Source organism: Neorhizobium sp. P12A, assembly GCF_008365395.1.
GTDB lineage: Bacteria > Pseudomonadota > Alphaproteobacteria > Rhizobiales > Rhizobiaceae > Rhizobium.
The window spans coordinates 389,269-504,611 of the sequence record NZ_QOVX01000003.1 but is presented as its reverse complement, the minus strand read 5'-3'; the positions used below and the strand labels follow the sequence as shown (position 1 = coordinate 504,611).

Here is a 115,343-nt window from a genome sequence, read left to right as displayed (position 1 = left end):
GCGCAGCGTCCGACACCCAAGCCGCCGGCGACACTGCAGCCGAAGAGCTATTCCTTCAGCGAAGTCGGCCGCCTGCGTCGCGACCCCTATGCGATCTATGCGCGGCGGGTGCTCAAGCTCGACCCGATCGAACCCTTCAACCGCGACCCCGGCGCTGCCGAGCGCGGCACGCTCTACCATGCGATCATCGAGCGGTTCGTCAGCGGCGGGCATATTGCGGGCACGCCGGCGGGATCTGCTGCCATGGAGCAGATCATCGCCGATCTCTTCGATGACGAGCGGTTGCCGCCCCATATCGACAGCGTCTGGCGACCGCGCTTCCGCGAAGTGGCCCGTGCCTTCCTGAAATGGGAGGCGGATCGACGGCCGCATATCCGCGAGACCTTTACCGAAGCTCGGGGCGGTGTCGATATCGAGCCGATCGGCATCAAACTGACCGGCATCGCGGACCGGATCGACGTAAAGGGTGGCAATGCCGCCGATATCGTCGACTACAAGACCGGCTCCAATCCCTCGCCGACGCAGGCACGCGCCTTGCTCGATCCGCAGCTTGCACTCGAGGCCTATGCGCTTCAGGCCGGCGCATTTCGTGAAGCAACCGGCCTTGTGCCCGACAATCTGCTCTATGTCCGGCTTCGTCCCGGCGAGCGCTTCCAGGTCGATCAGGTCAACAACGAGCTGGCAAGTGCCACTGCGAAGACCAAGCCGAAGTCGGCTATCGATCTTGCCGAGGAATCGATCGACCAGCTCGTCAAATTCGTCTCGCTGCTGCAATCGGGCGAAAGGGGCTTCACCTCCCGCCTGATCCCCGCGCAGCAATTTGATTTCGGCGGCGACTACGATCATCTGGCCCGCGTCTCAGAGTGGTCGACTGCAGAGACGGAGGAGGCAGCCGGCGATGAGTGAATTCGCATCCCTGCCCGAAGGCGACGATCCCGGCACCTGGATCAGCTGGACGACCATCCAGCAATCGATCGCCTCCGATCCCCTACGCTCCGCCTGGGTTTCGGCCAATGCCGGATCCGGCAAGACGCATGTGCTGACGCAGAGGGTCATCCGGCTGCTGCTTGCCGGCGCACGGCCTTCCGCCATTCTTTGCCTGACCTATACGAAGGCGGCGGCGTCCGAGATGTCCAACCGCGTCTTCGAACGGCTGGCCGACTGGGCGACGCTGCCAGACGAGAGCCTGCGGAAGAGAATTGCCGATATCGAAGGCGAAGAGCCTGATCTTTTCAAGCTGGCCGAAGCGCGCCGGCTTTTCGCCAAGGCGCTGGAAACGCCGGGTGGGTTGAAAATCCAGACGATCCACGCCTTCTGCGAAGCGCTACTGCATCAATTTCCGCTGGAGGCGAATGTCGCCGGTCACTTCTCCGTTCTCGACGACCGGGCGGCTGCAACCTTACTTGCGGACGCTCGCCGCTCACTGCTGACGGCGACGACGCCCGAGGGCGATGCCGATCTTGCCGAGGCTTTCGCCTATGTGCTCGATCTCGGTGACGAAGCCGGCCTCGACAACCTGCTTGGCGACATAGTTGCCAATCGCAATGCCATCCGCCGGTTTACCCTGGCAGCGGCGCAAGAGGGCGGCGTCGATGCGGCGCTGCGCCAGAGGCTTGGGCTCTCCGCCAACGACACTGAAGCCGGCATTGCGGAACAATATTGGCCCCTGCCCGGCCTTTCCGGCGGCGTGCTCGAAACCTATCTTGCGCTTGCCGACCAGAAGGGCGGCGTAAAAGTGCAGGAGATCGCTTATGGGCTCCGCCTCGCAAAACGCGATGGGGACGCAGGTGAGCGGGCAGCGCTTCTGGAAAAGCTGTTCCTGACGGGCAAGGGCGAGCCGAAGGCGGACAGTTCGCTCGTCGCCAAGGCAATGGCGACAGCGGCACCGGAGCTGGTGGCCGCGATCGATGCCGTAAGGTCCCATATCGTCGCCTGCCGCGACCGGCTGAAGCTGATGCGGATGTACAGCGCCACCCATGCTGCGCTTGTCCTGGCAGACCGGCTGAACCTCGACTACGAAGATCTGAAGAAGCAGCGCAGCCAGCTCGACTTCGAGGACCTGATCACTCGCACGGCCGATCTTCTGACGAAAAGCGGCGTCGGCCCCTGGATCCATTACAAGCTCGATCAGGGCATCGACCACATCCTCGTCGACGAGGCGCAGGATACGAGCCCGATCCAGTGGAGCGTCATCCAGTCGCTGGCCGAGGATTTCTTTGCCGGCGAAAGCACGCGCCCTGCCCTCAGAACGATCTTTGCCGTTGGCGATGAAAAGCAGTCCATTTATTCCTTCCAGGGCGCGCGGCCCGAGCGATTTTCCGAGGAAAGCAGCCGAACCCGGCGGCGCGTTATCGCCGGCGGCCAGGCCTTTTCGCCGATCCGCCTGCCGCTGTCCTTCCGCTCGACGGCAGACGTGCTTTCCGTGGTCGACCGGGTCTTTGCGCTGCCCGACAATGCCCGCGGCCTCAGCGCCGTCGGCGAGGCCGTCGTCCATCGCTCCAGCCGTATCGGCCACCCTGGAGCCGTCGACCTGTGGGACATGATCGCGCCTGAGCCGATGGCGAGGGAAGACGACTGGACGGCGCCTTTCGACGCCACGCCCGAGAGCGCGCCGGCCGCGATCCTTGCGCGGCGCATCGCCCACAGGATCGGTGAACTCGTCGGGCGCGAGACGATCATCGAAAAGGGCAAGGAACGCCCCGTCGAGGCGGGCGATGTCCTGGTGTTGGTGCGCAAGCGCGACGCCTTCGTCAACGCGCTGACACGGGCGCTGAAGAAGCGGGGCAATATTCCCGTCGCCGGCGCCGACCGACTGGTGCTGACCAGCCATATCGCCATCCAGGATCTTCTCGCGCTCGGCCGCTTCCTGTTGCTGCCGGAAGACGATCTTTCGCTTGCCGCCGTTCTGAAAAGCCCGCTCTTCGACCTCAACGAAGACGACATTTTCGCGATCGCAGCACTTCGCGGCGAAAACCAGAGTGTCTGGGGCCATCTTCAGGCCTTTGCAGCCGATGGACAGGCGCGATACGCCGCCGCCGTCGAGCGCATGAAGACCTTCATGGCGCTTTCGAAAAACTGCTCGGTGCATGATTTCTACGCCCGCGTGCTCGGCAGCCTCGGCGGGCGGCGGCAGTTCCTCGCCCGGCTCGGCACCGAGGTCAGCGACATCCTCGATGAATTCCTGACTTTCACGCTGGAGCATGAGACCAACGGCCTGCCGGGACTGCAATCCTTCGTTTCGACGCTGGAGCTGGAAGCGCCCGTCGTCAAACGCGAGCAGGATAAGGGCCGCAACGAAGTGCGGATCATGACGGTCCACGCTTCGAAAGGCCTGGAAGCGCCGATCGTCTTCCTCGTCGATGGCGGCGGCAAGGCCTTCACCCACACCCATCTGCCGAAGCTGCGGCTAATCGACACCAATGACGGCCAGGAACCCATTCCGGTCTGGGTTCCCGTCAGCACGCTCGCGAACTCTCTGACCCAGGCGGATGCCGCGCGCATCCAGTCGCTGGCGGAGGAGGAATATCGTCGGCTGCTTTACGTGGGCATGACCCGCGCGGCGGACAGGCTGGTGGTCTGCGGCTATCGCGGCATTCGTGAGAATGCCGGCACGTGGCATCAGATGATTTCGGCCGCCATGCGGGCGGATGAAGAGCATTGCGCACCGGCTGCATTTTCCGGCCCTGATGGCGAGTGGGAAGGACTGAGTTGGCGGGTGCAGCACGTAAGCCGGCCGGTCGATCGCGCAGAGAGGACCAAAGCGTCCGAACAGCGCCAATCCCTGCCCCTCGAGCTCGGGCGCCCGCTGCCGGCGCAACGGCATTTGCCGCGACCGCTCAGCCCCTCGGGTGCCGGAACCATCATCGATGAAGAGGCCGACGACCTGCTCGTCACCTCGCCGCTTTTCGGCGAGAAGGGAAAGAGCGACAGGTCGCTCGAAAAAGGCCGCCTGATCCACCGGATGTTGCAGACATTGCCTGACATTCCGCCGGTCGATCGCGCCGACGCTGCCGGGCGCTATGCCGAGCGGGCGGCGCGTTATTGGCCGCAGGCGGAGCGGGAGGTGCTGGTCACTTCCATCATGCGGCTGCTTTCCAATCCTGATCTGATGAGTGTTCTCGACGCCCATGGCCAGGCGGAAGTCTCGATCATGGGGACTCTCACGCTTGGTGATCAGCGATTTGCCGTCTCGGGACGGATAGACCGCCTTGCCGTTCTCGACGATCACGTCATCATCCTCGACTATAAGACGAATCGCGTACCGCCTACCAATCCGGAGGCGATCCCCTTTGCGCATCAGGCGCAGCTCGCCATCTATCGCGAGATCCTGAAGCCGCTTTATCCGGGAAAGCCGATCGATTGCCTGCTCGTCTATACGGAGAATGCCTCGATCCATCGCTTGAGCGAAACCGCGCTCGCATCGGCGCTTGCGCAGCTCAAAACAAAGTGAAATATCGAATATTGAAAATCAGGCACCGGCTCATCACATAAGGTGCAACAGCAAATTCGCTAAAGGAGCAGCCTATGGCTACCGTGAAAGTCGATACCTCCAACTTCAAGTCTGAAGTTCTGGAATCCGCAGAGCCCGTCGTTGTCGATTTCTGGGCTGAATGGTGCGGTCCGTGCAAGATGATCGCTCCGAGCCTTGAAGAAATCGCCATTGAAATGCAGGGCAAGGTGAAGGTTGCCAAGCTCAACATCGACGAAAACCCGGAACTGGCTGCCCAGTTCGGCGTTCGTTCGATCCCGACGCTTGCACTCTTCAAGGCCGGCGAAGTTGCCGACATCAAGGTTGGCGCCGCTCCGAAGACTGCGCTTTCGAACTGGATTTCGAACGCTTCCTAAGGGTATCGATCTCTTAGAGCATTTCTGTTTTTCTTCGAAACGCGGCAATGCTCTAACTCTTTGATTTGGCGCAATTTCGGACGCAAAACCGTGTTACACTTTTGCTGAAATTGCTCTAATAAGAAAAGCTCGGCAATGCCGGGCTTTTTCATTTGTACGGGATGTCGTTATTTCGGCGGCGTGCCGTTGTCCGCGAGAACATCGCCGACCAGATAAAGCGAGCCGCCCATCAGTATCCGCGGCGCAGGCTTTTCCGGGACCACCGCCTGCTTGATTGCCTCCAGCGCCTCGGCAACCGTCGACATGGGTTCGGCAACGAGCCCTGCATCGTAAGCCGCATTGGCCAGGATGACCGGGTCGATCATCGCATCGCTGTGGCGGATCGGCACGCAATAGACCTTTTCCGCAAGACCGGCGAAGGCCTTGAAATAGCCGACGGGATCCTTGGTGTTGATCATTCCGATAATCAGGAAGAGCGGCCGGGACTGACGCTCCTCGAACCCGGCCATTGCCTCCGCGATCACCTCTCCGGCGCCGGGATTATGGCCGCCGTCCACCCAGATCTCCGCACCTTCAGGCGCATAGGCCATGAGATTGCCTTCAGTCAGGCGCTGCAGGCGTCCCGGCCATTCGACCGATGTCATCGCCTTTTCCATCATCGCTTCGGTGATGGTGAAGCCTGCGGCTTTCACGGCGCGGATCGCGGCGGCGGCGTTGGCATATTGATGGCGGCCAGGAAGGCGCGGCAGCGACAGGTCGGCAAGGCCGAACTCGTCCTGATAGACCAGCCGTCCATATTCCTCATGTGCCATGAAATCCTGGCCGAAAGCGGCCGTCGGGCAATGCAGCCGCTCGGCGGTCGACAACAGGACGTCGAGGGCCGCATCATATTCCTGATGGCCGATGACGACGGGCTGGCCGCGCTTCATGATGCCGGCCTTTTCGGCAGCGATCAGCTCGACGCGGTCACCGAGATAGGCCTGATGATCGAGCGAGATCGGCATGATGACCGAAACGGCCGGGTCGGAGATGACATTCGTCGCATCGAACCGACCGCCGAGGCCGACTTCGATGATCGCGGCATCGGCCGGGTGTTCCGAAAACAGCAGGAAAGTCACCGCCGTCAGGATTTCGAACACGGTGATCTTCTGGCCGGCATTCGCTTCCGCGACGCGCCGCAGGGCGTCGGCAAATGTCGCGTCGTCCACAAGCTGGCCACGGCCGCCCTGGACGCCCATGCGATAGCGCTCGTGCCAGTTGACGAGATGCGGCGAGGTATGGACATGAACGCTGAGGCCGGCGGCCTCAAGCAATGCCCGGCAAAAGGCCGCGACCGAGCCCTTGCCGTTGGTGCCGGCAACGTGGATAACCGGCGGAAGCCTCTTATGTGGGTTGCCGAGGACTCCCAGCAGGCGGGTGATCCGATCCAGCGACAGATCGAAGCCCTTGGGATGCAGAGCCAAGAGCTTGTCGATCTCGCGCTCCGCCTCGCTCGTAACGGAATGGCTCATTGGAATCATCCAGCACCCCCGCCCTCAGGCCTTCAGTTCAACGTCGATCAGGCGCTTGCGGCGATAGCCATTGCAGCGCCGGTTTCCTTGACGGAGATATTGGCCGGCTTCTTCGTCAGAATCTTGAGCAATCTCGCGAGCGTATCAGGAATATCATGACGCTTGACGACCATGTCAACCATGCCATGTTCCAGCAGGTATTCAGAGGTCTGGAAGCCTTCCGGCAGCTTTTCGCGAATGGTCTGCTCGATGACGCGCTTGCCGGCAAAGCAGATTTCCGCACCGGGTTCAGCCAGATGCACATCTCCCAGCATGGCGTAGGACGCGGTGACGCCACCGGTCGTCGGGTTTGTCAGCACGACGATATAGGGCTGGCCTGCTTCCTTCAGCATGTCCACGGCAACGGTCGTGCGCGGCAGCTGCATCAGCGACAGGATGCCTTCCTGCATGCGGGCGCCGCCTGAGGCCGGGAACATGACGAGTGGGCATTTTTCGGCAATGGCGCGCTCGAAAGCCTTCACGATTGCTTCGCCAGCAGCAATGCCGAGCGAGCCGCCCATGAAATTGAACTCGTGCACAACGGCAACCAGCTTCAGCCCACGAACCTTGCCGACACCGGCAAGAATCGTGTCTTCCTGCTCGGACTTGAGACGGTTATCGCGCAGGCGATCGGCATATTTCTTCGAATCGCGGAATTTCAACGGGTCCTGCGCGACCTTCGGCTGCGGTAGCGATTCGAATTCGCCGCCGTCGAACAGATCTGCCAGACGAGCCTTGGCCGGCATCTTCATATGAAAGCCGGAAGCGGGAATGACCCACTTGTTGTCTTCCAGGTCCTTGTGGAAGACCATTTCACCGGTCTCAGGGCACTTGATCCAGAGATTCTCCGGCACTTCGCGACGGCCCAGCATGGAATTGATCCGCGGGCGAACGTAGTTGGTGATCCAGTTCAAATCGAATACTCCTGATTGACTGACGCCAATGTGGTGACACTATTCGGCAGCAACAAGGCGTGCCGAGCGGGTTCCTGTGGAGAGACCCCGCACGAGTGTGGCCACGGCCTGGACGGTATCTGATGTCGCCTTGCCGTCCTTGGTGAGGCTTGTGGCAATCTGGTTGACGATTGCAGTACCAACGACGACGCCATCGGCCGCGCCACCGATGAGCTTGGCATGCTCGGCGGTCTTGACGCCGAAGCCGACGCAGATCGGCAGGTCGGTATGATCCTTGATGCGCTTGACCGCGCCGGAGACCAGCGACGGATCCGGCAGGGCCGAACCGGTGATACCGTTCATCGAGACGTAATAGACGAAGCCCGAGGTGTTCTTCAGAACGGCCGGCAGGCGCTTGTCATCTGTGGTCGGAGTCGCCAAGCGAATGAAGTTGATGCCCTTGCGGATCGCGGGGATGCAGAGTTCGTCATCCATTTCCGGCGGCAGGTCGACGACGATCAGGCCATCGATGCCGGCAGCGATCGCATCGTCGAGAAACTTTTCGACGCCGTAGATGTAGATCGGATTGTAGTAGCCCATCATCACGATCGGCGTGTCGCTGTCCGTCTTGCGGAAATCGGCTGCAAGCTGCAGCGTCTTCTTCAGCGTCTGCCCGCCCTTCAGCGCGCGCTGGCCGGCCATCTGGATTGCGGGGCCATCAGCCATCGGATCGGAAAAGGGCATGCCAAGCTCGATAATGTCGGCACCAGCTTCCGGAAGCGCCTTCATGATACCGAGCGACGTTTCGTAATCCGGGTCTCCGCCCATGAAGTAGGTGACGAGCGCCGGGCGGCCTTCCGCTTTCAGGTCAGCGAAACGTTTGTCCATACGTGCAGTCATATCAGAGCCCCATTCCCAGAATCTTGCCGACGGTGAAGATGTCCTTGTCGCCGCGACCGGAGAGATTCATCAGGATGATTTCGTCCTTGCCCATCTTGGGAGCGCGCTTGATGACCTCGGCCAGGGCATGGCTGGGTTCGAGCGCCGGGATGATGCCCTCTAGCTTCGTCAGGGTCTGGAAGGCTTCGAGTGCTTCGTGGTCCATGATCGGAACATATTCGGCGCGGCCGATATCGTTCAGCCAGGAGTGCTCCGGGCCGATGCCGGGATAATCAAGGCCGGCCGAAATCGAGTGGCCTTCCTTGATCTGGCCATCGCCGTCCTGCAGCAGGTAGGTACGGTTGCCATGCAGCACGCCCGGCGAGCCGGCCGTGATGGAGGCGCAATGTTCGTCGCCCTGCAGGCCCTTGCCGCCTGCCTCAACGCCGACGATCTTTACGCCGGCATCGTCGAGGAAGGGATGGAAGATGCCGATGGCATTCGAGCCGCCGCCGACGGCAGCAACGACGAGATCAGGCAGACGGCCTTCGGCTTCAAGCATCTGCTGCTTGGCTTCGGTGCCGATGACGGCCTGGAAATCGCGAACCATTTCCGGATAGGGATGCGGGCCGGCGGCGGTGCCGATCAGGTAATAGGTGTCGTCGACATTGGTGACCCAGTCACGCAGCGCCTCGTTCATGGCATCCTTCAGCGTGCCGTGGCCTGCGGTAACCGGCCTTACCTCGGCGCCGAGGAGCTTCATGCGGAAGACGTTCGGCGCCTGGCGCTCGACGTCGGTCGCGCCCATGTAGACCACGCAAGGGAAGCCGAAACGGGCCGCAACCGTGGCAGAGGCCACGCCATGCTGGCCAGCACCGGTTTCGGCGATGATGCGGGTCTTGCCCATGCGCTTGGCGAGCAGGATCTGGCCGATGCAATTGTTGATCTTGTGCGAGCCCGTGTGGTTCAGCTCTTCGCGCTTGAAATAGATCTTCGCGCCGCCGAGATGCTGAGTCAGGCGTTCTGCAAAATAAAGCGGGCTCGGGCGGCCGATATAATGCGCACCCAGGGACTTCAGTTCAGCCTGGAAGGCCGGATCGTTCTTTGCCTTATCCCATTCCGCCTGCAGATCGAGGATCAGCGGCATCAGCGTTTCGGCGACGAAACGTCCGCCGTAAATACCAAAGCGGCCATCCTCATCGGGGCCGGCGCGGAAGGAATTCGGTTTTGGCGTCTCGTTCACTCTTAACTCCCTGATGCAATTTCAGGCTGGCAGGCGGTTTCGACCGCATCGAAAAACTCGTCGATCATCTCGACGCTCTTCACTCCGGGCGCGCTTTCGACGCCCGAGGCCGTGTCGACACCGCGCGCGCCGGTCAGACGAATGGCGTCGCCGACATTATTCTTGTTCAACCCGCCGGACAGCATGTAATCGACGTTGCCGTCGAGCCAGCTGAGCAGGCCCCAATCGAAGGAAACGCCGTTGCCGCCCGGCAGTTCGGAATCTTTCGGCGGCTTGGCGTCGAACAGGAAACGATCGGCGATGCCAATATAGGCTTCCACCCGCTTCAGATCATCGGCCGTACGAACCGGAAGTGCCTTGATCACCTGCAGACCGTAGACCGCCTTTATGGTCAGAACACGTTCAGGGCTTTCGTCGCCGTGCAATTGAAGAATATCCGGGTGGAGGAGTTCCGCGATCTCGTCGAGTTCGTCATTCGTCGGATTGACCGTCACAGCAACGATCTTCGCTTTGCCGCGGACCGGCTCGGCAAGCCTGCCGGCAAGATCCGGCTCGACATAGCGGGGGCTCTTCGCGAAAAAGTTAAAACCGATATGGGTCGCGCCGCGCTTCAGCGCGCGATCGATTGCTTCCGGCGTCTTCACGCCACAGATTTTTACATCGGGTTTCATGGCTGCGAAGTGACATGAAATTGCGAAAGAGTCGAGCCAAAACGCAACGATGCGCTCATTTCAACGGCTTCAAGCGTAACTCAATCGAAGTCGATCGCGTGCAGCTGGCTGCCATGGCGCTTCAGCCAAGCCTTGGCTTCGTCCATATGCGGGCAGAGCTTGCGGCAAAGCGCCCAGAAGTGCGGGCCGTGGTTCATCTCCTTGAGATGGGCGACTTCGTGGGCGGCGAGATAATCGATCACCATCGGCGGCGCCATGACGATACGCCAGGAAAAGCTCAGATTTGCATCCGTCGAGCATGAACCCCAGCGGCTGCGCGTATCCTTCATGCTGATCGATGCGACCTTCGCTCCGATCCTGCCGGCATGAATGGCGACGAGCCGTTCCATATCGAGGCGACCTTCCTTCTTCAGAAAGGTCGCGATACGCCGGCCGGCATGTTCGGGCATGCCGCTGACCCTGAGGACGTGCCTGCCATCGACGAGCACGGATTCAGTCAGGCCGCGCAGGGTGCCGGTGTGCTCGATACGGTGCTTTACGCCGCGCAGGAGAATTTCCCCGCCCGGCTCAAGGACAGTCTCGGAGGAAAACTTGGCCAGCTTCGTCAGCAGCCAACCCTGATGACGATCGAGGAAAGCATTGATTTCCCGCGCTGCAAGGCCACGCGGTATCGTCATCTTCAGCCCGCGGCCGCCCGGCTCGATGCGCAGGGTTATTCGCGTTGCCCTTTCATGCTGACGGATCGTCAGGGGCATCAGGCGTCCAGCCACATCAAGGGTACGCGTCTCCGGCGCAGGTGGCTGCCTTATCGATCGGCGGGCTTTTGACAGAAGCGGAAACATGGCCTCGTTTTATATGATTCGCCGGGATTTCCGGCACAGAAAAACCGGCATCGCGGGATGCCGGTCGATGGTTCAGAACTTGATTACGGAACTCATAGGCCCTTACGGGGTCTGGAATTCCGGAGCCGGGCCGTTGTCGTCGCGTTTCACGCTGTTGCGGTTGTTCCGCTCGCGCATGAAGCGATCGAACTCTTCCTGGTCCTTCGCCCGGCGAAGCTCGCGGACGTAGTTGTCGAAGTCGGCGCGCATCTCGTCGAGCTTGCGGCGCTCTTCCTCGAGGCGGTCAAGTTCGGCCTTGCGCCAATCGTCGAAGGCGACGTTGCCGGTGCCGAACTGCGAGCGGTAGCGGCCGTGCGACCGGCGGCAGCCGGCAAACATTCCGTCGGCAGCCTGATTTACATCTCTCTTCCATCCTCTCAGGCGTTCGCCGAAGAGAATGTAGGCTAGCATGGCGAGACCCAGAGGCCAAAAGACCACGAAGCCGAGAATCATCAGGGCAATGGTAGCCGGAGTCCAATCCGGGCGAAGCAATGCTGACTGGTTCATCGTGAGGTATCCTCGCTTTGAGCGGCCGGCCTGATGCCGAACCGCTCAAATCGATGTGGTTACCGCAACCCCGACCTTCAATATGATCCGAGGTCAAATCCGACAACCTGCTGAATCACAAGGACTAATTCAGCTTCGCCTAATTATGGCGTGCATTTCAGGTCGATTTTCCGCCCTTTATCACCCGTTTCACGACCGGTTTGCCGGCTCGAGAATGCTCGCGGGTGAAGGCGACAATGCGCGGAGCGATCTCGCGTCTAAAGCGCGAACCGTTGAAAACACCATAGTGACCGACATCCGGCTGCAGATAATGCATGCGCATGTCTTCCGGGATGTTGGTGCAGATGGTCTGCGCGGCCTTTGTCTGGCCGACGCCCGAGATGTCGTCGTTTTCGCCTTCGACAGTCAGCAGCGCGACATTGCGGATCGCGGTCGGATCGACGCGCTGGCCGCGATGCATCAGCTCGCCCTTCGGCAAAGCATGCTTCATGAAGACCTGGTCGACCGTCTGCAGATAGAACTCGGCCGTCAGGTCCATGACGGCGAGATATTCATCGTAGAAATCGCGGTGCTTTTCGGGTTCCCCGTCGTTCTTGACGAGGTGCATGAAGAAATCCTTGTGGGCGATCATGTGCCGATCGAGATTCATCGACATGAAGCCGGAAAGCTGCAGGAAGCCAGGATAGACCGGCCGCAGGAAGCCCGGCTGAGGCCAGGGCACGTTCATGATGACATTGTCGGCAAACCATTCCAGCGGCCGTTCCTTGGCAAGCTGGTTGACAGCCGTCGGATTGATGCGCGTGTCGATCGGCCCGCCCATCAAGGTCATGGACGAAGGCGACAACGGATCGCGCGCCGCTTCCATGACTGCGGCAGCGGCGAGCACCGGCACCGCCGGCTGACAGACGGCGACGACATGGGTATTGGGACCGAGGTGGTGCAGCATCTCGATGACGTAATCGATATAGTCGTCGAGATCGAAGGTGCCTTCCGTCATCGACACCATGCGGGCATCGATCCAGTCGGTGATGTAAATATCGGCGCTCGGCAGCAGGGCCTCCACCGTCCCCCGCAGAAGCGTGGCGTAGTGACCGGACATCGGCGCAACGATCAGGATGCGCTGGTCGTCACCATGGCCGGCGGGAAGGCTGTGCTCGAAGTGGATGAGATTGCAGAAGGGCTTTTTCCAGACGATCTTCTCGTGCACAGACGCCTTCTTGCCATCGATTACCGTTTCCTTGAGGCCGAATGCCGGTTTCCCGTAACGACGGGTGGTGCGCTCGAAGACTTCAAGGCTGGCAGTGATGGTTCGGCCAAAGGCCGTATCGGACAGGGGGTTGAACGGGTTTTCATAGGCGAGCCGCATCATGTCGGCAGCGACCCGAAAAGGGGCCATGGCGGCGTGGTTCAATTCATAAAGCTGGTAGAACATCGGAAGCATTACCTCTCAGGGGGCTGAAACGATCGCGGCTTCCAGGCAGTCGTGATCTGATCCTTTAAACACATAATATCGGACGAACAATCTCTGCTGCATAGCAACATAATATATGGGGCTGAACAACGAAAAATGCCGGAGAATTGCTCTCCGGCATCATAATTGCCCAGAAATCTTAAGGTTCCGCCCAGCAAATAGGCTTAATTGTCCGCCTGGAAGGTCTGGCGCTGCGTGCCCAGCCCTTCGATGCCGAGTTCGACGACGTCGCCCGGCTTCAGATACTGCGGCGGCTTCATGCCCATGCCGACACCGGGAGGCGTGCCGGTCGAGATGACATCGCCCGGGTGAAGCGACATGAACTGGCTGAGGTAGGAAACCAGGAAGGCAGCGCCGTAGACCATCGTCTTGGTCGAGCCGTCCTGCATCGTCTTGCCGTTCACCTTCAGCCACATGCCGAGGTTCTGCGGGTCGGCGACTTCATCCTTGGTGACCAGCCACGGGCCGATCGGGCCGAAGGTGTCGCAGGACTTGCCCTTGGTCCACTGGCCGGAGCGCTCCGTCTGGAAAGCACGCTCGGAGACGTCGTGGGAGACGCAATAGCCGGCAACATAGTCCAGCGCATCGGCTTCGCTGACATATTTCGCGGTCTTGCCGATGACGACGCCGAGTTCAACTTCCCAGTCGGTCTTTTCCGAACCGCGGGGGATCAAAACGGTGTCGTTCGGGCCGACGATGGCGGAGCTGGCCTTCATGAAGATGATCGGCTCGGGCGGTACGGTTGCGCCCGTTTCGGCGGCATGGTCGGAAAAGTTCAGGCCGATGCAGATGAACTTGCCGGTGCCGGCGACGCAGGCGCCGATGCGCCGGGAGGCAAGCTCGGGCAGTGTGGCTGGATCAAGTGCGGCAATCTTTGCAAGGCCTGCCGGCGAAATCGCCTCACCGCCAATATCTGCTACATTCGCAGACAGATCGCGGATCTTTCCATCCTTGTCTAGAAGCGCCGGCTTTTCCTTGCCAGCCTCACCTACACGCATCAACTTCATGATAATCCCTTCCTTGCTTCCTCATGCAAATGGTTTCGCCATATATGAACGAATTATTTACCTGTGTCACCAATCGATTTTCTCATTAATTGGCTTTGCCCGAAAGGCAATTTTGCTTGTTTGAGAAGAACAACTGCTGTTCCAAAGGGATCGAAAAATCAAGGGCGAACAAGGCGGCGGGGATATCCAGAAAATAAAGAAGGATATCCCTTACGCGATCTTGCCCTGCCTTAGAACAATTCGTCCAAGGCCGGCCCAAGCGGGACGATCCGCGTAGGGTTGAGCGATTCGATCGAATAATAGCCGTGCTTGATGTGATCGAAGTTTAGCGTTTCCGCGATGCCCGGCCAATCCATCATGCGACGGCAGAACATGCTGATATTGGCATAGTCCGAAACCCGCCGGAGATTGCATTTGAACAGGCCATTATAGGCGACATCGAAACGAACGTGCGTCACGAAAAGGCGGATATCACTTTCCGTCGGGTGGTCTGCAAACAGGAAGCTCTTGCCTTCGAGTTCGCCCTCGACCCAATCGAGGCAAGTAAAGACATCGTTGAAGGCTTCCTCATAGGCGATCTGGGTGGTCGCAAAGCCCGTGCGATAAACGCCATTGTTCAATGCCGAGTAGATGCGATCATTGAACGCGTCGATATCCGCCCGTCTATCGGCTGGGTAGAGATCGATCTCGTTCCGTGCCAGATCGCCAAACCATCCGCTCATCATCCGCAGAATATCAGACGACTCGTTGTTGACGATGGTGGATGTCTTCTTGTCCCAGAGAACAGGCACCGTTGCACGGCCGGTGAACGTCGGCTCCACCTTGGTATAGATCTCATGCATATAGGTGGCATTGTTGACCGTATCGGCTGTGGAGCCCGGATAGTCGCCGAAGCGCCACCCCTGCTTCGACAGGGCCGGCTCGACAATCGAAACCGAGATCGCCTCTTCAAGACCCTTCAGCTTGCGGCCGATCAGGGTTCTGGATGCCCAGGGGCAGATCAGCGCGACATAGAGATGGTAGCGACCTGCTTCCGCCTTAAATCCTCCCTCACCGGTCGGACCCGGACGGCCGTCTGGCGTGACCCAATTGCGAAAGCTCGACGTCTGGCGGACGAAGCCACCCTTTTCATCCTTGGCCTGAACCGGCTGCCAATCTTCCGCCCATTTTCCATTTACCAGCAACGACTTAATCTCCAAACAGCGCTATCCTCTCCTGTAAGGATACCGAATTTCTCAATCATATTAATCACATATTGTTGAAACAGACTGTCTTCGACGAGTGATCGGACAAGACTTGCCAAACGATCCGAGGCGTTTAAAGATAAAACCTTTCTCGTTTAGTCATGTATTGGAGATGACATGTATACCTCAACAGCTGATGTCAAAACGGAGCATGGCAGCCGTTACCTCCAGCAGCTCTGCAAGCATTGGAGCCACCGCTTTACGGTCGAATTCGACGAAAAATCCGGCAAGGTCCCCTTCAGCGACAACGCAAATGTCGAGTTCACGGCCGATCCCTCCAAATTGCATATGGTCCTAAACGTCGCTGCGGAAAACGATCTCGAACGGATGCAGAATGTGGTCGCCGATCATTTGAAGAGGTTTGCCTTCCGGGAGGAGCTGGAGATCATCTGGACGCGGCAATAACGCGCGTTATAAGTCGGGGCTGCCAATCCCAATTGCGAGCATCGAACCGAAGAAAGGTTCATTGCCGCCCTTCCACGCAGAAAGTGCCCCGATGACCACTAGCAATACACGCGAATCCTCCTATCCGATCGACACGATGTTTCTCGACCGCTGGTCACCGAGAGCCTTCACCAAAGAGACGATGCCCGAATCCGATCTGTTGACCATGCTTGAAGCCGCCCATTGGGCACCTTCGGCTTCGAACCTTCAGCCGTGGCGCTATCTCTACGCGCTGCGGGGGTCTGAGCATTGGGACAAGCTCTTCGGCGTTCTCGTCGAATTCAATCAGGGCTGGGTAAAGTCGGCAGCAGCGCTGCTCTTCGTCATTTCGCGCACGCACACCGGTGAACTTGGCTCCTCGGAGCAGAAGCCCAGCTACAGCCACTCCTTCGACGCCGGCACGTCATGGGGCTTCCTGGCGCTGCAGGCTCATCTCATGGGTTACGAGGCTCATGGCATGACCGGTTTCCATGCGGACAAGGCCAACGAGATGCTGGGCGTTCCAGATGGTTACCGGGTCGAGGCTGCCATCGCTATCGGCAAGGTAGGCGACAAGAACCAGCTATCGGAGAAGCTGCGCGAGCGCGAAGTTCCGAGCCAGCGCAAGCCGCTGTCCGAACTCGCCTTCAACGGAACTTTCGTCGCCAAGTAAGCCAGGACAAATACCCCGGTCAAAAGAAAAGGCCCGCTCGATGCTTGATCGGCGGGCCTTTTTCGTGAGCTTGATCTCCGGATCAGATGTCGAGGTTTGCAACGCTCAGGGCGTTCTCCTGGATGAACTCGCGGCGTGGCTCGACTTCATCACCCATCAGGCGCGCGAAAAGCCCATCCGCATCCGTCGCATCGCTGACCTTGACCTGCAGGAGCGAGCGGACGTTCGGATCGAGCGTCGTTTCCCAAAGCTGCTCGGCGTTCATTTCGCCAAGGCCCTTGTAGCGCTGCATGGACAGACCCTTGCGACCCGCTGCAAAGATTGAATCGAGAAGGCTGCGGGGGCCGGAAATCTCCGTTTCGCCGTCTCGGCGAACGAGGACCGGCGGAATGTCGTAGATATCCTTCAATCTCGAACCGAGCTGGTCGATATGACGCGCATCGGACGAACCGATCAGCGCCATGTCGAGAACGATCACTTCCTTGACGCCGCGAACCATGCGCTCGAAGCGCAATCCGCCCTCGCTGGTAAGGTTGCCTTCCCAGCCGCGCTCGGTTTCCTCGGCAATGATGTCGAGACGCTTGGCGACCTCGGCGGCAACCGTTGCCGCCCGTGTCCGATCGCTGACCAGCTCGGCATTCAGCCCGCCGGCAATCGCGGCCTGTTCGACGACGGCCCGATTATAGCGCGAATGGAGATTGTCGAGCAGCGCGCGCAGGCGCAAGGCGTCTACGATGACTTCGCGCAGATCCTGTCCTGCACGGACCTCTCCGCTGCCGAGCCGAAGGCTGGCATCATCCAGCCCCTGACCGATCAGATAGTCTTCGAGCGCCTTCTCGTCCTTCACATATTGCACCGACTTGCCGCGCGTTACCTTGTAGAGCGGCGGCTGGGCGATATAGAGATGGCCGCGCTCGATCAAGTCCGGCATCTGCCGGAAGAAGAAGGTGAGCAGCAGGGTACGGATATGCGCGCCGTCGACGTCAGCGTCAGTCATGATGATAATCTTGTGATAGCGCAGCTTATCGGCGTTGAACTCGTCCTTGCCGATGCCGGTGCCGAGCGCAGTGATCAGCGTGCCGATTTCCTGGCTCGAAAGCATCTTGTCGAAGCGCGCGCGCTCGACGTTCAGGATTTTGCCGCGCAACGGCAGGATCGCCTGATTTTCGCGAGAGCGCCCCTGCTTTGCCGAACCGCCAGCCGAATCGCCCTCGACGAGAAAAACTTCGGATTTGGCCGGATCGCGTTCCGAGCAGTCGGCAAGCTTGCCGGGCAGCGAGGCGATATCGAGGGCGCCCTTGCGGCGTGTCAATTCACGAGCCTTGCGGGCAGCTTCGCGAGCGGCGGCTGCTTCGACTACCTTGCCGACGAGAACTTTCGCTTCCGACGGATGCTCTTCCAGCCAATGGCTGAGCGCTTCGTTGACGAGGCTTTCGACAACAGGTCGCACTTCCGACGAGACCAGCTTATCCTTGGTCTGCGAGGAGAACTTCGGATCCGGCACCTTAACCGAGAGGACAGCCGTCAGGCCTTCGCGACAATCGTCGCCCGTCAGCTGGACCTTTTCCCTCTTGGTAATACCCGAAGTGTCGGCATAGGAGGTGATCTGACGCGTCAGTGCTGCGCGGAAACCGGCCATATGCGTGCCGCCGTCGCGCTGCGGGATATTGTTCGTGAAGCAGAGGACATTCTCGTGGTAGCTGTCATTCCACCACATGGCGACCTCGACGGTGATGCCGTCCTTCTCGCCGCGGATAGAGACAGGCTTGTCGACCAGCGGCTTCTTGGCGCGGTCGAGGTAGGAAACGAAGGCCTCCAGGCCACCGTCATAGAGCATTTCTTCCTGCTTGACGTCGGAATGGCGCTTGTCCGTCAGAAGGATGCGCACGCCGGAATTCAGGAAGGCAAGTTCGCGCAGGCGATGCTCCAGCGTTCCGTAGTCGAACTCCGTCATCGTAAAGGTGTCGGTGCTCGGCATGAAACTGACTTCGGTGCCGGTTTCAGCCCCAGCCTCGCCAGTCGCCTTCAGCGGCGCATCGGCGACGCCATGGGTAAAGCTCATCTCGTGGATTTTGCCAGCACGGCGGATCTTGAGCTTCAGCCAGACGGAAAGCGCATTGACGACAGAGACGCCGACGCCGTGGAGACCGCCTGATACTTTGTAGGAATTCTGGTCAAATTTACCGCCGGCATGAAGCTGGGTCATGATGACCTCGGCTGCGGACACGCCTTCGCCGGTGTGGATGTCGGTCGGGATGCCGCGGCCATTGTCGGTCACGGTCACCGAGCCATCAGGATTGAGCGTCACGGTGACGATATCCGCGTGGCCCCCTAGCGCCTCATCGATGGCGTTGTCGACGACCTCATAGACCATGTGATGCAGGCCGGAGCCGTCATCGGTATCGCCGATATACATGCCTGGACGCTTGCGCACGGCATCAAGGCCCTTGAGAACCTTGATGGAATCTGCGCCATATTCGGTGCTTGCGGCGTTTTCGGTCGCGGGCGTATCGGTCATATGTCTTGAGGTCTTTCCAGTGTTTGCACAGAGGGAATCGATGATCCGGCGAATCATCGGGCTTCCACTCCGGACTATAGGGCGCTTTTCCCCGAACTTCCAAATATATGGCCCCTGAAGTGCCTATAAAACAGGGGATTAAGGCGCTTTTCAGCCGCTTTTTCGGGTATTTTCCAACATTGCCATCAGGGCTCTGATCGTCGCCTTGTCGAGATGGCGGATTTCAATCGAGAGGCGGTTTGCAAAGGCGGTATATTCGGGCTCGAGGCCCGATGTATCTATGACGACGCGCGGGTCGGAAACCCGTGCCAGAAGGAACAATTCCTCCGCTTCATCCCAGATAATGTTGAAGTAGCCGGCGATGCGCTGCAGCAGATCGAAGCTCGGCAGTCCGCGCTTGCCGTGCTCCAATGCCGAGAGATAGGCCGGCGAGAGATTGAGCGCGGCCGCCATCTGCTTTTGCGACACGCCCTTGCGAAGCCTAAGCTTCCGGATAGCCTCGCCGAAGGGCGTCATGGCCTTTCCCCGCGCGGTCGCGACAGCCTGATATAGAGGGCGCCCTCGCCGCCATGATGTTGTGCGGCCGCCTCATAGGACGATATCAGGTACCGGAATTCCGGCTTCGAGAACCAGAATGGCACTGCGCGCTTGAGAGCACCGTCGCTACCCATCGAGCTACCCTTGCCCGTGATGACTAGGACATGGCGAAGTCCGCGCTCATGCGCCCGTATGAGGAAATCGAGCAAGATCACATGCGCCTCGCTCTGGATCATGCCGTGAAGATCGATACGGGCCTCCAGCGGCAACCGGCCCTTGGCGATCTTGCGCTTGACCGGCTTCTCCAGCGGATGGTGCCGGGTGGGAAGCTGCTTCTGCGGCAAGGGGGTGGAGGGTTGCGCGGCCGAGCTTTGAAGCTCGATTTTCGTCTTCTCCAGGCGCGCGGTTTGCTGGGCCTGTTCCTCCGCCAGGAATTCGTCCAGGGCGCTCAGATCATTCTTTCGCTCCGGCAGCGGCCTCGTGCTCTTTGCGACCTTGCCCCAGAGGATCCGTTCTTCATTGCTGAGCTTTCGATCCTTGGCCATCAGCCAAACCTCTCGGCTGCCGCCTTCGGAAGGAGGATGTAGAAATCGGCATCGTTGCGCACCGTACCCGCCAGCTCGCCGGCGTCATATCCGGAGCCGGTAAAGATATCGCCGCGGGCTGGGCCAAGGATTGCCGAGCCGGTATCGAGCGCCAGCATCAGCCGCTGGAACGGCCGGCCGTCATCGAGATGCGTCAGGCTCTGCGAACGGATGAAAAAGGGAAAGCCGAACGTATGGATCAGCCGGTCCACCGCCAGCGAGCGGCCGGCAATCAGCGGAACTTTCGCGGCGGCAACAGGTCCGGCCTGCGGATCGTCGACGGCGGCTTCGCGGAAAAATATGTAGGACCGGTTGTGCCAGAGCACTTCATCGATCTGGTCAGGATGGGCGTTCAGCCAGGCGTGGATCGATTGCATCGAAATCTCCGAACGCGCGATCTCGCCGCGATCGATGAGAAGCCGGCCGACCGGAGAAAATGGATGGCCGGCCTTCGCCGCATAGGTGATCCGCCCGAGCCGCCCGTCGGGATAGCGCAGCCGCGCAGCGCCCTGCACATGCACGAAGAACAGATCGACCTTGGCTTTCGCCCAAGCAATCTCCAGCCCGCGCCCCTCCAGATAACCGCGATCGATTTCGCCGCGATCGGGATAGGCGGAAATCACCCCGTCCCTGAGCCGCCCGAACATGTAGGAAGGGTCGATATCTTCGGGTCGATTCTTGTCGTCCAGATCGATCAGGTCATCCGGGCGACGATAGAAGGGGTAGCGATAGATCGCGTCCGGCACAGCCGATACCTCGATCTCCGGCTCGTAAAAGGCTGTCACGAAACCGGGATTGTCGTCGGCGCGGTGGATCAGGAAGGGACGACAGCGTTCTTCGAAGAATGCACGCGCCTCGGCTGCATCCATGGGATCGAAGGACGCTGCATCATTCAGCAGCGGCAAAAGGTCGTCCGCTGAAAGACCGAGCGAACCGGTGCGATAGGGTTTCGTCCCGGTGATATAGTCGCGGCAATCCCTCATGGCGCGAAAAAGGCTGGATGGATCATCGTCCCTCCAGCCCTTCAAATCATCGAAAGCAACCGGCTCCAGCCGGAAATCACCAGGCGCTGCGCTCATTGTTCCGATTCGGTCGCCACAAGTTTCCAGTTCGGATCACGCGAGCGCGTATCGCGCGAGAAGGTCCAGAGATCGTTGACCTCGCCGACCGATTCGGCATCGCCTTCGATCAACGTGTCAGATTTGTCGTAGGTCGCCGAAATCATCTGGCTGACGAGGCGAACGGTGACCAGCGCCTCGGAGCCCTTCATTTCGGCGTGCATGATATCCGCCTTGTCGATGCCGACGAAAGTGGACTTCACCTTTTCGCCCTTTGCTTCGCGATCGGAGATGGCCGCATCGAAACCGTCATAGACTTCGCGGGACAGAAGGCCCTTCAGCGATTTCCGGTCACCGTTGGCAAAAGCCATGACGATCATCTCGTAGGCCATGCGTGCGCCGTTGATGAACTCCTTCGGATTGAAGGATGGATCGGCCTTGCTGAGTTCCCTCAGCGAATCATTGAGCGGCGTTCCCGACGGGGTGAAAGCGTCGATGGCAGCGAACCGGTCTTCGTCCTCGACCACATCGCGCCGCGGCAGCGTGACGACCTTGCCGGCATCGGGCGTTTCCGACGTGGCAGCGGCATCGCGCGGTGAATAGAGATCACGCGGCGGCTTTTCGTTTCCGGTGCGCCGACCAAGGACACTACGGAGCTGAAGAAAGATCAGCACCGCCGCCACCAGAAAGAAGAGCGTCACAAAGTCGTTAGAACCCATATCGTACCGGCACCGCTGTTACATCCATTGTTGGAACACCATATAGTCCGCAAAGACCCATCATTCAAATAGCCGAACCGTTTCTTTGTAGCGCATGATGGATTAACGCTATTGGAACTGGCATCGCGAGGACTACACACTATGCGCCTTTCGCTCATTCCCATCGCAATCTTTCTGATGCCGCTTGCCGAGATTGCCGGTTTTGTGGTCGTCGGCAAGGCGGTCGGGTTGTGGGCTACGCTCGGACTCGTCATCCTCAGCGCCATGCTGGGAGCAGCCCTGTTGCGGATCCAGGGAACAGGCATTCTGCGGCGAATCTCGCAGGAAACCCAAAATGGCGGCATTCCCAGTCGCGACCTGGTTCACGGTGCAATGATCGTCGTCGCGGCCTTTCTGCTGCTGCTGCCGGGCTTCATAACCGACATACTCGGCCTCCTTCTCTTCCTTCCCCCTGTTCGCGATCTTGCCTGGAAACATCTGAGCAAGCGGATCGTCGTCCTCGGATCCTCGCCCGCATTTCGCGGCGGCAGCCGGGGTGGACCGAAGCCGCAACCAGGACGGCGACCGGCAGGTCCGGTGGTCGATCTCGATCAAGAAGACTTCCAGCGCGAACCTAACCGCAACTCGCCCTGGTCGGACAAAAAGCAGCTGGGCGACTAGGTCTAGATTGATTGCCGGAGGCAGATGATCCTGCCGGCGCTCAGGGTTGTAAGGCCGGTGTCGAAATGTTAGATGGCGACACCCAATAAAAGCCGCGAGGAAAACCCATGGCCACCGACATCAGCAACGGCAACGGCGCCGCAAACCCGAGCCTCACCATTCTTGCGCAATATACCAAGGATCTTTCCTTCGAAAATCCCGGCGCTCCGCGTTCTCTTCAGGCCCGCGACAAGGCGCCTGACATCAACATCAATGTGAACGTCAACGCCAATCCGCTGTCGGATTCCGATTTCGACGTCGTGCTGAGCCTGAGCGCCGAAGCCAAGGATGGCGACCGGGTGCTCTTCCACACCGAGCTCGTTTATGGCGGCGTCTTCCGCGTCACCGGCTTCCCGCAGGAGCACATGCTGCCGCTTCTCTTCATCGAATGCCCGCGGCTGCTTTTCCCCTTCGCGCGCCAGATCATCGGCGACGTCACCCGCAACGGCGGCTTCCCGCCGCTGATGATCGACCCGATCGATTTTGCCCAGATGTTCACGCAGCGCATGGCCGAAGAACAGGCCCGCGCTCAGGTTCAGGCCGTTCCGAACTGAGCCTTGAAATCGTAGTACCAAACAGAGATGCCCGGACCAAAATCCGGGCATTTTTATTTTCAGTTCTGCGTTCCGTATTTCGACCAGATGCCTTTTGCTCCCAGCTTGGCGATCAGGGCTTCGTGGGCACCGCGCTCGTCTTCCGTCAAGCGCTCGGGCAATGGCCGCGGACGCGTCAAGGCAATGACCACAGCATCGTCCGCATCGTAATTGTTTCCGGCCTGACTGGATGATGCACTGACGCCCAGACCAAGGGCGGTCTGCCGGCCGCCGATCATCTCGATATAAACCTCTGCCAACAATTCGGAGTCGAGAAGCGCGCCGTGCTTGGTGCGGTGCGAATTGTCGATGCCGTATCGACGGCACAGCGCATCGAGCGAGTTCGGACCCATCGGATGCTTGCGACGCGCGAGCGCCAGGGTATCGATGACCGATTCCGGCAGGATTGGCGGCAGGCCGATGCGGGCGAATTCCGCGTTGACGAAACCCATATCGAATGTGGCGTTATGGGCGATCCATTTGGCGTCGCCGAAGAACTCCAAAATCTCTTCGACGACGTCGGCGAAGGGCGGCTTGTCCTTCAGAAATTCGTCGGTAATGCCGTGGACGGCCAAGGCATCGGGATGGACCTTCCGGTCGCCGGGATTGACGAAGAGATGGATGGTGCGGCCAGTCGGAAAATGGTTGAAGAGCTCTATGCCGCCGATTTCGATCACGCGGTCGCTGCGGCTGTCGAGTCCTGTTGTTTCCGTATCGAATATGATTTCGCGCATATCAGTTTCCCTGGAAAGCAGTTCGGCCGCGTAGTTCGGCAATGATCTCTTCTACCCGCTCCCGCGCCGCTTCAACGCCATGACCAGTGTCGATCACGTAATCGGCTCTCGATCGCTTTTCCGCATCCGGCATTTGACGGGAGAGAATCATGTTGAATTTGTCCTCCGTCATGTTCGGGCGGGCAAGCACTCTCGTGCGTTGAATCTGTGGATCGCAGCTCACGACGACGATTTTATCGACACGGCTCTCGGCTTTTGATTCGAACAGCAGGGGAATATCGAGAACGACAATATCTGCGCCTTTCGCCCGCGCTTGCTCAAGGAACTGCCTTTCCCGCTCGCGAACCAAGGGATGGACGATCCCTTCCAAAATCTTGAAGCCTGCAGGATCGGCGGCGAGCTGGCGGGCAAGTTCCTGCCGATCGACCACGCCATCCTTCATCGTTCCGGGAAATGCCGCATCGACCAGCGGCGCGGCTGCGCCGGCATAGAGTTCGTGGACCACGGCATCGGCATCATTTGTCGGGATGCCGGCATCAGCAAACAGTCGAGCCGTTGTCGACTTTCCCATGCCGATCGATCCGGTAAGACCAAGCCGGATCATCAGTGCCTGTCCATGTCGGCGATGATCAGATCCCTCACGGCATCATCCACGACCGGCCGCTTGCCGAACCATTTCTCGAAACCAGGGACCGCCTGGTGCAGTAACATGCCAAGCCCATCGACCGTTGCAAAACCCTGTTCCTCGGCCTGCGCAAGAAGTGGGGTCTTGAGGGGAACGTAAACAATATCCGTGACGACGGCGTTCGAGGCTAGGGGAGAGAAGTCGATTGCCGGCGCGGGCTCGCCATCCATGCCCAGCGATGTTGTGTTGACGAAGAGGCCGGCATTGCGCATGACCTCCGCCAGATCAGCCATCGGGTGCGCTTTCACCTTATTGCCGAAGCGGTCGGCTAGTTCCTGCGCGCGCTCGACGGTTCGATTGACCACATGGATCTCTCTGAAGCCGCGATCGCGGACTGCTTGGATGATCGCACGGCTTGCTCCCCCTGCCCCGAGAATGACTGCACGATCCGACTTGTCCCAGCCTGGATGCCGCTGGTCGAGGTTTGCGGTAAAGCCTCGACCGTCCGTGTTCGTGGCATGGAGCAGACCATCTTCGAGCCAGAGGGTGTTCGAGGCGCCGAGTTCCTGGGACAGCTCGTCCGGGCGATCGGCCAGTTTGAATGCCATTTCCTTATGCGGGATGGTGACGTTGCCGCCGATAAAAGGAGACGCGCCTTCCTTCAGCGATTGAATGAAGGCCTGGAAATCTTCCGGCTTTACCTCATGGGCGCGGTAGCTGCCTGGAATATCGAGCGTGCGCAACCAGTGGCCATGGATCAGTGGCGAGCGCGAATGCTTGATCGGGTAGCCGGTTACGAAAGCGTTCCGCCCGAGTGTTTCACGTGAATCATGCATCGATTGATCCCATCAAGCGCAACTGCTCCAGAAGCGGCAGCATCGGTAAACCCAATATCGTAAAGTAGTCGCCATCGATCTTGGAGAAGAGCTGAATGCCCTCCCCCTCCAGCTGGTAGGCGCCAACGCTGGAGAGTGCGCGTTCACCGACTCGCGAGAGATGGCGATGAATAAAGTCCTTTGAAAGGTCCCTCATCGTCAGCTCGGCGTGGGATATATGCTCCCAGACAATATCGCCATCCAGCGCCAGGGCGATTGCACTGTTTAGCCGGTGCGTCTTGCCGGAAAGCAGACGGAGATGATTTTCCGCATCTGTCATATCCTTCGGCTTATGAAATACCAGCGACCCGAGCGACATCGTTTGATCGGAGCCAATCACCAGTGCCCCGGGAAAGCGGTCGCTCACCTCCCTCGCCTTTGCCTTGGCAAGGACGAGCGCCACGGCGTCCGGCGTTGTACCCTCATTTCCAATCGACGCTTCGATCGCGCGCTCGTCGATATCAGCAGCCACCGCTTCAAAACTCAGGCCGGCGTTTTCCATCAGCATGCGGCGAAAGGGACTGGAGGAAGCAAGAATTAGATCGGGCATATTGGAAACCTCTGAAGTCCGGCAGTATTTGCGGCTTATCGCAGCTTGGGTCTCAGGGCAACGATCGCAGCAGCCGTCTCTTCGATCGATCGCCTGGAGACGTCGATGATGGGCCAGTTGTGCCGAGCGCAGAGAGAGCGGGCATATTTCAACTCCTCGGAAATCGTCGCGCGATCGGTATAGTGGCTCCGGTCGAAGCCTGCGGCCGTGCCGAGGATGCGATTTTCGCGAACCTGGGAAATCCGGTCCGTCGTCGCGACCAGGCCGACGATCAAGGGTTTCGTTGCCTGGATAAGGCTTTCTGGGAGCGGCATGCCGTGAATGATCGGGATGTTGGCTGTCTTGATGCCGCGATTGGCGAGATAGATGCTCGTGGGCGTTTTCGACGTTCGGCTGATCCCGATGATGACCACATCCGCATCATCGTAGTCGTCGGGCATCTGACCGTCGTCATGATCCATGGTGAAATTGAGCGCCTCGATCCGCGCGAAATAATCGGCGTTCATCACATGCTGCGCACCGACCCGCCGGCGGGACATGGTCCCGAGATACGTCTGGAAGACGTTCAGCACCGGCTCGAGCACGTTGACGCAGGGAACACCCATCTCCCTGCAGCGCTCGTCGATGAGATCCGCCAGCTCGCGATCGACGATCGTATAGAGAACGATCCCGGGGCTCTTATCGATTGCCTCCAGCACGGGCAGCAACTGTTTGCGGTTTCGAACCAGGGGATAGACATGCTCGATCGGCTGGCTGGCATGGAATTGAACCGAGGCCGCTCGTCCGGCGGATATGAGAGTCTCTCCGGTCGAGTCAGAAATCAGATGAAGATGAAAGAAGCTTGTGCGGTTCTCCACGCTATTTTCCATCCTCTGTTGATAAGGCGGGACGGCGAAGAGGTAGGACGATCGCCTCGGCAGGGGCAAGGGGAAAACTGCCGATTTTTCCACACCGGCAATTTTTCGGGGGTTAGAAAAGGGCGAATGTGGGAAGTGTGGACAACATGAATTCCCGAGCATCATTCCCCAGCTTATCCACAGAACCGGTTTCTTCCGGGGTCGCAGCAAGCGTCGGAGAAGATTGAAGGATTCGGGACCGTGCCCGACTTTTTTCAATCAATCCCGTTTCGAGGCTAATCCGGATGGACAGACGCGACAAATCGCACGGTCTGTGGAAGGCGTTTAATCCTTGATAGTCACCGACTCTAAGAAATAGAAACTCTTTTAAATAGATTTGGTTTTAGAAGAGGGCATGGGATTGAGCGATGAACGCCGGAAGATAATGCGTGTCTTGGACGGCGAAACTGTCATACCGCCTCCTATCTGGCTCATGCGCCAGGCGGGGCGGTATCTCCCCGAGTACAGGGAAACGCGCGCCAAGGCCGGAAGTTTCCTCGATCTTTGCTATACGCCCGATTTTGCCGTCGAGGTGACGCTGCAGCCTATCCGACGTTACGGCTTTGATGCCGCCATCTTGTTTTCCGACATTCTTGTCATTCCCGATGCCCTGAAGCGCAACGTCCGTTTCACCGAGGGACATGGCCCAGAGATGGATCCGATCGACGAGACCGGGATCCACGCTCTGAATGGAGAGGAGATCGTCGAGCACCTTGCTCCGGTTCTGGAAACTGTGCGTCGCTTGCGCCAGGAGCTACCGCAGGAGACCACGCTGCTTGGCTTCTGCGGCGCGCCCTGGACGGTTGCTACCTATATGATCGCCGGCCACGGCACCCCGGACCAAGCCCCTGCCCGTCTTTTCGGCTATCGGCATCGAAAGGCTTTCGAGTATCTGCTGATGCTCCTTGCCGACATCTCTGCTGATTACCTGGTGGCGCAGATCGATGCCGGCGCCGATGCCGTGCAGATATTCGACTCATGGGCGGGTGTTCTCGGCGAAGCGGAGTTCGAGGCATTTGCGGTAAGGCCTGTCGCGCGGATGATTGCGTCGATCAAGTCGAGACGTCCTGACGCCCGGGTGATCGCCTTTGCGAAGGGCGCCGGCTATCTGCTTAGGGATTATCGTCGCAAGACGGGCGCGGATGCGATCGGGCTCGACTGGGCTGTGCCGCTTTCCTTTGCTCAGGAGCTGCAGAAGGAAGGGCCGGTCCAGGGTAATCTCGATCCGATGCGGATGGTCGCCGGCGGTCGGGCGCTCGAGGAAGGCATCGACGCGATCCTGCAGGCGCTTGGCAATGGCCCTTTGATCTTCAATCTGGGACATGGAATTACGCCCCAGGCCGATCCGGCAAACGTGTCGACGCTGGTCGAGCGTGTGCGGGCATGGAAGGGCTGAGGCGATGGAAAAGCAGACTGACCCGAGGCCCGGGAATTATGCGCGCCGGCGGGCCTATCTGGCGATAGGCTTCTTTGTCGTGCTGGCGGTCGGGCTCTTCGTCTGGCAGCCCGACAATCTCTATCTCTGGATCAAGACGCTGCACATCATCGCCGTCATCTCCTGGATGGCCGGGCTGTTCTACATGCCGCGGCTTTTCATCTATCATACGGACGCGGAAATCGGCTCGGTGCAATCGGAAACGTTCAAGGTGATGGAGCAGCGGCTGCTCAAGGTCATCATGAACCCGGCCATGATGCTGACCTGGATCTTCGGGCTTTATCTCGCCTGGTCGGTCTACGGCTTTCAAGGCACGTGGCTGCACATGAAGATCGGTCTCGTCGTCCTTTTGACCCTCGTCCACATGTCCTTCAGCCGTTCGGTGAAAGCATTTGCCCGGGACGAGAACCGCCATTCGGCGCGGTATTGGCGATATATGAACGAAGCGCCGACGGTTCTGATGATTGCAATCGTCATCCTGGTCGTCGTTAAGCCATTTGGCTGAGCGAGGCTGAGGCCGGAGGTTAAATTTATTTCATTTCGGCCTCCCCCCTTGCGGGGGTGAAAATGAATCGCTATTTTCCGGCCATCTCATCTTCGTGGCATGTATCATTCAGTCGCCCGCGAGTCCCCTATCGCGGTCCCGAATACGAGCAACATCGCCTTCCCCCTTTTTAAAACGTAGAGTAATTCCCTTCATGGCTGAAATGAAGCTTCAAGAACTTAAGAACAAATCCCCGACCGATCTTCTGGCTTTTGCAGAATCGCTCGAGGTCGAAAATGCAAGTACGATGCGCAAACAGGAGCTTATGTTTGCCATATTGAAGATGCTTGCCAGCCAGGACGTGGAAATCATTGGGGAAGGCGTCGTAGAAGTCCTGCAGGATGGCTTCGGCTTTCTGCGTTCCGCCAATGCCAACTATCTGCCAGGCCCGGACGATATCTATATTTCGCCTTCCCAGATCCGGCGGTTCTCTCTGAAGACCGGCGATACCGTCGAAGGGCCGATCCGTGGACCGAAGGAAGGGGAGCGTTATTTTGCGCTGCTGAAGGTCAACACGATCAATTTCGATGACCCGGAACGCATTCGCCACAAGGTTCATTTCGACAATCTGACGCCACTCTATCCGAACGAACGCTTCCGAATGGAGCTTGATGTTCCGACGAGCAAGGATCTGTCGCCGCGCGTCATCGATCTGGTGGCACCTCTCGGCAAGGGCCAGCGCGGTCTGATCGTCGCTCCGCCCCGCACCGGTAAGACGGTGCTGCTGCAGAACATCGCCCATTCCATCACGGCTAATCATCCGGAATGCTATCTGATCGTTCTGCTGATCGACGAACGCCCTGAAGAAGTCACCGACATGCAGCGCTCGGTTCGCGGCGAGGTTATCTCCTCGACCTTCGACGAACCCGCCGTGCGTCACGTCCAGGTGGCCGAAATGGTCATCGAGAAGGCCAAGCGGCTTGTCGAACATGGTCGTGACGTCGTCATCCTGCTCGATTCCATCACTCGACTCGGCCGCGCCTACAACACTGTTGTCCCCTCCTCCGGTAAGGTTCTGACCGGTGGTGTGGACGCGAATGCGCTCCAGCGCCCGAAGCGTTTCTTCGGTGCTGCCCGTAACATCGAGGAAGGCGGTTCGCTGACGATTATCGCAACCGCGCTCATCGATACCGGCAGCCGTATGGACGAAGTCATCTTCGAAGAGTTCAAGGGTACCGGTAACTCGGAAATCGTCCTTGATCGCAAGGTGGCCGACAAGCGCATCTTCCCGGCAATGGATATCCTCAAGTCCGGCACGCGTAAGGAAGACCTCCTTGTGCCGCGCCAAGACCTGCAGAAGATCTTCGTCCTTCGCCGTATTCTGGCTCCGATGGGAACGACCGATGCAATCGAGTTCCTGATCGACAAGCTGAAGCAGACGAAGAACAATCCGGATTTCTTCGAATCGATGAATACCTGATTTCCTTAGCCGGATTCAGCTGCTGGTTTTATGAGGGTCGCACATTGTGTGGCCCATATTTGTTGGGACCATCAGCAACGATTCGGAACCGAACTGATTTGGCGTAGCGATGAGTAAGCTTCACACGGACACGATATTTGCACTCTCCAGCGGCTCGCTGCCGGCTGGCGTGGCGGTGGTTCGAGTGAGCGGACCACGGGCAACCTCCGTTCTTGGGCAACTTGTTGGATCTGTTCCGCCGCCGCGACAAGCGGTCTTACGAACGATTCGGACTCGTAATGGAATCGTGCTCGATAAGGGTTTGGTTCTCTCCTTCCCGGCACCGAACTCCTTTACCGGCGAGGACTGCATCGAAATTCAACTCCATGGCGGCAAAGCCGTGGTGGCTGGCCTGCTGGCCGAACTTGATGCTTTCGATGGCTGCAGGCTTGCCGAGCACGGCGAGTTTACCCGTCGCGCGATGGAAAACGGCCGGATGGATCTGGTCGAGGTGGAAGGTCTCGCCGATCTGATTGCTGCCGAGACGGAAATGCAGCGACGCCTGGCTATTGAACATAGCGCGGGGGGCCTCTCGGACCGGTATCGCGGCTGGGCCGACCGTCTGACGCGCGCGCGGGCCCTGATCGAGGCAGAGCTCGATTTCGCTGACGAAGACGACGTGCCTGGGTCGGTATCCCAGCAGGTCTGGGCGGATATGGCGGAATTGCAGCAGGAGCTGACCGCTCATCTGGCTGGCGCTGCCTTTGGGGAGATTGTCCGTGATGGGCTGAAAGTGGTCATCGCCGGCGCACCGAATTCCGGCAAGTCGAGCCTGCTGAATGCCTTGGCGAGGCGCGAGGTGGCGATTGTTACCGATATTGCCGGAACGACAAGGGACGTTCTCCATGTCGACCTCGACATTGAAGGCTACGCCGTTCGACTCTATGACACGGCGGGGCTGAGAGAGACGGACGAGGTTGTCGAGAGAGAGGGCATCCGCAGAGCGCTTCATGCGGTCTCCGAGGCCGATGTGGTTCTCTCGCTTGCCGAAAATGGTCTTCCTGCGCAACAGGATTTCGCTACCCTCTCGGGCAAAGTCTTTCGAATTGGTACGAAGCTCGACATTCGTGAATCGTCGGCGGATTATGATGTGTGCCTATCCTCAACGACCGGGGAAGGTTTAGATAAGCTGAAGTTGCTCATTCTAGAGCATCTCCATTCTTACGGCGATGGTTCGTCGCTTTCGTTGCCAAGTCGGTTGCGGCACAGAAGGTTGCTTCAGGAGGCGACTGATTGGGTGGCGAGAGCGACGGCTGGCTCGCAGGAGAGTCTGGATATTCGAGCCGAATATCTCCGGCTGGCATCCCAGAGCCTTGGGCGGATCACCGGTCGCGTTGATGTTGAAGACTTACTTGATGTAATCTTCTCCGAGTTCTGCATTGGTAAATGATTCACGTGAAACAGCGATCTGCGCTATAAGGTGGCGACTGTTTCACGTGAAACCTTATAGGTTCCGGCCGATCGTATTTGGTAGCATAGGAGCGCGAGATGCTCGACAAGACATATGATGTCATCGTTATCGGTGGCGGACATGCCGGCTGTGAAGCCGCGGCGGCGGCAGCGCGTATTGGCGCCAGCGTAGCTTTGGTTACTCATAAGAAAGAGACGATCGGCGTTATGTCGTGCAATCCAGCCATAGGCGGGCTGGGCAAGGGGCATTTGGTGCGGGAGATCGATGCCCTTGATGGCCTTATGGGTCGGGTTGCCGATGCCGCGGGTATTCAGTTTCGCATGCTGAACCGAAAGAAGGGACCTGCGGTCCGTGGTCCTCGCACCCAGGCCGATAGGAAGCTTTATCGAGAGGCGATGCAGGCGGAAATCGCCTCGATCGAAAACCTTGATGTGATCGAGGGCGATGCTTTCGACCTGGAACTGAGCGATAGCGGCCTGACGGCTGTTATCCTGAAGGATGGTCGCATCCTGAAATGTGGGGCAGCCGTCCTCACAACCGGAACATTCCTGCGCGGATTGATTCACATCGGAAACGAACGGACGCCTGCTGGACGTGTCGGTGAAGAACCATCGCTTGGTCTGTCACAGACCTTGGCGCGACGCGAACTCAGGTTGGGGCGCCTGAAGACCGGCACCCCCGCCCGCCTGGATGGAAAGACGATCGATTGGGATAGCGTTGGACGGCAGGGTGCGGACACTGATCCGATCCCCTTCTCCTTCATGACCGATGCAATCCGGAACCAGCAGATTGAGTGTGGTGTAACACGCACGACGTCTGCGACGCACAAGATCATAGCGGACAATTTGAATCAGTCCGCTATGTATTCAGGTCAGATCGAGGGCGTGGGGCCGCGTTATTGCCCCTCCATCGAGGATAAGATCGTCAAGTTTGGCGAGCGCGACGGGCATCAAATATTTCTTGAGCCAGAGGGATTGGATGACGATACCGTCTATCCGAATGGAATTTCAACGTCCCTTCCCGCCTCGATTCAGGATCTGTTTATCAGAACTATTCCGGGGCTGGAACAAGTTCGGATCCTGCAACCAGGCTATGCGATTGAATATGATTACGTCGATCCGCGCGAACTCAAGCCATCGCTTGAAGTGAGAAAAGTTCCTGGCCTCTTTCTTGCCGGGCAGATTAACGGGACGACAGGATATGAGGAAGCCGCAGCGCAGGGGCTTCTCGCGGGGCTAAATGCTGCGCGAATGGCGTCAGGCGGTGCTTCTGTTCATCTTAGCCGCGCTCAATCCTATATCGGCGTGATGATCGATGATTTGACGTCTCGCGGCGTAGCAGAGCCCTACCGCATGTTCACTTCGCGCGCGGAGTATCGGCTTTCGCTGCGCGTCGACAACGCTGATCTGCGGCTCACTCCGGTCGGCCTTGAAATCGGCTGCGTCAGGGAGGCTCGTGCCCAACGCTTCGGGAGCCACATTCGAGAGCTTGCAGAGGCGCGCGATACGCTGCGGAGTTTAAGTGTCACGCCAAAGGAGGCTGACAAGGCTGGGCTGAGGTTGAACCAGGACGGGCAGCGGCGAACCGCCTATGAGATCTTGTCTTATCCGGATCAATCAATCGCGGCGCTTCGTGTGCTCTGGCCTGAACTTGGCGCTATTCGGCCGGCCGTGGCGGAGGCCATTCAGATTGAAGCGAGCTATGCGGTCTATATGGATCGGCAGGCAGCGGATATTGCGCAGACGCGCCGCGAGGAGGACCGGGTTATCCCGGACTCATTTGCATTTGACCAACTCTCTGGTCTGTCAAATGAGCTGAAACAAAAGCTGAGCTCGGTGCGCCCGGTGAATCTTGCGCAAGCGGCCCGCATAGAGGGGATGACACCAGCTGCGGTTTCGTTCCTGTTGGCCCAGCTTAAGAAACTGGAGAAGCAGCTCGCAGTTGCGCGCTCGGCTTAATCTTTGCAATGTTTGAGAGTCTCAAATGGAATTGAACGGTCTACGTGTTTCACGTGAAACACAGGAACGCCTAGAGCATTTCGTATCGCTGTTTCGGAAATGGGCGGCGACGATCAATTTGGTTGCGCCATCGACCTTGGAAGACCTATGGCAGCGTCACGTTCTCGACAGCGCCCAGATCTTTCGGTTTAATACAAGCCCGGGTCGTTGGGTTGATCTTGGAAGTGGGGGTGGCTTTCCTGGCATTGTTACCGCGATTCTTCTTGCGGAGTCAGGGACCGGCCATGTCGATCTGATCGAGAGCAACCAGAAAAAGGCTGCCTTCTTACGGGTGTGTCTTCGCGAATGCTCGGCCCGAGGCGCGGTCCATGCAGTTCGGATTGAAGAAGCGCGCAAAATCGTCCCAGATTGCGATTTTCTCTCCGCTCGAGCGCTTGCTGATCTGGATACTCTGCTCGGCTATTCATATGGGTGGGCCGAAAGCAACCGTGATCTTCGGTTAATTTTGCATAAAGGCCGGGATTACCAAACCGAAACTCAAAAAGCGCGTGGTCGTTGGGAATTTGATCTGGTAGAACATCAGAGTGTCGTTGAGCGGGATTCCGTTATCCTGGAAATCTCCGGACTCCGGCGGAAAGTTTAAACCATTTCAGGTGAGAGCGACCATGGCAGGCGAACGCAATCGTATAATCACCATCGCAAATCAGAAGGGTGGGGTCGGAAAGACCACTACCGCTATCAATCTCGCAACGGCGCTAGCGGCGATCGGCGAACGGGTGCTGATTGTTGACCTGGATCCTCAGGGCAATGCTAGCACTGGTCTCGGTATTGAGCGTCGCAACCGCAAATCATCCTCGTATGATTTGCTGGTCGGGACGCATGGCGTTCAGGAGACGGTTCAGGAGACCGCAGTTCCTAATCTCTACATTATTCCGTCGACTATGGACTTGCTCGGCGTGGAAATGGAGATCTCTCAGCAGAGCGACCGAGTCTTCCGTCTGCGGCGCGCCCTCTCATCTGCCGAAGCTGCGGAATTTGCCTATATACTGGTTGATTGCCCGCCCTCGTTCAACCTGCTGACGATGAACGCAATGGCGGCCGCTCATTCCGTTCTGGTTCCGCTTCAGTGCGAGTTCTTTGCGCTGGAAGGTCTTAGTCAGCTTCTGGAGACCGTCGATCAGATTCGCCGGACTGTCAATCCGTCCTTGGACATCCAGGGTATCGTGCTGACGATGTTCGATGCCCGGAACAATCTGGCACAGCAGGTCGTCAGCGACGTTCGCACCCATTTGGGGGAGAAAGTCTATCATACGCTCATTCCCCGCAATGTCCGCGTATCGGAAGCTCCGTCCTATGGTAAGCCTGCGATTCTGTATGATCTGAAGTGCGCAGGCAGCCAGGCCTATCTTCAGCTTGCTTCTGAGGTTATTCAGAGGGAGCGGCTGCGCAAGGCGGCTGCATAGTTAAAAATTGGTATAAAGGCGAGTAAAGCGCGATGAACGATGATCCTTCAAAACGGCGCCTCGGCCGCGGGTTGGCTGCACTGATTGGAGAAATGGATCAATCGACGCCTGTTGAGACAGGACGTTCCGGCATCAATCCGGACCGGATGATCCCGATTGAGTTTGTCAGCCGCAATCCCAGGAACCCTCGTCGCTATTTCGACGAGGCCGAGCTTCATGATCTCGCGAGTTCGATCCGCCAGCATGGCATCGTTCAACCTGTGGTCGTTCGCACTATTTCAGCCGATCGATACGAGATAATAGCCGGCGAACGACGTTGGCGTGCCGCCCAGCTCGCAGGATTGGTCGAGATTCCGGTGATCGTTCGCGATGTGGATGACAAGACGGCGCTGGAGATCGCGATCGTCGAAAACGTCCAGCGTGCGGACCTCAACCCGCTCGAAGAAGCACTTGGCTACGAGCAGCTGATTGCTGAGCATGGTTACACGCAGAACGACCTTGGCGAGATCATCGGCAAGAGCCGCAGCCATGTGGCTAACTCATTGCGATTGCTGAAACTTCCCGATCCGGTACGTGACATGTTGGCCGGCGGAAGCCTGTCGGCGGGGCATGCTCGCGCTCTGGTATCGACATCAGATCCCGCGGCACTGGCTCGGACCATCGTTTCCAAGGGCATGTCGGTGCGCGATGCCGAGCGGCTTGCGCAGAACGATATCAAGGCCCAAAGCGAGCCGCGCTCCGCTATTCCCAAGGGAGACACCAAGGATTCCGATACGCTCGCCCTGGAGCGCACGCTGTCGGACACTTTGGGGCTGGATGTCTCCATCAATCACAAGGGTAATGGCGGCGGTCAGGTTCGCATCGGTTACAAGACGCTGGAGCAGCTCGAAGAGATCTGCAGGTTGCTCGAGCGGCGTTGAGGCCGCTCGAAAGCGCATTGTTTCGCAAGTATCGATTTCGCCTTTAGGCGACGACTAGCCCTTGCGGGCTGACTGCAGGGTCGTGCTCAGAAGCGTTTGTATGGCGATGCTGTCTTCCAGGCTGGGGCGTTGGCGGGTCTGGAAGATGGCGGCCTGAAGCCTGTTTGTTTCACGGGCGATTGCCGCCCCAGTCCATGTGCGCAACGCCTGCTCGATGACAGGCTTGCGCTTGAAATGCAGATGCCGGCCGTGTGTTTGCATCACCTGCGCCGGCTGCAGCCGCTTTTCATCCATCTCTAAGCGCATGGTATCGAGCATCTGAAACTGACGAAGACATCCCTGCAAAACAAGGAACATGGGTGTCTTCGAAGAAGCAATCTTTCGGATGGCATGCTGGAAGGCTTCGGTATCGCCCTTCAGGACGGCGTCGACTGCGTCATCGGCAGAGACGGCACTGGCGTCGCCGATAATCTCGTTGACATGTTGCTCGTCAATCGTGTCTAGGCCGCGGCAATAGAGCGCCAGTTTGCTGATCTCATTGCGGGAGGCAATGCGATCGCCGCCCAGCAATTCCAGCAATGTCTCCCGAGCGAGAGGTGTGATACGGAGACGTTCCTTTGCCAGCTCACTATCAATCAGACTGTTCAGAGCGCGGGCGTCGTCGGCATAGCAGGCGATTGCTGCAACCGACCTGCTGCCCTCCCCTATCTTCCGCAAGGCCGCGCCCTTTTTCAGGTCGCCGCCTTCGACGATGACAAAACAGCTCTCGGGCGGCTTTTCGGCAATGACTTGGAGCGCATCGATGAGCGCTTTTTCGTTTGCGGCGCCCCGCACCCAGACGAGCCGCTCGCCTCCAAACAACCCAATGGAGTTGACTTCATCGATGAGGCGGCCAGGATCGCCACTCAGATCGCCGACGTCGAGCTTCAGGAGCGAAAAAGGGTCGTCGAGGGCAATCTTTGTCCCTTGGGCAATTGCCGCCGCACGCTCAGAAACGAGCCCGCGATCGGGCCCGTAGACGATAAAGATCCTGTAATTGCGCGCCGAGCCTTGAAGGAATCCGTCAAATTCGTGTGACTTGATTTCCGTCATCTCGACGACCGGGCATTCAACGGCTGAGCGTCGCGGCGAGATCGGCTGCGACCAGCTCTGCGGCTTCCGCCGCAGCACGGTTTTCGGAATCGATGTCGGCGCGGATCTTGCCGAATTCCTGCGTCGGCTGGTCAAGCAGCGAGGTCGCGGCGCGGTTGCCGGCCTTCAGTACCTTGCCGTCGCTTATCCGCTTCAGCACGTAGGACACAGTCACGGTCGTTCGCGCTGCCGCCGACGTCGAAGACGATGGCAGATAGATGACGCCTGAAGTCCCTGATGTCACCGTCAAAGTGACGTCATATTGCGGGTTCTTTGGTTCGCCGCCGCCGTGGTTGGCTATGAAGACGAGGTGGTTCCGGACTTCCAGGCCAACCCGGCTGCCAACGTCGGAGAAGGATACGGCGGCGAGCTTCTGCGTCACGCCGGTATTCTCGGCATAGAGCGGCCGCACCTGGCAGGAGGAAAGCAAGCCGCCGACCGCGACCAAAGACACCACGCCCGCAGCGCGGGCGAGCTTCAGAATGAAATCAGACGACAATGTTTACGATCCTCTGTGGAACGACGATGATCTTTTTTGGCGCCTGACCATTCAACGCACTTTGGACGGCATCCAAGGCTAGTACAGCACTCGTTACGGCATCTTGATCCGCGTCGCGCGCGATTGTCAATTCGGCGCGCTTCTTGCCGTTGATCTGTACCGGCAGCATGACCTCGTTTTCCACCACCAAGGCTTCGTTGTAGTCAGGCCAGGCCGACATCGCGATCAAATGCGTGTTGCCAATGGCAGACGAGCATTCTTCGGCCAGATGGGGCGTGATCGGCGCCACGATGGCGATCAGGATCTCGACAGCCTCGCGGATAGCGGCGCTATAGGCCTTGTCGGCCTCACCAGCGGCAACTTTCGCCAACGGGGCGGCAAGGGCGTTTACGAACTCGTAGATGCGCGCCACGGCCTTGTTGAAGGCGAGCTTGTCGTAGTCGCCCTGGACGGCTTTCAGCGTCCGATGCGCAATCTGCGAAACGGGCAGCGCTTCGCCATCCTCAGCCGGAGTCGATTCGATTCCGCTCAGTGCCTCGGCAGCCTCGGACACCAAACGCCAGACACGCTGGGTGAAACGATGTGCGCCTTCAACGCCGGCTTCGGACCAGATGACGTCGCGATCCGGCGGCGAATCGGAGAGAACGAAGAAGCGTGCCGTATCGGCGCCGTAGGATGCGATGATATCATCCGGGTCGACCACGTTCTTCTTCGACTTCGACATTTTTTCGATCGAGCCGATGGTCACTTCTTCACCGCTCGACAACAGGACCGCGCGGCGCTTGCCGTCGATTTCCTCGATGCGCAGATCGGCCGGCGATATCCATTCGCGAGTCAGGCCCTGGCTGCGGCTGTACGTCTCGTGAACCACCATGCCCTGGGTGAAGAGGCCTTTGAACGGCTCGTTGACGCCAACGTGGCCGGTTTCGCGCATGGCGCGGGTAAAGAAGCGCGAATAGAGCAGATGCAGGATCGCATGCTCGATGCCGCCGATATATTGGTCCACCGGCAGCCAGCGGTCGGCAACAGCCTTGTCCGTCGGCTGATCTTCCCAGGGGGCCGTGAAGCGTGTGTAATACCAGCTGGAGTCTACGAAGGTATCCATCGTGTCCGTCTCGCGTCGGGCTTCTTTGCCGCAATGCGGGCAAGCGACCTGTCGCCAGGTTGGGTGCCGATCCAGCGGATTGCCGGGCTGATCAAAGGTCACGTCGTCCGGCAATTTTACTGGCAGATCCTGCTTCGGCACCGGCAGGACACCGCAATCGTCGCAATGGATAACCGGGATCGGGCAGCCCCAATAGCGCTGGCGGGAAATGCCCCAGTCGCGCAGGCGGAAATTCACCTTGCGCTCGGCCTGCGGCTCGTTGCCGAGCGTCGCGGCGGACAGTTTCGCGGCGACGGTTTCAAATGCCTCGTCCGTAGACATGCCGTCCAGGAAGCGGGAGTTGATCATGACACCGTCGCCATCATAGGCGATATCGCCGACGGTGAAGCTTGCTGCATCACCATCCGCCGGCATGACGACGGGAACGACCGGCAGGCCGTATTTGCGGGCGAAATCCAGGTCGCGCTGGTCGCCGGAAGGGCAGCCGAAGATCGCGCCGGTACCGTAGTCCATCAGCACGAAATTGGCGACATAGACCGGCAGCTCCCAGGATGGATCGAGCGGATGCCTGACGCGGATGCCGGTGTCCATGCCCTTTTTCTCAGCCGTTTCCAGGGCTGCCAGCGAGGTGCCCGCGCGGCGGCACTCCTCGCAGAAGGCATCGATAGCCGGATTCTCAGCGGCTGCATCCCTTGCCAGCGGGTGATCCGCTGCGATCGCCAGGAAGGACGCGCCAAAAAGCGTATCGGGGCGCGTGGTATAGACGGTGACTTCACGGTCTTCGCTCTGGGCCGTACCGGGTACGATTTCCCAGCGAATGGTCAGGCCTTCGGAGCGACCGATCCAGTTTTTCTGCATCAACCGCACTTTTTCCGGCCACTGGTCGAGCGTGTCCAGCGCGTCCAGCAGATCCTGGCTGAATTCGGTGATCTTGAAGAACCATTGCGTCAGCTCGCGCTGCTCGACCAAGGCGCCAGAGCGCCAGCCGCGACCGTCGATCACCTGCTCGTTCGCAAGCACGGTGTTGTCGACCGGATCCCAGTTCACCTTGGACTTCTTGCGGTAAACCAGCCCCTTTTCCATCATGTCGATGAAGAGCATCTGCTGGCGATGATAATATTCGACGTCGCAAGTGGCGAATTCACGGCTCCAGTCGAGCGAAAGGCCCATCGCCTTCAGCTGCGAGCGCATGGAAGCGATGTTCTGATAGGTCCATTCCTTGGGATGAACCTTGTTGTCGCGGGCAGCATTTTCGGCCGGCATGCCGAAAGCATCCCAACCCATCGGGTGGAGCACATTGTAGCCGCGGGCGCGCTTGTAGCGGGCGACGACATCGCCCATGGCATAGTTGCGAACGTGGCCCATGTGAATGCGGCCCGACGGATAGGGAAACATTTCAAGGACGTAGTATTTTTCGCGCGGATCGGCGTTGTCGGTAACGAAGACCTTTTCCTCGTTCCACTTCTGCTGCCAACGCGGTTCGGCGTCGCGCGGATTATAACGTTCGGTAGCCATCAGACCTGTATTCCGGAAAAATCATGGGAGTTGGTGGTGACCTTCATCACGAAACCAATCGAGCGTCAAGTTTGGCGGGTATTTCAGAAGTCGAGACAGGGGCTTTAAGCGTCGGATTCTGCAAGCTGGGCCTTGGCAAGAGCGTGGCCGCTCTTTACTTCAGAAATCACGAAGCAGCACTTATGTCGAGGCGAGACGATGGAACTTCAAGAGCGGCTGAACGATGTGCGTCTGCATGTTGCAACAGCGGAACAGCAGGCGGGGCGCCCCGAAGGTTCGGTGCAGATCGTCGCCGTCTCGAAGACGTTCGAGGCGGACGTGATCCGGCTGGCGATCGAATCGGGCCAGCGTGTCTTCGGGGAAAACCGTGTCCAGGAAAGCCAGGGCAAGTGGCCGGAACTGAAGGCCGAGACATCCGGTATCGAGCTCCATCTCATCGGGCCGCTGCAATCCAACAAGGCTGCCGAGGCGGTGGCGCTATTCGACGTCATCGAGACTGTCGACCGTGAAAAGATCGCGCGCACGCTGGCCGACGAGATGAAGCGCCAGGATCGCGTCCTCAGGCTCTACGTGCAGGTCAATACCGGGCTTGAGCCGCAGAAGGCGGGGATTGCGCCGGACGATGCCGTTTCCTTCGTGACGCTGTGCCGTGACGAACTGGGGCTTTCGATCGAAGGTCTGATGTGCATTCCGCCGGCAGAAGAAAATCCGGGTCCGCATTTTGCACTTCTTGCGAAGCTTGCAAAGAAATGCGGTGTCGAGAAGCTCTCGATGGGCATGTCCGGCGACTATGAAACCGCCATTGCCTTTGGCGCCACCAGCGTTCGTGTGGGTTCCGCTATTTTCGGAGCACGCTGAGCCGAAGCTTTTACCGCTTTGGTCGGGCTTCCTGTATCCTATCCCCTCCCCTAGATTATCCTGATATCGGCTTGCATATCCTGGGGAGGAGCGAATGCAGAGCGAGTATGATCAGGTCTATGCGGCCTGGAAGAGCGATCCCGAGGGTTTCTGGGAGCGCGCTGCAGAGGGTCTCGATTGGTTCAAGCCTTCGGAACAGGTCTTTGCCGCTGACGATGGCGTCCATGGCCGCTGGTTTACCGGCGCCGAGACCAACACCTGTTACAACTGCGTCGATCGGCATGTCCTTGCCGGACGTGGGGCCGATACGGCTGTCATCTTCGACAGCCCGATGACGGGTGCCAAGCGCCGCTTCAGTTTCGGCGACGTGCTGCGCGAGGTGAAGGCAATTGCGGCCGTCTTGATCGGTCTCGGCGTCGGCAAAGGCGACAGGGTCATTCTGTATATGCCGATGGTGCCGGAAGCGGTCTTCTCCATGCTCGCCTGCGCGCGCATTGGCGCAGTTCATTCCGTCGTCTTCGGCGGATTTGCCGCAAATGAACTGGCGAGTCGCATCGACGATTCCGGTGCGCAGCTCGTCATCACGGCGAGCTGCGGGCTGGAGCCGGGCCGTGCGGTTGCCTACAAACCCTTGCTGGACCTGGCGATGTCCCTGGCCAAGGTGAAGCCGGAACATTGCCTTGTGCTGCAGAGGCCGGAGTTGGTGGCCGAGCTGTTGACCGGAAGAGATATCGATTTCGAGACCGCGGTTATGGAGGAGCGGGAGCGCGGCGCCGATATCGCTTGCACGCCGGTCGGAGCCACCGACCCGCTCTATATACTCTACACGTCGGGGACCACGGGTCAGCCAAAAGGCGTTGTGCGCGACAATGGCGGGCATATGGTTGCGCTTTATTGGTCGTTGTCGGCGATCTTTGGGATGAAGCCGGGAGAGGTTTTCTGGGCCGTCTCGGATATCGGCTGGGTGGTTGGCCATTCCTACATCGTTTATGCGCCGCTGCTTGCCGGTGTCACGACCGTCGTCTTCGAGGGCAAGCCGGTGGGCACGCCGGATGCGGGAACGTTCTGGCGGATTTGCGCTGAGCATCAGGTCAAGGTGCTTTTTGCCGCGCCGACGGCGTTTCGCGCCATCAGGCGTGACGATCCCGAAGGCGATTTCATCAAGGCCTATCGCATGCCGCATTTTCGGGCGCTGTTTCTCGCCGGCGAACGCGCAGACCCGGAAACGCTGAAATGGGCGGAGCGGATGCTGGGAGTGCCGGTCATCGATCATTGGTGGCAGACGGAAACGGGCTGGCCGATCGTCGCAAATCCGCTGGGGCTCGGTCTCTTGCCGGTCAAGCATGGCTCACCGTCGGTGCCGATGCCGGGTTATGCGGTCGAGATTCTCGACGATGCGGGCCATCCCGCGCCTGCGGGAACCCTCGGCAATGTCGTTCTCCGGCTGCCCTTGCCGCCCGGTTGTCTGCCGACGCTGTGGAACGCGGACGAGCGCTTTCGAGCGGTCTATCTCACGGAGTTTCCCGGCTATTACAAGACCGCCGATGCCGGCTATATCGACGAGGGCGGCTATCTCTTCATCATGGCGCGCACGGATGACATCATCAATTGTGCGGGCCATCGGCTGTCCACGGGGGCGATGGAGGAAGTGTGCGCGCGCCACCCCGATGTCGCGGAATGCGCCGTCGTCGGCGTCAGCGACAGCCTTAAGGGACAGGTGCCCTGCGGCTTCCTCGTGCTGAAGAAAAATGTTTCACGGGAAACAGTGGCTATCGAGAACGAGGTTGTGCGGCTGATCCGTGACGAAATCGGGCCGGTTGCCTGCTTCAAGACGGCAATCGTCGTCAAGCGACTGCCGAAGACCCGCTCCGGCAAGATCCTGCGGGGGACGATGCAGAAGATCGCAGATGGCGTGCCATGGAAAATGCCCGCCACCATCGACGATCCCGCCATCCTCGACGAGATTGGTGCCGCCTTGCGTGAGCGAGGATACGGTTCGGTGGCGCTCTAGGCGCCTCCCTCGTCTCTCAAAGGCAAAAATAAAGCCCGGCGAAAAGCCGGGCTTGATCCATGTCCTGGAAGTGGTCGATCTTAGTACTGATCGTCCTCGTCTTCGTCCTTGGGGGTCGACTTGAGCGACTTGAGCTTGGCGAAAACGGCGTCGGCGTCGATTTCCTTTTCCTTCTCGTCGTCGCGATCATAGCTGAAGCCGAGCTTCTCGGTTTCCTGCGCCGGCTGCAGCGTTGCGCCGAGTTCGGCGGCGGTCGGCAGCGGACGGCCCTTGGCGGCCTTTTCGACTTCCATGTCGAGGTCGATCTGGCTGCAGAGGCCAAGCGTGACCGGATCCATCGGGGTCAGGTTGGTCGAGTTCCAGTGTGTGCGGTCGCGGATCTGCTCGATGGTCGACTTGGTCGTGCCGACGAGGCGGGAAATCTGCGCGTCCTTCAGTTCCGGATGGTTGCGAACCAGCCAGAGAATGGCGTTCGGGCGATCCTGGCGCTTGGAAACCGGCGTGTAGCGCGGGCCCCGACGCTTGGATTCCGGCACGCGAACCTTCGGCTCGGAGAGCTTCAGCTTGTAGTTCGGGTTGCCTTCCGCGCGGGCGATTTCATCGCGCGACAGCTGGCCTGTCGAAATCGGATCCAGGCCCTTGATGCCCTGCGCGGCTTCGCCGTCCGCGATTGCCTTGACCTCGAGCGGATGCAGCTTGCAGAACTGCGCGATCTGGTCGAAAGACAAGGCGGTATTGTCGACGAGCCAGATGGCGGTCGCCTTCGGCATGAGCAGTTGTTGAGCCATGGATATAGTCCTTCTGTCGTCCGCGCCGGTGTCGCGGTCGGTGGGTTTCACCATATTGTCCGGGAAATATAGCGCTATATAACCGCAGTGACACAGAATTGCAATTCTTTGAGGACGAAATGACCTTTGTCTAATTGCTCCCGTGACTTGACCTGCTATTGATTGGCCCGAAAGACCGCCCATACTTCCTCGAACCGGGTATCGCGGCGGCGCATATTTGAGGAGGAAACCATGTCGGAAAAGATTTATCCGGTCACCAAGGCCGTCAAAAGCCATGCCCTGATCGACAAGGCCAAATATGAGAAATGGTATCAGGAGAGCGTCGAGGATCCCGACAAGTTCTGGGGCAAGCATGGCAAGCGCATCGACTGGTTCAAGCCCTATACCAAGGTCAAAAATACGTCCTTCAAGGGCAAGGTTTCGATCAAATGGTTCGAGGACGGGCTCACCAACGTTTCCTATAATTGCATCGACCGGCACCTAAAGACGCATGGCGATCGCGTCGCTTTCATCTGGGAAGGCGACAATCCCTATATCGACAAGAAGGTCACCTATAACGAGCTTTACGAGCATGTCTGCCGCATGGCGAACGTGCTGAAGAAGCATGGCGTCAAGAAGGGTGACCGTGTCACCATCTACATGCCGATGATCCCGGAAGCGGCCTATGCGATGCTGGCCTGCGCGCGCATCGGAGCTGTCCATTCCGTGGTCTTCGGAGGCTTTTCACCTGATGCGCTCGCCGGCCGCATCGTCGACTGCGAGTCCACCTTCGTCATTACCTGCGACGAAGGTGTGCGCGGCGGCAAGCCGATCCCTCTCAAGGACAACACCGATTCCGCCATCCATATCGCCGCGCGCCAGCATGTAATTGTCGACAAGGTACTCGTCGTGCGCCGTACGGGCGGCAAGACCGGCTGGGCGCCGGGACGCGACCTCTGGTATCACCAGGAAGTCGCCACCGTGAAGGCCGAATGCCCGCCTGTCAAAATGAAGGCCGAGGATCCGCTGTTCATCCTCTATACGTCGGGGTCGACAGGCAAGCCCAAGGGCGTGCTGCACACGACCGGCGGCTATCTCGTCTTCGCGTCGATGACGCATGAATACACGTTCGATTACCATGACGGCGATGTCTACTGGTGCACGGCCGATGTCGGCTGGGTGACGGGTCATTCCTATATCGTCTACGGGCCGTTATCGAACTGCGCCACCTCGCTGATGTTCGAGGGGGTGCCGAACTTCCCGGATCAGGGGCGCTTCTGGGAGATCATCGACAAGCATCAGGTCAATATCTTCTACACGGCGCCGACGGCGATCCGTTCGCTGATGGGGGCCGGCGATCACTTCGTGAAGCGTTCCTCGCGCTCCAGCCTGCGCCTGCTAGGCACGGTTGGTGAGCCTATCAATCCCGAAGCCTGGGAATGGTACTATCATGTCGTCGGCGACGGACGCTGCCCTGTCGTCGATACATGGTGGCAGACGGAAACCGGCGGCCACATGATCACGCCGCTGCCGGGCGCCACGGCCCTGAAACCCGGCTCCGCAACGACGCCCTTCTTCGGCGTCAAGCCCGAGCTTGTCGATCCGGAAGGCAAGGTGCTCGAGGGCGCTGCCGACGGCAACCTGTGCATCTCCGACAGCTGGCCGGGCCAGATGCGCACGGTCTATGGCGACCATGAGCGTTTCATCCAGACCTATTTCTCCACCTACAAGGGGAAGTACTTCACCGGCGACGGCTGCCGCCGGGACGAGGACGGCTATTACTGGATCACCGGGCGCGTCGACGACGTGCTCAACGTTTCCGGCCATCGCCTCGGCACGGCCGAGGTCGAGTCGGCGCTCGTTTCGCACAATCTGGTGTCGGAGGCGGCCGTCGTCGGCTATCCGCACGCGATCAAGGGTCAAGGCATCTATTGCTACGTCACCCTGATGGCCGGTCACGAGGGTACGGATGCCCTGAGGCAGGACCTGGTGAAGCATGTCCGCACCGAGATCGGTCCGATCGCGGCGCCGGACAAGATCCAGTTCGCCCCGGGCCTGCCCAAGACCCGATCGGGCAAGATCATGCGCCGTATCCTGCGCAAGATCGCCGAAGACGATTTCGGTTCGCTCGGCGATACCTCCACACTGGCTGATCCAGCCGTCGTCGACGATCTCATTGCAAACCGGCAGAACAAGGCGAATGCCGCCTGAGTCTTTTAGGTTGAAGCTGGAAAGCTGCCGCTTGATGCAGAGGCGGCTTTTTCATTCGGAACTGCAGGGTGTCGCCGGTTTCCTGCCGCCGTTATATAAAACGGCGTATCCTTCCTGCAGAAGATCATGAGCCGGATTCCGTCCGTCCTTGGTCGTCACGTCGGCCAGGATACGGCCGAAATACTTGTCGCCGGAAATTTTTGTCAGCTCGATTTCGCCTGTGGCCGGCATGATTGCCTCCAGCGCTTCCTGCGCCTTTTGCGCGGCGGCGCGAACCGCCTCGCATTTCGAATGAAGCTCCGGCGCATCGATGCCGCGCAGCCGGACATAGACCTCGATCGTCTGCTGCGGCCACGGCATTGCTTCGACGAGAATGGTGTCACCATCGACCACCCGAATGATCTCGGCGGAGACAGGGCCGTCGATGGTTTCATGGACGGTCTGCGCCCTCGCCGATGTTGCCAGCGACGAGGCAAGAAGAATCAAGATGGGAATCAAGCGAGAGCGAAACATATCAGGAATTATTTCCTGATATGTTCGAAAGTCAATAGGAATATTTACCTTAGAAGTCGATTGCCCGACCGTTGATCTCCCAGTCGCCGAAGCGCGACGGTTCCGCGCCACCGCGTCCACCGATCTCCGGGGGAAGGTCAGGCGAGGTTTGCGTCCGGCGGCGTTCCTCGGCCTCGGCAAGTGCGCGTTTGGCGGCAGGCGACAGAGGCTTGCGTGGCGCACCCGAGCTGATTGTCTCTTCGGGGCTTGCGCTATTGTCGTTATCCGCTGTCTGCATGGGGCTCTCCGGCCAGGAAATATTGAATTGGGTGGTCGAATTCCCAAATGATAGTGCGACGGGGTTCAAATAAAAAGGTTTGGACCCATGCTTTACGGAGATGACAGATGAACCTCATGCGCACTGCCATGTTGCTTGCCTTCATGACGGCCCTGTTCATGGGGGTCGGTTATCTCATCGGTGGCCAGGCCGGAATGATGATTGCTCTCGTCGTCGCTGCCGGCATGAACTTCTTTTCCTACTGGAATTCGGACCGTATGGTCCTGTCGACCTATCATGCCCAGGAGGTCGATGAGCGCGCTGCTCCCGAATTCTATGGCATTATTCGTGATCTGGCCCGGAACGCCGGCCTGCCGATGCCCCGTGTCTACCTCTATGACAGTCCGCAGCCGAACGCGTTTGCGACCGGGCGAAATCCTGAGAACGCTGCAGTTGCTGCCTCCACCGGCCTTCTGAATGCGTTGACGCCTGAGGAAGTCGCCGGCGTCATGGCGCATGAACTCGCCCATGTGCAGAACCGCGACACGCTGACGATGACGATTACGGCCACGCTTGCGGGCGCAATCTCCATGCTCGGCAATTTCGCGTTTTTCTTCAGCGGGCGCCGCGACAATAACAATCCGCTCGGATTTATCGGCGTGCTGGCTGCCATGATCGTCGCTCCGCTTGCCGCCATGCTGGTGCAGATGGCGATCAGCCGGACACGCGAATATTCGGCCGACCGGCGTGGCGCCGAGATCTGCGGCAATCCGCTCTGGCTCGCCTCGGCGCTGAACAAGATCGCCCGCAGCGCCGAGCATGTCCCGAACTATGATGCCGAGCGCAATCCGGCGACCGCGCATATGTTCATCATCAATCCGCTGTCCGGTGAGAATATGGACAATCTTTTCTCCACGCACCCGAACACGGAAAACCGCATCGCCGCGCTGCAGGAGATGGCGCGGGGCACGGGGGGCAGCCCGGCACCAATTTCCGACTTTGGGTCGACGCAGAGTGCAAGGGCTGCTAATCCGGGGCGCAAATCGCGCTCCGTGCCGGATACGGGTCTGGGTCGCGGTGGCTCGCAACCGCCCAAAGGACCCTGGTCTTGAGTTCAGACGAAAAGAAGAAGCCTTTTAGAAGTGGAAGCAGACGGCCGGACGGCGGATCGTCCAACAAGCAGCCGCAGGCCGCTGTTACCGATAAGCCGGGGCTTGCTGCAAGGGCTGCTGCCTCGAAGATCCTGGGCGCCGTCATCGATCGCAAGACGCCGCTCGATGGAATGCTCGATGCGGAAAGCGGCAATCCGGCCTACCGGGCGCTTGGCGAAAGCGACCGGGCGCTGGTGCGTGCGATCCTGAATTCGGCGCTACGGCATCTGCCGCGCATCGAGGCGGCCATCGATTCGCTTCTGGAAACGCCGCTTCCGGAGGGCGCTCGCGCGCTTCACCATGTTCTGGTCGTGGGCGCCGCGCAGATGCTCTATCTCGATGTGCCGGATCATTCCGCCGTCGATATCGCCGTCGAACAGGCCAACCAGGATCCGCGCAATCGCCGCTTCGCCAAATTGGTCAATGCGCTGCTGCGGCGTATCGGCCGGGAGAAGCAGGCTATTCTCGAGCGTGTCGCCGACGTCCCGGCCATGCCGTCCTGGTTCCTTTCCCGGCTTCAAAAAGACTATGGCCGCGAGGCCGCGCTTGCGATTTCAGAGACACAGCTCGAACCCGCGGCGATCGATCTGACCGTCAAATCCGATCCGGAAGGATGGGCAGCAAGGCTGAACGGCGTCGTCCTGCCCACGGGCGGCATACGACTTGCCGCCTTTGAAGGCTCGGTTCCCTCGCTCGACGGATTTTCCGAAGGAGAATGGTGGGTACAGGATGCGGCGGCCAGCATTCCAGCCAAGCTTTTCGGCTCGCTCTCGGGCAAGCGCGTCGTCGACCTCTGCGCAGCACCGGGCGGCAAGACCGCGCAGCTCGTACTTGCCGGCGGCGCGGTGACGGCGCTCGACCAATCGGCCAGCCGTCTGAAGCGCCTGTCCGGCAATCTGGCGCGCCTGGGCATGGAGGCGGAGACCGTCGTTGCAGATATGTCGAAATTCCAGCCCGCGGAGCTTTTCGATGCCGCGCTGCTGGACGCGCCATGCTCTTCGACAGGCACGACGAGACGCCATCCCGACGTTCTCTGGACCAAGGGGCCGGAGGATATCGCCAAGCTCGCAGCACTGCAGGAAAGGCTGCTTCGCCATGCGCTGACGCTGGTCAAGCCCGGCGGGACAGTGGTCTTTTCCAATTGCTCGCTCGACCCCGAAGAGGGCGAGCGGGTGGTCGAACGTCTATTGGCCGATACGCCTGATGTGGAGCGTGTGCCCATCGCATCGGGTGACTGGCCGGGTCTTGAAACCGCCATCACGCCTCTCGGCGAGTTTCGCACGACGCCGGTCATGCTGTCGCCGGGCAGTGGTTTTGCTTCGGGGTTGGACGGGTTCTTTGCCTCCGTGCTCCGTCGCAAGTCCCTGGGTGATTAGTTCATCCACAGCTCATCTGATCAGAATGGATCACTTAAGGATGAATTGACGCATTCGTAACCTCCTCTTAACCATTGAGGAGGGAGAATAAGCTAAAGCAAATATGCAATTTCCGGCAGGCGGTTGGTGAGTTTACACGTGCGGGAAGCATGGCGGCGGATGTCGCGCCGCGCGGCGTTGGCGCGTTTGCGCCTCACCCGCCACACAGTTCGTGTGCCGGAACGGCTGATTGTCGCTCCGACCGATCTCAGATCCATCGATCCCTACGTTGCCGCCGAACTCCTCAATGGCCGCATTCCCCTGGCCGGACGGGTGCTGGAAACCAACGGCAAATCTCCTTTTTCGCTCGAACTGCCGTCGCAGATGTTTGCGATCCGCCTGCACGCCTTTCACTGGCTCCGGCATATCAGGGCGGAGAAAACCGATCAGGCCTGTGCTGTGGCGCGAGCGATCGTCAATGACTGGATCGCCGTCCATGGCCGCCGCATTCAGGGAATTGCCTGGCATGCCGATACGGCCGCGCAGCGATTGATCGCATGGCTGTCGCACTCGCCTGTCGTCTTGCAGGGCACCGACAGCGGCTTCTACCGTCGCTTCATGCGCTCGCTCATTTTCCATGTTCGCTATCTCAGGCGCGTTGCGGCGACGGCGCCCGATGGCGAGGTGCGCTTTCGTGTCCGTATCGCGCTTGCGATGGCCTCGGTTGCCATGCCGGCGCGAAACGGCACGATCAAGCGCACCGGGCAGGCACTGGATAACGAGATCGATCGGCAGATTCTCGCGGATGGTGGCCATATCTCACGCAATCCGCGCGCAGCGCTGGAGCTGCTGCTCGACCTGCTGCCGCTCAGGCAGACCTACGTCAATCTCGGGCACGATGTGCCGGCACGGCTGATTGCCGGGATCGACCGCATGTATCCGGCGCTGCGCTTCTTTCGGCATCATGATGGCGATCTGGCGCTTTTCAACGGCGCGACCTCGACGCTTGCCAATGAGCTGATGTCGGTGCTGCGCTACGACGAGAGCGCCGGCCAGCCGTTCAAGGCATTGCCCCATACAAAGTATCAGCGGCTCGCCGCGGCCCAGACGCTGGTCATCATGGATACCGGCATTCCCTTTTCCACTGATCTCTCGCGAACGGCGCATGCCGGCTGCCTGTCCTTCGAGATGTCATCAGGCAAGCATCGCTTCATCATCAATTCGGGCTCGCCGAAATTTGCCGGCGATCGCTACGTGCAGATGGCCCGCGCCACCGCGGCGCATTCGACCGTTACCCTCAACGACACATCCTCAAGCTCTTTTTCGCGCTCGGGTTTCCTAGGGCCTGTGATGATGAGCGGCGTCCGCAATGTCCCGGTGGAACGCGTCGAGACCGAGGACGGGCGCGATTGCGTGAAGGCGTCGCATGACGGCTATCTCGCGGCCTTCGGCGTCTATCACGAACGTGAATTGACGCTAAATGCCAGCGGCTCGATCCTGACAGGTCGCGACCGTTTCTTCGTTCCTGAAGGCAAGAGCATGAAGGGGGAAAATCGCGCCTCGGCACGCTTTCATGTGCACCCCACGATCAGCCTCGTCCAGAACGAGACCGATTCAGCGATGCTGGTTGCTCCTGATGGCGAAACCTGGCTGTTTTCGGCGCCCGGTTGCGAGGTGCTGATTGGCGAAGATATCTTTTTCGCCGATGCATCAGGCGTGCGGGCGTCTGACCAGATCGAGGTCACGTTTTCGCTTTCCGACAAACCCGAAATCCGCTGGTTTTTATCCCACCGTCAGGCTTGAGTGTTTCCTCCCCTGTCAAGCTGTGATAACGCGGCGCCATCAAGCTCCAGCGTCCCTGCCGGATGTCTCCCGCACGCCAAACCGGAGAAAGCTCATGGCCGTCGTTTCCAAGAAGATTCCCGCCCCCGATAAGGTCAAGGTCAAGACGGCGCTGCTGTCGGTTTCAGACAAGACCGGCATCGTCGAGCTGGCACGCGCGCTGACCGACCAGGGTGTCAGGCTGCTATCGACCGGCGGCACGCACAAGGCCATCGCAGCAGCCGGTCTTGCTGTAACCGATGTTTCCGATGTCACGGGCTTTCCTGAGATCATGGACGGCCGGGTCAAGACGCTGCATCCGGCCGTTCATGGCGGCCTGCTCGCGATCCGTGACGATGAAGAGCATCAGGCGGCAATGAAGGCGCATGGCATCGAGGGGATCGATCTCGTCGTCGTCAATCTCTATCCCTTCGAGGATGTGCGAGCTGCCGGCGGCGATTATCCGACGACAGTCGACAACATCGATATCGGCGGTCCGGCGATGATCCGCGCCTCGGCCAAGAACCACGCTTATGTAACGATCCTGACCGATCCGGCAGATTATGCGGAGCTGCTGTCGCAGCTGTCTTCCGACAATGGCCAGACGATCTATTCCTTCCGCCAGCGCATGGCCGCCAAGGCCTTTGCCCGCACCGCAGCCTACGATGCGATGATCTCCAACTGGTTTGCGGATGCGCTCGATATCGCCACGCCACGCCACCGTGTCATCGGCGGCGTGCTTCGCGAGGAAATGCGCTACGGCGAGAACCCGCACCAGAAGGCTGCCTTCTATGTCACCGGCGAGAACCGGCCCGGCGTATCGACGGCAACGCTGCTGCAGGGCAAGCAACTTTCCTACAACAATATCAACGACACGGATGCCGCTTACGAGCTGGTTGCCGAGTTCTTGCCCGAGAAGGGGCCGGCCTGCGCCATCATCAAGCATGCCAACCCTTGCGGCGTTGCCACCGGCCCAAGCCTAGTCGAGGCCTACAAGCGGGCGCTGGCTTGCGATCCGGTCTCGGCCTTCGGCGGCATCATTGCGCTGAACCAGATCCTGGATGCAGCGACGGCCGAAGAGATCGTCAAGCTCTTCACCGAAGTCATCATCGCCCCTGAGGTGACCGAGGAAGCAAAGGCGATCATCGCCGCCAAGCCGAACCTGCGTCTTCTCTCGGTCGGCGCCCTGCCCGATCCACGCACACCCGGCATCACGGCAAAGACCGTCTCCGGCGGGTTGCTGGTCCAGGGTCGCGACAATGCGCTGGTCGAGGACATGGAACTCAAGGTCGTGACCAAGCGTGCGCCGACCGCGCAGGAGCTTGAGGACATGAAGTTCGCCTTCCGCGTCGCCAAGCATGTGAAGTCCAATGCTGTCGTCTATGCCAAGGACGGCCAGACGGCGGGCATCGGTGCCGGCCAGATGAGCCGTGTCGACTCCGCCCGTATCGCGGCGCTCAAGGCCGAGGAAGCCGCAAAGGCCATGGGTCTCGCCGAGCCGCTGACTCGCGGTTCAGCCGTCGCCTCCGAGGCGTTCCTGCCGTTTGCGGACGGTTTGCTGTCTGCCATCGCGGCAGGCGCGACCGCGGTCATCCAGCCGGGCGGCTCGATGCGCGATGAAGAGGTGATCGCGGCCGCGAACGAGCACAATGTCGCGATGGTCTTCACCGGCATCCGGCATTTCCGCCACTAAGGGATATCCTCTCTTTCAAATCGGATATCCCTTGCGGATGCTGTGAACTGTCGCAGATCCGTAAAAAAATTGTTGCAAGGGGCTGCTACCACCATCTCGCTGGCGCAGAGGGCGTGCCGGCGACGAGGGAAGGTGGTGGAGATGCAGGCAATCCTGGTTTCGCTCGACAGGAGATGGAAGCGCGGTAAGGGTGGCTTTGCACCTTTTCACTGGAAGATCTGTTTGTTCATGACAGCCAATATCGTGCTGTTGTCGGCTCTTCTGCTGGATGCTCCCGTCGGTGCCAACGCCAAGAACCTTGCTCCGCCAATCCATTTCTTCGCAAAGCTTCTCACCAATTTCGGCGAGTCCGGCTGGATCATCATCGTCAGCGCCTTCCTGTTTTTCGAGGGCCTTGCCGGCAGCCGCCTGCTGCGCTCGGCGCGCTGCCGTTGCCAGGCGGTACAGTTCAGCCGCATCGGCGGCTATCTGCTCATTTCCATCGCTCTTTCAGGCATTCTCGTGAATATCCTGAAGCGCATCATCGGCCGCGCGCGGCCCATGCATTATGATGATTGGGGCATTCTCGGCTTCTCGCCTTTCAATGGCCATGCCAGCTTCGAGAGTTTTCCGTCCGGTCATGCCACGACGATCGGCGCCTTCTTTGCAGCACTTGCCTTTCTCTCTCCGCGCTATCGTTTCGTCTTTGCGGCCTGCGCGATCTGGCTTGCCGCAACGCGCGTGATGATCGGTGCACATTATCCGAGCGATGTCATTGCCGGTCTGGCGCTCGGCGCTTGGTTCTCCTTCATGCTGGCGATCGTCTATTCCCGCTATGGCCTGCTCTTCAGGATCGGCGAGAATGGCTGGCCCGTGCCGCGCCTGCCGATCATCCGCTCGACATCGGCAAATGAAAACCCGGCGCCCTGAGGCACCGGGTTCGTCACGCGACGGCTGGGGGTGGTCAGTCCATCGCGTTGATGTCGCGATCCTTTGTCTCCGGTAGGAACAGCATGCCGATGACAAGCGTGATTGCGGCAAAGACGATCGGATACCAGAGGCCGTAATACATATCGCCCTTGGCCGCGCTCATCGCGAAGGCCATGGCGGGCAGCAGGCCGCCGAACCAGCCGTTGCCGATGTGGTAGGGCAGCGACATGCCGCTGTAGCGGATGCGTGTCGGGAAGAGCTCGACGAGCAGGGCTGCGATCGGGCCGTAAACCATCGTCACATAGATGACGAGAACCGTCAGGATGGCGATCGTGCCGAACCAGTTGACCGCTGCCGGATCGGCGACCATGGCGAACGCGCCGCCGTTTGCGATCGTATAGACCGGCATTTCGGTCAGGCCGTTGGTTTCTTCCTTGGTGATCAGCTTGTCGGCGACGAGCTTGTCGACCGGCACCATCGCCTTGTCCCCGCCTCTGACCGCGTCTGCATTAAGGCTGAGTTCGGGATTGGCGTTGATGAAGCCGTCGAGCTTGATGTCAGGCACCTTGATGGCGCCGCGGACCAGCGGATAGCCACCGTCATGCAGCGCCACGTTGATGCCTTTCTCGAAGGCGCTGTTCAGTGACTTCGCCTTGTCGCCGGCGGCAACCGCGTCATAGCTCGGCACCGTCTCGTTGCCGATCTTGACCGAAGCAGCCTGTCCCGGTGCTCCCGCCACGATGTCGTAGGGCACCGAGTTCTTGGTCAGGAAGGCGGTCGCCACATCGCAGGAGCTGGTGAATTTCGACGTGCCTGTCGGGTTGAACTGGAACTTGCAATCGGCGGGATCGGCGGTGACGGTCGCGCGGACAGTCGCCTGGGCCTGGGCAAGAGCAGGATTGGCCGTCCAGGTCATTGCCTTGAACAGCGGGAAGTAGGTCAGCACGGCAAGCAGCAATCCGAGCATGAGGATCGGCTTGCGGCCGACGCGGTCGGATAGCCAGCCGAAGAACACAAAGAAGCTCGTCCCGATGAGAAGAGCGACTGCGACCATGATGTTGGCAGCCCGAAACTCCACCTTGAGCACGTTCTGCAGGAAGAACAGGGCGTAGAACTGGCCGCAGTACCAGACAACCGCCTGGCCCATGGTCGCGCCGAAGAGCGCAAGAAGCGCGATCTTGGCGTTCTTCCAGGTTCCGAATGCTTCAGTGAGAGGAGCCTTCGAGCCCTTGCCCTCCGCCTTCATGCGCTGGAAGACCGGCGACTCGTTCATCCGCATGCGGATCCAGACCGAAATACCCAGCAATACGAAGGAGACGAGGAACGGAATGCGCCATCCCCAGGCACCGAAATCCTCCTTGCTCATGAAGCCTTGAACGACAAGGATGACAATGAGCGACAGGAACAGACCAAGCGTTGCCGTCGTCTGTATCCAGGAGGTGAAGTAGCCGCGCCTTCCCTGAGGGGCATGTTCGGCGACATAGGTCGCAGCACCGCCATATTCGCCGCCGAGTGCCAGACCCTGCAGCAGGCGCAGCGCAATCAGGATGACCGGTGCGGCAAAGCCGATAGAGCTCGCTCCGGGCAGCAGACCGACCAGAAAGGTCGACAGACCCATGATCATTATGGTGATGAGGAACGTATATTTGCGGCCGACGAGATCGCCGAGCCGGCCGAAGACAAGCGCGCCGAAGGGACGAACCAGAAAGCCGGCCGCGAAAGCCAGCAGCGCGAAGATGTTGCGTGTCGTTTCGGGATACTGGGTGAAGAAGGTCGCGCCGATATAGCTGGCGAGCGAACCGTAGAGATAGAAGTCATACCATTCGAAAACGGTACCGAGTGAAGAGGCAAAGATGACCTTCTTCTCCTCGCCCGTCATGGGGCCGGCCTTGGGGCGGCCCACGCTTGCAACATTCGCCATTTTCTGTCCTCCAACAGAGTGTGTCCAAGCGCGTCTGACCCAACTCTCCTCCGGGTTGCCGAACAGGCGCGACGCACTTGCGTTGACTGTGACAGAAAAGCGCAGTCAGACAGAGAGATGCTTTCGGCTTATGACTTTAGTCTAAGTCCGCGTTCGCACGACGGAATCCGCCTGCGTTTTGAGATTTCAAGCTGGAGAGCCCACGCGAATGCGGAACCTCACTTTTATTTAAATTCTGTGGCTCCGCATTCGCGTGGCCTTCGGCGTTCTTTCGGGGCATCCCTCCCCTACAGGTGATCACCTCGCCTCGCTGCGTAGCTGCATTTGCGATTTCCTTTCGGGAAATCCTGCTACTTGCACGGCTTAACCGAACCGGGCACGGCTGCCCGGGGGAGGCTTGATAGGAGCATTTGTCTTTCGACGGGCGCTCCATGGCTTTCACCTCTTCCGCCCTTCCCGCACGTTACGGGTCAGACGAAAGCGCCGGCTCCCGCCTGCCCGCGAACGTCTCGCGAAACACTCCGGCGACGGAAGCGGGAGGATTGTAGGCATGGTTTTGGGTAAGGGGGAAAATTGGAGGGGGATTTTTTATTCGCCGGACCGCGCGTCATCCGCGACTGTGGCGATCAGGAGCGGCAAGCGCCTTCCCGTTGTTTGTGGAATCCAGCCCACCGACAAATCTCCTCTTGGGAAAATCCGGGCGAAGCAAAGGGATTTTGGGCTACGAGGTCAATGAAGCAAATGCGTCCTTATGACAGCGGCTTGCCCTTGTGATCGTGCTCTGCATCCTCGCGGATTGCCTCCTGGTGATACCAGCAGTTCTCGAGCGCCGCATAGCAGATATCGGAGGGGTCGAGTTCGACGGGCGGGGCGGCGTTTGCCGTAAGTCCGTTCCGACGGATTGGCCTCTTCGGAAACTGATAGATCTTCGCCGATTCGCGATGGAACTGCGTCGTCATCATGTCACCTCCTTGGTGTGGCGCCGAAGCGCCGGGATGAGAATATAGCAGATCTGCATCTTGTTTGCGCGAAATGCTGCAAATATCGGCAATATTTGTCGGAAATCTGAGCATGCCGCGTTTCAGAGGGCGACGATCGATTCTTCTCGGTCCGTTTCTGCCTCTTTTTTCTGCATCCGATTCATTGTTCGGCAGATAGCTTAACGTCTCAGAAATGGCTTAAGTTTCGGTGGATGCTAATAGAATCCGCTAATGCCCACGGAATGAACAGATCGGGAATCGGCTTTACTCCGCGAATTTTTTGCATCGTGGTCTGCAATTGGCACGCAAAATGCTTCTCCTTTTCCGGCCCCTGATGACGCAGGTTTCTGGCCAGACATCAGGATTGCTCGCTCCCGGCAGCAACACGTTATGAGAGACACGCAATGACAAAGTATAAGCTTGAGTACATCTGGCTCGATGGTTACACCCCGGTTCAGAGCCTCCGCGGCAAGACGCAGATCAAGGAATTCGACGCTTTCCCGACGCTCGAACAGCTCCCGCTCTGGGGATTCGACGGCTCGTCGACCGAGCAGGCCGAAGGCCGCAGCTCGGATTGCGTACTGAAGCCGGTTGCCGTCTTCCCGGACAGCGAGCGCAAGAACGGCGTTCTCGTCATGTGCGAAGTCATGATGCCCGACGGCAAGACGCCGCATCCGTCGAACAAGCGTGCCACGATCCTCGACGACGAAGGCGCCTGGTTCGGCTTCGAGCAGGAATACTTCTTCTACAAGGACGGTCGTCCGCTCGGCTTCCCGGAAGCCGGCTATCCGGCTCCGCAGGGCCCGTACTACACCGGCGTCGGCTATAGCAATGTCGGCTCGGTTGCCCGCGAAATCGTTGAAAAGCATCTCGACATCTGCCTCGCCGCCGGCATCAACCACGAAGGCATCAATGCCGAAGTGGCAAAGGGTCAGTGGGAATTCCAGGTATTCGGCAAGGGCTCCAAGCGCGCTGCCGACGAAGTCTGGATGGCTCGCTACCTGATGCTCCGCCTTTGCGAAAAGTACGGCATCGACATCGAATGGCATTGCAAGCCGCTCGGCGACACCGACTGGAACGGCTCGGGCATGCACTGCAACTTCTCGACGACCTACATGCGCGAAGTCGGCGGCAAGGAATATTTCGAAGCCCTCATGGCTGAATTCGAAAAGAACCTGCATGACCACATCAACGTCTACGGCCCGGATAACCACCTGCGTCTGACCGGCAAGCACGAGACGGCTCCGTGGAACAAGTTCTCCTACGGCGTTGCCGACCGTGGCGCTTCGATCCGCGTTCCGCATTCCTTCGTCAACAATGGCTACAAGGGCTACCTCGAAGACCGTCGTCCGAACAGCCAAGGCAACCCCTACGAAATCGCTTCGCAGGTCCTCAAGACCATCGCTGCCGTCCCGACCGCAAAGTCGGCTGCTGCCTGATTTCCCAAGACTGACCACACGACGCAGGCCTCGTTGCCTGCGTCGTATTTTTTTGTCGCTGGGAGGCCGCCGAACCCCTGCCCACAGACGGCAAGAGCCTCCAGTCTCCCTTGACTCTTTTCCAAAAAAAATGAATACCAACGCCGGAAAAGGAAGACGTTCCATGGTTCGCTTCGAACAGATCGGCATGAGCGATCACCCGGCATATTCTGCCCGGGGGAATTTCTGTTTTCCGGTTTCCTCCAAAACCAAGGCCAAAACGACGACGAAAACCGTCTGACGTCTCTGGCCTGCCGCTCTCTCCCCGGCTCGGCTGGGGACAGGAAGACGCGATCTTGTCGCGCCTTTCCCCCTCACCGACAAGAGGAGAGAAGAGAAAGAGAGCTTTAGAATGGGTTTCAAAGTTGCAATTGCGGGAGCGACCGGGAATGTCGGCCGCGAAATGCTCAATATCCTCGTCGAGCGCGGATTTCCCGTTGACGAAGTGGTGGCGCTCGCCTCCTCCCGCTCGCAGGGCGTTGAAGTCTCCTATGGCGACCGGACGCTGAAGGTCGCCAACCTGGAGAATTATGATTTCTCCGACACCGATATCTGCCTGATGTCGGCCGGCGGCGAGGTTTCCAAGAAGTGGTCGCCGAAGATCGGCGCGCAGGGCTGCGTCGTCATCGACAATTCCTCCGCCTGGCGCTACGACCAAGACGTTCCGCTGATCGTTCCCGAGGTCAACCCGGATGCCATCACGCAGTTCACCAAGCGCAACATCATCGCCAACCCGAATTGCTCGACCGCACAGCTCGTGGTCGCGCTGAAGCCGCTGCACGATTTCGCCAAGATCAAGCGCGTCGTCGTCTCGACCTACCAGTCGGTCTCTGGCGCCGGCAAGGAAGGCATGGACGAGCTGTTCAACCAGACACGCGCCGTCTTCGTTGCCGATCCGATCGAGAACAAGAAGTTCACGAAGCGCATCGCCTTCAACGTGATCCCGCATATCGATAGCTTCATGGAAGACGGCTACACCAAGGAAGAATGGAAGGTGCTGGCCGAGACCAAGAAGATGCTCGACCCGAAGATCAAGGTCACCTGCACGGCCGTGCGCGTGCCCGTCTTCATCGGCCATTCGGAATCGGTCAACATCGAGTTCGAAAACGAGATCACGGCCGACCAGGCCCGTGACATCCTGCGCGAAGCGCCGGGCTGCCTCGTCATCGACAAGCGCGAGAACGGCGGCTACATCACGCCTTATGAATCCGCCGGCGAGGATGCGACCTATATCTCGCGCATCCGCGAAGACGCGACGGTCGAAAACGGCCTGAACATCTGGGTGGTTTCGGACAATCTGCGCAAGGGTGCTGCATTGAACGCCATTCAGATCGCTGAATTGCTGGTCAATCGCGGCCTGATCAAGCCGCGCAAGCAGGCGGCCTGAACGCGGCCGATCGGCGCCGAGTTGTCGGACAAATACGGTTTATAAACCATTACCTTATAAAAGCCCCGTTGTTTCGTTTTGAAGCAGCGGGGCTTTTGAATGCCGCTGTTGCCTTCGTGTTTCACGTCGGGTGCAAATGCGTGGTAGCTGAAACGTGATGATGACATTAGCGCCTCCGGCTGGCATGGTCCGGGGAGGTCAAGACAAAGATATGGGGACGTGGATGCGCATGGTGAAGTCTGGATGGTCGGCTCTTGCAGGGGTGTTGCTGCTTGCGGCGCCCGTCGCAGCGAACGCCGCCCAATGCGGTAACGGTCCGGCCGGCTTTCCGGCCTGGGTCGAGCAGTTCAAGCAGGAAGCAGCAGGTCAGGGCGTCAGCCGCTCGGTTCTCGACCGCGCCTTTGCCGATGTCCATTACAACGTTCCGACCATCCGCGCCGATCGCGGCCAGAAGAGCTTCAAGCTGTCCTTCGACGAATTCATGAAGAAGCGCGGCGGTCAGGCGGTTATCAACCGTGGCCGCGAGTACAAGCGCGCCAACGCAGCCTTGTTTGCCATGATCGAGCGAAAATACGGCGTTCCCGCCGGCCCGATCATCGCGATCTGGGGCATGGAGACTGGCTTCGGTGGCTTTATGGGCAACCAGCCGACGATATCGTCCGTTGCGACGCTGGCCTATGACTGCCGCCGCTCTCCCTATTTCACCGATCAGCTCTACGCAGCCCTGCAGCTCGTCGGCGAAGGCTACCTCAGCCCCAACGCCCGTGGCGCGACGCATGGCGAGATCGGCCAGACCCAGTTCATGCCGCGCAACGTCGTCAATTTCGGCGTCGATGCCGACGGCGATGGTCGAGTGGATCTTGTCGGCTCCAAGGCCGACGCACTGGCCTCCACGGGGAATTTCCTGCGGGGACACGGGTGGCGCCCCGGAGCCGGCTATCAGCAGGGCGAGCCCAACTTCGCCGCGATCGCCGGCTGGAATGACGCCATGGTCTACCAGCAGGCCCTCGCCTATATCGGCCAGCAGATCGACGGTCGCTAAGGCTACAGCCCTTCCGCTTTTCTTCGGATAGCGGAAGCGCCTCATCTCTTTGATTTGACGCGATTCCGAACGCAAAACCCTGTGACGCTTTTGCTGGAATTGCTCTGGGTCGTCAGGCCGGCCGCGAGCGGCGGCCTGCTTCCGGCGATGCGGATTGTACGCTGCCGCTGGAAACCCGGTTTCGGCCCGCTGCCTTTGCGGCGTAGAGGGCGAGATCGGCCCGTTTGACGAGATCTTCGAAATTGACCGATGCCGCGGAATGCGTGCGGCCGGCGCAGCCGAAGCTTGCGGTGACTTTCAGCTCTTCGCCGCTCGGCAGAATGAACGAGGCTGCCTCGACCGCTTCCCGTACCCTTTCGGCTACGCTGGCGGCTACCTCGGGCGTGCAGTCCGGCAGGAATGCCATGAATTCTTCTCCACCATGCCGGACCAGCAGATCGAAGCCGCGGAAATTCTGCTTGGCGATATCGGCGACCTGCCTGAGGACGATGTCGCCCGCGTCATGGCCGTGGACGTCGTTGATCCGCTTGAAGTGATCAAGGTCGAACAGCACGATCGAAAACCAGCGCGATCTGCTCGATGCCTGGGTCACCAGCGCCTTGGCGGCAAATTCAAAGCCGCGGCGATTGTAGAGGCCAGTTAGCAGGTCCGTCTGCGCGGCATCGCGCAGTTCGCGGACCAGCGTCTCGCGCTCGCGGGTCAGCCTGTCTACCAGATTTATACCCTTGGCTGCGAGACCGGCGATGATCGCGACCAGGATGAGGAGCGCGAGCGAGAGGCCGACAACAGCCATCATGTGGCGGTCGGACCGCGCCGACAGCGTCTGTCCCGTCGTCCGCAGATTGTCGGTCAGCAGCATGATCTTGCTACGAAGGAAGGACAGGCGCGTCTGCTGGGTCATGATCCAGCTGTCGCGCAGGCCGAGCGTCGGCTTCAGGGCGCCCGTCAGGATCGCGTGCGTGAAGATCTCGGCTGCCTGCTGGTCGGGCTGGCGCAGGAACCGCAGCACGTCGCGGATGACCGCCGATGATGTCCTAAACTGCAGGCGATCCATTCCGGAGCGGCGCAGGATATCGCCCTGGACCAGCTGGTCGTGCGACGTGGCGGAAAATTCCGATTGCGCCAGATAACGGGTACCGAGGGCATTGACCACCATCTCGCCGTGGTAGGTCAGCAGCATGCTGAGGAGGTCGCCGGATTTCCTCAGAAGCACGGGGTCATGGATGCGCGCGGAGAGCGAACCGCCGATGCCGAGCTGTTTGAGGGCCGCCCGGCGGTAGATATATTCGACATCGGACGCCTTGCCGTAGCGTCCGGCATCGACGGCGGCGCGCAATCCTATGATGCGGCTATAGGCCATCTTCAGCTGCGACAGCTCGTTCTTCAATCCGGGATTCCGCTGATCGCCCAACGGCAGACGCGTGAAGAATTTCCTGCGTCCGTTGTCCAGCGTCGTGCGTGCGTTCTGCATCGCCGACTGGGTTTGTGCGTCGGGTGATTCAAGGAAGCGCTGCGTCGCGTCCATCTCGTCGATGATCTCGGTCGAGGCGATGGCGCCCGCCTGGGCCAAGAGATCAGCGATTTCCCGGTCGTTCTTCAGTTCGACGAATTGTTCGTAGGAGGAATGGATGAGCAGCAGCCCTTCCGCCATCATGAAAATGAACGGCAGCACGATCGCTGCGAGAACGACTTTCTTGATGGTTTCAAAATTCATCCAGAGCCCTTGCCGACAGAAATGGTCCCTTCCGCAACGTCATGCGGAGACTATCCGTTCGGCAAAATATAAAAATTCTCTTAAACAAGCCCTAAACGGGCAGGTCAGGTCGGATGAAATCGCCTGTATCGGGCTGCATGACCCAAAGTTCGCCCGTCGAAATATCGAACCAGGCGCCGTGAAGCTGCAGCGCGCCTTCTTTCTCGAGCTTTTCGATGTCGGGAAAGCTGCGAAGATTGTTGAGCGAATTGCGGATCGATACGCGCTCCAGCGCCGTCTGGCGCTCGGCAGCCGTCATGACGTCGTTGCTCTGGATCTGCTCGGCGGCGGACTTGACCAGCGACATCCAGCGACCGATGAAATCGCCGGGCGACAGCGGCTCGGCATCGGGATCAAGCGCCGCCTTGATGCCGCCGCAGCGGCCGTGGCCCATGACGACGATATCGGTCACCTTCAGCGCCAGCACCGCGAATTCGAGTGCGGCGGACGTCGAATGGAAATGGCCGTCCGGCTGGTAGGGCGGAACCATGTTGGCGACGTTGCGGATGACGAAGAGTTCGCCGGGGCCTGCGTCGAAGATGGTCTCCGGCGCCGAACGGGAGTCCGAACAGGCAATCACGAGGGTCTTCGGGCTCTGACCTTCTTCCGCAAGGCTGCGGTAGCGTTCGCGCTCATAGCGCCCGCTCATGAAGTTGCGATAACCGTTCAAAAGATAAGAAGGAAAACGCTGCATCATTTTCGATTACAGCGCCCTGCCTGCAATATCAACTGCTGCAGCGCAAAATGAGCCCGGCAAGATCAGGTTCTTCGGCGTTGGGCGGGATGCAGGAGCCGGCGCATCTGCACCATCGCCATCGGCGTCGACAGGCTGGAGGAGTCGGCGGCCAGGGTCAGCTCGTCGCTGCCGCGCTTCACCGCCCTTGCCAGAACCTCGTAGACGCTTGCCGTTGCCAGCTGCAGCGCCTTCTCCTCGTCATTGCCGGAAAGCAGCCGCGACAGGAACACGGCCGAGAGAAGGTCGCCGAGGCCATTCGGTGCATTTTCGATGGCGCGATGCTCCGCCAAGAGGGCATTCTTGCCGCTGAGATAGAGGTTGCCGATGCCTCCCGTCATCATCGGCACGGCCGAGGTGACCAACATCCGCGATGGGCCAAGCGCCAAGGCGGCCTCCATCACTGAATTGTTGTCGTCGAGCGGCGCGCCGGCCAGCCAGGCGAGTTCGTAGCGATTGGGTGTTGCCAGCGAGGCGAGCGGGATCAGATGGTCGCGGACGGCCTCAGCCGTCTGTTCGGCGACATAGAGGCCGCCCTTGTCGCCGATGACAGGGTCGCATGCGTAGAAGATATCAGGATTCTTCTCCCGCATCGCCGTCACCAGTCTTGCGACCGAGCGTGCCTGCGCGGCATTGGCGAAATAGCCGGACAGAACCCCCCTGACTTCGGGGAGCCAGCGCGCCGAGATGATATCGTCGATCGCCTGGTCGAAATCGGCTTCCGGGAAGGTCAGGCGCGTCGACTTGCCATGGCCCGGATGCCAGGGAAGCACGATGGTCGGGAATGCCCAGACGGGATGGCCAAGCGTCTCCAGGGCAAAGACTGCTGACCGGTTGCCGACCGATCCTCTGACGACATGGCTGGAGATGACGATGATGGCTCCCGCCGCAATTTCCGACATGACACGTTCTTCCGATTTGCAATGGCCGTTGATGATATCTTTGCCGCCCGGCTGTCAACAGTGCTTCATGAAGCCATGAAAACCTCATTGGATCAAAGCCGTGTCCAATCTTTCTTCTTTTCACAAAGTATGGATAGAAATCGCATACTAATTCGGAGATTTCGTAAGATTCGATCCATTTTGACCGGCGACAAGATGCCTTAGATTCTTTGCAAGTGTTTCAATCAACCTTCTGCTAGCCTGAGCAAAAATTTTATATCCGGGAGGATTCGATGGGTGCCAGAAACAACCCAAAGCGGGAAAAACAGATCGAGGCTGCGCGCAAGATTGCTGCGGCCACCGGGGACAATCACCTCGATCCGGCGATCCTCTTTAGCCGGGCCAGCAATGACGACATGGAGCGTTATACGCCGGAAATGCTGGCGCTTGCAGCCGTCCATGCGGCACGCGAACTGGCTGCCTGGAGCGGCGATGCCCCGCGTGTGACCGTCGAGACCGTTCCTAATATCGAACCTCAAGGAATTGCCGTCTCAATCCTGTCGATTACCGACCGCAACATGCCGTTCCTTTACGAATCCATCATGGGCGAGGTCACGAGCACCTATCGCGATCTCCATATGGCCGTCCATCCGATCCTGGTCATCGAAGAGGGCAAGCAACCGACGCTCTTCTCGGCCGAAGTTCCCAGCGATCCGGCGCAGCGTGTCAGCCACATACAATTGCATCTCGCTCCCCTCGGTGCGGGGCAGGCAGCGGAACTCGTGAAGCGCATAGAGACCGTGCTTGAACAGACGCACATGACCGTCTCCGACTGGAAGCCGATGCTCGCCAAGCTCGATACGGTCATCGAGGAACTATCGGCTCATGATGCCGGGCGCCGCAAGGCAGATCGCGATGAGGCGTTGGCCTTCCTTGCATGGCTGCGCGACGGCAATTTCACCTTCCTCGGCATGCGTGAATACGTCTATTCGGGCCGTGGCGCCGATGCGAAGGTCGAGCGCGACAAGGGTGCAGGGCTCGGCATTCTCTCCAATCCCGATGTTCGCGTGCTGCGCCAGGGCAAGGATGCCGTTACCACCACGCCGGAAATTCTCGCCTTCCTCGATGGTCCCGATTTCCTGATCGTCACCAAGGCCAATGTGAAGTCCATCGTTCATCGCCGCGCCTATATGGACTATGTCGGCGTCAAGCGCTTCGACGGCAACGGCAATGTCGTCGGCGAGCTGCGCATCGTCGGCCTCTTCACCTCGACCGCCTATAGCAGTGCGGCTTCCGACATTCCGCTGCTGCGGGCCAAGGTCGAGAAGATCACCGATCATTTCGGCTTCGATCCGGCGGGCCATTCCGGGCGTATGCTGGCCAACACGCTGGAATCCTATCCGCGCGACGATCTTTTCCAGATCGACACCACCTTGCTTGCCGGCTTCTGCGAGCAGATCAACGATTTGACCGAGCGGCCGCGCGTGCGCGTCCTGCCGCGCATCGACCGGTTCGATCGCTTCGTTTCCGTCATCGTCTATGTCCCGCGCGAGGAATATGATTCCATCGTCCGCGAGCGGATCGGCAACTATCTGAAAACCATCTACGACGGTCGCGTTTCGGCTTACTATCCGGCCTTCCCGGAAGGCGGTGTCGCCCGTGTCCACTTCATCATCGGCCGTTCCTTCGGCAAGACTCCGCGCATCCCGCAGGCGAAGCTGGAGGAAGTGGTCCGCGCGATTACCGCGCGCTGGAGCGACCGCTTCGAGATGCTGGCCGGGCCCAAGGCGCCTCGTATTGCCGTGAGCCAGGCGTTCAAGGAAGCGTTCACGCCGGAAGAGGCGGTTGCCGACCTTCCCGATATCGTTGCGACGTCAGGCAAGGAGCCGATCCGCATTGCCTTCTATGTGCGCACGACGGACGAGATTGATATTCTTTCGCTGAAAATCTTTCATGGGCACGGCAATCTGGCGCTCTCGCGCCGCGTACCGCTTCTCGAAAACCTCGGTTTCAACGTTCTCGCCGAGCGGACCTTCGATATCGACGTGACTGACAAGGGTGGACGGACAAGCTCCATCGTCCTGCATGATATGGAACTCGAGGCTCGCAATGGCGCCGCCATCGATCTCGACAAGCACGGATCAGCGCTGGAAGAGGCCTTCCTGTCGGCCTTTGCCGGCACGATCGACAATGACGGCTTCAATCGCCTCATCATTTCGGCAGGCCTTTTGTCCCGCGAGGTCAACGTTCTTCGTGCCTATGCGCGTTATCTCCGGCAGGCCGGCATCGCCTATTCACAGGACTACATCGCGACGACGCTCGACAAATATCCCTCGATCGCTGCCTCGATCTTCCGGCTTTTCCGCGACACGCTCGATCCGAAGCTGGGTGAGAAGAGCCGCCTGAAGAAGCTCGCCGATCTCCATCAGGCGATCGAGGCGGAGCTTGTGAATGTTCCGAGCCTCGACGACGACCAGATCCTGCGGCGCTACGTCAATGCCGTGGATGCGACGCTACGCACCAACTACTTCCAGAAAGATCCGGATGGCATGCCGAAGGCGATGTTTGCCATCAAGCTCGATCCGAAGTTGCTCGACGGATTGCCGGAGCCGCGGCCCTTCCGCGAAATCTTCGTCTATGGCGTCGAGGTCGAGGGCGTGCACCTGCGCTTCGGCAAGGTCGCCCGCGGCGGATTGCGCTGGTCTGACCGCGCCGAGGACTACCGCACGGAAGTGCTTGGCCTCGTCAAGGCGCAGCAGGTCAAGAACGCCGTTATCGTGCCTGTTGGTGCCAAGGGTGGCTTCTATCCGAAGAAGCTGCCTGTCGGAGGCACGCGCGACGAGATTTTCAACACAGGTCGCGAAGCCTACAAGACCTATATCCGCACGCTGCTGTCGATCACCGACAATATTTCCGGTACCGACATCGTCGCGCCGCCGGATACGGTGCGAATTGATGGCGACGACCCCTATTTCGTCGTTGCCGCCGACAAGGGCACGGCGACCTTCTCGGATACCGCCAACGCGCTGGCTCAGGAAGCCGGATTCTGGCTGGACGATGCCTTCGCCTCGGGCGGCTCTGCTGGCTATGATCACAAGAAAATGGGCATCACGGCCCGTGGCGCCTGGGAAACGGTGAAGCGCCATTTCCGCGAAATGGATATCGACATCCAGACGACGCCCTTCAATGTCGTCGGCGTCGGCGACATGTCGGGCGACGTTTTCGGCAACGGCATGCTGCTGTCGCCGAAGATCCGGCTGATCGCCGCCTTCGACCACAGGGATATCTTCATCGATCCCAATCCGGACATGGAGAAGACGCTCGCCGAGCGTCAGCGGCTCTTCGACCTGCCGCGCTCGAGCTGGCAGGATTTCGACAAGAGCGTTCTTTCCGAAGGCGCAATGATTATCCCGCGCTCTGCCAAGTCCGTCACGCTGACGCCGGAAGCGGCGGCCGCAATCGATATCGGCAAGAAGGTCGCAACGCCCTTCGAGATCATGACGGCGATCCTAAAGGCTCCCGTCGATCTTCTCTGGTTCGGCGGCATCGGCACCTATGTAAAGGCGGCGGTTGAGACCGATTCCGATGTGGGCGACCGCACGAACGATCCGATCCGCATTACGGCAGACGATGTCCGGGCCAAGGTGATCGGCGAAGGCGCCAATCTCGGCGTGACGCAGAAGGGCCGCATCGCCTATGGCCTCAAGGGTGGCCGCTGCAATTCCGACGCGATCGACAATTCCGCCGGCGTCAACACATCCGACGTCGAGGTCAACATCAAGATCGCGCTGGCATCCGCCATGCATGACGGCCGCCTGACGCGCGCCAAGCGCGACCAGCTGCTTGCCTCGATGACGGATGAGGTCGCCAAGCTGGTGCTTCGCAACAACTACCTGCAATCGCTGGCAATTTCGCTGACGGAGCGCAAGGGGACGGCCAACGCGCTGGAGCTTTCCCGGTTCATGAGCGTGCTGGAAGGTGCCAAGCAGCTGAACCGCAAGGTCGAGACGTTGCCCGACGACCAGACCTTTACCGAGCGCTATGCCAACAATCGGCCGCTGACGCGCGCCGAGATCGGCGTGTTGCTCTCCTACGCCAAGATCGTGCTCTTCGATGCGCTGGCCGCAAGCGAACTGCCCGACGATCCCTATTTTGCTGAGACGCTCTCCGACTACTTCCCGGTCAAAATGCAGCGCAGCCACGCGGCTGACATCAACGGCCATCGCCTGCGCCGCGAGATCATCGCAACGGCGCTCGCCAACGAGGCGATCAATCGTGGCGGTCCCGGCTTTGCCGTCGCCATGATGGATGCGACCGCTGCATCGGCTGCCGAAGTCGTCAAGGCGACCGTTCTCGCCCGCGACGGCTTCGACCTTAACCGGCTCTGGGCAGAATTGGACGCGCTCGACGGCACGGTGCCCGGCCAGGTGCAGAACCGCGCCTATGGCGAGCTCAGCCAGATCTACACGATCCTCACCCGTCTCATCCTGAAGACGGGCATGGCGAAGGGCGCGATGGAAGAAACCATTAGCCGGCTGCAGGCGGCTCTGAAGAAGCTGCGGCCACTCTTCCTTGCCAATATCCCGGCGGAATTTGCCAATGAGATCGCGGCCCGTCAGGCGGATTATCAGGCCAACGGCTTCCCGGAGACGCTTGCTGCCGAGATATCCGCCATCTACACGCTCGCCCTCGTGCCGGAGATCATGCAGATCGCTGAAAGCACCGGGGACAATCTCGCCCGGGCAGCGGAAAGCTACTTCACCGTGTCGCAGACATTCCGCGTCGGCCGTCTTCTGGTGTCCGGCAGCCGTATCGTCACCGGCGATCATTACGAAAGCCTGGCGCTGGCGCGCAGCATCGACCAGATCGCCAGTGCCCGCCGCGATATTGTCATCTCGGCGCTTAGCAACCATCCGAAAGAAAAGCAGCCGGTGCTCGCCTGGCATGCGGAAGACCGTATCCGCATCAACCGCATCATCGAGGAGCTCTCCGGGCTCAGCGAGAGCGGCGATCCCAATCTTGCGCGGATCACCGTTGCCGCCGGCCTGCTCACCGACCTTGCGCGCGACAGGGCGAGGTGACATGGTCCGCGCGGCTCATGCTTGAGGGCGGGATTTGGTGACCATCGATATCGGGAAAGAAGCGTCGGCAAGAGTGCCGGCGCGTGGCATCTGGGGATGGATGTTTTTCGACTGGGCGGCGCAGCCGTTCTTCACCGTCGTCACCACCTTCATCTTCGGACCCTATTTCGTGTCGCGGCTGACGGCGGACCCCGTTTCGGCGCAGACGACATGGAGCAACATGGCGACGATCTCCTCTGTGATCATCGCCGTTCTCTCTCCCGTCCTCGGTTCGATCGCCGATCAATCGGGTGCAAGAAAACCCTGGATCGGCTTCTTTGCCGTCATCAAGATCGCAAGCCTTTTTGCGCTCTGGGGTGCGGCGCCCGGCTCGCCGGTCATCTATCCCGTCATTTTCATGATCCTTGCCTCGATCGCGGCGGAATTCTCGATCGTCTTCAACGATTCCATGATGCCGCGGCTCGTCCCGAAGGATGATGTCGGCCGGCTTTCCAATACGGCCTGGGGGCTCGGCTATCTCGGCGGCATGATCGTGCTGATCGCAGTCGTCGCGCTGCTTGCCGGCAATCCGCAGACGGGCAAGACGATACTGGGGCTGACGCCGCTTTTCGGGCTCGATGCCAATCTCGGCGAGGATGCGCGCGTCACTGGGCCGATCTCCGCCGTCTGGTACTTGCTGTTCGTGCTGCCGATGTTCTTCTTCACGCCGGATGCGCCGCGCGGAAAGCCGTTTGGCGCCGCCGTACGCTCCGGCCTCCACGAGCTCAGGGCAACGCTTGGCGAACTCAGGCGCCGCCGCGGCATCAGCCGCTTTCTGATTGCGCGGATGATCTATCAGGACGGGGTCAACGGATTGCTGATCCTCGGCGGGACATTCGCGGCCGGCATGTTCGGCTGGGCGACGATCGAGATCGGCATTTACGGGATCGTCCTCAATGTCGTCGCGATCTTTGGTTGCCTGATCGCCGGACGCGTCGACCGCCATCTCGGTTCCAAGACGACCGTCGTCATCAGCCTTGTCATGCTGACCGTTGCAGCGATCGGCATCATCTCGACCGGCCCCGGCTTCACGCTGTTCGGGTTGGTGCCGCTCTCGACTGCGGATTCCGGCGGTCTTTTCGGAACGGCGGCGGAAAAGGCCTATATTCTCTACGGGCTTCTGGTCGGCCTTGCCTTCGGGCCTGTGCAAGCCTCCTCGCGGTCCTATCTGGCGCGTAGCGTCAGCCTCGATGAGGCCGGGCGCTATTTCGGCATCTATGCGCTGTCCGGCCGCGCCACGAGCTTCATGGCGACGCTGTTCTTCTCGCTCGTCACTTATTGGAGCGGTTCCGCGAGGCTCGGGATGGCGACGCTCATTCTGTTTCTGGCGGGCGGGTTGCTGCTGTTGTTGCCGACTCCCTATCCTGCCGATAAGGCGACCTGAATATCCGGCCCGGATGCTTCAGGCGCGGGAGAGGCCAGCCGGCAAGGCTCAGGGAAAAGACCAGGCCGAAGCGGGAAAAGACGATCGCAGTCGCATAGGCGAACCAGAAGCCGAGCGCCAATCCGGCAATGACGTCGCTCGGATAATGTACCCCGATGATGACGCGCGTCGCTGCAAGCCACAGAGCCAGGCCGATGAAGAGCGCCCTGAGACGCGGGAAGAGCAGTGCAAGCGCTGCAAAGAGCGCACCCACATGGGCCGAGTGCGCCGAGGGAAAGCTCTGGAAGAGGAAATCGCCGTTGAAGGGGTGAAGGCTGAAAATGCCATATTGGTCATAGACCAGCGGTCGGGCGCGGCCGATCGCATATTTCAAGATATGGACGGCGATGCTCGCCGACAGCACTGATATGGCGACATAGGCCGCCACTCGCTCGACATAGCTCAGCCGAAAGCGACGGCGGCCGTCGGAAAGTCGTGCCGCGGCAAAGACGCTTGCGGCCAGAACGGCACTCACCATGACCAGCACCCAGACGAGGCGGCCGAGATCGGTCACGGCATTTGCGAGCGTTATCAGATGCGGCGGAAGGGTCTTTGCAGTCTGGCCGAGTGGCGCATCGAGGATGAAGAACGCGATGGCGACGATGTTGACGGCGCTGAGCGCGTAAACCATCCATGGGATAGGCCGGCGCAGCTTGCTGCGGACGGCATAGCGGCGCGACAGGGCCTGTCGGAAAGGGATCTTCTCGCGCTTCGCGGTGGGAATGCTGCTGCTCTCTGCGTCCATACGGACGGAGATAGGAGACACGGGCGGGGAGATCAACGAAAACGCCCGCACCGGGGACCGGAACGGGCGTTTCGGACTGTAATCCGGGCTATGCGACAGGATGCATAGCCCAGAATGTTTCACGTGAAATATATCAGGCCGCCAGAATCAGGCAGCGAGAGCCTTGAATTCGGCGAGGATCGCGTCGCCCATTTCAGTCGTGCCGACCTTGCGGGCGCCTTCCGACATGATGTCGCCGGTGCGGATGCCTTGGTCGAGAACGTTGGCGATCGCCTTTTCCAGCGCATCGGCTTCAGCCACGAGGTTGAAGGAGTAGCGCAGGCACATGGCGAAGGAAGCGATCATGGCGATCGGGTTGGCGATGCCCTGGCCGGCAATATCAGGGGCGGAGCCGTGGACCGGCTCATAGAGCGCCTTGCGCTTGCCGGTCTTGCCGTCGGGTGCGCCGAGCGAGGCCGAGGGCAGCATGCCGAGCGAGCCGGTCAACATGGCGGCGACGTCAGACAGCATGTCGCCGAAGAGATTGTCGGTGACGATGACGTCGAACTGCTTCGGCTGGCGGACCAGCTGCATGCCGCCGGCGTCTGCGAGCATGTGCTCGAGCTGAACGTCCGAGTACTTTTCCTTGTGCGTCGCGGTCACGACCTGGTTCCAGAGCACGCCAGACTTCATGACGTTGCGCTTTTCCATCGAGCAGACGCGGTTCTGCCGGGTGCGGGCCATTTCAAAGGCGACGCCGGCGATGCGCTCGATCTCGTAGGTGTCATAGACCTGCGTGTCGATGCCGCGCTTCTGGCCGTTGCCGAGATCGATGATCTCCTTCGGCTCGCCGAAATAGACGCCGCCGGTCAGTTCGCGGATGATGAGGATGTCGAGGCCTTCGACCAGCTCCGGCTTCAGCGAGGAGGCGGAGGCGAGCGCCGGATAGCAGATGGCCGGGCGCAGGTTTGCGAAAAGCTGCATGTCCTTGCGCAGGCGCAGCAGGCCGGCTTCCGGGCGAACCTCGTAAGGCACGCTATCCCACTTCGGGCCGCCGACGGCGCCGAAGAGAACCGCATCGGCTGCCATGGCCTTCGCCATATCGGCTTCCGAGATGGCAGCGCCGTGCGCATCATAGGCGCAGCCGCCGACGAGGCCTTCGTCGAGAACGAAGCCGGTGCCCTTCGCCTCGTTGAGATAGGCGATGATCTTGCGGACTTCGCCCATGGCCTCGGGGCCGATGCCGTCGCCGGGCAGGAGGAAGAGATTGCGCACTGTCATGGGAAAAGCCTCCGCAAAAGAAATTGGTTGCGGGTTATTAGACCCGCGATGGAGGCTTTTCAAGCAAGCAACGGGCCGAAACGGTACGGTTTTAGGGCGCGTTGAGGCCTCTAGCCGCTATGTGCATGTTACGAGGGCAGCTTGTACGGCTAAGGCTTTTCACCTATGGGTGGCAATGCATAAACAAATACGAGCAATTTTTACTGATACTACAATTCGGGTTTATCAAGCTTATGGCGATCAAATCGCCGATGTAGCGCTTCGGCAGGGCACTTTTGCAGCGCCGTTCAGCTTCTCGCGAATGACCTGGATCAAACCTTCCTTCCTTTGGATGATGTATCGTTGCGGCTGGGGTCTCAAGGATGAGAACCAAAAGCGGGTATTGGCCATCGATATCGATCGCGCCGGCTTCGAGCGCGCGTTGTCGATGGCATGTCTGAGCCACTTCGATTCCGAGCTTTACCCCAGCGAGACGGCTTGGAAGGAAAAGCTTCAGGCCAGTGCGGTCCGGATTCAATGGGATCCGGAACGCGATATCTTCTTCCGGCCCTTGCCGCATCGATCGCTTCAGATCGGCCTCAGCGGCGAAGCTGTTCACATGTATGCCGGAGAGTGGATCAAGTCGATCACCGATATCACAGAAGAAGCATCACGCCTCAAAAAGGCAGTGGATGCAGGAGATCGCTCGTATCTCGAGGCAAACTTGCCGCAGGAGCAGCTTTATCCGCTGCCGCGTTCGATTGCTTTGGCGATTGGGGCGGACTGACACGCGTTGCCGCGATGCAAGACAGGTGGCCGGCCTCCGATGCAAATCCGGAGACCGGTGCAATCCGTTTTGCTTACTCGGCGAGGCCGAGCGATGCGATATGGGCGGCGGAGGCGGGGATCTTGGACTTGTCCTTGATCTCGATGATCAGGCGCGGATTGCTTTCGAGCTTGGCGAGGGCCGCAAAGACGGCATGCCAGCGAACGGTGCCTTCACCGAGGCTCCAGTGGCGGTCGGCATAGCCATCGGCGTCCTGCAGGTGGACGTGCTGGAGGCGGTTGCCGGCGGCGTGGACGTAGTAATCGACAGGCGGAGCGCCCGTCGAGCCGTGGGCATAGTGCGCATGGCCGGTGTCGATCGAGACGGCGACGGCCTTTGAGTTGAAGCTGTCGGCAAGCGCCACGCGGATATGTGGATCGATGTCTTCGATATTCTCGATGACCATGGTGAGGCCCATGTCCTCAGCGCGCTTGACGGCATCGCGAAGCGTCTGGTGGCAATAGTCGACGATCTTTTCGCGTTCGCCCTTGTTGTTGTCCAGGTTGTTGTAGGACCAGGTCGTGTAAGGGCTATGGATGACCATCTGGGTCGCGCCGATATTTTCGCAGACGTCGAGTGCCTGTCCGATGCGCTTCTTGACGACGTCACGGATGTCAGGGTCCTGGGAGGCGATTATGAAGCCCCAGAAAGGACCGTGAATGCCAAGGCGGCCAGTGTAGCCGTCAAGCAGCTTCTTTGTGCGATCTGCCAGCGGCGTCCAATCGCCGTTCAAGATGTTGGCTTCGACAAAGCTCTGCAGTTCCAGGTCGCGCTGCTTTTCGAAAAGCCAGTCGCGGTGAATTTCGAGGTCGTCGAGCGTCATGGCTGCGCCGAGAACAGGGAGAGAAGTCATCGGGGAATGCTCCGGTTGGAGGGGATTGGTAGCGGGGGAGGTCCGAAAGGAATCCGCAGGCGCTATATGATCCCCCTTCTTGTCGGGCATATTACAGTGACGCTCCAGTTCGAATGATCTCTAATCGGATGTCAGGCTGTGAGCGCTCCGGGGCCGGAGACGAAAAAACGGTGCTCGACAACGAATATCGAGTCAATCCGCTCCCGATCAAAGTGATTAGTGGAAAGGGGTTGCTATATCCTGCCGAGCAGCGCACCCTTCGATCGTCGGAGCCAACCTTTTGCGGGCGGCTGCGGTTTGGAAGCATGGGACGCTTTCGCCCCAATTTGAAAGGACTAGCCATGCTTGGTCCAGTCCGACAACTCCATCAGAAGCTAGCAGGACATTCGATTATCGGCGTTTTTTTCGGCGCGGGCCGAAGGGCGGACCGACGGACAGCTATGAACTGCGAAATCCAAAGCCTCTCCGTCATGCGCTTTAAGCACTATGGCCAAGGTATGGGCAGTGACAACGATCTGCTTAGAATAATGCGAGCCCAACCGTAAACTGCCAATCTGGACAATACATTGCCGTGGGATTGTTTGCGTACCCGTGGCCGTGAGCAGCTACGCGCATCGCTTGGTGATGCGCGTAGCGCATCTCGCCAATGTTAGAGAAAGCAGCGATCACGCTGCGTTGCGGAGCTATCATGACAAACGGAAGAATTTCCTCGTACAGGAATGCCAGTCGGTTCCCCGGCGATAAAAGTGTTGTAACGGACATCGTCTCTCGCGAGATCACAACGGCCGAAACGGAAGAACGGGCGGCAAAAACTGCCCATTTAAGATCGCTTCGACTTGCTGCGCAGAGCGGCAAAAAGGAACCGAATGCATCTAATATTATTCGCAGTTGGACAGCAGAGTTCAGCGCGGTAGGCGGGCGTCCCTCCGCATTGATACGGAGAATAAGAAACCTGGCTTTAACAACCAGAATTGCGCCAGGTGGCTTGGAGCTAGCCGATCGCATCCCGCCAGGTTCCTTACCATCAAGGTTCCCAACCCGTCATTGAGCAAAACCTCGATGCCGGGGAATGGGTCAGGTGCCGCCGGCGTCCCCCTAGTGGTGCCTGGCCTTCGTCTATTCAGAGGTCCGGGCCTTGCTGTAACCCTCCCTCGCTCTATTTCATTCTTTGCCCGATGGGGGCATTTGGGCTCTAGGCCGCTACGCGTGATCGATGAAAACCTGTGGCGGCCTCTGATATGTGAGATAGATGGACGAGCCCAAGTCTCCATCCACACCGTCCTGGGCAAGGCTCGGCCTCCTGACGTTCGAATTGGCGTTCATGACGCCGAACTCTGTACTTTCCCGCTACGATTGAGCAAGGATCACCAAAGTCTCTGGCAACACTCCGTCGTACTCCATCGCATCCGCCGCTGCCTTGGTCTTCATAAACTCTGCCAAGCGGCCCATGTCGGCTACCTCCATGACCAGGCCAACTCTTTTGGACGCTTGTGGATCGACAAACGTGCGAATGTTTGTGCAGCCGATGGGTTCGAAAATCTCTTTTCGGCGCGGTGAAGCGAGCCAATGTTTGACATCTTTGACGTCATGGTAGGCCAGTATGGTAGGCATTGCGTCCTCCTCTTTGGCCGCTGAAATGAAGGCCAAATAGAACATTACGCCTCGCCCGATCACAATAGAATTACCCCGATGGGCAGGGCGCATCACGCGCCAACCCGTTGATGGACACGCCCAGTGTCGACCCTAACGGTACTAAATACCCCGCTGCATCCAGGGAACATCCCGTCGGCGACTAGGACTGCACATTGTTTCGTGTGTGCTCATAGGGTTAGTCATAATTTTATTAAATGCACATATAAAGAAAACCATTCCGTCAGAGGCATGATATAATCACCTCTCTAGGAAATTATTTCTACAAATGAGAATGATGAAATTTATTTCATCTATGATGCCGATCACCTTCCGCAACAGGCAAGGATGCCATTATGTCAGACAACAGCAGCCAAACGTCGAAAAGTGCAAGAGGCTTTAAATGCACGATGAGTGAGAAGACCGCCACGGTATTTCGCACCATCAATACTGGTGACGTTGCCAAACGACGGGAAAAGGCCGGCCTTCTCAAGGCGCTTCGTAGGGAGCGAAACCGTCCGTCGCGCCCGCAACGGGAGAGCTGAGGGTGCAGGGCATTCGCATTGTGTTGTTCTTCTGCTCCGCAGGGTATTGTTGTGACTGTAGAGCCTTCTAACAAAGAAACCATGCAAAATGAGCAATCCAGCCTAAGGCGTGGCCTTAAGTGCGCCGAGTATGCAACCTCGGACATGGAGCCATCGCATGATAACAAGCTTCTGATTTTGCTTCAGGTCGAGTTGGCGGCTGATTTTGTGATTGTCGATCAGCAGAAACGCCATTCCGAGGCCCCGACCCTTGCCGAATTCCTATTCGCGAATCCGGACCAGAAGCCAATGCCCTAGCAATAGACCGTATGGCCGCTACGGGCAGAAAGCGGTCATTGGTGGCACCTGTTCGCATAATCCCGTGAAAAAGCCACTATCCAACATCCCGCGTCGATTTCTGGTCGTAGGGGCAAGAATTTATCGCGAGTGTACTGCGAGGCGCGTCCGTCAGTTCGCTGCCTTTACAACGCGTCTGGTGCTCGAATCCAGCGCCTGGCCGGTGTCTTTTACGTCGGTCGCCATGCCGCGAACGGTGTTGGCGCAGGAGGAGAGGGTCAGAAGAAGGAGGCAGGCGGCGGCGATGGAGGATTTGTTCATATGAGGTGCCCCTAGCTATGGCTTGCGAAAACCGATCAAGCCATGAAATCAACTAGCTGCGCGCCCCTGCCCTTCAAGCCCCGGCCCTTAAGGAAGCCGCTGAAATTTTTCACGCCGCGCGCCGCGAACCCTTAGCCGAACACGCAACATCACGATCTCGTGCAATCTTCAATGCGCCACAAAAAAGTTAGGTTCCTACCATTTTTAGCGCGCAGATATTGTTTGTTCGGAAACTGAAGGAGGGATTTATGATCAGTTCGCCCAATTTTGCCGAGGGTGATCCACGTCGTATCCGCGATTGCCAGAGAGCCGTGCTGCGCGAGCTGAACGATCTGATCGATCGCGCCGTGGCCAGCGGCTGGAAGCGAGGCGAAGTGCTGGTTTCGATCGATGATCTCGTCGACGCGGAAACGGCTGAAACCGGCGACCTCCTCAAGCTCATGATGGGCTATCTGAAGTCGCCTATGCCGGATGCGGCATAGCAATCGTATTCCTGCGTGTGTATTCCTGCGTGACCGGGCTTTCGCTCGTCACGCGCCCGTCTTGCGCTGCAGGTTGATCTCGCTTGTCGTGACCTTTTGTCCCGAGGTCGGGTCGCGATCGACGGTTGTCAGCCTCATTCCATTGTTGCCGATCTTCTGGATCATCATGTCGGCATTGCGGTCGCCATTGACCGGTTTGGCCCAATGCACGGCGAGATTGATGGTATTGCCCCGCCGTGCGCCGTTGAGGCTCGATCTGCCGCCCTGGGGCCCGATGTAGACGCCGCTGTAACGCGCGCCGCTGGTCTGAAGATCGGCGCCGATCGAGCGCGATATGACGAGCAGGCCGCGGCAATTGCCTTTCATCGATAGAGCGGTGCCGTCGGCGCGGGAATCGAAGCTGCAGGTGACATTGAGCGGCTTTGCCTGCGCGTTGGTCTTGACCATTCCGCTCCCGGTCCAGCTTCCTTCGAGCGATTTCAGAAAGCCGGTTTCGTCGGCGAAAGCGGGCGCCGCAAGCAGCAACAACGGCAATAGCAAAGTCATCCGGCGCCGAGAGGTCGTCATGGCAATCTCCGCTCGTGAGAGGACGCGAATTCTTCGCCGACATGGAACGTTTGATGTCGAGTGAAGTTCCTCATGGGGACAATACCACGTCGCAATCGTCGGCCATAGTACCCGCGGCTTGCCGACACTACATAGGAAAGAACGACAAACGCGGAGACATGAGGTTTGCTTATGAGCACCAGATATCTCGATCGTCTCTACGCCAAACGTGCCGAGCTTGAGGCCAAGCTCGAGATGCATAATGCGCGATATTGCTTTGGCGAAGAGGAGATTGATGACGGAACGGAGATGGATCTCCAGCAGCGCATCGACGAAGTCTCGGATGAGATTGACAGCCTTGAAAGAGGGTTTCGCTAACAGTCTGTCCACGCGCTGACGACTTCAACCTCGGCGGGGTGTTTGATATGCAAATATCAGCCCCAGTCGAGGATAAGCTCCAATGGATTTCCGTCCGGCCCGCCTGCCACGCCTTTTCGTCACCGTCCTCTCGATCCTATCGGCAACAGGTTCCATGCCGGCCATCGCATCGGAATTGCAGGTCGGGGTCGGGGCCCAGTATGACACCACACATGTCTATGTCGCCGCTGATGACGTCGATGCCTTTTCCAAGAGTTTCCTTGCTACCTTCGGCGGCACGAGCACCAAACAGGTGGTCACGACCGTCACCCCGACGCCGAGCAAGACGACATCGCAACTACTGCAGACGCCGTTCGGCGCGGTGTCCCTGTTCGGCTTCCAGACCCCGATCCCCTACCCTTTCGGGCTTGAGCGGACCGGCTATCTGGTGACGGATATGGACAAGGCGGTCGCGGCTGCGCGCGCCGCCGGCGCCGATATTCTCGTTGCTCCCTTTCCTGATCCCGTCGGCCGCGATGCCGTCATTCAATGGCCTGATGGTGTCAACATGCAGCTCTATTGGCATACGGCTTCACCATCCCACCCTGCACTTCAGACGGTGCCGGAAAATCGCATCTATCTTTCACCGGACGGCGCCGCAGCCTTCGTCCATGATTTCCTTGCCTTTTCGCATGGCAAAGTCGTCTCGGACGAGAGCAATGCCGATGGGGCGGAGATCGGGCGGCCCGGCGAAAAATTTCACCGTATCCGCATCGAATCGATCTTCGGGAAGATTGTGCTTCTGGTGACAGATGGGCACCTGCCCTTTCCCTATGGTCGGGAAGTGACCGGCTATGAGGTGACCGATCTCAAGGACACGCTGGAGAAGGCCAAGGCGAGCGGCGTGCAGGTACTCGGCGGACCCTATGTCTCGGATGGCCGGGAGGCTGCGATGGTCGAATTTCCCGGTGGCTATATCGCCGAGATTCATGCCAAGTCTGTCGGGCAATGATGACGGGGTCCATCAATGTGCGATGCCGCCGATGACGACCCGATGTCGACGCTTTGGGGGAACTCTCGATGAAGCTTAGCCTTCCAACCCTGCTGAGCCTGAATGGCGGCTATGTCGATACGGCCGGCTTCCTGGCCCTGCAGGGCCTGTTCACCGCCCATGTGACCGGGAATTTCGTCACATTCGGCGCCTCGATGGTGCTTGGCACATCGGGAGCGCTGGCAAAGCTTCTGGCCTTGCCGGTCTTCTGCGTCGTGGTGATCTGCGCCCGGCTTCTCGGCGACAGCCTTGCGAAGGCGGGCGCGCCTGTCCTAAGGATTCTGCTCGGTCTCAAGCTCGCCCTGTTGATCATCGCAGCCGCGCTGGCGATCCATTTCGGTCCCTTCGCGACCGGCGATGGCTGGCAGGCGATCCTGACGGGGATGGTGCTGGTGTCCGCCATGGCAATCCAGAACGCCGTGCACCGCGTCCATCTCGGCACTGCGCCGCCGACCACGCTGATGACCGGTACAACAACCCAGATCATGATCGATGTCGCCGACCTGATGCGTGTCGTTTCGCCGGATGCCAGGGCCGCCTTGCTTTCGCGGCTGAAGCGGATGAGCGCTGCGGTCGGCGGCTTCGCGCTCGGTTGCGCTGCGGCCGCCCTCTCCTTCCTGTTTGCCGGAGTGTTCTGCTTTCTCGTGCCACCCGTCCTGGCGTTTTTCGCGATCATGATCCACGTCGACGATCACTCCGCGGAAAACCGGCCCAAATAAAGCCGGATCATCGTCGGCACGTTCAGTCTTTTTCTCGACTTACAACTCGGCTAAGTCTTGCATGCAGATAGGCATGTTCAGCGAAAGGAAGAGCGGAATGGCGGGTGAAACGGTTCTTGTGGTGGGTGGTGCTGGTTATATCGGGTCGCATACGTGCCTCGATCTTGCCAACAAAGGTTTCAAACCTGTCGTCTACGACAATTTCTCCAACGGCCACCGCGAATTCGTCAAATGGGGACCGGCGGAAGAGGGCGATATCCGGGATCGCGCCCGTCTCGACGAGGTGCTGGCAAAACACAAGCCGGCGGCAATCCTGCATTTCGCGGCGCTGATCGAAGTCGGCGAATCCGTCAAGGATCCGGTTTCCTTCTATGAAAACAACGTTATCGGCACGCTGACACTGCTCTCGGCAGCGCAGGCGGCCGGGATCAAGGCCTTCGTCTTCTCCTCGACCTGCGCGACCTACGGCCTGCCGCAGAGCGTTCCGCTCGACGAGAGCCATCGCCAGGTGCCGATCAATCCCTATGGCCGGACCAAATATATCGTCGAGCAGGCGCTGGCCGATTACGACCAGTACAAGGATTTCCGCTCGGTGTGCCTGCGCTATTTCAACGCTGCCGGCGCCGATTTCGAAGGCCGCATCGGCGAATGGCATACGCCGGAAACACACGCCATTCCGCTGGCGATCGATGCAGCACTCGGCCGCCGCCAGGGCTTCAAGGTCTTCGGCAGCGACTATGACACGCGGGACGGAACCTGCGTGCGCGACTATATCCATGTGCTCGACCTTGCCGACGCCCATGTCCGGGCGGTGGAATATCTCCTGAACGGCGGCCAGTCGGTCGCGCTCAACCTGGGCACCGGCACCGGCACGACGGTCAAGGAACTGCTGTCGACCATCGAGACGGTCTCGGACCGTCCCTTCCCGGTCGAATATGTCGGCCGTCGCGAGGGCGATTCCACGACGCTGGTCGCCAACAACGACAAGGCGCGCGAGGTGCTCGGCTGGGCGCCGAAATACGACCTCTCGCAGATCATCGAATCAGCCTGGAGCTGGCATTCCAAGTCCAACCAACATTGAGGGTAAGCGCGTGGGCGATCGGCCGAACATTCTTCTGATAAGTGCAGATCAATGGCGCGGCGATTGCCTCTCGGCGGTCGGTCATTCCAGCGTCAGGACACCTTCCGTGGATGCCCTTGCGAGGGAAGGCGTTCTCTTCCGGCGTCACTATGCCGGGGCAGCGCCCTGCTCGCCGGCGCGGGCGACGCTCTATACCGGCCTCTACCAGATGAACCATCGCGTCTGCCGCAACGGCTCGCCGCTCGATGCGCGCTTCGACAATCTGGCGCTGGCGGCGCGTCGGGTGGGGTATGATCCGACCCTGTTCGGCTATACGGACACGGCGCCGGATCCGCGGACCATGGATCCGAGCGATCCGCATCTGACGACCTATGAAGGCGTGTTGCCGGGTTTCAGCGTTCGCCAGCTGCTGCCGGAGCACGAGAAGCCCTGGCTTTCCTGGCTGCGGTCGCGTGGTCACAGGGATGCCGATACCAGGGACATCCATGTTCCCGTCGGCGCGGATTTCGGGGAAATCTCCAATGCCGCGCCTGCCTATTCCAAGGACGAGACGCAGACGGCGTTTCTTGCCGGCGAGTTCATCCGCTGGGTCGGCGAGCAGGACGAGCCCTGGTTTGCGCATGTCTCCTTCCTGCGGCCGCATCCGCCTTTCTCGGTGCCCGAGCCCTATAACCGGATGTTTTCGGCTTCTGATGGTCCGGACTTTGCCCGCGCCGAAACCTTCGATCTCGAGAAATCGCTTCACCCCTATCTCGCCTATGCCATGCCAGGCGTCGGCAAGGGCGGTTTCATCCATGGTGCAAGAGGCCCCGTCGGTGACTGGAGCAGCAGCGATCTGGCGGCAATCCGCGCTATCTATTACGGCATGATCGCAGAGGTGGACGCGCAGCTCGGCCGCATCTGGCAGGCGCTGAAGGAAACGGGCGACTGGGACAACACGCTCATCATCTTCACGTCGGACCATGCCGAAATGGCCGGAGATCACTGGACGCTCGGCAAGGGCGGCTTCTTCGACGGCAGCTACCATATTCCGCTGGTGATCCGCGATCCCAGAGCCACGTCGACTGACTTGCAGGTCGATCATTTCACCAGCGCTGCCGATATCTTCCCGACGCTGTGCGACCGGCTCGACATCGATCCGACCAACCATGTCGACGGGTCGAGCCTGCTGCCGTTCATCAATGGTGAAAGCTCCGATGGCTCAAGGGACGTGGCGTTCTGGGAATTCGATTTCCGCGACATTTCCGGTGGCGGGGCAGAGCGGCATTTCGGCCTGCGCTCCAGCGAGTGCAATCTCGCCGTCCTCAGGGACGAACGGTTCAAATATGTGCATTTCGCCGGTCTGCCGCCCTTGCTCTTCGATCTGCAGCAGGACCCGATGGAGCTCGTCAATCGGGCGGAGGACCGGGACTATCTTCCCGTCAGGCTCGCCTATGCCGAGAAGCTTCTGTCGCTCAGGGCGCGGCATCTCGACCAGACGCTTGCCTTTACGGAGCTGACCGAAAGCGGACCGGTTTCGATCCGATCCGCTTTCTAATTCATCGACGCCTCAGACGTAGGGGCCGAGATAGTCGCGCTTGCCGACCGGCACGCCCTGCTCGCGCAGGATGGCGTGCGCCGTCGTGACGTGGAAGTAGAAGTTCGGCAGGGCAGACAGCGCCAGATATTCGACGCCGCTCATCGTCACATTCACGCCGCCGCCGGCGCCGATGGTGACTTCGCGCTCTTCACTGCCGTTGAAGGCTTCCTGTGCGACGCTCGCGAGGAAGGCTTCCGCCTTGGCGACGCGTTCACGCAATTCTGATATCGTCGTCTCATTGTCCTCGAAACGCGGCGCTTCCAGGCCCGTCAGGCGAACGACGGCGAATTTCGACGTGTCGGTGGCGCGCTGGTACTGCCCGGCGAGCGACAGCATGTCCGGGTTGAGACGGCCGGCAACGAGGATCGAGGAATCGATCTTCTTTTCCTCGGCAAAGACTTCGACCTTGTCGAGATAGGTCTTCATCGCGGACAGGCCGCGCTGAAAGACGGGAACGGTCATGCGGTACATCGTCAGAGGCATTGGGGTCTCCCATGGTTCATCAGTTTCGTTCGATCGGGCGGCTGACGCCCTCAGGCGTGGACACTGATCGAAGCCGACGACAATGGAATGAACGTTTCATTGCCTTTGCTCCGGCCGGGCACATGTAGGAGAACCAGCGCCCAATTTCAGGGCCGACGGCGGAAAATTATCCTTTGTGATCAGGATGAAGGGCAACGGAGGCACCTGTTGAGCCAAACAGGGTTGACGTTCTTCACAGAAAATGGAATGAATATTCCGTAAAGCAAATTGTACGGTTTGTTTGTTCCGTTTTTGAGGGCGGCGTTGGGAGCGACGCCCTTTGGAAATGATGGTCCTGCGGCTGGGAGGTCGAGGGCTCCGGCGTGAGGAGGGTGCAGCCGGACACCTTTTGTGGAGGAGAGACCAATGAAAAAGCTTATCCTGGGATCGGCGCTGGCGCTTTTGATGTCTACGGCTGCCCATGCGCAGACCATCGGCGTGTCGATGGCGCTGTTTGACGACAACTTCCTGACCGTGCTCCGCAATGGCATGATCGACTATGCCAAGACCAAGGACGGCGTCACGCTGCAGGTCGAAGACGCGCAGAACGACGTCGCCAAGCAGCAGAGCCAGATTCAGAACTTCATCGCGTCGGGCGTCAGCGCGATCATCGTCAACCCTGTTGATACCGACGCGACGGCTGCCATGTCGAAGATCGCCGCCGATGCGAAGATCCCGCTGGTCTACGTCAATCGCGAACCGGTCAATGTCGACACCCTGCCCGATGGACAGGCTTTCGTTGCTTCCAACGAGCAGGAATCCGGCACGCTGGAAACCAAGGAAATCTGCCGCCTGCTGAACGGCAAGGGCAATGCGGTCGTCATCATGGGCGAGCTGTCGAACCAGGCAGCGCGGATGCGCACCAAGGACGTTCATGACGTCATCGCCAAGGAGCCCTGCACCGGCATCAAGATCGTGCAGGAGCAGACCGCAAACTGGGACCGCACCAAGGGTTCCGACCTGATGACCAACTGGCTGTCTGCCGGTATCGATTTCGATGCCGTCATTTCCAACAATGACGAAATGGCGATCGGCGCGATCCAGGCGCTGAAGGCATCAGGCAAGGATATGAGCAAGATCATCGTCGGCGGCGTCGATGCCACGCAGGACGCGCTCGCCTCCATGCAGGCCGGCGACCTCAAGGTCACGGTCTTCCAGGATGCGGCCGGCCAGGGCAAGGGTGCCGTCGATACGGCGCTGAAGCTCGCCAAGGGCGAAAAGGTCGAGAAGAAGACCTACGTTCCCTTCCAGCTCGTCACGCCTGAAAACGTCAAGGACTTCGTCAAGAAGAACTGATGCGTTCGTGATTGCGGATGCGGGCATCTGGCCCGCATCCATTGTCCCCGATCTGTCCCGGGAGGGAGCGATGGTTGTCAGCCCATCCACCATGGCTGCGGTACGTGCCAGCGGCGCAGTTCCAAATGCTGAATTTCTTCTTGCCGCTGAGGGCATTCGCAAGGAATTTCCGGGCGTCGTGGCGCTCGACGACGTCACATTCCGGCTGAAGCGCGGTACGGTTCATGCGCTGATGGGCGAAAACGGCGCCGGCAAATCGACGCTGATGAAGATCCTCGCCGGCATCTATACGCCTGACCAGGGCGACATCCGGCTTAGGGGTGTCGGCATCCGCCTGAAATCACCGCTCGACGCGCTCGAAAACGGCATCGCGATGATCCATCAGGAGCTGAACCTGATGCCCTTCATGACCGTTGCGGAAAACATCTGGATCCGCCGTGAACCAAAGACCCGCCTCGGCTTCGTCGATCATGGCGAGATGCGGCGCAAGACCGAGGAATTGTTTCGCCGGCTCAATATAACGCTCGATCCCGAGATCGAGGTCCGGCATCTGTCCGTCGCCAACCGGCAGATGGTCGAGATCGCCAAGGCCGTTTCCTACGATTCCGACGTGCTCATCATGGACGAGCCGACCTCGGCGCTGACGGAGCGGGAGGTGGCGCATCTCTTCGAAATCATCCGCGGCCTGCGTTCCCAGGGTATCGGCATTGTCTACATCACCCACAAGATGAACGAGCTGTTCGAGATTGCCGATGAATTCTCGGTGTTTCGCGACGGGAAGTATATCGGCACGCATGCTTCCACCGATGTGACCCGAGACGACATCATCCGCATGATGGTCGGCCGCGAGATCACGCAGATGTTTCCGAAGGAGGAGGTGCCGATCGGCGATGTCGTGCTGTCGGTCAAGGATCTCTGTCTGAATAACGTCTTCCACGACGTTTCCTTCGAGGTCCGCGCCGGCGAAATCCTCGGGGTGGCGGGATTGGTCGGTTCCGGCCGCTCGAACGTAGCCGAAACTCTGTTCGGCGTGACGCCTGCGACCTCGGGCACGATCGAACTGTTCGGCAAGCCGGCGAACATTTCATCGCCGACGGTCGCCATCCAGAACAACATGGCGTTCCTGACGGAGGACCGGAAGGATACCGGCTGCCTGCTGATCCTCAACGTGTTTGAAAACATGCAGATCGCCGTGCTCCAGGACAAATTCGTGAAGGCCGGTTTCGTCCAGGAAGGCGCGATCGAAGCGACCTGCGAGGACATGGCGCGCAAGCTGCGCATCAAGACGCCCAATCTCGACGAACGCGTCCAGAATCTTTCGGGCGGCAACCAGCAGAAGGTATTGATCGGACGCTGGCTCCTGACGAACCCTAAGATCCTCATTCTCGACGAGCCGACCCGTGGCATCGACGTCGGCGCCAAGGCGGAAATCCATCGCCTGGTGACCGAGATGGCGCGCAATGGCGTCGCCGTCATCATGATTTCTTCTGAAATGCCCGAGGTGCTCGGGATGAGCGACCGCATCATGGTGATGCACGAGGGTCGGGTGACCGGCTTTCTCGATCGCGCGGAGGCAACCCAGATCAAGGTGATGGATCTTGCGGCACGGTGACTAGGCCGCCGCAGAGCCATCACAGGGAGGAACGAACATGGCTACAAAAATCGCAGAGGCCGCCGCGCCGGTCGCAAGCCCGATGCAGAGACGGCGTCGCCGCATCCCGCCTGAAATTAGTATCCTCATGGTGCTGGTCGGCATTGCGCTGATCTTCGAAATTCTCGGCTGGATCTTCATCGGCCAGAGCTTCCTGTTCAATTCGCAGCGCCTGACGATCATGGTCCTGCAGGTCGCCGTTATCGGCATCATCGCCGTCGGCGTGACCCAGGTGATCATAACAGGCGGCATCGATCTTTCCTCCGGTTCCGTCGTCGGCATGACGGCTATGATCGCAGCGAGCTTTGCGCAGGCCTCCACCTGGCCTCGGGCGCTCTATCCAGGGCTGACGGACCTGCCCTTCTTCATTCCGATCGGCGTCGGCCTGCTGATCGGTCTGGCGGCCGGCATCGTCAACGGTCAGCTCATTGCCCGCACCGGCATTCCGCCTTTTATCGCCACGCTCGGCATGATGGTGTCGGCGCGCGGCGTCGCCAAGTGGTACACGAAGGGCCAGCCGGTCTCCGGCCTGACCGATCAGTTCAATTTCATCGGCACAGGCATCTGGCCCGTCATCGTCTTTTTGGTCGTGGCGCTGATCTTCCACATCGCCCTGCGCTACACGCGATACGGCAAGTTCACCTATGCGATCGGCGCCAACGTGCAGGCGGCACGTGTCTCCGGTATCAACATCGAGTCGCATCTGGTGAAGGTCTATGCGATCGCCGGCCTTTTGGCAGGGCTTGCCGGTGTCGTCACCGCCGCCCGCGCGCAGACGGCACAGGCCGGCATGGGCGTGATGTACGAGCTTGACGCGATCGCGGCGACTGTTATCGGCGGCACGTCGCTGACCGGCGGCGTCGGGCGCATCACCGGAACCGTTATCGGCACGGTCATTCTCGGCGTCATGACGTCGGGCTTCACATTCCTCCGGGTGGACGCCTACTACCAAGAGATCGTCAAGGGCCTGATCATCGTTGCGGCTGTCGTGGTCGACGTCTACCGCCAGAAGAAGCGCGTAAAGCATTGACGCCACACGCGTTTGCCAATTGAGTTCTGTCAGTCGAGCGGGAGCGTCAGCCCCCGCTCTTTTCGTTTGATTCCACTCAGAGGGAAATTATTTTAATCCTCAAAGGCATTTTTCAAAATTATCGGTGGCGAATCCTTGCATCTTTTTTATGCTGTGTCTTTCGGATCCGCCCGAGAGGGCATTTTAGGGTAGACGATGCAGCTTGTATTCGATGGTCATAACGACGTTCTCCTGAGACTTTGGACCCATGCCCGCGATGGGGCAGACCCGATCGCCGAATTCAGGGACGGAACGTCGTCAGGACACATCGATGCGCCTCGCGCAAGGGCGGGCGGTCTCGCGGGTGGCCTTTGCGCCATCTACATTCCTTCAGGCGATCTGGTTTTTGCCGAACCTGATCGCAACGGGCATTATGTGACGCCGCTTGCCGCGCCGCTGGAGCGGTGGCCATCTCTCGACATTGCCAACGAAATGGCTGCGATCGCGCTGCGTCTCGACCGCGCCGGCGCCTGGAAGCTCTGCCGTTCGACCTCGGACATCCGCCAGTCCATGGAAAAGGGCATCTTTGCCGCCGTCATGCATATGGAGGGCTGCGAGGCGATTGGCGCCGATCTGGCCGCGCTCGAAACATTCTACGCCATGGGCCTGCGTTCGCTCGGGCCGGTCTGGAGCCGCAACAACGTGTTTGCGCACGGCGTGCCCTTCGCCTTTCCGATGTCGCCGGATACCGGCCTGGGATTGACGGAAGCGGGCTTCGAACTCGTCCGCGAGTGCAATCGCCTCGGCGTTCTGATCGATCTTGCCCATATTACCGAACGGGGCTTCTGGGATGTAGCGAAGACCAGCGACCAGCCGTTGGTCGCCAGCCATTCCAATGCGCATGCGCTGACGCCCGTCGCCCGCAACCTCACCGACAAGCAGCTCGATGCGATCCGCGAAAGCCGCGGCGTCGTCGGCCTGAACTATGCGACCGCGATGCTGCGCGACGACGGCCGCTCGGACGCAGGCACGCCGATCGAAACCATGCTGCGCCATGTCGATCATCTCGTCGAGCGCATGGGGATCGATTGCGTGGCGCTCGGCTCGGACTTTGATGGTGCAACAATTCCGGAAGATATCGGCGACGCTTCGGGCAACCAGAGGCTGATTGAAGCCCTTAGGGGCGCCGGATATGGTGACGCCGATCTTGCAAAACTATGCCGGGAAAACTGGCTTCGCATCCTCGCATCCGCCTGGGGAGAGACCGGCAAGGCCGCAGCTTAAAAAACCAACAGTTCAAAAACAGGGGAATAAACATGACCTACGCCAGACTAAACCGCAAAGCCCAGTTGCTGACAGCCGGTGCCGCAATCTCCCTCCTCATGATGACGGCACCGAGCGCCTTTGCGGCGACGCCGAAGGATACGCTGGTTGAAGGTTTTTCCTTCGACGACATCATCTCGATGGATCCGGCAGAAGCCTATGAGCTTTCGGCCGCTGAAGTCACCGGCAACAGCTATAGCCTGCTCGTGCGGCTGAACATTGCCGACACGTCAAAGATCGAAGGCGACCTCGCCCAGAGCTGGACGGTTTCCGATGATCATCTGACCTATACGTTTAAGCTGAAGCCGGGTCTGAAATTTGCTTCCGGCAATCCGATCACTGCCGATGACGTCGCCTATTCCTTCGAGCGTGTCGTCAAGCTCGACAAGAGCCCGGCCTTCATCCTCAGCCAGTTCGGCCTGACCGGCGACAACGTCACGGAAAAGGCGAAGGCCACGGCTCCGGATACCTTTACCTTTACGGTCGACAAGCCCTATGCGCCGTCCTTCGTCCTGAACTGCCTGACGGCGACGGTCGCTGAAGTGGTGGACAAGAAGCTGGTCATGCAGCACGTCAAGCCGATGACGCCGACCGCCGACTACAAGTACGACAACGATTTCGGCAATGGCTGGCTGAAGACCGGCTATGCTGGTTCCGGTGTGTTCAAGCTGCGCGAATGGCGCGCCAATGAGGCTGTCGTGCTTGAACGCAACGACAATTATTACGGCGAGAAGTCGAAGCTTGCGCGCGTAATCTACCGCTTCATGAAGGAGAGTTCGGCGCAACGCCTTGCGCTTGAGAAGGGCGACATCGATATCGCCCGCAACCTGTCGCCGACCGACCTTGCCGCCGTCGAAAAGAATGCCGACCTGGCCTCGACCAACGCTCCGAAGGGCACGGTCTACTATGTCAGCTTGAACCAGAAGAACGCCAACCTGGCCAAGCCGGAAGTACAGCAGGCCTTCAAGTACCTGGTCGACTACGACGCGATCGGCAAGACGCTGATCAAGGGCATCGGCGAAATCCACCAGACCTTCGAGCCGAAGGGCGTTCTCGGCGCTCTTGACGAAAACCCCTTCAAGCTCGACGTCGCCAAGGCGAAGGAGCTGCTGGCCAAGGCCGGGTTGCCTGATGGCTTCTCCGTCACCATGGACGTGCGCAGCATCGAGCCGGACACCAGCGTCGCGACTTCGATCCAGCAGACGCTCGGTCAGGCAGGCATCAAGGTCGAGATCATTCCGGGCGACGGCAAGCAGAAGCTGACCAAGTATCGCGCCCGCAATCACGACATCTACTTCGGCAACTGGGGCATGGACTACTGGGATCCGAACTCCAACGCCGATACGTTCACGACCAACGCCGACAATTCCGACGAAGGCAAGAACAAGACGCTGGCATGGCGCAATGACTGGACCACGCCCGAGCTTGAGAAGGTGACGAAGGCTGCCCTCTTCGAGCCGGATGCCGACAAGCGCGCCGCCATGTATCAGGACGTCCAGAAGAAGTTCCTCGATGCGAGCCCGTTCGTCATCCTCTTCCAGCAGACGGAAGTCGCCGGCTACAGCAAGAAGCTGCAGGGCTTCAAGCTCGGCCCGAGCTTCGACACCAACTTCGTCGGCCCGATCTCGAAGTAATCATCCGATAGGATCGGTTTATTGAGTCTCGTTGAACGCAAAATGGAGGTACGGCCCGCAAAGGGCCGTGCCGCGCCCATCGCCATGGGCATCCTCCGTTTCCTGGTCGTCGCCGTCACGACCTATCTCGGCCTTCTCGCCGTCACCTTTTTCATCGGCCGCGTGGTGCCGATCGATCCCGTGCTCGCCATTCTCGGCGACCGGGCGCCCGCCGATGTCGTCGAGCGCACGCGTCGTGAGCTCGGATTGGACCTGCCGCTCTACGAGCAGTTCTATATCTATTTGAAGCAGGCGCTCTCGGGCGATTTCGGCACATCCGTTCTGACAACCAATCCTGTCATGGACGATATCCGCCGCGCCTTTCCGGCGACGATGGAGCTCGCAACCGTCGGCACGATCATCGGCACCGTCATCGGCATTCCGCTCGGCGTGCTTGCCGCCGTCAAGCGTGGCAGCTTCATCGACCAGCTGGTGCGCGTCGTCGGCCTCGTCGGCTATTCGGTGCCGATCTTCTGGCTGGCGCTGATCTCACTGGTGATCTTCTACGCCAGGCTGAACTGGGTGGCGTTTCCGGGACGGATCGACATCGCCTATGAATATACGTTCGAGCCGATCACCGGCTTTTTCCTGATCGATGCCGCCTGGCAGGGGCAATGGGACGTCTTCTGGGACGTGTTCCGCCACATCATCCTGCCGGGATCGTTGCTCGGCTACTTTTCTCTGGCCTATATCAGCCGCATGACGCGCAGCTTCATGCTGAACGAGATGGGGCAGGAATATATCGTCGCCGTCCGCGCCAAGGGTCTTTCGGAGCGGCGCGTGATCTGGGGCCATGCGCTGCGCAACGCTGCCGTTCCGCTGGTGACTGTTATCGCGCTGTCCTATGCCGGGCTGCTGGAAGGATCGGTGCTGACGGAGACGGTGTTCTCCTGGCCCGGCATCGGCTTCTACATCACCAATTCGCTGCAGAATGCCGACATGAACGCCGTTCTCGGCGGCACGATCGTTATCGGCACGGTCTTCATCGGCATCAATCTTCTCTCCGATCTTCTCTATCGGACCCTCGACCCAAGGACGCGCCGCAAATGACGAGCCCTGCCACTTCGACCCCGCCCCCCTTGACATCAAAGATGAGCCGCCGCGAATGGCTCCTGTCCGACCGGCCGCAATCGCGCCTCCAGGCGAGGCTCGGTCGCGCCTATGTGACCTGGCGGCAGTTTACGGCCAATCACCTTGCCGTGGTCGGGCTGCTGATCATCGTGGCGCTGCTTTTGATCGCCGCCTTCGCCGGCGTGCTTGCGCCGCATTCGCCCGTGATTGGAGACCTGACGGGCGCGCGTCTCCTGCCGCCCGGCAGCCCCGGCTATTGGCTGGGCACCGACGATCAGGGCCGGGACATTCTTTCGAGGCTGCTCTACGGCTCGCGCTGGACGCTGCTCGTCGTCGTGCTGGTCGCGATCATTTCCGCGCCGATCGGGCTGATCGTCGGAACGGTTTCCGGCTATGCCGGCGGCTGGACGGATGCGGTGCTGATGCGCATCACCGACATCTTCCTCGCCTTCCCCAAGCTCGTGCTGGCGCTTGCCTTCGTCGCCGCCCTCGGCCCCGGCATCCAGAACGCCATCATCGCGATCGCGATTACCTCCTGGCCGCCCTATGCGCGCATCGCCCGCGCCGAGACGATGACGGTGCGCCGGTCGGACTATATCGCGGCAGTACAGTTGATGGGGGCGTCGCCTGTTCGCATCATCTTTCGCCATATCATGCCGCTCTGCATTTCCTCGCTGATCGTGCGTGTCACGCTCGATATGGCGGGCATCATCTTGACGGCCGCCGGCCTCGGCTTCCTCGGCCTCGGCGCCCAGCCGCCGCTGCCGGAATGGGGAACGATGATCGCCGATGGCCGCCGCTTCATCCTCGATCAATGGTGGGTCGCTGCCATGCCCGGCATTGCCATTCTTGTCGTCAGCCTCGGCTTCAACCTGCTTGGCGATGGTTTGCGCGATGCGCTGGATCCCAGGGAGAGCGGCCAGTGAGCACGATGTTGACCGTCGAAAATCTCCGCGTCCGCTATCCCACACGCACCGGCGTCATCGAGGCGGTGCGCGGGGTCTCGTTTACGCTCGGCAAGGAACGTCTCGGTATCGTCGGCGAGAGCGGCTCCGGCAAGTCCCAGACCGGCCGTGCCATCATGGGGCTGACCGCATCGCCTGGCATCGTCACAGCAGACAAGCTCGACTTTAACGGCATCGACCTGCTGAAGGCTTCACCAAGAGAGCGGCGCAATCTGCGCGGCAAGCGCATCGCCATGGTGCTGCAGGATCCGAAATATTCGCTCGATCCGGTCATGACGATCGGCAGGCAGATCATGGAGACGCTGCGCGCCCATGAAAGGATCGGCAAGGCGGAGGCCCGTAAGCGGGTGCTCGACATGCTGGAGGCGGTGCAGATCCGTGATCCCAGCCGAGTCTTCGGCCTGCATCCGCATGAGGTTTCCGGCGGCATGGGCCAGCGCGTGATGATCGCAATGATGCTGATCGCCGGTCCCGAGCTTCTGATCGCCGATGAGCCGACCTCTGCGCTCGACGTCACCGTGCAGCTTGACGTGCTGCGCATCATGGACAAGCTGGTGTCGGAGCGCGGCATGGGGTTGATCTTCGTCTCGCACGATCTGCGCCTCGTCTCGTCCTTCTGCGATCGCGTGCTCGTCATGTATGCCGGCAAGGTCGTCGAGGAACTGGCGGCATCCGATCTCAGGAATGCCAAGCATCCCTATACGCAGGGGCTGCTCAGCTGCATGCCCCAGATCGGCGAGGATCGCCATCCCCTGCCCGTCCTCGACCGCAAGCCGGAGTGGGCTGCATGAACGCGACCCTTTCCATCGACAGTCTCAGCGTCGTCTATGATGGCTATTATGCGCTCGATGCCGTCAGCATCGATGTGGCGGAAGGCGAATCCTTCGGTCTGGTCGGCGAGTCCGGATCGGGCAAGTCGACGCTGCTGCGGGCTGTTGCCGGTCTGGCACCGGTCAGCGGCGGCTCAATCAGGGTCGAAGGCACGACCTTGCAGGGCGCCAGGCGCAGCAAGGATTTCTACCGCAGCGTCCAGATGGTGTTTCAGGACCCCTACGGCTCCCTGCACCCACGCCAGACGATCGACCGGCTATTGCTCGAGCCCCTGGCGATCCATGGCGTCGGCGACAGCGAGAGCCGGATCACGCGGGCGCTTGACGAGGTCGGGCTCGGCAACGGCTTCCGGTTCCGCTATCCGCATCAGCTGTCGGGCGGCCAGCGCCAGCGCGTTGCGATCGCGCGGGCGCTGATCCTGGAGCCGACGATTCTCTTGCTGGACGAGCCTACCTCGGCGCTGGATGCCTCGGTGCAGGCGGAAGTGCTCAATCTCCTGGAACAGGTGCGCCGCGATCGTAACCTGACCTTCGTCATGGTCAGCCATGATCTCGGCGTGGTCACCCATATGTGCGACCGGCTGGCTGTTATGCAGAACGGTGCCGTTGTCGAGCGGCTGACTGCAAGGGAGCTGTCGCAGGGCGTGGTAACGCAGGATTATACCCGCAACCTGATGATCGCCAGCAAGGGTTTTGTCCGGGCATAGAAGCCGGCTTCGCGCACTTTACCCGGACTCAGCGCACGCCTATGCCGGCCGTCAAACCACCGTCGATCCGGTGGTCGGAGCCCGTTATGAAGGATGCCTGATCCGAGGCCAGGAACGCGGCAAGGGCGGCAACCTCTTCCGGCTCGCCGATGCGGCCGAGCGGATGTGCCTCGCCGAAGCGATTGAAGACCTGCTCGATATCGGCATCTTCGCCCTCGAAGGTGCGGGCCGCGAGTTCGAGAATGGGCGTGCGCACCGAACCGGGGCTGATCGACACGACCCGGATGCGATCCTGCGCGAAATCCATTGCCATTGCCCTCGTCAGCGCATGGATGGCGCCCTTGGAGGCGACATAGGCCGAGACGCCGCGCTGGCAGGCGAAGCCCTGGACGCTTGATATATTGACGATCACCCCGCCGCCGCGCTTGCGCATTTCGGGAACGCCGAATTCGGCCGTCAGATGGATGGAGCCGACATTGACCGCCATGCAGCGGAGAAACACATCGAACGGCGTGCTGGTGGCGTCGCCATATGGGTGGATGGCGGCCGCATTGACGATGATATCGATGCCGCCAAGATGGGAGGTCGCTTCGCCCATGGCGTCGCGGACGCTGTCGGGGACAGACACATCGGCATGAATGACGCGGATCGGCAGATCCTTCGACGATGCGAGGTCCGTGAGTTCCGCATTGGCGGCTTGATCGATGCCGAGCGAAACGACCGAGGCGCCCTTCCCTGCCAGATGCAGCGCCACCGCGCGGCCGATGCCGGTCGTGCCCGTCACGACGGCTGCTTTTCCCGTGAAGTCTCCCATCAGCTATCCTCCTTGCCGCTGTCCCCTGCTGTGCCGGAGGACGACTGGTCCCTTATGAATTCAAGCCCGGCGTTCAGGTGCCGGTCCATGTGATAGACGAAGGCGATGCGATCCCGGGCGCGCAGCGCCTGCACGATCTCGCCATGCTCCGATGCCACCGATTCCAGTGCTTGGCGCTGCGATTTGCCCGATAGCATGATGCGCTGGATGACCGGCTTCAGCATGCCGTAGGTTTCAGACAGCGTCCGGTTTCCCGCCGCATCGACCATTGTCCGATGAAACTGGAAATCGAGTTCCGATGCCTGCTCGGGACTGGATGCGGAGCGGATGGCGAGGTTGATGGCCTCCATCTCGGCAAATATCTCCTCCGAAAGCCTATCCTGCAGCAGGTCGAAAAGGTTCATTTCCGTCAGGCGGCGATAGCCCTGGATGTCGCGAAAGGCGTCGACCGAGATCTCCATTGCGAAGGAAAAAAGGTCGCGCATGGCGATCTGGTGCTGATCCGTCAGGACGGCGCCGACCTTCTGGCGCGATTCGGCCACGCCATAGGCTTTCAGCGTTCGAAAAGCCTCGCGGACGGTGTTGCGGCTGGACTCGAACATGACGGCCAGTTCCGCCTCGCTCGGCAGGACATCGCCGACCACCATGCCGCGCTCGCGGATCAGCGATCTGATCTGCCGGACGACGCCATCCACCGCCGATGGGCGCGGAATTTCTTCCATGGGAACTCCTGAATACGCCGCTCCATCCTATTATGTTGGTCTTAATTTGGCAAATGCCGATTGTGGCTTGAGCAATAAGGCCTTTTGGCGTTTAATTGTCCAACATTATGAGGAGGAGATGATATGCTGGAAAGCTGGCGGTGGTTTGGACCCGAAGATCCGGTCAAGCTCTCACATGCGCGACAGGCGGGCGCGCATGGTATCGTGACCGCGTTGCATCATATCTATGACGGCCGCGTCTGGACGCCTGACGACGTTGCCGAGCGCATGGCGCTGGTCCGGAAGGCCGGCATGGTATGGTCGGTCTGCGAATCCATACCGGTCAATTCGGCGATCAAGCTGCGCAATGAAAAATGGCGCAGCTATGTCGATGCCTGGAAGGAGAGCCTTGCCAATCTGGGCAAGGGCGGCGTCCCTGTGGTCTGCTACAATTTCATGCCTGTGGTCGACTGGACGCGGACGAACCTGCTTTATCCCACGGAGGCAGGCGGCTTTGCCCTGCGCTTCGACATGATCGATTTCGTCGCCTACGATGCCTTCGTGCTGAAGCGGAAGGGGGCCGAGGGCAGCTACGCGCCCGACGTGATCGAGGCGGCGCGCAAGCGTCTGGCCGGCATGAGCGAGAGCGATGTCCTGACGCTCGAGAAGAACATCATCGCCGGCCTTCCCGGTGGCGAGGACAGCCATACCCGCGAGACCATCCGCGGGCATATCGCGGCCTTCGACGATGTTTCGGACGAGGATATGCGGGCCAATCTGGTCGAGTTCCTCAGGGAGGTCGTGCCTGTCGCCGCCGAGAACAATGTCCGGCTTGCCATCCATCCCGACGATCCGCCGTTCTCGCTCTTCGGCCTGCCGCGCGTCGTTTCGAAGGTGGAGGATGTGGAGACGCTTCTTGCCGCTGTCGATCATGAGGCCAACGGCATCACGCTCTGCGCCGGCTCCTACGCGTCGCGTCACGGAAATGATGTCGTGGCGATGGCGAGCCGCTTTGCAAGCAGGATTCATTTCGCACACCTGCGCAATGTCAGCAAGGAAGCAGACGGATCCTTCGTCGAATCCGAACATCTCGGCGGCGACGTCAACATGGTGTCGCTGATTTCGGTCTTGCGGAAGGAAGAGCGGCGACGCGCTGCAGAGGGCAGGGCGGATCATGTCATCCCGATGCGTCCTGATCACGGCCACCTGCTGATCGACGATCAGGAGAAGAAGGTCAATCCGGGCTATTCCTGCATTGGCCGCCTGAAGGGGCTTGCGGAATTACGCGGCGTTATCGCCGCCGTGGATCAGTTTTCGACTGAGGCCGCCTAGTCGGCGAAGCTCGCGAATAGCCCAAAGCGGTGAAAATTATTTTGAGTCCGGTTGGATTAATCCAAGCCGGACTTTTCCATTCAAGGGCGATGCCTGATGTCTAATCCCTTGATAATCAGCGCAGTTTCTCGCTACGTCTTGGTTAAGCGACCCTTAAAAGACGACCAATCCTCTAGACTATTGACAGTTGCCGCATTTCTGTCATGATCTTGTTAACGGCGGTTAGGTTTCGTGATCGCGGAGCATGGAGGCAAGCATGTTTTTCATGGGTGGCATGACCATGGGCTATCTTCATCCGCCGGTAAAAGCCACGGAGCAGGTCCGCATCGACCTTCCCGAAGAAAAGGACCGGCGCAAAGTCGGACCCAACGAAGCCCCGAGCGACAGCGCCATGGAGCGCACGCTGATATGGGCTCGCCGCATCCTCTGCTGATCTAATGCGTTGGACTTAGGGGTTAATTTTTTCTCACCCGTCCCACTGGATAAAAAATTATCTCTACCTATTTGATAGAGTCAGTGTGAATGTGCATGACTGCGCTACGGGCGCGGGCAGTATGAATAAAAACATAATAAACAACTGGAGGCAGCACATGGCGAATTGGGGTATTACGAATACTCAGGTTAACCAGTTGGACGATTCTGTGTCGGGCAAGCGGCTTCCTGTCACTGGAAACGCGTCGCTGCGCCACAAGATCCAGACGGTCTTCCATGTCGCGCTTTTTTCTGCAGCGTTCATCTTTGTCGCTGCTGTCGTCTGCGGCGTGCTCGTCTGATCGCTCGCCATCGCATTCCGCCTCGTTCGGCAGTTGCCGGACAAGCCATCCTTTGGAAATCCGTTCCTTCTATCTTGGGATTTCCCGGTAGCTCCGTTTTCCCTCAGATCTGCATTGCCTTCTACCGCGCTCGGTCCGGGCGGGTGAACGCGTGCCACCTCACCATTTCAAGACATCGCTTCTCGTATATTGCGGCTCAGATGCCGACTTCATGCCGAACGAACTCGGTGTGAAATGTCTGCATGCTGGGAGCATGCCGCGAATTTAACTGTCTTTTTCCGACTTTCGTTGACGCGCCCACTTGAATGATGCGCTTCGCGTCCAAGTTTCGCGGGTGTCGGAAAAGTGGTAATTTAACAATTGCCAAACCCGACGATAGCGCTCGTGAAAATTTCCGCCCCGATCGGTTTGCGCCGCGGCATCTCACGTTCACGTTCATTCTGTGCGGCTCAAAAGCCCCGCAAAGCCAGAATGCGTGAACTGTTCTGCCGAATTGCGCAAACGGGTTAAGGCGAATGCCTGTAACTCTGTTTGGATCCAGAACCCGAACCCATGTCATCTCAAGTTTCTTCCACCGCTCCGTCCCAGGACCCCGAAGTCAAGCAGATCAATCAGACCGATATGATCCGCTCGACGCAGTTTTCCAGCGATCAGTTGCGGGAATGCGGGGAAGCGTTTGCGCTGGACAGCAGCATGAAGCTTCCTGGCTTCCAGCCCTTCGACTTCTTTGCGCGGCATCGCGAAAACGAAACCGAGATCCTGCGCGTCTACAAGTCTGCCGCGATCGATGTGGAGCGGGGCGAGACGATCACGCCGGCCGCCGAATGGCTGCTCGACAACCACTACATTATCGAAGAAGCGATCCAGGAGGTCCGCCGCGACTTCCCGAAGAAATTCTATCGCGAACTCAACACCATGACGGTCGAGGGCATGGTGATGCCGCGCACGTTGGCTTTCGCCTGGCTTTACGTCGCCCATACGCAAAGCAGCGTCTCCTATGCCAGCCTGATGGCAATGGTCGACGGCTTCCAGAAGCACGGAACCTTCAAGATCGGCGAACTCTGGGCGATCCCGTCTCTGGTTCGCTATGTGCTCGTCGACAATCTGCGCCGTATTTCGTCCCGCGTCGACGCGAGCCGGACGATGCGCCGCAAGGCCAACGAGGCCGCCGACGAACTCATCCGCCTGAACGACGATGCCAGGGCGCTCGACTATCTGAAGTCGCTGGAGCCGCTGGCAACAGACAATACTTTTGCTGCGCAGTTCCTCTACCGCATGCGCGACGGGTCGCAGACCTCGGGGGTCGCGATCGACTGGCTGGAGCGGCGGCTCGAGGCCGCGGGCACGAATATCGAAGCGGTGACCATGGCGGAACACAACCGCCTGTCGGCCGGCAATGTCACGATGGGCAGCATCATCAGGAGCCTGCGCGAGATCGACGATACCGAATGGTCGGTGTGGGTCGAAGAGGTCAGCAAGGTCGACAAGCAGCTCTGGACGCAGACCGACTATGCCGAACTCGATCCCGGTTCGCGCAATGCCTATCGCAAGCAGATCGAAAAGCTCTCCCGCCGCTCCGGCAAGAGCGAAATGGAGATCGCGCAGATCGCCATCGACATGATGGAGGAGGCAAAGACCTCTTCGGCGCCGCAGCCGCACGAGCCCAATGTCGGCGGTTTCCTTGTCGGCACGCAGCGGGAAAAGCTGGAGGAGGCGATCGGCTTCCGACCGTCCGTCTCGCAGCAGTTCCTGCGCTTCGTGCGCCAGTGCAACTGGCTTTCGATCGCGGTTCCCGTCATTGTGATCACGGTTCTCGCCCTCATCATTGTCGGCAGCGTGATGATCCACGAGGGTATCGGCATTCCCCAGACGATTCTTCTGCTTGTGATGTTCACGCTTCCGGCGTCCGAGGGCGCGACAGGCCTGTTCAATTTCTTCGCGACCTTCTTCACGACGCCGGATCGCCTCGTCGGCTATGAGTTCGAAGAGGGCGTGCCGGAAGACGCGCGCACGCTCCTCGTTGTGCCGACGCTGATCTCGAACCGCGACAGCGTCGACGAACTCGTGCGCAATCTCGAAGTCCACTATCTCGCCAACCCGCGCGGCGAACTCTATTTCGCGCTGCTCAGCGACTGGCCGGACAGCCAGTTCGAGGAGACGGAATCCGATCTGGAAGTTCTGGATTATGCGCGCGGCGAGATCGCGAAGCTCTCGGCCCGCTATGCGCATGACCGCAAGACCCGCTTCTACCTCCTGCACCGTCGCCGGCTCTACAGTCAGGGCGAAGGCGTCTGGATGGGCTGGGAGCGCAAGCGCGGCAAGCTGCATGAGCTCAACATGCTGCTGCGCGGCGACCGCGATACGACCTTTCTGCCCGGCGCAAACATTGTGCCGAAGGATGTCCAGTATGTCATGACGCTGGATTCCGACACGCGCCTCGTGCGCGATACGGTCACCAAGCTCGTCGGCAAGCTCTATCACCCGATCAACCGTCCGGTCGTCGATCCGGAAAGCCGGAGGGTCGTCAGCGGCTACGGTGTATTGCAGCCACGCGTGACGCCCTCGCTGACGACCGGCAAGGATGCATCGGTCTTCCAGCGCATCTTCTCCGTCAATCGCGGCCTCGACCCCTATGTCTTCACCGTGTCAGACGTCTATCAGGACCTGACCGGCGAAGGCACCTTCACCGGCAAGGGGCTTTATCACGTCGATGCGTTCGAGACGTCCCTACGCGGCAAGATCGACGAGAATTCGGTTCTGAGCCACGACCTTCTCGAAGGCTCGATGGCGCGTTGCGCGCTCGTGACAGATGCAGAACTCGTCGAAGACTTTCCGATCCGCTATGAAGTCGAAGTGTCGCGCCAGCATCGTTGGGCACGCGGCGACTGGCAGCTGCTTCCCTATATCTTCACTTCGAAGCGCGGCGTGACCGGGCTTGGCCGCTGGAAGATGTTCGACAACCTGCGCCGTTCTTTGACGCCGATCGCCTGGTTCTTCGCCTCGATCTTCGGCTGGTACTTCATGGGCGCCTTCGGTGCGCTCGTCTGGCAGATCCTTCTGATCTTCTGCCTGTTCGTGGCGCCGACGCTGTCGCTGATCAACGGCATCATCCCGCGCACCAGCGATATCATCGCCAGGGCGCATCTCTACACCGTCTGGAATGACGTGAAGGGGGCAAACGCCCAGGTGGCGTTGCGCGTCGTCTTCATCGCAGATACCGCCTGCATGATGGCGGATGCAATCATCCGCTCGCTCTACCGACTGTTCGTGACGCGCAAGCTGATGCTGCAGTGGCGCACTGCCGCGAGCGCCCAGGCCGTTGCCCAGACGACCATCTTCGGCCATTACCGCGTCATGTGGCACGCGCCTGTCATGGCGTTGCTGGCCATCATCCTGGCGGTGTTTTCGGGCGGCAATGCCTACCTCGTCGGCATTCCCTTCGCCGCTCTCTGGATCCTGTCTCCGGCCGTTGCCTGGTATGTCAGCCAGTCCGCCGAGACGGAGGATCGCCTCGACGTGCCCGAGCATGTCTCGGCCGAGTTGCGGAAGATCGCGCGCCGCACCTGGCGCTATTTCGAGACCTTCGTCATCGAGCAGCAGCATCACCTGCCCCCGGACAACGTCCAGCAGACGCCGCACGCCGTGCCAGCACCGCGCACGTCGCCGACCAATATCGGCGTCTATCTGCTCTCCGTCGTGTCGGCGCGCCATTTCGGCTGGCTGTCCTTCGAAGAGACGATCGACAAGATGGAAAAGACCATCGCGACCGTCGAGCGGATGGAGAAATTCCGCGGACACCTCTTCAACTGGTACCATACCGACACGCTGCGGCCGATGGGCCAGCGCTACGTGTCGTCGGTCGATAGCGGCAACTTTGCCGGCCATCTGATCGCCGTCTCATCGGCCTGTCGCATCTGGGCGGAGGCGCCATCGGCACATATGCATGGCAATCTAGACGGTATCGGCGACGTTGCCGGCATCCTCGGTGAAGTGCTGGCAGACCTGCCTGACGACCGCAAGACGGTTCGCCCGCTGCGCCGGCGCCTGGAAGAGCGTATCATGGGCTTCCAGAATGCGCTTGCCGCCGTCAAGCGCGAGCACGAATTCGCCTCGATCCGCATCATCAACCTGTCCGTGCTTGCGCACGATATCCAGAAGCTTGCGGCCAACCTCGACCACGAGGTAAAGTCGACTCAAAGCGGCGAAGTAACCCGCTGGGCGGAATCGCTGATCAAGGTCTGCGAAGGCCATATCTCCGACAGCACTTACGATCTGTCGAATGTTGATACGCTGCGCCAGCGTCTGGCAAAGCTCCGCGACACCATGCGCGAGATCGCCTTCTCGATGGACTTCAGCTTCCTTTACCGGCCGGAGCGACGGCTGCTGTCGATCGGCTTCCGTGTCGAAACCGGCGAGCTCGATGCCGCCTGCTACGACCTCCTGGCCTCGGAAGCACGCCTGACCAGCCTGTTTTCCATCGCCAAGGGCGATCTGCCGACCGAGCACTGGTACAAGCTTGGCCGCCATGTCGTCGCCGTCGGTTCGCGCGGCGCGCTGGTCTCCTGGTCGGGCTCGATGTTCGAATATTTGATGCCGCCGCTCGTCATGCAGGAGCGCCAGGGCGGTGTCCTCAACCAGACCAACAATCTGATCGTGCTGGAGCAGATGAACTATGCGCGCCGGCTCGGCACGCCCTGGGGCATTTCGGAAGCGGCCTTCAACGCTCGCGACACACAAATGCACTATCAGTACACCAATTTCGGTGTGCCCTCGCTCGGCCTGAAGCGCGGCCTCGGCCAGAATGCCGTCATCGCGCCCTATGCCTCGATCCTCGCCAGCCAGTATAATCCGGAAGCGGCGCTGGAAAATCTGCAGAAGCTGCGCAAGGTCGGCGCGCTCGGCATGTACGGCTTCCACGATGCCGTCGATTTCACGCCGACGCGCGTGCCTGAGGGCAAGAAGTGCGCCGTCGTCTACAACTACTATGCGCACCATCATGGCATGTCGATCGCAGCTATCGCAAACGTTGCGCTCAACGGCCTGCTGCGCGAGCTTTTCCACGCCGATCCCGTGATCGAAGCAGCCGAACTGCTGCTACAGGAAAAGGCGCCGCGCGACATTCCCGTCATGGCCGCCAAGCATGAAAGTGATGCGCCGGCCAATATCCAGGAAGACCTGCTGCGGCCGGAAGTGCGCAAGATCGACAATCCGGGCCAGCAGGATCGCGAACTGAGCTTCCTGTCCAACGGCCACTATTCCGTCATGCTGACGGCGACCGGCGCCGGCTACTCGCGCTGGAACGGACTTGCCGTTTCGCGCTGGCGCGCCGATCCGACCGAGGATCGCTGGGGCACCTTCATCTTCCTGCGCGATACGGTCTCCGGCCAGTGGTGGTCGGCAACGGCTGAGCCACGCAGCATCGAGGGCGAGAAGACCAAGGTCAGCTTCAGCGACGAAAAGGCGGAATTCAGCAAGACGATCGGCGACTTCACGAGCGAAGTCGAATGCATCGTCGCGACGGAAAACGATGCCGAAGGTCGCCGCGTCACCCTGCTCAACATGGGCACGGAGGATCGCTTCATCGAAGTGACCTCCTACCTTGAGCCGGTCGTGACCTCGGATGACGTCGATGCGGCGCATCCGGTCTTCGCACGCATGTTCCTCAAGACCGAGATCGGCCGCCGTGGCGACGTGATCCGCGTCGAGCGCAACAAGCGCGATCCGAACGAGCCCGACATGGCGATGGCGCATCTGATCGTCGACAATGCCGGCCCGGAACGTCCGACGGAATTCGAAACCGATCGCCGCAAGTTCATCGGTCGCGGCCGCAGCCTTTCCGAAGCCGCCGCCTTCGATCCCGGTGCTGCGCTCTCGGGCACCGATGGCTTCACGATGGATGCCTGCCTGTCGCTGCGCCGCGTCGTGCGCGTACCGGCCGGCAAGAAGGTGAGCGTGATTTTCTGGACAATCGCCGCGCCAAGCCGCGACGACGTCGACAAGGCGGTGGAACGCTACCGTCACCCCGATGCCTTCTCGCGGGAACTCACGCAGGCCTGGACGCGTACGCAGATGCAGATGCGCCATGTCGGCGTGACCTCGCAGCAGGCGGCCGTCTTCCAGCACTTGGCCCGCTATGTCGTCTATCCCGATATGCACCTGCGCGCCGATGCGGCGACAGTCAAGGCTGGGTTGCAGTCGCAATCCGCGCTCTGGCCGGTATCGATTTCGGGCGATTTCCCGATCTTCACGTTGCGCATCAATGACGACATAGACCTCGGCATCGCCAAGGAGGCGCTGAGCGCGCTGGAATATCTCCATTCCCGTGGCATCATCATCGATCTCGTGATCCTCAACGAACGCGCGGTCGACGATGCCCAGGACATGCAGCAGTTGCTCGAGGCGGCTTGCGAGAATGTGCGGCGTCGGTCCGACAATATCGGGCACCACCTCTTTGCGGTTCGCAAGGACTTGATCGAGGAGGGGACATATCGCGCGATCCTCGCAGCGTCCCGCGTGGTCTTCCATGCCCGCAACGGCAAGATCGTCGATCAGATTGCCCGTGGCCCGTCGCTGATATCGACGCGCCAGGGTGACACGACCGGCCCGACCCGCATGATCCCACTAGAACCGGCCTTCTCGGCCTCGACTGTCGAAGACGCCGGCGATCTCGACTTCTGGAACGGCTATGGCGGCTTTGCCCGCGACGGCCGCGAATATGTCGTGCGCCTCAATGGCGGCCAGTCGACGCCGCATCCGTGGATCAACGTCATCTCGAACGAGCATTTCGGCTTCCACATTTCAGCAGAAGGCGCCGGCTTTACCTGGAGCGTCAATTCGCGCGACTACCAGCTGACGCCGTGGACCAACGACATGGTGATCAACCGTCCAGGCGAGGCGGTCTATCTGGCCGATCTCGAGAGCGGCAGGGTAATGACACCTTACGCCGCCCTGTCGCGCCAATCGACCGCGCAGTTCGAGGCGCGGCACGGCCTCGGCTACTCGGTCTTCTCGAGCACGCAGGACGATGTCGCGATGGAGATGACCCACACGGTCCATCGCGAGCGCCCGGCCAAGCTGATGCGCATGCGCATCCGCAACACCGGCAAGGAGAGCCGCAGGTTGCGCCTCTACGGCTATGCCGAGTGGGTGCTGGGCAGCAATCCGCGCCGCACCAAGCCATTCATCATGTCGACGCATGACGAGGGTACCGGCTCGCTGCTGGCCTCCAACCCCTACAGCATCGATTACTCGACGCGCGTGGCCTTCTTCGCGGCAAGCGAGGCTGCGACCAGTGTTTCGGCAAGCCGCCGCGAGTTCATCGGCAAGTTCGGAACGATCCAGGCGCCGCAGGCCGTGGCCTATGGTTCGGAGCTTTCCAACTCGATGGAGATGGACGGCGACCCCTGTGCTGCGCTTGCGATTGATCTGAGTATCGCGGCTGGCGAGGAGCGGGATATCTGCTTCTACATGGGCGATACCGCGTCCCAGGACGAGGCTCGCGCGCTAATCTCGGATATGCGGAGTACCGAGTTCGACGAGGTCCTGCAGGCAGGTCAGTCCTTCTGGAACGACTTTACCAGCCGCCTGCAGATCTCGACGCCGGATGCGGCGATGAACCACATGATCAATGCCTGGCTTCCCTATCAGAGCCTCGGCTGCCGCATCATGGCGCGTACGGCGTTCTATCAGGCGAGCGGCGCTTTCGGCTTCCGCGACCAGCTCCAGGACACGCTGGCCTTCCTGACGCATTCGCCGGATCTTGCCCGCAAGCAGATCCTGAATGCCGCCCGGCGCCAGTTCCGCGAAGGCGATGTCCAGCACTGGTGGCTGCCGGAAACCGGCGCCGGCGTGCGCACGCATATTTCCGACGACGTGGTCTGGCTCGCCTATGCGATCAACCAGTATTGCATCGTGACGGGTGATCGCACGCTACTCGATGAGGAGCTTCCCTTCATCGAAGGCGCAGCCCTCATGCCAGGGATCCACGACGCCTTCTACCATCCGACGGTTTCCAAGGATAAGGTCAGCGTGTACGAGCACGCGGCACTGGCGCTCGATCTAGCGATCAAGCGCAAGGGCAGCAACGGCCTGCCGCTCATCCTCGGCGGCGACTGGAACGACGGCATGAACCGCGTCGGCTTCCAGGGACGTGGCGAGAGCACCTGGCTCGGCTGGTTCCTCGTCAGCACGCTGAAGGCCTTCCTGCCCTATGCCGAGGCCCGCGGCGACAGGGACCGCGTCGAGCGCTGGACGCGGCATATTCCGGAGCTGAAGAAGGCGCTGGAAACGGCCGGCTGGGACGGCGGCTACTATCGCCGCGGCTATTTCGACGACGGCAGTCCGCTCGGCTCCAGCGAAAGCATGGAATGCCGGATCGATTCAATCGCGCAGTCCTGGAGCGTGCTTTCGGGCGAGGGCGACAAGGCCCATTCCGAAGCGGCCATGGGCGCCGTGCTCGACAAACTCGTCGATCCCGAGGCCAAGATCATCCGCCTGTTCACGCCGGCCTTCCAGAAGTCGAACAAGGATCCGGGCTATATCAAGGCCTATCCACCGGGCGTTCGCGAAAACGGCGGGCAGTATTCACATGCGGCCACCTGGGTGGTCATGGCGCTGGCCGAGATGAATCGCGGTGATGACGCGCTGCGTTGCTTCGACATGCTAAACCCGGTCAACCACGCCCTCGACCAGGCGTCGGCCGACGTCTATCGCGTCGAGCCCTATGTGGTTGCCGCCGACATCTATGGCGAAGGCCAGCTCACCGGTCGTGGCGGCTGGACCTGGTACACGGGTTCGGCCGGCTGGCTCTACCGCGTGGCGATCGAGGGCATCCTCGGCATCCGCGTGAGGGACGGTCACCTTTACGTGAAACCGGCGCTTCCTTCTGCATGGGATGGGTTCTCCGCAGAGCTTGATCTGGCGACAGGGAAATACCGCATTTCGGTCTCAAAATCGTCCGATGCGGCAGGTTACGGTGTGACAATCAACGGTCAAGTGATCGCCCACCTCGAAGAGGGCTATCCCATCGGCGGATAGCGCAGTTTCTCTTCACCATCATGTGCATTGATCGGTGTGGCCAAAGGGGGGAACTCTTTTGGCCACAGTTGCGTTTGATTGCCGGAAAAGGAGAAGCCTATGGTTTCAAGTCCGAACGGAGCGGTTGTGGCCGCAGATCAAAGCGGATTTTCCAAGGCAGCTGGATGGCGCGACACACGCCTCGACGTGCTGCGGGGTCTGGCGTTGCTCGCCATCTTCATAAATCACGTTCCCGGCCAGATATTCGAATATTTGACGACCAAGAATTTCGGGTTCTCCGATTCGGCCGAAGGCTTCGTGCTGATCTCGGGCATTGCCGTCGGACTTGCCTATGGCGGTCGCTTCAAGCCGGGCAATCGCCTGGAGGCATCGTGGAAGGCGGTAAAGCGCGCCTTCACGCTCTACCTCGCCCATATGATGACGACCTGCATGACGCTGGTGCTGTTCATCTCGAGCGCCTGGCTGTTTCATCGGCCCGGTCTGCTCTGCGAAGTCAATATCCTGGCGGTGCTGACCAATATCCGGCAGGGCATTCCGGCGCTGCTGCTGCTCGGCCACCAGATCGGCTACAACAATATCCTGCCGATGTATGGCGCCCTGCTGTTGATGGTTCCGATCATCCTTTATCTGGAGTCCAGCAGCCCGCTGCTGGCGCTTAGCGTATCCGCTACCGTATGGCTTGTTGCAGGCGTCTATCAGATCGCCCCGCACAACTCGCTAGTGGAAGGTTTCTGGTTCCTCAATCCGCTGTCGTGGCAGTTCCTCTTCACAATCGGCATCGTCAGCATGATGCATGTCCGCCGCGGGGGAACGATCGTCAGGAACCCGCTGCTCCTGACCGTCGCGATCGCCTATGTCGCCGTGTCCTTCGTCTGGGTGATCTTCAAGCTCTGGAGCCTCGGCGAAGTTCTGGCCTCGCTTGGACTGCCCACCGTCATCACCGGCTTCGACAAGACCTTCCTGTCGCTGCCGCGCCTGCTGCATGTGCTGGCTCTCGCCTATATCATCATCAGCGTACCGGCCCTGTCGCAGCTCTTCCGCCGTCCGTCAGACCATCCGCTGACGATCCTCGGCCGGCATTCGTTGAACATATTCGTTGCCGGGACGATCCTTGCGATGGTGGGCCAGATCATTCTCTACCTGACAAACCAGGATAAGATCGTTGGCCCGCTCTACGTCGTCGCCGGCATCGTCGCTCTCTTCGTCTATGCCTATTATCTCGAGCACAAGCGGCTCGGCGGCCATGGCAGCGGGCGTCCCGTGGAAACTCCGGCAAGAGCCGTTGCGGTTCCGATCCACATTCGGCACGGCCAGCGCCTCGACCGCGTGGGTCGATAAGCGCGGGACGGCAAGAAGGCTTTCCAAACCCGCCGATGGTCTCGGCGGGTTTTTTGTGGTCCTGATCGTCCAAGTGACAAGTTAGCGTTGGAAGGTAAGGTGGATGATGCCGCTCGGGGCAGTTTCCGACTTGACCGTGTAGCCAGATTCCAGGCCGCGCAGGTCGTCCCACAGGCGTATGCCGCGCCCGAGCAGGATTGGCGTGATGGCAACATGAAGACGATCGACAAGACCCGCCCTTAGGAAGTCGCGAACGACCGTCGGGCCGCCGCCGATCCGTACATCTCTGCCGCCGGCCGTCGCGACCGCCTGCTTAAGCACATCAGCCGGAGCGGCGCTGAGGAAATGGAAGGTGGTGCCGCCAGCCATCTCGATGGAGGGTCTGGAAGTATGGGTGAGAACGAAGACCGGAACCCGGAAGGGCGGCTCTTCGCCCCACCAGCCGCGCCAATCCGGATCATCGGGGAAGTTGTGAAGCCCGAACATGCCGGCACCCATGATTTCGGCACCCACATTCTCGAAATATTCCCTGGCGTAATCGTCATCGAGACCTGATGTCCCGGCTCCGCTGGTATCCCCAAGGACGCGCTCGCGGAATGTTCGGGTTGCCGCATATGCGCCGACGAGACGCGGCCAGTCCTCGCCGAACGGGACTTCGGGCGTCTGGTCCGTGGTTGTCGCGAAACCGTCGAGCGAGATCATGAGATCGACACGTACTGCCATTGGAACTCTCCTTGCGAAGTGGTTGCGCCATAGCCGCCCCATAAGTTGGGCTTGATACTAAGGTGATTGCCTTTATATAGAATGCGAATACTAAGGCAAGTACCTTATTGTTATTGACTGGGGCCCGAACTCGTTTTACTGAGTTGCATGCCTTATCACTCGACCCCTCTCGATCTTGCGTTTCACGCTCTCAGCGACCCGACCCGCCGCGCGGTGGTCTCGCGGCTGGCTGATGGCGAGGTGCCGGTCAGCGTGCTTGCCGAGCCTTTCGACATGGCGCTGCCCTCCTTCGCCCAGCATCTCAAGGTGCTGGAAGATTGCGGACTGATCGCGAGTGAAAAGCGCGGGCGCAGCCGCTGGTGCCGGCTGGTGCAGGCGCGGTTCGACGAGGCGGCGGATTGGATGATCACGGAGCGCCAGCGCTGGACCGAGCGGCTGGATCGCCTGGAAGTCTACTTGGACAAGAGGGAAGAGGATGGTTAGGAACATGGCAAATCCGTTCGACACCTGGTCGCTTGATCGGGAAATCGTGCTCGTGAAACTGCTCAATCATCCGCGCGACAAGGTCTTTGCCGCCTGGATGGATCCGAGGGCGCTGGCCGAATGGTATGGTCCGGCCGGCCTTAGAATCGAGAGCCACGAGGCCGATATCCGTGAGGGTGGGGTCTGGCGGTTTGACATGGTGGGCATGTTCGAGGGCAAGGAGCAGCGCTTTGCGAACCTCATGCACTTTCTGGAGATCGTCCCCAACGAGCGGATTGTGATGGACTATGGCACGCCCGATCCCAACGATCCCGACCGTTTCCGCACCACTGTCACCTTCGATGAGCAGGCCGATGGCAAGACGGTGCTGACCCTGCGCCAGCTCCACCCCAGCCCCGCGCGGCGAAAAGCCGTCATCGGCTTCGGCGCGGTCGAATACGGGCTACAGACGCTGGATGGCCTCGCAGCCTGGCTGGACAGCTGACAGAGAGGACGCTTTCAGAGCGGAGCGTCGCTTCTATGCAAACCTGGTCGCCGATCGTGCGCGCGCCTTTGCGGCCACTTCTTCGCGGTCGCGAGGCGGTTGAGACGTCTCCAGCGAATTGAGCAATTCGCGGGCACAGTTCGCGATCGACAGGACCGCGCTTTCGAAGGCAACCTCGTTGCGTTTCGACGGCTTGTTGGTTCCGCTCAGCTTGCGGACGAACTGAAGCGCCGCATCATGGATCTCCTCGTCCGTCGCCGGCGGATCGAAATTGAAGAGGGGCTTGATGTTTCGACACATGCCTTGCTTCCCTTTATCGTCTCGCCATCGCCAAGGAGCGTGGCCTCCTCATGAAGCTAGTCGTGTGAATGCCAATTGCAACCGGCTGCATGGGCAGCCCAGCGAATGACCGCATGGGGCTTGGAATGCGCCACATCGCCCATTCGTTCGCGAACCCCGTCTCGTTTCATCTGTGGCTGAGAATATTGACCAGCCTGCCGAAGGGATCGCGGACATAGAAGCGGTGAACGCCCCAGGGTTCATCCGCCGGGCCGTATTCTATCGAAAAACCCTGCGCCTTCATGTCCGCCAGCACGGCGTCCACATCATCGACTTCAATAGAGAGATCGGGAACGGGCGTACCTGATCCGCCTTCGGACGCGAAGCTGATCTGGGCAGTTGCCCGCTGATCCGAGCCATATGTGGCGATCCAGCCGTGATCCATCAGGAGATCGAGGCCGAGAACGTCGCGATAAAAGCGCTCGGCCAAAGCGATATCCGACGTGCGGACATTGGCGACAATGCGTTTGACCCTCATAGCGCTCTCCTCTTCGCCTATCGGAGCTTCAATCAGCGGGTTTGCCAATACGGGAGACAAGCTATCGCCGATCGACAACAAGAAAAAGGCCGGAAGAGCGATGCTCCTCCGGCCTCCGTCTTGTCTAGGCCCCGTAATTTCAGGCGCTGGCCCTATGCAGCTTCCGTGTCTGTCGTGTGAGCCTTGCGGACTTCGTCGTCCGTCAGGATGCCGCTGGCGCGCAGCAGGGCTGCGAAGCGGCCGTTGCTCTGGCTGAGCTCGTTGAAGCCGCCCTTTTCGATGACGCGGCCGTTTTCGAGGAACAGCACCATGTCCGCTTCCCGGACCGTCGAGAGACGGTGAGCGATGATGAAGGTGGTGCGGTTCTGGCGAAGGTTGTCGATAGCAGCCTTCACGCGATTTTCGGTTTCCACGTCGAGCGCACTGGTCGCCTCGTCGAGTACCAGGATCGGCGCATCCTTGAGGATGGCACGGGCGATCGCGATACGCTGGCGCTCACCACCGGACAGCTTGTTGCCTCGTTCGCCGACGCGTGTCTCGTATTGGCCTTCGCGCGTCTCGATGAAGTCGGCAGCGGCAGCGGCCTCTGCGGCCTGGCGCATTTCCTCTTCGGTGGCGCTCTCGCGGCCGAGGCGGATGTTGTCGCTGATCGAACGGTTCAGCAGGCCGGCGTCCTGGAAAACGGTGGCGATATGGCGGCGCAGCGACTTGCGGCTGACCTTGGTGATGTCAGTGCCATCGACCAGGATCTGGCCCTTCTGCGGGTCGAAGACGCGCTGCAGCAGGTTGACCAGGGTCGTCTTGCCGGCGCCCGTCGGGCCGACGATGGCGACCGTCTGGCCGGCCTTGACCGTGAAGGACACGTCATGCAGGCCCTGCGAGGTGTTGCCGAAGCCGAAGGAGACGTCGCGGAATTCGACTTCGCCCTTGACGTCCTTGATCTCGCCGATGCCGGCCGGTTCTTCGCGTTCGCGGACCGAATCTTCCAGCTCGTAGAAGTCTTCCAACTTGGCGCGGGCTTCGAAGATCTGCGTTGCAAAGTTGCGCAGCAGCTCGAGGCGGGCGATCAGCACGTTCGCAAAGGCGATGAAGGTGATCAGCGAACCGATGCGCAGCGAGCCGTCCTGAACCATCAGCGTGCCGATCATCAGGATCGCCATCATGGCGACGGTCGAGGCAGTGCGGTTCAGCGCGCCGGCGAGCGCCCACCAGTCGAGAACCGGATACTGGGCGTTGAGCAGGTCCTGGGTAAAGGCCTTCAGCGTCCTGGTTTCGGCTTCGATGCGGTTGTAGCTATGCAGCACCGAGACGTTGCTGATGGAATCGCTGACATGCGAGAAGACGGTGTTGTAGTGGCTCTCGACCGAGGTCTGGCCGTCCTTGGTGCGCTTCATGACGAGGCGGCCGATCACCCAGTAGAAGATGCCGAGCAGGAGGAGCACGCCTGATAGCCGCAGGTCCATCGAGATGGCGGTCGGGATCATGACGACAAGCGCGATCGCGGTCGACAGATGGTTGCGGATGAATTCGAGCCAGAGGCCGAACAGCGCTTCGCAGGCGCGCAGCAGCGTGTTCAGCGCGCTCGCCGTGCCACGCTGGCTATGCCAGGAGAGGGGCATCGAAATAATACGGCCGAAGGCCTCCGTCAGAAGCGTGGCGCGGCGCCCATGCGCCAGCCTGTCCGCCTCGCGGGAGACGACGATGAAGGCGATCGTGTTGAAAACGGCAAAGCCGGCCCAGACCATCATGGTCGGCGCGACTGCCGTTTTATTCGAGATCGCGTCGAAGATGCGACCGAAGAGAACGGGTTCCCAGACGGTGATCATCGCAAGCGCGATATTTGCAAGCACAACGAGAGCAACGCGATATCGATACGCGCCAAGATACTTGAGAGCTCTAGCGTAGACTTTGAAAAGTGACACGTTGGGTACCTCATCTGCATCTGCAATACTCGGGATGGTGCGATGCTACGATTTGGTACCTGAACCGGCGATTAACGAAATCCTACACTGATTCTGCAACGCAATCCTTCGTCTCTCCACAGGCTTGTCAGCCCTGTTTCCGGGGCTTTGCCGCTTGGCTGACGGCAATTTGATGACGGCAGCCTGCGGTCGCTGGAATTCCCCTCACGAAAAATGTAGCCATTGAGGATTATCAAAAATTCGCTGGTGACGGTTTTCCGTTTTCCTGCAACATAGCGCTCGACCGTGTCCGATGTCTGGGGGCAACGACAGACAGGCGGGCTGCAATGTCGAGCGCCGGCGTAGCGAGTTTGGTGCCAGGGGGTATGTGTGAATATTCATTCGTTAATTCAATTGCTTGTGGTTATGGAAGAATGCAAGGTTGCCGAAAACGTGGTGGCCGAGCTCGAGCGTGTGCTCCGTTCCTACAAGTTTGATTTCTACGGACTACTGCGGCAGCCGAAACCGAATACGGACCCGATGAGCCTTGTTCTTGCGGGCCGCTGGCCCGAGAAGTGGCCGCTGGTCTACATCGCCAAGAAGTACGTTCTCATCGATCCGACGATCCGCTTCCTCGCGCGTGCGCAGCGGCCGTTCCGCTGGCGCGACACGATCGCTGCCTTCCGTGCGGACCCGCATCGCCGGCGCATGGAGCAGATGATGGTCGATGCGCGCAGCCACGGGCTGCTCGACGGCTATATTTTTCCCATTCATGGGCGCAACGGGCTGCTTGGAAATATGACGATCGGCGGCAGCGTCGTCGATCTGTCGCCGATCGAGATCGCTCTCTTCGAGGCAGTCGCCAAGAAGGCATTCTGGCGCATGCTGGAACTCAAGGGCGAGGCAGAGGCGCTGGAAGCGGGATCTGTCGTCGATACGCAGATGACGCGGCGCGAGATGGAAGTGCTGAACTATCTGGCCGACGGCATGACCTCGATCGAAATCAGCAAGCTGCTCAAGATCTCCAACCATACGGTCGACTGGTACATGAACGGCATCCAGGACAAGCTGAAGGCGAAGAACCGCCAGCACATCGTCGCCCTTGCCTTCCGCTACGGGCTCATTTCTTGAGCAAAAAATCCTGGCGCAACTATTTTACGCTATGGCGCGCCGGGAAATTGAACTTCTTGTGACAAGACGTTAAGAATTTCCTTCGCGGGTGCAGCATACCCGTCCGTGTGTGACGTCGTGAGGGAGACCGACTTGCCGATATCCAAGATCCTAGTAGCCAACCGTTCCGAAATCGCCATCCGCGTATTCCGCGCTGCAAATGAACTCGGCATAAAAACGGTGGCGATCTGGGCAGAGGAAGACAAGCTCGCCCTGCATCGCTTCAAGGCCGACGAAAGTTACCAGGTCGGCCGTGGGCCGCATCTTGCCCGCGATCTCGGGCCGATCGAGAGCTACTTGTCGATTGAGGAAATCATCCGCGTTGCTAAGCTTTCGGGTGCTGACGCGATCCATCCCGGCTACGGGCTTCTGTCCGAGAGCCCGGAATTCGTCGATGCCTGCAACAAGGCCGGCATCATCTTCATCGGCCCGAGGGCCGACACGATGCGACAGCTCGGCAACAAGGTGGCTGCGCGCAACCTGGCGATTTCGGTCGGGGTGCCGGTCGTGCCGGCCACCGAGCCGCTTCCCGATGACATGGCCGAAGTCGCCAAGATGGCCGAGGAGATCGGCTATCCCGTCATGCTCAAGGCCTCCTGGGGCGGCGGCGGGCGCGGCATGCGCGCCATTCGCGATCCAAAGGATCTCTCCAAGGAAGTGACCGAAGCCAAGCGCGAGGCAATGGCCGCCTTCGGCAAGGACGAGGTCTATCTGGAAAAGCTGGTCGAGCGTGCCCGCCACGTCGAAAGCCAGATTCTTGGCGATACGCAAGGCAATGTCGTCCACCTCTTCGAGCGCGACTGCTCGATCCAGCGCCGCAACCAGAAGGTCGTCGAGCGCGCGCCGGCACCTTACCTGTCAGAGGCGCAGCGTCAGGAGCTTGCCGCCTATTCGCTGAAGATCGCTGGCGCCACCAATTATGTCGGCGCCGGCACGGTCGAGTATCTGATGGATTCCGATACCGGCAAATTCTACTTCATCGAAGTCAATCCGCGTATCCAGGTCGAGCATACCGTCACCGAAGTCGTGACCGGCATCGACATCGTCAAGGCGCAGATTCACATCCTTGACGGCTTTGCCATCGGTACGCCTGAATCGGGGGTTCCGAAGCAGGAAGACATCCGTCTCAACGGCCATGCGCTTCAGTGCCGCATCACCACCGAAGATCCGGAGCACAATTTCATTCCGGATTACGGCCGCATCACCGCCTATCGTTCGGCTTCCGGTTTCGGCATCCGTCTCGACGGCGGCACGTCCTATTCGGGCGCGATCATCACCCGCTTCTACGATCCGCTGTTGGTCAAGGTGACCGCCTGGGCGCCGAACCCATCAGAGGCGATTGCCCGCATGGACCGCGCACTGCGCGAATTCCGTATTCGCGGCGTCGCCACCAACCTAACCTTCCTCGAAGCGATCATCACGCATCCGAAGTTCAGGGATAACAGCTACACGACCCGGTTCATCGACACGACGCCTGAGTTGTTCCAGCAGGTGAAGCGGCAAGACCGTGCCACCAAGCTGCTCACCTATCTCGCCGACGTGACCGTCAACGGCCATCCCGAAGCCCGGGGCCGGCCGACGCCGTCTGCCAAGGCTGCAAAGCCCATTCTGCCCTATATCGACAGCGTGATACCTGACGGCACCAAGCAGCTGCTCGACAGGCTCGGCCCGCAGAAATTCGCCGAATGGATGCGCAATGAAAGCCGCGTCCTGATGACCGACACGACGATGCGCGACGGCCATCAGTCGCTGCTGGCCACGCGGATGCGCACCCACGACATCGCCCAGGTTGCCGGCACTTACGCCCGCGCGCTGCCACAGCTCCTCTCGCTCGAATGCTGGGGCGGGGCAACGTTCGACGTCTCCATGCGCTTCCTGACGGAAGATCCGTGGGAGCGCCTGTCGCTGATCCGAGAGGGTGCGCCGAATCTGTTGCTGCAGATGTTGCTGCGCGGCGCCAACGGCGTCGGCTACACCAACTACCCGGACAATGTCGTCAAGTATTTCGTCCGCCAGGCGGCCAAGGGTGGCATCGACCTCTTCCGCGTCTTCGACTGCCTGAACTGGGTCGAGAACATGCGGGTGTCGATGGACGCC

The 115,343-nt window shown here is 59.9% G+C and carries 97 protein-coding genes (2 of these 97 only partly in view); 53 read left to right on the top strand and 44 right to left on the bottom strand.

The features are described from left to right. The 3 genes from addB to trxA form a co-directional block, all read left to right on the top strand. Window positions 1-906 carry the final stretch of a double-strand break repair protein AddB gene (gene addB / locus DTW90_RS14155; RefSeq protein ID WP_149339067.1) on the top strand. The gene continues 2,295 nt to the left of window position 1, outside the view, so the window shows 906 of its 3,201 coding nt (coding positions 2,296-3,201); its start codon lies beyond the left edge, outside the window; it ends in the stop codon at window positions 904-906. After that, complete coding sequence (gene addA / locus DTW90_RS14150; protein WP_149339065.1) at window positions 899-4,450, top strand: double-strand break repair helicase AddA; 3,552 nt, start codon at window positions 899-901, stop codon at window positions 4,448-4,450. Before addB ends, addA begins: the two co-directional genes overlap by 8 nt. Before the next feature lie 74 nt (window positions 4,451-4,524). Next, window positions 4,525-4,845, top strand: coding sequence for a thioredoxin (gene trxA / locus DTW90_RS14145; protein ID WP_149339063.1), 321 nt, complete (start codon window positions 4,525-4,527; stop codon window positions 4,843-4,845). 167 nt (window positions 4,846-5,012) lie between these two features. Here the strand turns inward: trxA and DTW90_RS14140 are convergent, their stop codons facing one another. From DTW90_RS14140 to DTW90_RS14095, 10 genes are all read right to left on the bottom strand, one after another. Then, window positions 5,013-6,356 (bottom strand): folylpolyglutamate synthase/dihydrofolate synthase family protein, encoded by a 1,344-nt coding sequence (locus tag DTW90_RS14140; RefSeq protein ID WP_149339061.1) that lies wholly within the window; start codon window positions 6,354-6,356, stop codon window positions 5,013-5,015. Between the two features lie 47 nt (window positions 6,357-6,403). After that, on the bottom strand, window positions 6,404-7,309 hold the full coding sequence (gene accD, locus DTW90_RS14135; protein ID WP_132522519.1) for an acetyl-CoA carboxylase, carboxyltransferase subunit beta: 906 nt from the start codon (window positions 7,307-7,309) through the stop codon (window positions 6,404-6,406). Between the two features lie 39 nt (window positions 7,310-7,348). Further along, a complete protein-coding gene (gene trpA / locus DTW90_RS14130; protein ID WP_132522517.1) occupies window positions 7,349-8,188 on the bottom strand; it encodes a tryptophan synthase subunit alpha in 840 nt (279 codons plus the stop codon). Between the two features lies 1 nt (window position 8,189). Then, window positions 8,190-9,410: a tryptophan synthase subunit beta gene (gene trpB / locus DTW90_RS14125; protein WP_132522515.1), complete on the bottom strand. Its 1,221-nt coding sequence runs from the start codon at window positions 9,408-9,410 to the stop codon at window positions 8,190-8,192. A gap of 2 nt (window positions 9,411-9,412) precedes the next feature. Next, complete coding sequence (locus DTW90_RS14120; RefSeq protein ID WP_132522513.1) at window positions 9,413-10,081, bottom strand: phosphoribosylanthranilate isomerase; 669 nt, start codon at window positions 10,079-10,081, stop codon at window positions 9,413-9,415. A gap of 80 nt (window positions 10,082-10,161) precedes the next feature. Then, window positions 10,162-10,923 (bottom strand): SprT family zinc-dependent metalloprotease, encoded by a 762-nt coding sequence (locus DTW90_RS14115; RefSeq protein WP_149339059.1) that lies wholly within the window; start codon window positions 10,921-10,923, stop codon window positions 10,162-10,164. A gap of 102 nt (window positions 10,924-11,025) precedes the next feature. Next, on the bottom strand, window positions 11,026-11,469 hold the full coding sequence (locus tag DTW90_RS14110) for a DUF2852 domain-containing protein (RefSeq protein WP_132522509.1): 444 nt from the start codon (window positions 11,467-11,469) through the stop codon (window positions 11,026-11,028). Between the two features lie 157 nt (window positions 11,470-11,626). Further along, window positions 11,627-12,901: a polyhydroxyalkanoate depolymerase gene (gene phaZ / locus DTW90_RS14105; RefSeq protein WP_149339058.1), complete on the bottom strand. Its 1,275-nt coding sequence runs from the start codon at window positions 12,899-12,901 to the stop codon at window positions 11,627-11,629. A gap of 203 nt (window positions 12,902-13,104) precedes the next feature. After that, window positions 13,105-13,947: a fumarylacetoacetate hydrolase family protein gene (locus DTW90_RS14100; protein WP_149339056.1), complete on the bottom strand. Its 843-nt coding sequence runs from the start codon at window positions 13,945-13,947 to the stop codon at window positions 13,105-13,107. Window positions 13,948-14,177: 230 nt separating this feature from the next. Continuing rightward, window positions 14,178-15,131 (bottom strand): glutathione S-transferase family protein, encoded by a 954-nt coding sequence (locus DTW90_RS14095; protein ID WP_149339054.1) that lies wholly within the window; start codon window positions 15,129-15,131, stop codon window positions 14,178-14,180. 177 nt (window positions 15,132-15,308) lie between these two features. Here DTW90_RS14095 and DTW90_RS14090 point away from each other — a divergent pair, with 177 nt between their 5' ends. Together DTW90_RS14090 and DTW90_RS14085 are read left to right on the top strand one after the other, a co-directional pair. Next, entirely contained in the window at window positions 15,309-15,596 is a 288-nt protein-coding gene (locus tag DTW90_RS14090; protein WP_132522501.1) for a DUF2218 domain-containing protein, read from the top strand. Window positions 15,597-15,687: 91 nt separating this feature from the next. Next, entirely contained in the window at window positions 15,688-16,287 is a 600-nt protein-coding gene (locus DTW90_RS14085; RefSeq protein ID WP_149339052.1) for a nitroreductase family protein, read from the top strand. A gap of 82 nt (window positions 16,288-16,369) precedes the next feature. Here DTW90_RS14085 and gyrB read toward each other — a convergent pair whose 3' ends face one another. The 5 genes from gyrB to DTW90_RS14060 form a co-directional block, all read right to left on the bottom strand. Further along, window positions 16,370-18,805, bottom strand: coding sequence for a DNA topoisomerase (ATP-hydrolyzing) subunit B (gene gyrB, locus DTW90_RS14080; protein WP_149339050.1), 2,436 nt, complete (start codon window positions 18,803-18,805; stop codon window positions 16,370-16,372). Window positions 18,806-18,955: 150 nt separating this feature from the next. Continuing rightward, window positions 18,956-19,321 carry a helix-turn-helix transcriptional regulator gene (locus tag DTW90_RS14075; protein ID WP_132522495.1) on the bottom strand — a complete coding sequence of 122 codons (366 nt, stop codon included), beginning with the start codon at window positions 19,319-19,321 and terminating at the stop codon, window positions 18,956-18,958. Next, window positions 19,318-19,887: a Smr/MutS family protein gene (locus DTW90_RS14070; RefSeq protein WP_132522493.1), complete on the bottom strand. Its 570-nt coding sequence runs from the start codon at window positions 19,885-19,887 to the stop codon at window positions 19,318-19,320. The genes DTW90_RS14075 and DTW90_RS14070 overlap by 4 nt, the downstream gene beginning before the upstream one ends. Then, window positions 19,887-21,005, bottom strand: a complete 1,119-nt coding sequence (locus tag DTW90_RS14065; RefSeq protein WP_149339048.1) for a murein transglycosylase A — start codon at window positions 21,003-21,005, stop codon at window positions 19,887-19,889. The genes DTW90_RS14070 and DTW90_RS14065 overlap by 1 nt, the downstream gene beginning before the upstream one ends. Then, a complete protein-coding gene (locus DTW90_RS14060) occupies window positions 21,002-21,703 on the bottom strand; it encodes a Tim44/TimA family putative adaptor protein (protein WP_132522489.1) in 702 nt (233 codons plus the stop codon). The genes DTW90_RS14065 and DTW90_RS14060 overlap by 4 nt, the downstream gene beginning before the upstream one ends. Window positions 21,704-21,844: 141 nt before the next feature. On the opposite strand from DTW90_RS14060, the gene DTW90_RS14055 reads away from it, so the two are divergent. Continuing rightward, window positions 21,845-22,363, top strand: coding sequence for an FxsA family protein (locus DTW90_RS14055; RefSeq protein WP_149339047.1), 519 nt, complete (start codon window positions 21,845-21,847; stop codon window positions 22,361-22,363). A 107-nt stretch (window positions 22,364-22,470) separates the two neighbouring features. Continuing rightward, complete coding sequence (gene secB / locus DTW90_RS14050; protein WP_132522485.1) at window positions 22,471-22,956, top strand: protein-export chaperone SecB; 486 nt, start codon at window positions 22,471-22,473, stop codon at window positions 22,954-22,956. A gap of 59 nt (window positions 22,957-23,015) precedes the next feature. Here secB and dnaQ read toward each other — a convergent pair whose 3' ends face one another. Genes dnaQ through DTW90_RS14025 form a run of 5 tightly spaced genes read right to left on the bottom strand, consistent with a single transcriptional unit; the run spans window position 23,016 to window position 26,636 of the window. Then, window positions 23,016-23,729 (bottom strand): DNA polymerase III subunit epsilon, encoded by a 714-nt coding sequence (gene dnaQ, locus DTW90_RS14045; protein ID WP_149339045.1) that lies wholly within the window; start codon window positions 23,727-23,729, stop codon window positions 23,016-23,018. A 1-nt stretch (window position 23,730) separates the two neighbouring features. Further along, window positions 23,731-24,333: a dephospho-CoA kinase gene (coaE, locus tag DTW90_RS14040; RefSeq protein WP_149339044.1), complete on the bottom strand. Its 603-nt coding sequence runs from the start codon at window positions 24,331-24,333 to the stop codon at window positions 23,731-23,733. Beyond that, window positions 24,333-25,190 carry a shikimate dehydrogenase gene (locus tag DTW90_RS14035; protein WP_149339042.1) on the bottom strand — a complete coding sequence of 286 codons (858 nt, stop codon included), beginning with the start codon at window positions 25,188-25,190 and terminating at the stop codon, window positions 24,333-24,335. Before DTW90_RS14035 ends, coaE begins: the two co-directional genes overlap by 1 nt. Then, entirely contained in the window at window positions 25,183-25,779 is a 597-nt protein-coding gene (locus DTW90_RS14030; protein ID WP_149339040.1) for a Maf-like protein, read from the bottom strand. Before DTW90_RS14030 ends, DTW90_RS14035 begins: the two co-directional genes overlap by 8 nt. A gap of 35 nt (window positions 25,780-25,814) precedes the next feature. Next, entirely contained in the window at window positions 25,815-26,636 is an 822-nt protein-coding gene (locus tag DTW90_RS14025) for a pyruvate, water dikinase regulatory protein (protein WP_149339038.1), read from the bottom strand. 400 nt (window positions 26,637-27,036) lie between these two features. Between DTW90_RS14025 and hemE the strand changes: the two genes are divergently transcribed. From hemE to DTW90_RS13985, 8 genes are all read left to right on the top strand, one after another. Beyond that, window positions 27,037-28,071 (top strand): uroporphyrinogen decarboxylase, encoded by a 1,035-nt coding sequence (gene hemE, locus DTW90_RS14020; protein ID WP_149339138.1) that lies wholly within the window; start codon window positions 27,037-27,039, stop codon window positions 28,069-28,071. Between the two features lie 4 nt (window positions 28,072-28,075). Continuing rightward, complete coding sequence (gene hemJ / locus DTW90_RS14015) at window positions 28,076-28,615, top strand: protoporphyrinogen oxidase HemJ (RefSeq protein WP_149339036.1); 540 nt, start codon at window positions 28,076-28,078, stop codon at window positions 28,613-28,615. A gap of 193 nt (window positions 28,616-28,808) precedes the next feature. Further along, window positions 28,809-30,074 (top strand): transcription termination factor Rho, encoded by a 1,266-nt coding sequence (gene rho, locus DTW90_RS14010; RefSeq protein WP_149339034.1) that lies wholly within the window; start codon window positions 28,809-28,811, stop codon window positions 30,072-30,074. 109 nt (window positions 30,075-30,183) lie between these two features. Then, complete coding sequence (gene mnmE, locus DTW90_RS14005) at window positions 30,184-31,503, top strand: tRNA uridine-5-carboxymethylaminomethyl(34) synthesis GTPase MnmE (RefSeq protein WP_149339032.1); 1,320 nt, start codon at window positions 30,184-30,186, stop codon at window positions 31,501-31,503. 98 nt (window positions 31,504-31,601) lie between these two features. After that, the gene (gene mnmG, locus DTW90_RS14000; protein ID WP_149339030.1) at window positions 31,602-33,482 is read left to right on the top strand and encodes a tRNA uridine-5-carboxymethylaminomethyl(34) synthesis enzyme MnmG; all 1,881 of its coding nucleotides are present in this window, start codon (window positions 31,602-31,604) and stop codon (window positions 33,480-33,482) included. 25 nt (window positions 33,483-33,507) lie between these two features. Continuing rightward, the gene (gene rsmG / locus DTW90_RS13995) at window positions 33,508-34,125 is read left to right on the top strand and encodes a 16S rRNA (guanine(527)-N(7))-methyltransferase RsmG (RefSeq protein WP_149339028.1); all 618 of its coding nucleotides are present in this window, start codon (window positions 33,508-33,510) and stop codon (window positions 34,123-34,125) included. Window positions 34,126-34,147: 22 nt separating this feature from the next. Further along, window positions 34,148-34,945 (top strand): ParA family protein, encoded by a 798-nt coding sequence (locus DTW90_RS13990; RefSeq protein WP_149339026.1) that lies wholly within the window; start codon window positions 34,148-34,150, stop codon window positions 34,943-34,945. A gap of 32 nt (window positions 34,946-34,977) precedes the next feature. Beyond that, window positions 34,978-35,865 carry a ParB/RepB/Spo0J family partition protein gene (locus tag DTW90_RS13985; protein WP_132522461.1) on the top strand — a complete coding sequence of 296 codons (888 nt, stop codon included), beginning with the start codon at window positions 34,978-34,980 and terminating at the stop codon, window positions 35,863-35,865. A gap of 54 nt (window positions 35,866-35,919) precedes the next feature. Here DTW90_RS13985 and holA read toward each other — a convergent pair whose 3' ends face one another. The 3 genes from holA to leuS are packed head-to-tail and all read right to left on the bottom strand — an operon-like array spanning window position 35,920 to window position 40,115. Next, window positions 35,920-36,957, bottom strand: coding sequence for a DNA polymerase III subunit delta (gene holA / locus DTW90_RS13980; RefSeq protein WP_149339024.1), 1,038 nt, complete (start codon window positions 36,955-36,957; stop codon window positions 35,920-35,922). Window positions 36,958-36,973: 16 nt separating this feature from the next. After that, complete coding sequence (locus tag DTW90_RS13975; protein ID WP_149339022.1) at window positions 36,974-37,495, bottom strand: hypothetical protein; 522 nt, start codon at window positions 37,493-37,495, stop codon at window positions 36,974-36,976. After that, on the bottom strand, window positions 37,485-40,115 hold the full coding sequence (leuS, locus tag DTW90_RS13970; protein ID WP_149339020.1) for a leucine--tRNA ligase: 2,631 nt from the start codon (window positions 40,113-40,115) through the stop codon (window positions 37,485-37,487). The genes DTW90_RS13975 and leuS overlap by 11 nt, the downstream gene beginning before the upstream one ends. 198 nt (window positions 40,116-40,313) lie before the next feature. Here leuS and DTW90_RS13965 point away from each other — a divergent pair, with 198 nt between their 5' ends. Then, a complete protein-coding gene (locus tag DTW90_RS13965) occupies window positions 40,314-40,973 on the top strand; it encodes a YggS family pyridoxal phosphate-dependent enzyme (RefSeq protein ID WP_132522453.1) in 660 nt (219 codons plus the stop codon). A 94-nt stretch (window positions 40,974-41,067) separates the two neighbouring features. After that, window positions 41,068-42,984, top strand: a complete 1,917-nt coding sequence (locus tag DTW90_RS13960) for a propionyl-CoA synthetase (RefSeq protein WP_149339018.1) — start codon at window positions 41,068-41,070, stop codon at window positions 42,982-42,984. A gap of 80 nt (window positions 42,985-43,064) precedes the next feature. Here the strand turns inward: DTW90_RS13960 and DTW90_RS13955 are convergent, their stop codons facing one another. Beyond that, the gene (locus DTW90_RS13955) at window positions 43,065-43,772 is read right to left on the bottom strand and encodes a DUF1013 domain-containing protein (protein ID WP_149339016.1); all 708 of its coding nucleotides are present in this window, start codon (window positions 43,770-43,772) and stop codon (window positions 43,065-43,067) included. A gap of 231 nt (window positions 43,773-44,003) precedes the next feature. Between DTW90_RS13955 and acs the strand changes: the two genes are divergently transcribed. Continuing rightward, window positions 44,004-45,962, top strand: a complete 1,959-nt coding sequence (gene acs / locus DTW90_RS13950) for an acetate--CoA ligase (protein ID WP_149339014.1) — start codon at window positions 44,004-44,006, stop codon at window positions 45,960-45,962. 51 nt (window positions 45,963-46,013) lie between these two features. Here acs and DTW90_RS13945 read toward each other — a convergent pair whose 3' ends face one another. Further along, entirely contained in the window at window positions 46,014-46,448 is a 435-nt protein-coding gene (locus DTW90_RS13945) for a thermonuclease family protein (RefSeq protein WP_246664945.1), read from the bottom strand. 76 nt (window positions 46,449-46,524) lie between these two features. Next, window positions 46,525-46,752: a DUF1674 domain-containing protein gene (locus DTW90_RS13940; RefSeq protein ID WP_149339010.1), complete on the bottom strand. Its 228-nt coding sequence runs from the start codon at window positions 46,750-46,752 to the stop codon at window positions 46,525-46,527. Window positions 46,753-46,859: 107 nt separating this feature from the next. On the opposite strand from DTW90_RS13940, the gene htpX reads away from it, so the two are divergent. From htpX to lpxE, 5 genes are all read left to right on the top strand, one after another. Then, window positions 46,860-47,843 (top strand): zinc metalloprotease HtpX, encoded by a 984-nt coding sequence (gene htpX / locus DTW90_RS13935; protein WP_132522441.1) that lies wholly within the window; start codon window positions 46,860-46,862, stop codon window positions 47,841-47,843. Further along, window positions 47,840-49,258, top strand: a complete 1,419-nt coding sequence (locus DTW90_RS13930) for a transcription antitermination factor NusB (RefSeq protein WP_149339008.1) — start codon at window positions 47,840-47,842, stop codon at window positions 49,256-49,258. Before htpX ends, DTW90_RS13930 begins: the two co-directional genes overlap by 4 nt. Window positions 49,259-49,417: 159 nt before the next feature. Further along, a complete protein-coding gene (locus DTW90_RS13925; protein WP_149339006.1) occupies window positions 49,418-51,040 on the top strand; it encodes a heparinase II/III family protein in 1,623 nt (540 codons plus the stop codon). Between the two features lie 94 nt (window positions 51,041-51,134). Continuing rightward, window positions 51,135-52,751: a bifunctional phosphoribosylaminoimidazolecarboxamide formyltransferase/IMP cyclohydrolase gene (gene purH / locus DTW90_RS13920; protein WP_149339004.1), complete on the top strand. Its 1,617-nt coding sequence runs from the start codon at window positions 51,135-51,137 to the stop codon at window positions 52,749-52,751. Between the two features lie 141 nt (window positions 52,752-52,892). Next, complete coding sequence (gene lpxE, locus DTW90_RS13915; protein WP_149339002.1) at window positions 52,893-53,660, top strand: lipid A 1-phosphatase LpxE; 768 nt, start codon at window positions 52,893-52,895, stop codon at window positions 53,658-53,660. A gap of 34 nt (window positions 53,661-53,694) precedes the next feature. Here the strand turns inward: lpxE and DTW90_RS13910 are convergent, their stop codons facing one another. Further along, window positions 53,695-55,581, bottom strand: a complete 1,887-nt coding sequence (locus DTW90_RS13910) for an MFS transporter (protein WP_132522431.1) — start codon at window positions 55,579-55,581, stop codon at window positions 53,695-53,697. A 749-nt stretch (window positions 55,582-56,330) separates the two neighbouring features. Beyond that, complete coding sequence (locus DTW90_RS13905; RefSeq protein WP_246664944.1) at window positions 56,331-56,543, bottom strand: DUF2735 domain-containing protein; 213 nt, start codon at window positions 56,541-56,543, stop codon at window positions 56,331-56,333. Window positions 56,544-56,965: 422 nt separating this feature from the next. On the opposite strand from DTW90_RS13905, the gene DTW90_RS13900 reads away from it, so the two are divergent. The 3 genes from DTW90_RS13900 (at window position 56,966) to DTW90_RS13890 (ending at window position 60,468) form a co-directional block, all read left to right on the top strand. Then, the gene (locus tag DTW90_RS13900) at window positions 56,966-58,000 is read left to right on the top strand and encodes a glutamine synthetase beta-grasp domain-containing protein (RefSeq protein ID WP_132522429.1); all 1,035 of its coding nucleotides are present in this window, start codon (window positions 56,966-56,968) and stop codon (window positions 57,998-58,000) included. Window positions 58,001-58,391: 391 nt separating this feature from the next. After that, window positions 58,392-59,426 (top strand): aspartate-semialdehyde dehydrogenase, encoded by a 1,035-nt coding sequence (locus tag DTW90_RS13895; RefSeq protein WP_149339000.1) that lies wholly within the window; start codon window positions 58,392-58,394, stop codon window positions 59,424-59,426. Window positions 59,427-59,649: 223 nt separating this feature from the next. After that, window positions 59,650-60,468 carry a lytic murein transglycosylase gene (locus tag DTW90_RS13890; RefSeq protein ID WP_132522423.1) on the top strand — a complete coding sequence of 273 codons (819 nt, stop codon included), beginning with the start codon at window positions 59,650-59,652 and terminating at the stop codon, window positions 60,466-60,468. A 112-nt stretch (window positions 60,469-60,580) separates the two neighbouring features. Here the strand turns inward: DTW90_RS13890 and DTW90_RS13885 are convergent, their stop codons facing one another. The 3 genes from DTW90_RS13885 to pdxY form a co-directional block, all read right to left on the bottom strand. Beyond that, a complete protein-coding gene (locus DTW90_RS13885; RefSeq protein ID WP_149338998.1) occupies window positions 60,581-62,182 on the bottom strand; it encodes a GGDEF domain-containing protein in 1,602 nt (533 codons plus the stop codon). A 91-nt stretch (window positions 62,183-62,273) separates the two neighbouring features. Further along, window positions 62,274-62,915 carry a carbonic anhydrase gene (locus DTW90_RS13880; protein ID WP_149339134.1) on the bottom strand — a complete coding sequence of 214 codons (642 nt, stop codon included), beginning with the start codon at window positions 62,913-62,915 and terminating at the stop codon, window positions 62,274-62,276. A gap of 65 nt (window positions 62,916-62,980) precedes the next feature. Continuing rightward, window positions 62,981-63,856 carry a pyridoxal kinase PdxY gene (pdxY, locus tag DTW90_RS13875; RefSeq protein WP_132522419.1) on the bottom strand — a complete coding sequence of 292 codons (876 nt, stop codon included), beginning with the start codon at window positions 63,854-63,856 and terminating at the stop codon, window positions 62,981-62,983. Between the two features lie 272 nt (window positions 63,857-64,128). Here pdxY and DTW90_RS13870 point away from each other — a divergent pair, with 272 nt between their 5' ends. Both DTW90_RS13870 and DTW90_RS13865 read left to right on the top strand, forming a co-directional pair. Beyond that, window positions 64,129-68,916, top strand: a complete 4,788-nt coding sequence (locus tag DTW90_RS13870) for an NAD-glutamate dehydrogenase (RefSeq protein WP_149338997.1) — start codon at window positions 64,129-64,131, stop codon at window positions 68,914-68,916. A gap of 37 nt (window positions 68,917-68,953) precedes the next feature. Next, window positions 68,954-70,339, top strand: coding sequence for an MFS transporter (locus DTW90_RS13865; protein WP_348642638.1), 1,386 nt, complete (start codon window positions 68,954-68,956; stop codon window positions 70,337-70,339). Here the strand turns inward: DTW90_RS13865 and DTW90_RS13860 are convergent. Next, window positions 70,269-71,144, bottom strand: a complete 876-nt coding sequence (locus DTW90_RS13860; RefSeq protein WP_246664943.1) for a phosphatase PAP2 family protein — start codon at window positions 71,142-71,144, stop codon at window positions 70,269-70,271. The genes DTW90_RS13865 and DTW90_RS13860 overlap by 71 nt on opposite strands. Window positions 71,145-71,270: 126 nt before the next feature. Further along, on the bottom strand, window positions 71,271-72,383 hold the full coding sequence (gene leuB, locus DTW90_RS13855) for a 3-isopropylmalate dehydrogenase (protein WP_149338995.1): 1,113 nt from the start codon (window positions 72,381-72,383) through the stop codon (window positions 71,271-71,273). Here leuB and DTW90_RS13850 point away from each other — a divergent pair. Then, a complete protein-coding gene (locus DTW90_RS13850; RefSeq protein ID WP_210251410.1) occupies window positions 72,370-73,149 on the top strand; it encodes a DUF4291 domain-containing protein in 780 nt (259 codons plus the stop codon). The genes leuB and DTW90_RS13850 overlap by 14 nt on opposite strands. A 73-nt stretch (window positions 73,150-73,222) precedes the next feature. Here the strand turns inward: DTW90_RS13850 and DTW90_RS13845 are convergent, their stop codons facing one another. The 3 genes from DTW90_RS13845 to DTW90_RS13835 form a co-directional block, all read right to left on the bottom strand. Next, entirely contained in the window at window positions 73,223-74,041 is an 819-nt protein-coding gene (locus DTW90_RS13845) for a sugar phosphate isomerase/epimerase family protein (protein WP_132522409.1), read from the bottom strand. Window positions 74,042-75,388: 1,347 nt separating this feature from the next. Then, complete coding sequence (locus DTW90_RS13840; RefSeq protein WP_132522407.1) at window positions 75,389-75,652, bottom strand: hypothetical protein; 264 nt, start codon at window positions 75,650-75,652, stop codon at window positions 75,389-75,391. Window positions 75,653-76,662: 1,010 nt separating this feature from the next. Beyond that, entirely contained in the window at window positions 76,663-76,812 is a 150-nt protein-coding gene (locus DTW90_RS13835) for an entericidin (RefSeq protein WP_132522405.1), read from the bottom strand. A 248-nt stretch (window positions 76,813-77,060) separates the two neighbouring features. Between DTW90_RS13835 and DTW90_RS13830 the strand changes: the two genes are divergently transcribed. Continuing rightward, a complete protein-coding gene (locus DTW90_RS13830) occupies window positions 77,061-77,294 on the top strand; it encodes a hypothetical protein (protein WP_132522403.1) in 234 nt (77 codons plus the stop codon). 48 nt (window positions 77,295-77,342) lie between these two features. On the opposite strand, the gene DTW90_RS13825 is transcribed toward DTW90_RS13830, so the two are convergent. Then, window positions 77,343-77,861: a hypothetical protein gene (locus DTW90_RS13825; RefSeq protein WP_149338993.1), complete on the bottom strand. Its 519-nt coding sequence runs from the start codon at window positions 77,859-77,861 to the stop codon at window positions 77,343-77,345. Between the two features lie 171 nt (window positions 77,862-78,032). On the opposite strand from DTW90_RS13825, the gene DTW90_RS13820 reads away from it, so the two are divergent. The 5 genes from DTW90_RS13820 (at window position 78,033) to DTW90_RS13800 (ending at window position 82,585) form a co-directional block, all read left to right on the top strand. Further along, the gene (locus DTW90_RS13820; RefSeq protein ID WP_149338991.1) at window positions 78,033-78,218 is read left to right on the top strand and encodes a hypothetical protein; all 186 of its coding nucleotides are present in this window, start codon (window positions 78,033-78,035) and stop codon (window positions 78,216-78,218) included. A gap of 154 nt (window positions 78,219-78,372) precedes the next feature. After that, window positions 78,373-79,209, top strand: a complete 837-nt coding sequence (locus tag DTW90_RS13815) for a glyoxalase (RefSeq protein WP_149339129.1) — start codon at window positions 78,373-78,375, stop codon at window positions 79,207-79,209. A gap of 68 nt (window positions 79,210-79,277) precedes the next feature. Next, window positions 79,278-79,967 (top strand): DUF1275 family protein, encoded by a 690-nt coding sequence (locus DTW90_RS13810; RefSeq protein ID WP_149338989.1) that lies wholly within the window; start codon window positions 79,278-79,280, stop codon window positions 79,965-79,967. Window positions 79,968-80,064: 97 nt separating this feature from the next. After that, window positions 80,065-81,048, top strand: coding sequence for a UDP-glucose 4-epimerase GalE (gene galE / locus DTW90_RS13805; protein ID WP_132522393.1), 984 nt, complete (start codon window positions 80,065-80,067; stop codon window positions 81,046-81,048). Beyond that, window positions 81,026-82,585, top strand: coding sequence for an alkaline phosphatase family protein (locus tag DTW90_RS13800; protein ID WP_149339127.1), 1,560 nt, complete (start codon window positions 81,026-81,028; stop codon window positions 82,583-82,585). Before galE ends, DTW90_RS13800 begins: the two co-directional genes overlap by 23 nt. 12 nt (window positions 82,586-82,597) lie before the next feature. On the opposite strand, the gene DTW90_RS13795 is transcribed toward DTW90_RS13800, so the two are convergent. After that, entirely contained in the window at window positions 82,598-83,110 is a 513-nt protein-coding gene (locus tag DTW90_RS13795) for a DUF1993 domain-containing protein (RefSeq protein ID WP_149338987.1), read from the bottom strand. Between the two features lie 405 nt (window positions 83,111-83,515). Here DTW90_RS13795 and DTW90_RS13790 point away from each other — a divergent pair, with 405 nt between their 5' ends. From DTW90_RS13790 to DTW90_RS13750, 9 genes are all read left to right on the top strand, one after another. Then, window positions 83,516-84,445: a sugar ABC transporter substrate-binding protein gene (locus DTW90_RS13790; RefSeq protein ID WP_132522389.1), complete on the top strand. Its 930-nt coding sequence runs from the start codon at window positions 83,516-83,518 to the stop codon at window positions 84,443-84,445. A gap of 70 nt (window positions 84,446-84,515) precedes the next feature. Continuing rightward, window positions 84,516-86,057 (top strand): sugar ABC transporter ATP-binding protein, encoded by a 1,542-nt coding sequence (locus DTW90_RS13785; protein WP_132522387.1) that lies wholly within the window; start codon window positions 84,516-84,518, stop codon window positions 86,055-86,057. 37 nt (window positions 86,058-86,094) lie between these two features. Then, window positions 86,095-87,126 carry an ABC transporter permease gene (locus DTW90_RS13780; protein ID WP_132522385.1) on the top strand — a complete coding sequence of 344 codons (1,032 nt, stop codon included), beginning with the start codon at window positions 86,095-86,097 and terminating at the stop codon, window positions 87,124-87,126. A 195-nt stretch (window positions 87,127-87,321) separates the two neighbouring features. Beyond that, entirely contained in the window at window positions 87,322-88,389 is a 1,068-nt protein-coding gene (locus tag DTW90_RS13775) for a dipeptidase (RefSeq protein ID WP_149338985.1), read from the top strand. 32 nt (window positions 88,390-88,421) lie between these two features. After that, complete coding sequence (locus tag DTW90_RS13770) at window positions 88,422-90,062, top strand: ABC transporter substrate-binding protein (protein WP_149338983.1); 1,641 nt, start codon at window positions 88,422-88,424, stop codon at window positions 90,060-90,062. Between the two features lie 21 nt (window positions 90,063-90,083). Next, entirely contained in the window at window positions 90,084-91,151 is a 1,068-nt protein-coding gene (locus tag DTW90_RS13765; RefSeq protein ID WP_188079943.1) for an ABC transporter permease, read from the top strand. Then, window positions 91,148-92,098, top strand: a complete 951-nt coding sequence (locus DTW90_RS13760) for an ABC transporter permease (protein ID WP_149338981.1) — start codon at window positions 91,148-91,150, stop codon at window positions 92,096-92,098. The genes DTW90_RS13765 and DTW90_RS13760 overlap by 4 nt, the downstream gene beginning before the upstream one ends. Next, complete coding sequence (locus tag DTW90_RS13755) at window positions 92,095-92,928, top strand: ABC transporter ATP-binding protein (RefSeq protein ID WP_149338979.1); 834 nt, start codon at window positions 92,095-92,097, stop codon at window positions 92,926-92,928. Before DTW90_RS13760 ends, DTW90_RS13755 begins: the two co-directional genes overlap by 4 nt. After that, complete coding sequence (locus DTW90_RS13750) at window positions 92,925-93,674, top strand: ABC transporter ATP-binding protein (protein WP_149338978.1); 750 nt, start codon at window positions 92,925-92,927, stop codon at window positions 93,672-93,674. Before DTW90_RS13755 ends, DTW90_RS13750 begins: the two co-directional genes overlap by 4 nt. A 28-nt stretch (window positions 93,675-93,702) precedes the next feature. On the opposite strand, the gene DTW90_RS13745 is transcribed toward DTW90_RS13750, so the two are convergent. Both DTW90_RS13745 and DTW90_RS13740 read right to left on the bottom strand, forming a co-directional pair. Next, entirely contained in the window at window positions 93,703-94,488 is a 786-nt protein-coding gene (locus DTW90_RS13745) for an SDR family oxidoreductase (protein WP_149338976.1), read from the bottom strand. Beyond that, entirely contained in the window at window positions 94,488-95,210 is a 723-nt protein-coding gene (locus tag DTW90_RS13740; RefSeq protein ID WP_149338974.1) for an FCD domain-containing protein, read from the bottom strand. Before DTW90_RS13740 ends, DTW90_RS13745 begins: the two co-directional genes overlap by 1 nt. A gap of 123 nt (window positions 95,211-95,333) precedes the next feature. On the opposite strand from DTW90_RS13740, the gene uxuA reads away from it, so the two are divergent. From uxuA to opgC, 5 genes are all read left to right on the top strand, one after another. Next, on the top strand, window positions 95,334-96,521 hold the full coding sequence (gene uxuA / locus DTW90_RS13735; RefSeq protein WP_149338973.1) for a mannonate dehydratase: 1,188 nt from the start codon (window positions 95,334-95,336) through the stop codon (window positions 96,519-96,521). A 256-nt stretch (window positions 96,522-96,777) separates the two neighbouring features. Beyond that, complete coding sequence (locus DTW90_RS37125; RefSeq protein ID WP_188079942.1) at window positions 96,778-96,954, top strand: hypothetical protein; 177 nt, start codon at window positions 96,778-96,780, stop codon at window positions 96,952-96,954. Between the two features lie 157 nt (window positions 96,955-97,111). Further along, the gene (locus tag DTW90_RS13730; RefSeq protein WP_149338971.1) at window positions 97,112-97,294 is read left to right on the top strand and encodes a hypothetical protein; all 183 of its coding nucleotides are present in this window, start codon (window positions 97,112-97,114) and stop codon (window positions 97,292-97,294) included. A gap of 552 nt (window positions 97,295-97,846) precedes the next feature. Further along, window positions 97,847-106,330: a glucoamylase family protein gene (locus DTW90_RS13725; protein ID WP_149338969.1), complete on the top strand. Its 8,484-nt coding sequence runs from the start codon at window positions 97,847-97,849 to the stop codon at window positions 106,328-106,330. 99 nt (window positions 106,331-106,429) lie between these two features. After that, window positions 106,430-107,668, top strand: coding sequence for an OpgC domain-containing protein (gene opgC / locus DTW90_RS13720; RefSeq protein ID WP_149338967.1), 1,239 nt, complete (start codon window positions 106,430-106,432; stop codon window positions 107,666-107,668). An 81-nt stretch (window positions 107,669-107,749) separates the two neighbouring features. On the opposite strand, the gene DTW90_RS13715 is transcribed toward opgC, so the two are convergent. Continuing rightward, window positions 107,750-108,391: a dihydrofolate reductase family protein gene (locus DTW90_RS13715; protein WP_149338965.1), complete on the bottom strand. Its 642-nt coding sequence runs from the start codon at window positions 108,389-108,391 to the stop codon at window positions 107,750-107,752. Between the two features lie 147 nt (window positions 108,392-108,538). Between DTW90_RS13715 and DTW90_RS13710 the strand changes: the two genes are divergently transcribed. Beyond that, window positions 108,539-108,874: a metalloregulator ArsR/SmtB family transcription factor gene (locus DTW90_RS13710; protein ID WP_132522363.1), complete on the top strand. Its 336-nt coding sequence runs from the start codon at window positions 108,539-108,541 to the stop codon at window positions 108,872-108,874. Between the two features lie 4 nt (window positions 108,875-108,878). Continuing rightward, a complete protein-coding gene (locus DTW90_RS13705; RefSeq protein WP_149338963.1) occupies window positions 108,879-109,358 on the top strand; it encodes an SRPBCC family protein in 480 nt (159 codons plus the stop codon). A gap of 33 nt (window positions 109,359-109,391) precedes the next feature. On the opposite strand, the gene DTW90_RS13700 is transcribed toward DTW90_RS13705, so the two are convergent. From DTW90_RS13700 to DTW90_RS13690, 3 genes are all read right to left on the bottom strand, one after another. Next, on the bottom strand, window positions 109,392-109,658 hold the full coding sequence (locus DTW90_RS13700) for a DUF2277 domain-containing protein (RefSeq protein WP_149338962.1): 267 nt from the start codon (window positions 109,656-109,658) through the stop codon (window positions 109,392-109,394). A gap of 166 nt (window positions 109,659-109,824) precedes the next feature. Further along, window positions 109,825-110,175, bottom strand: a complete 351-nt coding sequence (locus tag DTW90_RS13695) for a VOC family protein (protein WP_149338960.1) — start codon at window positions 110,173-110,175, stop codon at window positions 109,825-109,827. Between the two features lie 152 nt (window positions 110,176-110,327). Next, a complete protein-coding gene (locus tag DTW90_RS13690) occupies window positions 110,328-112,097 on the bottom strand; it encodes a glucan ABC transporter ATP-binding protein/ permease (RefSeq protein ID WP_149338958.1) in 1,770 nt (589 codons plus the stop codon). Between the two features lie 369 nt (window positions 112,098-112,466). On the opposite strand from DTW90_RS13690, the gene DTW90_RS13685 reads away from it, so the two are divergent. Further along, on the top strand, window positions 112,467-113,207 hold the full coding sequence (locus tag DTW90_RS13685) for a LuxR family transcriptional regulator (protein ID WP_132522353.1): 741 nt from the start codon (window positions 112,467-112,469) through the stop codon (window positions 113,205-113,207). A gap of 132 nt (window positions 113,208-113,339) precedes the next feature. Further along, a protein-coding gene (gene pyc / locus DTW90_RS13680) for a pyruvate carboxylase (protein WP_149338956.1) crosses the window boundary here: on the top strand, window positions 113,340-115,343 show its 5' portion. 1,458 nt of this gene lie beyond the right edge of the window; 2,004 of the gene's 3,462 nt are visible here — the first part of the coding sequence; the start codon lies at window positions 113,340-113,342; its stop codon lies beyond the right edge, outside the window.

Coding starts and splice junctions, on each gene's coding strand:
- secB (WP_132522485.1), top strand. CDS start 22,471: ATGGCCACCGACATCAGCAACGGCAACGGCGCCGCAAACCCGAGCCTC.
- DTW90_RS13905 (WP_246664944.1), bottom strand. CDS start 56,543: ATGATGACGACGCAGTTCCATCGCGAATCGGCGAAGATCTATCAGTTT.
- DTW90_RS13775 (WP_149338985.1), top strand. CDS start 87,322: ATGCAGCTTGTATTCGATGGTCATAACGACGTTCTCCTGAGACTTTGG.
- DTW90_RS13710 (WP_132522363.1), top strand. CDS start 108,539: ATGCCTTATCACTCGACCCCTCTCGATCTTGCGTTTCACGCTCTCAGC.
- trpA (WP_132522517.1), bottom strand. CDS start 8,188: ATGACTGCACGTATGGACAAACGTTTCGCTGACCTGAAAGCGGAAGGC.
- DTW90_RS13790 (WP_132522389.1), top strand. CDS start 83,516: ATGAAAAAGCTTATCCTGGGATCGGCGCTGGCGCTTTTGATGTCTACG.
- DTW90_RS13835 (WP_132522405.1), bottom strand. CDS start 76,812: ATGAACAAATCCTCCATCGCCGCCGCCTGCCTCCTTCTTCTGACCCTC.
- leuS (WP_149339020.1), bottom strand. CDS start 40,115: ATGGCTACCGAACGTTATAATCCGCGCGACGCCGAACCGCGTTGGCAG.
- DTW90_RS14035 (WP_149339042.1), bottom strand. CDS start 25,190: ATGCATGATTCACGTGAAACACTCGGGCGGAACGCTTTCGTAACCGGC.
- DTW90_RS13730 (WP_149338971.1), top strand. CDS start 97,112: ATGGCGAATTGGGGTATTACGAATACTCAGGTTAACCAGTTGGACGAT.
- DTW90_RS13940 (WP_149339010.1), bottom strand. CDS start 46,752: ATGCAGACAGCGGATAACGACAATAGCGCAAGCCCCGAAGAGACAATC.
- hemJ (WP_149339036.1), top strand. CDS start 28,076: ATGGAAAAGCAGACTGACCCGAGGCCCGGGAATTATGCGCGCCGGCGG.
- DTW90_RS13925 (WP_149339006.1), top strand. CDS start 49,418: ATGTCGCGCCGCGCGGCGTTGGCGCGTTTGCGCCTCACCCGCCACACA.
- trxA (WP_149339063.1), top strand. CDS start 4,525: ATGGCTACCGTGAAAGTCGATACCTCCAACTTCAAGTCTGAAGTTCTG.
- DTW90_RS13700 (WP_149338962.1), bottom strand. CDS start 109,658: ATGTGTCGAAACATCAAGCCCCTCTTCAATTTCGATCCGCCGGCGACG.
- lpxE (WP_149339002.1), top strand. CDS start 52,893: ATGCAGGCAATCCTGGTTTCGCTCGACAGGAGATGGAAGCGCGGTAAG.
- DTW90_RS13760 (WP_149338981.1), top strand. CDS start 91,148: ATGACGAGCCCTGCCACTTCGACCCCGCCCCCCTTGACATCAAAGATG.
- DTW90_RS13705 (WP_149338963.1), top strand. CDS start 108,879: ATGGCAAATCCGTTCGACACCTGGTCGCTTGATCGGGAAATCGTGCTC.
- DTW90_RS13840 (WP_132522407.1), bottom strand. CDS start 75,652: ATGCCTACCATACTGGCCTACCATGACGTCAAAGATGTCAAACATTGG.
- DTW90_RS13785 (WP_132522387.1), top strand. CDS start 84,516: ATGGTTGTCAGCCCATCCACCATGGCTGCGGTACGTGCCAGCGGCGCA.
- DTW90_RS14060 (WP_132522489.1), bottom strand. CDS start 21,703: ATGGGTTCTAACGACTTTGTGACGCTCTTCTTTCTGGTGGCGGCGGTG.
- uxuA (WP_149338973.1), top strand. CDS start 95,334: ATGCTGGAAAGCTGGCGGTGGTTTGGACCCGAAGATCCGGTCAAGCTC.
- DTW90_RS13820 (WP_149338991.1), top strand. CDS start 78,033: ATGAGCACCAGATATCTCGATCGTCTCTACGCCAAACGTGCCGAGCTT.
- DTW90_RS13830 (WP_132522403.1), top strand. CDS start 77,061: ATGATCAGTTCGCCCAATTTTGCCGAGGGTGATCCACGTCGTATCCGC.
- holA (WP_149339024.1), bottom strand. CDS start 36,957: ATGACGGAAATCAAGTCACACGAATTTGACGGATTCCTTCAAGGCTCG.
- coaE (WP_149339044.1), bottom strand. CDS start 24,333: ATGATCCGGCTTGGTCTTACCGGATCGATCGGCATGGGAAAGTCGACA.
- DTW90_RS13810 (WP_149338989.1), top strand. CDS start 79,278: ATGAAGCTTAGCCTTCCAACCCTGCTGAGCCTGAATGGCGGCTATGTC.
- DTW90_RS14140 (WP_149339061.1), bottom strand. CDS start 6,356: ATGAGCCATTCCGTTACGAGCGAGGCGGAGCGCGAGATCGACAAGCTC.
- DTW90_RS14065 (WP_149339048.1), bottom strand. CDS start 21,005: ATGAGCGCAGCGCCTGGTGATTTCCGGCTGGAGCCGGTTGCTTTCGAT.
- DTW90_RS13715 (WP_149338965.1), bottom strand. CDS start 108,391: ATGGCAGTACGTGTCGATCTCATGATCTCGCTCGACGGTTTCGCGACA.
- DTW90_RS13990 (WP_149339026.1), top strand. CDS start 34,148: ATGGCAGGCGAACGCAATCGTATAATCACCATCGCAAATCAGAAGGGT.
- DTW90_RS14100 (WP_149339056.1), bottom strand. CDS start 13,947: ATGAAGTTGATGCGTGTAGGTGAGGCTGGCAAGGAAAAGCCGGCGCTT.
- DTW90_RS14115 (WP_149339059.1), bottom strand. CDS start 10,923: ATGTTTCCGCTTCTGTCAAAAGCCCGCCGATCGATAAGGCAGCCACCT.
- phaZ (WP_149339058.1), bottom strand. CDS start 12,901: ATGTTCTACCAGCTTTATGAATTGAACCACGCCGCCATGGCCCCTTTT.
- mnmE (WP_149339032.1), top strand. CDS start 30,184: ATGAGTAAGCTTCACACGGACACGATATTTGCACTCTCCAGCGGCTCG.
- dnaQ (WP_149339045.1), bottom strand. CDS start 23,729: ATGCGCGAAATCATATTCGATACGGAAACAACAGGACTCGACAGCCGC.
- htpX (WP_132522441.1), top strand. CDS start 46,860: ATGAACCTCATGCGCACTGCCATGTTGCTTGCCTTCATGACGGCCCTG.
- DTW90_RS13780 (WP_132522385.1), top strand. CDS start 86,095: ATGGCTACAAAAATCGCAGAGGCCGCCGCGCCGGTCGCAAGCCCGATG.
- addA (WP_149339065.1), top strand. CDS start 899: ATGAGTGAATTCGCATCCCTGCCCGAAGGCGACGATCCCGGCACCTGG.
- DTW90_RS14070 (WP_132522493.1), bottom strand. CDS start 19,887: ATGGCCAAGGATCGAAAGCTCAGCAATGAAGAACGGATCCTCTGGGGC.
- DTW90_RS13955 (WP_149339016.1), bottom strand. CDS start 43,772: ATGGCTCAACAACTGCTCATGCCGAAGGCGACCGCCATCTGGCTCGTC.
- galE (WP_132522393.1), top strand. CDS start 80,065: ATGGCGGGTGAAACGGTTCTTGTGGTGGGTGGTGCTGGTTATATCGGG.
- DTW90_RS13725 (WP_149338969.1), top strand. CDS start 97,847: ATGTCATCTCAAGTTTCTTCCACCGCTCCGTCCCAGGACCCCGAAGTC.
- purH (WP_149339004.1), top strand. CDS start 51,135: ATGGCCGTCGTTTCCAAGAAGATTCCCGCCCCCGATAAGGTCAAGGTC.
- DTW90_RS13985 (WP_132522461.1), top strand. CDS start 34,978: ATGAACGATGATCCTTCAAAACGGCGCCTCGGCCGCGGGTTGGCTGCA.
- DTW90_RS13960 (WP_149339018.1), top strand. CDS start 41,068: ATGCAGAGCGAGTATGATCAGGTCTATGCGGCCTGGAAGAGCGATCCC.
- DTW90_RS14055 (WP_149339047.1), top strand. CDS start 21,845: ATGCGCCTTTCGCTCATTCCCATCGCAATCTTTCTGATGCCGCTTGCC.
- DTW90_RS13870 (WP_149338997.1), top strand. CDS start 64,129: ATGGGTGCCAGAAACAACCCAAAGCGGGAAAAACAGATCGAGGCTGCG.
- DTW90_RS13815 (WP_149339129.1), top strand. CDS start 78,373: ATGCCGGCCATCGCATCGGAATTGCAGGTCGGGGTCGGGGCCCAGTAT.
- DTW90_RS13750 (WP_149338978.1), top strand. CDS start 92,925: ATGAACGCGACCCTTTCCATCGACAGTCTCAGCGTCGTCTATGATGGC.
- DTW90_RS13770 (WP_149338983.1), top strand. CDS start 88,422: ATGACCTACGCCAGACTAAACCGCAAAGCCCAGTTGCTGACAGCCGGT.
- DTW90_RS13895 (WP_149339000.1), top strand. CDS start 58,392: ATGGGTTTCAAAGTTGCAATTGCGGGAGCGACCGGGAATGTCGGCCGC.
- opgC (WP_149338967.1), top strand. CDS start 106,430: ATGGTTTCAAGTCCGAACGGAGCGGTTGTGGCCGCAGATCAAAGCGGA.
- DTW90_RS13965 (WP_132522453.1), top strand. CDS start 40,314: ATGGAACTTCAAGAGCGGCTGAACGATGTGCGTCTGCATGTTGCAACA.
- rsmG (WP_149339028.1), top strand. CDS start 33,508: ATGGAATTGAACGGTCTACGTGTTTCACGTGAAACACAGGAACGCCTA.
- DTW90_RS14075 (WP_132522495.1), bottom strand. CDS start 19,321: ATGACGCCCTTCGGCGAGGCTATCCGGAAGCTTAGGCTTCGCAAGGGC.
- DTW90_RS13745 (WP_149338976.1), bottom strand. CDS start 94,488: ATGGGAGACTTCACGGGAAAAGCAGCCGTCGTGACGGGCACGACCGGC.
- DTW90_RS14030 (WP_149339040.1), bottom strand. CDS start 25,779: ATGCCCGATCTAATTCTTGCTTCCTCCAGTCCCTTTCGCCGCATGCTG.
- mnmG (WP_149339030.1), top strand. CDS start 31,602: ATGCTCGACAAGACATATGATGTCATCGTTATCGGTGGCGGACATGCC.
- pdxY (WP_132522419.1), bottom strand. CDS start 63,856: ATGTCGGAAATTGCGGCGGGAGCCATCATCGTCATCTCCAGCCATGTC.
- leuB (WP_149338995.1), bottom strand. CDS start 72,383: ATGACAGTGCGCAATCTCTTCCTCCTGCCCGGCGACGGCATCGGCCCC.
- DTW90_RS13890 (WP_132522423.1), top strand. CDS start 59,650: ATGCGCATGGTGAAGTCTGGATGGTCGGCTCTTGCAGGGGTGTTGCTG.
- acs (WP_149339014.1), top strand. CDS start 44,004: ATGTCGGAAAAGATTTATCCGGTCACCAAGGCCGTCAAAAGCCATGCC.
- DTW90_RS13695 (WP_149338960.1), bottom strand. CDS start 110,175: ATGAGGGTCAAACGCATTGTCGCCAATGTCCGCACGTCGGATATCGCT.
- DTW90_RS13825 (WP_149338993.1), bottom strand. CDS start 77,861: ATGACGACCTCTCGGCGCCGGATGACTTTGCTATTGCCGTTGTTGCTG.
- DTW90_RS14120 (WP_132522513.1), bottom strand. CDS start 10,081: ATGAAACCCGATGTAAAAATCTGTGGCGTGAAGACGCCGGAAGCAATC.
- DTW90_RS14085 (WP_149339052.1), top strand. CDS start 15,688: ATGACCACTAGCAATACACGCGAATCCTCCTATCCGATCGACACGATG.
- DTW90_RS13880 (WP_149339134.1), bottom strand. CDS start 62,915: ATGCAGCGTTTTCCTTCTTATCTTTTGAACGGTTATCGCAACTTCATG.
- DTW90_RS13900 (WP_132522429.1), top strand. CDS start 56,966: ATGACAAAGTATAAGCTTGAGTACATCTGGCTCGATGGTTACACCCCG.
- DTW90_RS13795 (WP_149338987.1), bottom strand. CDS start 83,110: ATGCCTCTGACGATGTACCGCATGACCGTTCCCGTCTTTCAGCGCGGC.
- DTW90_RS37125 (WP_188079942.1), top strand. CDS start 96,778: ATGTTTTTCATGGGTGGCATGACCATGGGCTATCTTCATCCGCCGGTA.
- gyrB (WP_149339050.1), bottom strand. CDS start 18,805: ATGACCGATACGCCCGCGACCGAAAACGCCGCAAGCACCGAATATGGC.
- rho (WP_149339034.1), top strand. CDS start 28,809: ATGGCTGAAATGAAGCTTCAAGAACTTAAGAACAAATCCCCGACCGAT.
- DTW90_RS13910 (WP_132522431.1), bottom strand. CDS start 55,581: ATGGCGAATGTTGCAAGCGTGGGCCGCCCCAAGGCCGGCCCCATGACG.
- DTW90_RS13740 (WP_149338974.1), bottom strand. CDS start 95,210: ATGGAAGAAATTCCGCGCCCATCGGCGGTGGATGGCGTCGTCCGGCAG.
- DTW90_RS13845 (WP_132522409.1), bottom strand. CDS start 74,041: ATGACTTCTCTCCCTGTTCTCGGCGCAGCCATGACGCTCGACGACCTC.
- DTW90_RS13885 (WP_149338998.1), bottom strand. CDS start 62,182: ATGAATTTTGAAACCATCAAGAAAGTCGTTCTCGCAGCGATCGTGCTG.
- DTW90_RS14090 (WP_132522501.1), top strand. CDS start 15,309: ATGTATACCTCAACAGCTGATGTCAAAACGGAGCATGGCAGCCGTTAC.
- DTW90_RS14110 (WP_132522509.1), bottom strand. CDS start 11,469: ATGAACCAGTCAGCATTGCTTCGCCCGGATTGGACTCCGGCTACCATT.